75 protein-coding genes and 1 riboswitch (2 of these 76 running past the window's edge) are annotated in these 115343 nt (G+C 44.1%); of the genes, 45 read left to right on the top strand and 30 right to left on the bottom strand.

Annotation, left to right across the window (positions count from 1 at the left end):
* From C6Y03_RS11720 to C6Y03_RS11700, 5 genes are all read left to right on the top strand, one after another.
* Positions 1 to 553 carry the 3' portion of a nucleotidyltransferase domain-containing protein gene (locus C6Y03_RS11720; RefSeq protein WP_095285952.1) on the top strand. 218 nt of this gene lie to the left of the window's left edge, so the window shows 553 of its 771 coding nt (coding positions 219–771); its start codon lies off the left edge, out of view; its stop codon occupies positions 551 to 553.
* A gap of 160 nt (positions 554 to 713) precedes the next feature.
* Complete coding sequence (locus C6Y03_RS11715; protein ID WP_034664177.1) at positions 714 to 1631, top strand: proline dehydrogenase family protein; 918 nt, start codon at positions 714 to 716, stop codon at positions 1629 to 1631.
* A 23-nt stretch (positions 1632 to 1654) separates the two neighbouring features.
* A complete protein-coding gene (gene pruA / locus C6Y03_RS11710) occupies positions 1655 to 3202 on the top strand; it encodes an L-glutamate gamma-semialdehyde dehydrogenase (RefSeq protein WP_106039344.1) in 1548 nt (515 codons plus the stop codon).
* Positions 3203 to 3327: 125 nt separating this feature from the next.
* Complete coding sequence (locus C6Y03_RS11705) at positions 3328 to 4560, top strand: PucR family transcriptional regulator (protein WP_034664173.1); 1233 nt, start codon at positions 3328 to 3330, stop codon at positions 4558 to 4560.
* 113 nt (positions 4561 to 4673) lie between these two features.
* Complete coding sequence (locus C6Y03_RS11700; protein ID WP_106039343.1) at positions 4674 to 5972, top strand: arsenic transporter; 1299 nt, start codon at positions 4674 to 4676, stop codon at positions 5970 to 5972.
* A 46-nt stretch (positions 5973 to 6018) separates the two neighbouring features.
* Here the strand turns inward: C6Y03_RS11700 and C6Y03_RS11695 are convergent, their stop codons facing one another.
* Both C6Y03_RS11695 and C6Y03_RS11690 read right to left on the bottom strand, forming a co-directional pair.
* Positions 6019 to 6696 (bottom strand): amino acid ABC transporter permease, encoded by a 678-nt coding sequence (locus tag C6Y03_RS11695; RefSeq protein ID WP_034664171.1) that lies wholly within the window; start codon positions 6694 to 6696, stop codon positions 6019 to 6021.
* Between the two features lie 12 nt (positions 6697 to 6708).
* The gene (locus tag C6Y03_RS11690) at positions 6709 to 7581 is read right to left on the bottom strand and encodes a transporter substrate-binding domain-containing protein (RefSeq protein WP_106039342.1); all 873 of its coding nucleotides are present in this window, start codon (positions 7579 to 7581) and stop codon (positions 6709 to 6711) included.
* 181 nt (positions 7582 to 7762) lie between these two features.
* Between C6Y03_RS11690 and C6Y03_RS11685 the strand changes: the two genes are divergently transcribed.
* Positions 7763 to 8092, top strand: coding sequence for a YckD family protein (locus C6Y03_RS11685; protein WP_106039412.1), 330 nt, complete (start codon positions 7763 to 7765; stop codon positions 8090 to 8092).
* A gap of 49 nt (positions 8093 to 8141) precedes the next feature.
* On the opposite strand, the gene C6Y03_RS11680 is transcribed toward C6Y03_RS11685, so the two are convergent.
* Positions 8142 to 8906 carry an MBL fold metallo-hydrolase gene (locus C6Y03_RS11680; RefSeq protein ID WP_106039341.1) on the bottom strand — a complete coding sequence of 255 codons (765 nt, stop codon included), beginning with the start codon at positions 8904 to 8906 and terminating at the stop codon, positions 8142 to 8144.
* Between the two features lie 115 nt (positions 8907 to 9021).
* Here C6Y03_RS11680 and C6Y03_RS11675 point away from each other — a divergent pair, with 115 nt between their 5' ends.
* Both C6Y03_RS11675 and C6Y03_RS11670 read left to right on the top strand, forming a co-directional pair.
* A complete protein-coding gene (locus C6Y03_RS11675) occupies positions 9022 to 9438 on the top strand; it encodes an Lrp/AsnC family transcriptional regulator (RefSeq protein ID WP_189318321.1) in 417 nt (138 codons plus the stop codon).
* Between the two features lie 28 nt (positions 9439 to 9466).
* Positions 9467 to 10273, top strand: coding sequence for an AAC(3) family N-acetyltransferase (locus C6Y03_RS11670; RefSeq protein WP_095285948.1), 807 nt, complete (start codon positions 9467 to 9469; stop codon positions 10271 to 10273).
* A gap of 1 nt (position 10274) precedes the next feature.
* On the opposite strand, the gene C6Y03_RS11665 is transcribed toward C6Y03_RS11670, so the two are convergent.
* The 3 genes from C6Y03_RS11665 to C6Y03_RS11655 all read right to left on the bottom strand — a co-directional run bounded on the left by C6Y03_RS11665 (position 10275) and on the right by C6Y03_RS11655 (position 13034).
* Positions 10275 to 10661, bottom strand: a complete 387-nt coding sequence (locus C6Y03_RS11665; RefSeq protein WP_106031574.1) for a competence protein ComJ — start codon at positions 10659 to 10661, stop codon at positions 10275 to 10277.
* A gap of 120 nt (positions 10662 to 10781) precedes the next feature.
* Positions 10782 to 12479: a methyl-accepting chemotaxis protein gene (locus C6Y03_RS11660; RefSeq protein ID WP_106039339.1), complete on the bottom strand. Its 1698-nt coding sequence runs from the start codon at positions 12477 to 12479 to the stop codon at positions 10782 to 10784.
* A 126-nt stretch (positions 12480 to 12605) separates the two neighbouring features.
* Entirely contained in the window at positions 12606 to 13034 is a 429-nt protein-coding gene (locus C6Y03_RS11655; RefSeq protein WP_060595509.1) for a NucA/NucB deoxyribonuclease domain-containing protein, read from the bottom strand.
* Positions 13035 to 13401: 367 nt separating this feature from the next.
* Here C6Y03_RS11655 and C6Y03_RS11645 point away from each other — a divergent pair, with 367 nt between their 5' ends.
* The 12 genes from C6Y03_RS11645 to C6Y03_RS11590 all read left to right on the top strand — a co-directional run bounded on the left by C6Y03_RS11645 (position 13402) and on the right by C6Y03_RS11590 (position 66349).
* On the top strand, positions 13402 to 15471 hold the full coding sequence (locus tag C6Y03_RS11645; protein WP_106039338.1) for a hydantoinase/oxoprolinase family protein: 2070 nt from the start codon (positions 13402 to 13404) through the stop codon (positions 15469 to 15471).
* A complete protein-coding gene (locus C6Y03_RS11640) occupies positions 15461 to 17446 on the top strand; it encodes a hydantoinase B/oxoprolinase family protein (protein ID WP_106039337.1) in 1986 nt (661 codons plus the stop codon). The genes C6Y03_RS11645 and C6Y03_RS11640 overlap by 11 nt, the downstream gene beginning before the upstream one ends.
* Positions 17443 to 18528, top strand: coding sequence for an ABC transporter substrate-binding protein (locus C6Y03_RS11635; protein ID WP_034664150.1), 1086 nt, complete (start codon positions 17443 to 17445; stop codon positions 18526 to 18528). Before C6Y03_RS11640 ends, C6Y03_RS11635 begins: the two co-directional genes overlap by 4 nt.
* Positions 18529 to 18536: 8 nt before the next feature.
* Positions 18537 to 19628, top strand: coding sequence for an ABC transporter ATP-binding protein (locus C6Y03_RS11630; RefSeq protein ID WP_106039336.1), 1092 nt, complete (start codon positions 18537 to 18539; stop codon positions 19626 to 19628).
* Positions 19628 to 20497: an ABC transporter permease gene (locus tag C6Y03_RS11625; RefSeq protein WP_060595513.1), complete on the top strand. Its 870-nt coding sequence runs from the start codon at positions 19628 to 19630 to the stop codon at positions 20495 to 20497. Before C6Y03_RS11630 ends, C6Y03_RS11625 begins: the two co-directional genes overlap by 1 nt.
* Positions 20490 to 21293, top strand: a complete 804-nt coding sequence (locus C6Y03_RS11620; protein ID WP_060595514.1) for an ABC transporter permease — start codon at positions 20490 to 20492, stop codon at positions 21291 to 21293. Before C6Y03_RS11625 ends, C6Y03_RS11620 begins: the two co-directional genes overlap by 8 nt.
* A gap of 369 nt (positions 21294 to 21662) precedes the next feature.
* Positions 21663 to 21755, top strand: a riboswitch (cyclic di-GMP riboswitch).
* Positions 21756 to 21899: 144 nt separating this feature from the next.
* Positions 21900 to 32606 (top strand): non-ribosomal peptide synthetase, encoded by a 10707-nt coding sequence (locus tag C6Y03_RS11615; RefSeq protein WP_189318320.1) that lies wholly within the window; start codon positions 21900 to 21902, stop codon positions 32604 to 32606.
* Between the two features lie 20 nt (positions 32607 to 32626).
* Complete coding sequence (locus tag C6Y03_RS11610; protein ID WP_106039334.1) at positions 32627 to 43321, top strand: non-ribosomal peptide synthetase; 10695 nt, start codon at positions 32627 to 32629, stop codon at positions 43319 to 43321.
* A gap of 44 nt (positions 43322 to 43365) precedes the next feature.
* Positions 43366 to 47199, top strand: coding sequence for a non-ribosomal peptide synthetase (locus C6Y03_RS11605; protein ID WP_106039333.1), 3834 nt, complete (start codon positions 43366 to 43368; stop codon positions 47197 to 47199).
* Positions 47200 to 47262: 63 nt separating this feature from the next.
* Positions 47263 to 57393 (top strand): non-ribosomal peptide synthetase, encoded by a 10131-nt coding sequence (locus C6Y03_RS11600; protein ID WP_106039332.1) that lies wholly within the window; start codon positions 47263 to 47265, stop codon positions 57391 to 57393.
* 13 nt (positions 57394 to 57406) lie between these two features.
* Positions 57407 to 65602, top strand: a complete 8196-nt coding sequence (locus C6Y03_RS11595) for a non-ribosomal peptide synthetase (RefSeq protein WP_106039331.1) — start codon at positions 57407 to 57409, stop codon at positions 65600 to 65602.
* Between the two features lie 6 nt (positions 65603 to 65608).
* Positions 65609 to 66349, top strand: a complete 741-nt coding sequence (locus tag C6Y03_RS11590) for a thioesterase II family protein (protein ID WP_066031336.1) — start codon at positions 65609 to 65611, stop codon at positions 66347 to 66349.
* A 28-nt stretch (positions 66350 to 66377) separates the two neighbouring features.
* On the opposite strand, the gene C6Y03_RS11585 is transcribed toward C6Y03_RS11590, so the two are convergent.
* From C6Y03_RS11585 to C6Y03_RS11560, 6 genes are all read right to left on the bottom strand, one after another.
* Positions 66378 to 66917 (bottom strand): hypothetical protein, encoded by a 540-nt coding sequence (locus tag C6Y03_RS11585; protein ID WP_106039330.1) that lies wholly within the window; start codon positions 66915 to 66917, stop codon positions 66378 to 66380.
* A gap of 20 nt (positions 66918 to 66937) precedes the next feature.
* Positions 66938 to 67471, bottom strand: a complete 534-nt coding sequence (locus C6Y03_RS19630) for a stage II sporulation protein M (protein WP_060595522.1) — start codon at positions 67469 to 67471, stop codon at positions 66938 to 66940.
* The gene (locus C6Y03_RS11575; protein WP_034664125.1) at positions 67428 to 68117 is read right to left on the bottom strand and encodes an ABC transporter ATP-binding protein; all 690 of its coding nucleotides are present in this window, start codon (positions 68115 to 68117) and stop codon (positions 67428 to 67430) included. The genes C6Y03_RS19630 and C6Y03_RS11575 overlap by 44 nt, the downstream gene beginning before the upstream one ends.
* A gap of 8 nt (positions 68118 to 68125) precedes the next feature.
* Positions 68126 to 69541 carry a hypothetical protein gene (locus tag C6Y03_RS11570; RefSeq protein ID WP_106039329.1) on the bottom strand — a complete coding sequence of 472 codons (1416 nt, stop codon included), beginning with the start codon at positions 69539 to 69541 and terminating at the stop codon, positions 68126 to 68128.
* 67 nt (positions 69542 to 69608) lie between these two features.
* Positions 69609 to 69908 carry a hypothetical protein gene (locus C6Y03_RS11565; RefSeq protein ID WP_034664121.1) on the bottom strand — a complete coding sequence of 100 codons (300 nt, stop codon included), beginning with the start codon at positions 69906 to 69908 and terminating at the stop codon, positions 69609 to 69611.
* Between the two features lie 371 nt (positions 69909 to 70279).
* Entirely contained in the window at positions 70280 to 71194 is a 915-nt protein-coding gene (locus tag C6Y03_RS11560; RefSeq protein WP_060595524.1) for a DMT family transporter, read from the bottom strand.
* Positions 71195 to 71324: 130 nt separating this feature from the next.
* Between C6Y03_RS11560 and C6Y03_RS11555 the strand changes: the two genes are divergently transcribed.
* Positions 71325 to 72662, top strand: a complete 1338-nt coding sequence (locus tag C6Y03_RS11555) for an aminotransferase-like domain-containing protein (RefSeq protein ID WP_106039328.1) — start codon at positions 71325 to 71327, stop codon at positions 72660 to 72662.
* Here C6Y03_RS11555 and C6Y03_RS11550 read toward each other — a convergent pair.
* The 5 genes from C6Y03_RS11550 to tcyA all read right to left on the bottom strand — a co-directional run bounded on the left by C6Y03_RS11550 (position 72659) and on the right by tcyA (position 76576).
* Positions 72659 to 73351 (bottom strand): 4'-phosphopantetheinyl transferase family protein, encoded by a 693-nt coding sequence (locus tag C6Y03_RS11550; protein WP_106039327.1) that lies wholly within the window; start codon positions 73349 to 73351, stop codon positions 72659 to 72661. The two genes, C6Y03_RS11555 and C6Y03_RS11550, sit on opposite strands and share 4 nt — an antisense overlap.
* Positions 73352 to 73536: 185 nt before the next feature.
* A complete protein-coding gene (locus tag C6Y03_RS11545) occupies positions 73537 to 74181 on the bottom strand; it encodes a YczE/YyaS/YitT family protein (RefSeq protein WP_034664112.1) in 645 nt (214 codons plus the stop codon).
* Positions 74182 to 74325: 144 nt separating this feature from the next.
* Positions 74326 to 75069, bottom strand: coding sequence for an amino acid ABC transporter ATP-binding protein (locus tag C6Y03_RS11540; protein ID WP_003214030.1), 744 nt, complete (start codon positions 75067 to 75069; stop codon positions 74326 to 74328).
* A 12-nt stretch (positions 75070 to 75081) separates the two neighbouring features.
* Complete coding sequence (locus C6Y03_RS11535) at positions 75082 to 75774, bottom strand: amino acid ABC transporter permease (RefSeq protein ID WP_034325166.1); 693 nt, start codon at positions 75772 to 75774, stop codon at positions 75082 to 75084.
* Entirely contained in the window at positions 75761 to 76576 is an 816-nt protein-coding gene (gene tcyA / locus C6Y03_RS11530) for a cystine ABC transporter substrate-binding lipoprotein TcyA (RefSeq protein ID WP_003213831.1), read from the bottom strand. Before tcyA ends, C6Y03_RS11535 begins: the two co-directional genes overlap by 14 nt.
* 325 nt (positions 76577 to 76901) lie before the next feature.
* Here tcyA and C6Y03_RS11525 point away from each other — a divergent pair, with 325 nt between their 5' ends.
* Positions 76902 to 78335 carry an amino acid permease gene (locus tag C6Y03_RS11525; RefSeq protein WP_081311447.1) on the top strand — a complete coding sequence of 478 codons (1434 nt, stop codon included), beginning with the start codon at positions 76902 to 76904 and terminating at the stop codon, positions 78333 to 78335.
* Positions 78336 to 78379: 44 nt separating this feature from the next.
* On the opposite strand, the gene C6Y03_RS11520 is transcribed toward C6Y03_RS11525, so the two are convergent.
* Positions 78380 to 79873, bottom strand: a complete 1494-nt coding sequence (locus C6Y03_RS11520) for a peptide MFS transporter (RefSeq protein ID WP_060595527.1) — start codon at positions 79871 to 79873, stop codon at positions 78380 to 78382.
* Positions 79874 to 80136: 263 nt separating this feature from the next.
* Here C6Y03_RS11520 and C6Y03_RS11515 point away from each other — a divergent pair, with 263 nt between their 5' ends.
* From C6Y03_RS11515 to C6Y03_RS11480, 8 genes are all read left to right on the top strand, one after another.
* Entirely contained in the window at positions 80137 to 81921 is a 1785-nt protein-coding gene (locus tag C6Y03_RS11515; RefSeq protein WP_106039326.1) for a right-handed parallel beta-helix repeat-containing protein, read from the top strand.
* A 200-nt stretch (positions 81922 to 82121) separates the two neighbouring features.
* On the top strand, positions 82122 to 83447 hold the full coding sequence (locus tag C6Y03_RS11510) for an LLM class flavin-dependent oxidoreductase (protein WP_060595529.1): 1326 nt from the start codon (positions 82122 to 82124) through the stop codon (positions 83445 to 83447).
* A 17-nt stretch (positions 83448 to 83464) separates the two neighbouring features.
* Entirely contained in the window at positions 83465 to 83968 is a 504-nt protein-coding gene (locus C6Y03_RS11505) for a GNAT family N-acetyltransferase (RefSeq protein WP_095285964.1), read from the top strand.
* Between the two features lie 22 nt (positions 83969 to 83990).
* The gene (locus C6Y03_RS11500; RefSeq protein WP_060595531.1) at positions 83991 to 84785 is read left to right on the top strand and encodes an amino acid ABC transporter substrate-binding protein; all 795 of its coding nucleotides are present in this window, start codon (positions 83991 to 83993) and stop codon (positions 84783 to 84785) included.
* Between the two features lie 24 nt (positions 84786 to 84809).
* Entirely contained in the window at positions 84810 to 85484 is a 675-nt protein-coding gene (locus C6Y03_RS11495) for an amino acid ABC transporter permease (RefSeq protein WP_066031330.1), read from the top strand.
* 12 nt (positions 85485 to 85496) lie between these two features.
* Complete coding sequence (locus tag C6Y03_RS11490) at positions 85497 to 86243, top strand: amino acid ABC transporter ATP-binding protein (RefSeq protein WP_060595533.1); 747 nt, start codon at positions 85497 to 85499, stop codon at positions 86241 to 86243.
* Positions 86244 to 86286: 43 nt separating this feature from the next.
* The gene (locus C6Y03_RS11485) at positions 86287 to 87435 is read left to right on the top strand and encodes an amidohydrolase (RefSeq protein WP_189318324.1); all 1149 of its coding nucleotides are present in this window, start codon (positions 86287 to 86289) and stop codon (positions 87433 to 87435) included.
* Entirely contained in the window at positions 87426 to 88760 is a 1335-nt protein-coding gene (locus C6Y03_RS11480) for an MmgE/PrpD family protein (protein WP_106039324.1), read from the top strand. The genes C6Y03_RS11485 and C6Y03_RS11480 overlap by 10 nt, the downstream gene beginning before the upstream one ends.
* Positions 88761 to 88814: 54 nt before the next feature.
* Here C6Y03_RS11480 and C6Y03_RS11475 read toward each other — a convergent pair whose 3' ends face one another.
* The 5 genes from C6Y03_RS11475 to C6Y03_RS11455 form a co-directional block, all read right to left on the bottom strand.
* Positions 88815 to 89660: a GAF domain-containing protein gene (locus C6Y03_RS11475; RefSeq protein ID WP_106039323.1), complete on the bottom strand. Its 846-nt coding sequence runs from the start codon at positions 89658 to 89660 to the stop codon at positions 88815 to 88817.
* Between the two features lie 164 nt (positions 89661 to 89824).
* Positions 89825 to 91201, bottom strand: coding sequence for an aspartate kinase (locus C6Y03_RS11470; protein ID WP_106039322.1), 1377 nt, complete (start codon positions 91199 to 91201; stop codon positions 89825 to 89827).
* Between the two features lie 174 nt (positions 91202 to 91375).
* Positions 91376 to 92809, bottom strand: a complete 1434-nt coding sequence (locus C6Y03_RS11465; protein WP_106039321.1) for an MDR family MFS transporter — start codon at positions 92807 to 92809, stop codon at positions 91376 to 91378.
* 16 nt (positions 92810 to 92825) lie between these two features.
* Positions 92826 to 93692, bottom strand: coding sequence for a TetR/AcrR family transcriptional regulator (locus C6Y03_RS11460; RefSeq protein WP_066031326.1), 867 nt, complete (start codon positions 93690 to 93692; stop codon positions 92826 to 92828).
* Positions 93693 to 93829: 137 nt separating this feature from the next.
* Positions 93830 to 94027, bottom strand: a complete 198-nt coding sequence (locus C6Y03_RS11455; protein WP_223251112.1) for a hypothetical protein — start codon at positions 94025 to 94027, stop codon at positions 93830 to 93832.
* A gap of 142 nt (positions 94028 to 94169) precedes the next feature.
* On the opposite strand from C6Y03_RS11455, the gene C6Y03_RS11450 reads away from it, so the two are divergent.
* Complete coding sequence (locus C6Y03_RS11450) at positions 94170 to 94481, top strand: ArsR/SmtB family transcription factor (protein ID WP_034664461.1); 312 nt, start codon at positions 94170 to 94172, stop codon at positions 94479 to 94481.
* Between the two features lie 29 nt (positions 94482 to 94510).
* Here C6Y03_RS11450 and gabR read toward each other — a convergent pair whose 3' ends face one another.
* Complete coding sequence (gabR, locus tag C6Y03_RS11445; RefSeq protein WP_106038521.1) at positions 94511 to 95935, bottom strand: MocR-like transcriptional regulator GabR; 1425 nt, start codon at positions 95933 to 95935, stop codon at positions 94511 to 94513.
* Between the two features lie 108 nt (positions 95936 to 96043).
* Between gabR and gabT the strand changes: the two genes are divergently transcribed.
* From gabT to C6Y03_RS11430, 3 genes are read left to right on the top strand one after another with little or no spacing between them, the layout of a single operon-like run.
* Positions 96044 to 97360, top strand: a complete 1317-nt coding sequence (gene gabT / locus C6Y03_RS11440) for a 4-aminobutyrate--2-oxoglutarate transaminase (protein WP_106031591.1) — start codon at positions 96044 to 96046, stop codon at positions 97358 to 97360.
* A gap of 21 nt (positions 97361 to 97381) precedes the next feature.
* The gene (locus C6Y03_RS11435) at positions 97382 to 98770 is read left to right on the top strand and encodes an APC family permease (protein ID WP_106031592.1); all 1389 of its coding nucleotides are present in this window, start codon (positions 97382 to 97384) and stop codon (positions 98768 to 98770) included.
* Positions 98745 to 100139: an NAD-dependent succinate-semialdehyde dehydrogenase gene (locus C6Y03_RS11430; RefSeq protein WP_106031593.1), complete on the top strand. Its 1395-nt coding sequence runs from the start codon at positions 98745 to 98747 to the stop codon at positions 100137 to 100139. The genes C6Y03_RS11435 and C6Y03_RS11430 overlap by 26 nt, the downstream gene beginning before the upstream one ends.
* Positions 100140 to 100183: 44 nt before the next feature.
* Here the strand turns inward: C6Y03_RS11430 and C6Y03_RS11425 are convergent, their stop codons facing one another.
* From C6Y03_RS11425 to C6Y03_RS11415, 3 genes are all read right to left on the bottom strand, one after another.
* Positions 100184 to 100780 carry an NAD(P)H-dependent oxidoreductase gene (locus tag C6Y03_RS11425; RefSeq protein WP_106039320.1) on the bottom strand — a complete coding sequence of 199 codons (597 nt, stop codon included), beginning with the start codon at positions 100778 to 100780 and terminating at the stop codon, positions 100184 to 100186.
* A gap of 198 nt (positions 100781 to 100978) precedes the next feature.
* The gene (locus C6Y03_RS11420) at positions 100979 to 101593 is read right to left on the bottom strand and encodes a YcnI family copper-binding membrane protein (RefSeq protein WP_106031595.1); all 615 of its coding nucleotides are present in this window, start codon (positions 101591 to 101593) and stop codon (positions 100979 to 100981) included.
* 16 nt (positions 101594 to 101609) lie between these two features.
* Positions 101610 to 103244: a copper resistance CopC/CopD family protein gene (locus C6Y03_RS11415; protein ID WP_106031596.1), complete on the bottom strand. Its 1635-nt coding sequence runs from the start codon at positions 103242 to 103244 to the stop codon at positions 101610 to 101612.
* 507 nt (positions 103245 to 103751) lie between these two features.
* On the opposite strand from C6Y03_RS11415, the gene C6Y03_RS11410 reads away from it, so the two are divergent.
* The 5 genes from C6Y03_RS11410 to C6Y03_RS11390 all read left to right on the top strand — a co-directional run bounded on the left by C6Y03_RS11410 (position 103752) and on the right by C6Y03_RS11390 (position 109317).
* Positions 103752 to 105194 (top strand): PTS mannitol transporter subunit IIBC, encoded by a 1443-nt coding sequence (locus C6Y03_RS11410; protein WP_106031597.1) that lies wholly within the window; start codon positions 103752 to 103754, stop codon positions 105192 to 105194.
* A 97-nt stretch (positions 105195 to 105291) separates the two neighbouring features.
* Positions 105292 to 105726 (top strand): PTS mannitol transporter subunit IIA, encoded by a 435-nt coding sequence (locus C6Y03_RS11405; protein WP_034664060.1) that lies wholly within the window; start codon positions 105292 to 105294, stop codon positions 105724 to 105726.
* Position 105727: 1 nt separating this feature from the next.
* Entirely contained in the window at positions 105728 to 106849 is a 1122-nt protein-coding gene (locus C6Y03_RS11400) for a mannitol-1-phosphate 5-dehydrogenase (RefSeq protein WP_106039319.1), read from the top strand.
* A gap of 98 nt (positions 106850 to 106947) precedes the next feature.
* Complete coding sequence (locus C6Y03_RS11395; protein WP_106039318.1) at positions 106948 to 108696, top strand: methyl-accepting chemotaxis protein; 1749 nt, start codon at positions 106948 to 106950, stop codon at positions 108694 to 108696.
* A 228-nt stretch (positions 108697 to 108924) separates the two neighbouring features.
* Positions 108925 to 109317: a RidA family protein gene (locus C6Y03_RS11390; protein ID WP_066031317.1), complete on the top strand. Its 393-nt coding sequence runs from the start codon at positions 108925 to 108927 to the stop codon at positions 109315 to 109317.
* Between the two features lie 32 nt (positions 109318 to 109349).
* Here C6Y03_RS11390 and C6Y03_RS11385 read toward each other — a convergent pair whose 3' ends face one another.
* The 3 genes from C6Y03_RS11385 to C6Y03_RS11375 are packed head-to-tail and all read right to left on the bottom strand — an operon-like array spanning position 109350 to position 110310.
* Entirely contained in the window at positions 109350 to 109589 is a 240-nt protein-coding gene (locus C6Y03_RS11385; RefSeq protein WP_066031316.1) for a DUF2651 family protein, read from the bottom strand.
* A 25-nt stretch (positions 109590 to 109614) separates the two neighbouring features.
* Positions 109615 to 109908, bottom strand: a complete 294-nt coding sequence (locus C6Y03_RS11380) for a DUF5316 domain-containing protein (RefSeq protein ID WP_066031315.1) — start codon at positions 109906 to 109908, stop codon at positions 109615 to 109617.
* A 24-nt stretch (positions 109909 to 109932) separates the two neighbouring features.
* Positions 109933 to 110310: a VOC family protein gene (locus C6Y03_RS11375; protein WP_066031314.1), complete on the bottom strand. Its 378-nt coding sequence runs from the start codon at positions 110308 to 110310 to the stop codon at positions 109933 to 109935.
* Positions 110311 to 110494: 184 nt separating this feature from the next.
* Between C6Y03_RS11375 and C6Y03_RS11370 the strand changes: the two genes are divergently transcribed.
* The 6 genes from C6Y03_RS11370 to pxpB form a co-directional block, all read left to right on the top strand.
* Positions 110495 to 110764 (top strand): excalibur calcium-binding domain-containing protein, encoded by a 270-nt coding sequence (locus C6Y03_RS11370; RefSeq protein WP_080769491.1) that lies wholly within the window; start codon positions 110495 to 110497, stop codon positions 110762 to 110764.
* A 103-nt stretch (positions 110765 to 110867) separates the two neighbouring features.
* Entirely contained in the window at positions 110868 to 111647 is a 780-nt protein-coding gene (locus C6Y03_RS11365) for a Cof-type HAD-IIB family hydrolase (protein ID WP_370876201.1), read from the top strand.
* A 175-nt stretch (positions 111648 to 111822) separates the two neighbouring features.
* Positions 111823 to 112581 carry a LamB/YcsF family protein gene (locus C6Y03_RS11360; protein ID WP_034664046.1) on the top strand — a complete coding sequence of 253 codons (759 nt, stop codon included), beginning with the start codon at positions 111823 to 111825 and terminating at the stop codon, positions 112579 to 112581.
* 26 nt (positions 112582 to 112607) lie between these two features.
* Positions 112608 to 113825 (top strand): NRAMP family divalent metal transporter, encoded by a 1218-nt coding sequence (locus C6Y03_RS11355; RefSeq protein ID WP_066031313.1) that lies wholly within the window; start codon positions 112608 to 112610, stop codon positions 113823 to 113825.
* 5 nt (positions 113826 to 113830) lie between these two features.
* Complete coding sequence (locus C6Y03_RS11350; RefSeq protein ID WP_106039317.1) at positions 113831 to 114622, top strand: putative hydro-lyase; 792 nt, start codon at positions 113831 to 113833, stop codon at positions 114620 to 114622.
* An 18-nt stretch (positions 114623 to 114640) separates the two neighbouring features.
* Positions 114641 to 115343: the 5' portion of a 5-oxoprolinase subunit PxpB gene (gene pxpB / locus C6Y03_RS11345; RefSeq protein WP_106039316.1), read on the top strand. Its footprint extends 44 nt past the window's final position; 703 of the gene's 747 nt are visible here — the first part of the coding sequence; it begins with the start codon at positions 114641 to 114643; its stop codon lies off the right edge, out of view.

The raw sequence follows: 115343 nt of genomic DNA, 5'->3' as shown, positions 1-115343 counted from the left end.
CAGCGGCTGGGAGCTTAGAAAGGCACTTCGCTTATTCAATAAATCAAATCCATCCATCATGGAATGGCTATCTTCTGACATCATCTATGCTGAATCTTTCTCTTTAGCAAAGCAGCTAAGAGAATTAAAGGATCGAGCGTTTTATCCTGCAGCATTGATGTATCATTACCTCAATATGGCGAAGCGGAATGAAAGCCGGCATTTACGAGGGGAGCAGGTGCGAATCAAGAAGTATTTCTATGTGCTTCGTCCGCTATTTGCCTGTCAGTGGATTGAACGCTACCGGACGGTTCCGCCGATGGACTTTCATGAACTGCTCGAGGAGCTAGTGGAGGAAGGCCCGCTTTTAACAGAAATTCACGAGCTGCTCAAACGTAAAATGGACGGAGAGGAAATGGATGTAGAGAACCGTCTCGCCTATGTCCATCCATTCATCGACAAAGAGCTGGCGCGTTTTGATGAATTGGTGAAAAGCTACAATCAGCCGAAAGACAATCTCACGCAAGAATTAAATGAGCTGCTGCAGTCTACCCTTGATGAGGTGTGGGCGTAGGAGGGAAGAGCCAGCCGGATAGCGGCAGGCTCTTTTTTAACTCTTATTGTGATAAAACCACAAAAAAAGTCAGAATTTTTGTCATCTTCAAATATTGTAGCGGACAGCTTATGAGCCTTACAATAAAGACATAGCTTACAAAGAGTGGGAGGTGCCCTTTATGGAGTCGGTCACAAGAAATTTCTTCTTGTTTTTGTCAAAGAGCAGTCTCTTGAACCATATTGCTCGTAATTGGGGAAGTGCTGTTGCATCTAAGAAAATCATCGGTGGGAAGGATTTTGAGAGCGCTATCTCTGTCATCAAACGATTAAATGATCAAGGGATGGCTGTAACAGTTGATCACCTTGGTGAGTTTGTCACAAAGGCAGAGATTGCAAATGAGCGGACGAATGAGTGTATTCAAACCATTCAGCGGATTGCTGAGGCGGGACTCAATTCCCACGTGTCACTCAAAATGACATCACTCGGCCTGGATATTGACGATGACCTTGTGTATCGCAATATGAAAAGCATTTTAGATACGGCAGAGAAACACCGTATCATGGTGACAATCGATATGGAGGATGAACAGCGCTGTCAAAAAACGCTGGACATTTTTAAAGAGATGAAATCTCAATATGAGTATGTCAGTACGGTCCTGCAGGCGTATTTGTACAGAACAGAAAAGGATCTTGATGACCTAAATGAGCTTCAGCCATTTTTAAGACTTGTAAAGGGTGCCTATAAGGAATCCGCTGAAGTGGCGTATCCAAACAAAAAAGACGTCGATCAGAATTATCAAAAGCTGATCGAAAAGCAATTACTCACAGGGAACTATACAGCCATTGCGACACATGACGATCAAATGATCGAGTTTACGAAAAATATTGTGAAAAAACACAATATACCGACAAGTCAGTTCGAATTTCAAATGCTGTATGGCATGAGGTCAGAAACGCAGCAGGCACTTGTGAAGGAGGGCTATCAAATGAGGGTCTATACCCCGTATGGACGAGAGTGGTATGGCTACTACATGAGACGTCTTGCAGAACGGCCGGCAAACATTGCCTTTGCTTTAAAAGGGATGACGAGAAAATAATTTGAAACGGGAGCGTGACAAAGATGACAACACCTTACAAACATGAACCATTCACGGATTTTAGCCAGGAAGAAAACCGCAAAGCGTTTGAACAAGCATTAGCAAAGGTAACAGAATCACTTGGTCAAACCTATCCGCTCGTGATTAATGGAGAAAGAATCGAAACGAAAGACCAGATTATCTCGATCAATCCAGCGAAAAAGGATGAAGTCGTTGGAACCGTATCAAAGGCCGGGAAAGAAGAGGCAGAGCAAGCGGTTCAAGCTGCGGCGAAAGTATTTGAAACTTGGCGCTATACGTCTCCAGAAGAAAGAGCCAGCGTCATATTCCGTGCTGCGGCAAGCATTCGCCGTAAAAAGCATGAGTATTCAGCCCTTCTTGTAAAAGAAGCAGGTAAGCCTTGGAACGAAGCGGATGCAGATACAGCAGAAGCAATCGACTTCCTTGAATACTATGCCCGTCAAATGCTGGAGCTGGCGAAAGGCAAACCAGTGAACAGCCGCGAAGGGGAACGCAATCAATATGTTTACACACCAACTGGCGTGACGCTCGTCATTCCGCCGTGGAACTTCTTGTTTGCCATTATGGCAGGAACAACAGTAGCACCAATCGTTACAGGGAACACAGTTGTCTTAAAACCAGCGAGTGCAACTCCTGTGATTGCGGCACGTTTTGTGGAAGAGCTTGAGCAAGCAGGTCTTCCAAAGGGTGTGGTGAACTTTGTACCAGGAAGCGGAGCAGAGGTCGGAGATTACTTAGTCGATCATCCGAAAACAAGCCTGATTACATTCACTGGCTCAAGAGAAGTAGGGACACGTATCTTTGAACGCGCGGCAAAAGTACAGCCAGGTCAGCAGCATTTAAAGCGCGTCATTGCTGAAATGGGCGGTAAGGATACAGTGGTTGTAGATGAGGATGCAGACGTCGAATTAGCGGCTAATGCCATTTTCACATCAGCCTTCGGTTTTTCAGGTCAGAAATGTTCGGCTGGATCTCGGGCTGTCGTCCACGAGAAGCTGTATGACCAAGTGGTCGAGCGAGTGAAGGAAATCACAGAAACAAAAACAACAGCGAATCCTCTTTCTGCGGATGTCTACATGGGACCTGTCATTGATCAAGCGTCCTTTGACAAGATCACGGATTATATCGAGGTGGGCAAGGAGGAAGGCCGCTTAGTGACTGGTGGAACGAGTGATGATTCGGAAGGATACTTCATTCACCCAACCATTTTTGCAGATCTTGAGCCAACATCTCGCTTGATGCAAGAAGAAATCTTCGGACCAGTCTTGGCCTTCTCGAAAGTGTCTAGCTTTGATGAGGCACTTGAAGTAGCCAACAATACGGAATATGGTTTGACAGGTGCTGTCATTACCAATAATCGTGATCACATCAACCGTGCGAAGCAGGAGTTCCATGTAGGTAATCTCTACTTTAACCGTAACTGCACAGGAGCCATCGTGGGATACCACCCATTTGGCGGATTCAAAATGTCAGGAACCGATTCAAAAGCAGGCGGTCCAGATTACCTAGCTCTACACATGCAGGCGAAAACGATTAGTGAAATGTTTTAAGATGGAAAAGCATGAACCTGTGCACACGGGTTCATGCTTTTTTTGCTTGTCTACGACTTGTTTCTATACAAATCTGTCCGGAAAGAAGTATGATAAATGTATTACTTAATCAGGGAGCAATCGGGATGGAAGAGATATTAGAAAAGCTTCATACATTTTTTGATGTCGATAAGTTAATTGCATTTATTAGCGGGTATTTAAAAAAACCAGTCATTTTAGAAAGCACAGAGTGCCAGCTCCTTGCTTATAATTCTTACAGCATTCAGCAGTTTGACCCAGTCAACCAGCAAACGATTTTCTCAAAGGAATGTCCGGGGTCTGTAGTCGATTGGTTAAAGAAAACAGGGGTCATCGAGCGGCTTCACACGGATTCAAAGCCTTTTTATGTGAGCGGTCATGACGAGCTCGGGTTTAATCGGCGGGTGGCTGTGAGCGCCAAGCATAAACAAGAGGTTGTGGGCTTTATTTGGGTGCAGGACATTGAGGATTCCCTCTCTCAGGAGGAGCTGCAATTTTTGCACGAAGCTTCCTTTCAAGTGGGAAAAGTGATTTATAAGAATAAGAAACAGCTGGAGAAAAAGGAAGGCAAGATTGAAGAATTTTTCAAAAAGGTCATGGATGATCATTTTTATACAGAAGAAGAACTGAAGTGGGAGGCTGAGAATTTAAGTATCCCACTGCCGGCAGTATTTACTGTCATGGTCGTACATGCTGCCGATAACAAAAGTGAGACGGCAGAAGACGTGAAGGATGTCATTCGAACGTATTTGCAGCTAGAAGATAAGGTGAATCACGTATACTCCGTTCAAGCCGACATTGTCGTGATATTGGGCAGCTTGTCAGACCGGCACTCACCGAAAGCAACTGCTGCCGACGTCATCGCTCATCTGCAATCGAAAACGCATGCCCATCCTTCGCCGCTGTATATCGGGATGGGAAGAGAGTATCGAGATGTCATGAAAATGAGTACAAGTCGATTTGAAGCGATAGAGGTCGTGAAGGCTGTGAAAATTGTTGGGGGACAAGAGCTGATTCCATATGATTACGAGAATCTGGGGGTTTTCCGGTTCTTAGACTCGATTTACAGCCATCAAAAAAAGAAAAATGATTTCAATCCAGATTTGTTACGTTTGAAGGAAAAAGACCGTGACAGCCAAACTTCTTTTTTAAAAACGCTTGAAGTCTACTTATTGAATAACTGCAAGCTAAAGCCTGCTGCAGAGCAGTTGTTTATTCATCAAAATACATTAAACTATCGAATGAAACAAATCTTTGATATGACCTCAATCGATTTAAGTCACTTCAGCCAGCGATGTGAGTTATTTATTGAATTGATGCTGATGAAAAAGGATCAATAGTCATCGAATCCGCAGGTGCCCGGGATCACCTGCGGGTTTTCATGTGAAAATGGCATACAACTGCTGCGTTACGTTGTATGATAGATAAGGATTTTATGAAAGGGGGGCCACCTTTGGGAGCAGTCACCTTGGCCATTTTGATTTTTATCCTGACCCTCGTCCTTGTCATTTGGCAGCCAGGACGTTTAACCATTGGATGGTCAGCATGTGGAGGCGCCATTCTTGCACTTGTCTTTGGTGTCGTTCATCTGGGCGATGTGTGGGAAGTGACGCATATAGTATGGAACGCGACATTTGCGTTTATTGGCATCATTATTATTTCGTTAATTTTAGATGAAATTGGGTTTTTCGAATGGGCTGCACTGCATATGGCAAAAGCCGCAAAAGGGAACGGTGTCCGCATGTTTATTTATTTAACATTGCTCGGCGCTGTCGTGGCTGCTTTTTTTGCGAACGATGGAGCGGCACTGATTCTGACCCCGATCGTCTTGTCTGTGGTGAGAGCGTTAAAGCTGGATGAGCGGATGATCCTGCCTTTTGTGATGGCGAGCGGCTTTATTGCAGATACAACCTCCTTGCCATTTGTCATTAGTAACTTGGTTAATATCGTATCAGCCGACTATTTTCATATTGGATTTCTAGAATATACAGCAAACATGTTCGTGCCAAACCTTGTGTCGCTTGGAGCGAGCATGGTAGTGCTTTATGTGTTTTACCGGAAGCTCATCCCAAAAACATACGATCTGTCACAAGCGAAAGAGCCGGCATCAGCTATTCGAGATATCCGCATGTTCCGCTTGTCTTGGTATGTGCTTGGCTGTCTGCTTGTCGGTTATTTTGCAGGAGAACTCATTGGGATTCCGGTCTCCATCATTGTGGGCGGTATTGCCCTTGTCTTTTTGTGGCTGGCGAGAAGAAGTCCGCAAGTGGCGACAAAACGCGTCATAAAAGAAGCACCGTGGTCCATAGTCTTTTTCTCAATTGGCATGTATGTCGTCGTATATGGACTGAAGAATGTCGGTCTCACAGAAATATTGGCGGCATGGATCGAACAAGGCGCATCGCATGGCTTGCTTGCGGGAACGATGTTTATGGGCGTGCTTGCCGCAGTGCTGTCCTCTGTCATGAACAATCTGCCCACTGTGTTAATCGATGCGATTGCGATCGGTCATACAGATACAGCAGGCGTCATGAGAGACGGACTGATTTATGCCAATGTCATCGGCTCCAACCTTGGTCCGAAAATGACCCCTATCGGCTCATTGGCGACATTGTTGTGGCTTCATGTTCTCAAGAAAAAGGGCGTCCATATTTCTTGGGGTGCATACATGAAAGCCGGAATCATCCTGACCATCCCAACCTTGATCCTTACTTTACTAGGGTTATATGTGTGGTTATGGCTGATACATTAAAGCTAAATACAAAAGAGAGCAGATCCATGAGATCTGCTCTCCTTTATTACAGATATTTCGCATAGCGCTTTTCTAAAAAGTCTTGAAGCAATGAGACTACGCTGCAAATGCCCCAGTATATGAGTGCGACCAAAATATACATGGTCATATAATCGAATTCGCGTCCACCTACAATTTTTGCTTGCTGGAAGAGCTCGGGTACAGTAATCATCGCAGCCAGTGAGGAGGCTTTGATTAAATCGAGCATGACATTGGTTAAAGGCGGCAGTGCGATGCGGACAGATTGAGGTAAAATGACACCGCGCATCGTTTGCCAATAGCTGAGACCTAGTGACTTGGCAGCTTCCACCTGTCCACTCGGAACAGAGGAGAGGGCCGCCCGGTTGATTTCTGCAATATAGGCAGCGCTATTGAAGCTGAACCCAATAATGGCAGCGGTGACCGCTGTAAACTCAATCCCGATATAAGGGAATCCAAAATAAAGAATAAACAAAATCACCAGAATGGGCACGCCTCGCATGAATGAGATATACAACCGTGCAGGCAGGCGAAGCATCCACGTGTTCGCCATTCTGGCAAGCGCAATAAAAAAGCCAAGAATTGTACCAAAAAACATGCTCACAAAGGAAATGAGCAGCGTCAGCCAGATGCCTTTCATGACAAATGGAAATGACGCCTTTGCCAGTGCAGGATTAAATATATATTCTAAATGAATATCTCCCACGATTGCGGCTCCTTATTTAGAAATGTCGACATCTTCGACATCAGCATCTATTTTCTTTGAGACGTCTGCATGATTAAAGAATTTTTCGGAAATCTTTTTCATGGTTCCGTCTTTTTTCATGTCTTTTAAGACACGATTTAATTCTTTTTGAAGCTCTGTGTTGTCTTTCTTCATCACAAAACCTTGTTCGTTTGGCATGTATTTTAAGTCAGGGTGAATCGTAATATTTAGTTTCGGGAATGCAGCAAGAGCTAGTGTCTGCAAGTAATAATCATTTAGAATGACATCTGTACGACCATTAGCGACATCCTTTAAGTATTGCTCGTTTGTCGCATTATCATAAATGACTTCCTTCGCACCGTACTTGCGAGCGACATCCATGTAAATCGTTGTGGCAGCTCCAGCTGCTTTCTTTCCTTTTAAATCTTTTAACGTCTTAATGCCAGACAAATCATCTTTTCGTACGATCGCCGTGCCATAGGAATATTTATAAGGAGTTGAAAAGGCAAACTTATCTTTTCTGTCATCTGTGATGTCAATGTCGTTTGCAGCGGCATCCACTTGACCAGAATTAATGGCGCTCAGCATGCCATCATAGCCCATTTCTTTAAATTCTACTTTCACATCAAGGCGTTTAAACGCTTCTTTGACCACTTCCACTTCATAACCAGTCAATTGATCCTTGCCATTAGATGTATCATGATATGACGTTGGATAAAGGGTGCCTGAAGTAGCAACTACGATTTTCCCTTTCTTTTGAATCTCATCCCACTTTGAATCTCCAGACTGAGAAGAGCTTGATTGACTGCAAGCAGAGATGACAAGTATGAAAGCAGACACAACAAGCATCAACCATATCGATTTTCTATGATAAAAACGACTCATTTAAGAATCCTCCTCTATTTTTTATACAAAACAAAACATAGCACGCTTTTTCTGTTAGGACAACGTTTTCAGAAGAAAAGCGAAAAAGTAAGAATATTATGTGAAATTTGCGTGGTGAAATAATGTATAAAAAAGGAAAGTGCGTACAAAATAATTGCGAATAAAGGAGGGAATAACAATGATGAAAAAAGTAAGTGGCTTAATCATATTATCGATGATGCTGTTGTCTGGTTTTTATATGGAAACAGCTCATGGTGAAACACCCCAAATGGAAAAGCGTCCAGTAACGCATCAAGTAAAATTAACGACAGAACAACAAAAACAAATTGAAATGCTTGAGCAGCAAATTCTTTCTAAACGAAAAAAAGTGATTGAGAAATACGTTCAATATGGTGTGTTAACAAAGGAACAAGGTACACATATTACCAAACGAATGGATGAGCATTACAATCATTTGAAAAATAACGGATTTGTTCCATTGCTGAAAAAACCACAGCACCATCGACCATAATGATGAAACCGGCAGCGAGGTGCCGGTTTTTTATTGTTTATGAATCTATTCAGAAGGGGAGACTTTCACCATCTTTAGGGACAAAAATGGCTTGTTCTGCTTGATGCTCCTGAATGTAAGCTTGTAAAGAAGCTCTTGTTAGCAAGCAATGGTTCACTGCCTCAAGGTGACAAGCGACAATTTGTGCTTTTGGCTGAGAACGGTGAACGTCTAAAATATCTTCCTTCGTCATGGTAATCGGATCGCCTTCTAAAAATTGAGCAGCTCCGCTATTAACCACAATGACATCTGGCTTGCATGTATTGACAACCTCCTTCGGCTCATCACACCAAATGGTATCACCTGCAATGTAAAGGGTAGGTTCATCAGGGTGAGAGAAAACAAAACCGCTGACCTGTCCCATCCGCTTCGCAGTTTCTCCTGTCCCATGCTGTCCACCTGTCCGCTTAATATGAACACCGCAAATGTCTATTTCATCTTCAATGCATGTGACATGCTGGAAACCGGCTTCTTCAACTTCTTTTTTGTCATTCTCCGATTGCGTATAAATGGGCTGGTCTTGAGCTAATTTTTGTTTTGCTCCGTCATCAAAGTGATCCACGTGCAAATGAGTGAGTAAGACAGCATCTGGGTGTAACATGTTGTCTAAGTCAATGTTTACAGGCAGATCAACAATAGGATTGTTCAAATGTTGATTGGCTGTATGAGGAAACGGTGGATATGTTCCTTTTGTTGCTAAAAAGGGATCAATGAAGAAAGTTGCCTGACCATATTGAAGGTATAAAGTAGCATTCCGAATGAGCGTGATTTTCATGAAAAGGCCTCCTTTTTTTCTGATTAAGTTTACAGTATATTAAAAGAGTTCCATATGACAGAGGGTAATGAAAGTCTTTCAGCAGAAGGACTTGATTTTTGAAAGAGGTGAGTCAATGTTAGACCAAACCGATATGGATATATTAAAAGAGCTCTCTAAAAACAGTCGATTGACCATGAAAGCGCTAGGTGAAAAAGTTCATTTAACCGGTCAAGCTGTTGCAAATCGTGTGTTAAAGCTTGAAGAAGAGGGTGTGATTGAAGCATATACCATTTCGATTGACTGGCGGACTCAAAAGACCATCCAAACATTTATGCAGCTCTATACCCGCAGTCCTCATCACGAACCACTTCTGTCGTTTCTCGACCAACAGGAAGAGATCAAGAACTTGTTTAAAATAAGTGGTGAGGGCTGTTATATGGCTGAAGGCCATTTTTCCAGTCATGATGAACTGGATCTGTTTTTAACGGAGCTGACAAATTACGCAAATTATAAACTGTCTATTGCGGTTAAACGTCTCATTCATCAGTAATAGAAGAGACGCAGGAGGAAAAGGAACGATGAAAAAATTAATCAAAAATCAAGCTGAACCGATGACAAAGGAAAGAATCAAAGCAGACTTGGTTCAACTTGGTGTGAAAAAAGGCATGATTTTATGTGTTCACTCATCTTTATCATCTATCGGCTGGGTAAACGGAGGCGCTGTTGCCCTCATACAAGCATTGATGGAAACCTTATCAGAAGAGGGGACACTGATAATGCCGGCACAAACGTTAGAGCTTTCTGATCCCGCTGATTGGATCAATCCGCCTGTTCCTTTTTCGTGGTGGAAATCGATCAAAGAGACGATGCCTGCATTTGATCCAGCATACACGACGCCAACAGCAATGGGAAAGGTAGCGGAAACGTTTTGGAAATACCCAGGCGTGGCGAGAAGCAATCATCCTCATTTTTCATTCACAGCCTGGGGCAAAAGGAAACATGAGCTTCTGAAACACCACGCACTTTCTTTTGGATTAGGAGAACATTCGCCTCTAGCCCGCATGTATGATCTTCAGGCTCAGGTGCTGCTGATTGGTACGTCATTTGAGAGCCTGACAGCTTTCCATCTTGCTGAATATCGCATCCCTCAGCAAGACCTCATGACAAGAGGAGCTCCCATCTTAGAAAATGGATGGAGGGTATGGAAAGAGTACCAAGATATTATCACAAGAGAAGAACTATTTGAGCAGATCGGTCGTGATTTTCTACAATCAGGAGGCACTCATGATCACGGTCAAATCGGACTTGCCAGTTCATATTTATTGCCGGTGAGAGAATCAGTAGACTTTGCGGAAAAGTGGCTTGATTTGTACGATCAGTCGTGATCTACACAGTTTGGAAATTTATATGATAAAGGTCTTGATCAGGCTGCTGTGAGGTATAGCAGGTGAGCTGATAGTCTCCCTTTGGAATAGGGAAAGACAGCACCTGAGCCATGACGCTTGTGATATAAACTTGATCGCTTGCATGCGTAAAAGGCACTGTAACTATTCTGTCAGCCGAGGCTGGGGGCATATCGCTATTTAAAGTTACGGTAACAGATGCTTTTCCGTTGTTGACCCCTTCAAAGGACACACCCTGATCTCCCATGGCGAATCCTTGAAGAATGTCATCATCTGACCAATCAATCACAGGTGGTGTTTTGCTTCCGGTGTATACGGTGATTTGGTGATAAGAGATAGATAGGGAATAGGCTTGGTTTAACTTATTCATTTAAAAAACTCCTTTATACATAGATTTTCGTTGGAATGTGAATGGTTGAAAGAATGATTCTTGAAGAGAATGTTAGGCAGCAAGACGATTGTCGCCGTCTTGCGCTTCTATTTGAGGAATCTAGATGTGAAATTGCGAAACCATTGCTTTTAAATCTCCTGCTAAATGGGCAAGAGCTTCTGATGATGCTGTTACTTCTTCCATTGCGGCAAATTGTTCTTCTGTTAAACCGGCTACTTGCTGTGAATGTTCACTCGTTAGTATAACGCCTTCTGTGATAGTGGCAAAGGATTGTTTCGCATCGTTTGTATAAGCTGCGATTTTTTGTGATGCACTAGATAAATGTTTGATGCCATCTGCCATTTCTCTCATTGACTGTTGAATATCAATAAATGATTCTTCTGTATGAGAAATAAGTACAGTCCCTTGAGCCGCTTCCTCTTTTACTCGTTTGATGGCATTCGTCGAATGAGTCATCTCTTTTTGGATTTCAGAAATGAGATGGGAAATCATATTTGATGATGCTTGAGATTCTTCAGCGAGCTTTCTCACTTCGTCTGCGACAACCGCAAAACCTTTTCCATGCTCGCCTGCTCGTGCTGCTTCAATTGCTGCGTTAAGAGCAAGCAGGTTTGTCTGATTAGCGATGTCTGTAATAACATTGGAAATATGATCAATTTCAGCTGAACGTGTTTCTAATGCTTGAACGGCTGTCCCATTTTCCTCGATTGATTTTGCAATAGATGTCATTTGTGAGTTTACTTCCCCAATATTCTGTACACCTTTTAGGGCCATTTCTTGTGCAAATTGACTTCTTGAAGCCATTTGTTCCGCATTTTCCGTGATGTTTGCCAGCTCGTTAGATACTTGAATCATCGTGTGCTCACTTGTTGTCATTTGAGCTGATTGTTCTTCTGATGATTGAGCTACTTCTTGAATACTGTGGGTGATTTTTTCTGATGCTGCACTTGTTTCTTCTGCGCTAACTGAAAGCTGCTCAGATGAGGTGGCCACTAATTCAGATGTGTTCATGACATTAAGAATGGTTTGATTTAATTTTTCCCGCATCTTATTGAAATGACCAGCCAGGTCAGACAGTTCATCGCCTGCCGTATCCGACACATTGATGGTTAAATTTCCTTCGCCTGCACTTTTAATGGCAGAAGCTATGCACTTGAGGCGTGACTGAAACCGCTTTGTGAAAATAGAAATAATGATAACTGCAACAATTAAACTTAACAACAGAACAATGACAAATTGAATATAGAATGACTGAAGCATTTGTGAAATCATGCTTTGATTGGCGCCCGTATAAAAAATACCAATCGTTTTGCCTGCTTCATTTTTGATCGGCATATAAGCCGTTTGATAGTCTTTCCCGGCAACATTTGCTGTGCCGTAATAGTTTTCTCCTTTATCTAATACAGTGGCCTTCACTTCAGGTGAGACTTCTGTACCGACAGCTCGTTTTCCGTTTAACATGACATTCGTCGCGACACGGGTATTCCCTTGGAAAATTGTGATGGTATCATCGGTATATTCAGCTAATTGGTCAACCAATGTATCATGATCATTGATTTGGGTATCCCCTTTATAAAGCTTGCCATCTTTTATCTGCCATGAGCCTGCCACTTTTTCATCTAGGTAGGCATAGCCTAGCTTTAAATCACTTTTTGCTTTTTCAGTGGCCATGTGCTTGATGTTTTCTGTCATTTCACGATTCACCACATAACCAACAACTGCTGAAAAGATGATGAGGACACTTAAAAAGATCAGCAAAATTTTGGCACCAAGCCTCAGTTTTCCCTTTTTTTTCATGCTTTTTGACTCCTTTAGGTATAAGGTAGGTTAAACCTCCTTAAGGATTATCGGCATGAAAAAAATGTTTGAAATACCTGTATGCAGTTACGAGAAAATTTTTTTAGATAGAAAAAGGAAATGGCGTTAATCGATGATAAATTGTATTCTTGTGCCGTCAGGATCATCCGATAATTGATGACCGACCCATGAGCCTGCTCCCCTATTATCTGAAGGACTGATATATTTGACAGAAGCTCCTGTTCCTCCTTCCTTACACATCGCCATCGGCCATTCGTCCCGATCATACCCGCGCTTTGTTGGGATGCCATGAAGTGATTGGTCTCTCTGTTCATCGCTATGTTTACGGTCAATCGTACATACGGATGAATGGCCTTCATCAATTGCCTCTTCTATGTGCTTCGCGGTTTCTGGGTAACGATCTGATGGGAAGTGAATGGTTTTGTCATAAGATGAATTCGTCGTCTCTTGTTTACTTTGCTCCAGCTGAATATAGCCTGTTGTTACACCAACGACGATTAGTAAAAGCAAGAGAATGATTTTAAGAAGTTTCATAGATGCTAGCTCTCTTTCTTGTTTGCGTATTTTGTAAACAGAAGTATAGCAGAATTACTTACCAATTTCTCCTGGTTTTGAAAAAACGCCTTTTAAAGTTCGAAAAACGGTTTTTATCCGTTTTCTTGCTTTTTATATTTGTAAAAATTCATAAAAATTTTAATTTTGCTGGTCAAAAAAAGATTATGCTTTATCAAAATGGCTTTATCACTGCTTTTTGGGCTAATTTCAAGAATTTAACACACAGAAATTTTTAAAAAATAAAATTGACTAGACCGATATGCTTTAATAATATGGAGTCAAATATCAAAAAATGTCGTAATTTATCAAAATATGATTCTATTTACATTGCAGGAGGGGAGTACAAATGGCGGATGTCTCTTATCGGCTTGGTATAGACATAGGAGGAACATTTACTGATTTATCGCTGATGAATGAAGCAACAGGGGCGCTGACTGAACTCAAAACACCCACAGTGACTGACGACCCAGCCCAGGGAATTATCAATGGGCTAAAACTTCTAAAAGACAGGGGTGTTGATTTATCTAAAATCCAATATCTCGTACACGGAATGACAATCGGTCTTAATACATTATTGCAGCGGAAAGGAGCAGATTTAGCCCTTTTTGTGACGGAAGGCTTTCAAGACATATTATCACTACAACGTTTACGATTACCCATTCCTTATGACTTCAATTCTCGTTTGCCGGAACCATTGATACCACGAAAGCATGTATACCCAATCTCTGAAAGGTTGATACACGATGGTACGATCAAAAAACCTCTCCATCTGCAGCAATTAGATCATGCTGTCCAGCAGGTCATGTCTAAAAGGCTAGCAGGTATTGTCATTTCTTTTTTACATAGTTATCAAAATCCAGTTCATGAATTACAGGCAAAAGCCTATATCAAACACCATTATCCGCAATTAGAAGTTCTTACTTCATCTGAATTATGGCCTCAAATGAGAGAATACGAGCGTACTGTGATGTCTGTTGTCAATTTGTACATTCAACCAAAGGTAAAACAGTATTTACAAACATTGAAAAGCCGTTTGAAGGAAGAAGGTGTACCAATTTCTCCATACATTACACAATCAAATGGTGGTTTAATGGATGCAGAAAGTGCAGCAACCTCACCTGTTAAAACACTTTTTTCTGGTCCAGCAGCTGGTGTCATTGGTGCGGCAAGAATCGCAGCCTCTGCAAACGAATCCAACCTGATCACTTTTGATGTAGGGGGGACGAGTGCAGATATCTCCATTATTCAAAAGGGGCAGCCTACAATGGCTCAGTCTAATCAGCTTTCAGGTTTTCCTATCATTCTTCCATCTGTTGCGATGTATTCAATAGGGGCAGGCGGAGGTTCTGTCGCGTGGATTGATCAGGGCGGGCTTCTCAAAGCAGGACCAGAATCAGTTGGCTCACAGCCGGGACCAGCTTCGTATGGTAAGGGAAAGAAAGCCGCCTTAACTGATGCGTTCCTCATATGCGGTTATCTCAATCAAGAGCGTTTTGCCGGAGGACATTTACACCTACAGCTGTCCGCGGCGGAAAAGGCCTTTCAGCCAATTGCTGACCAGCTCAACAAAACGGTAGAAGAAGCGGCTGACCAGCTGATTCAAGTAGCTGTCGCCAATATGTACACAGAATTAAGCAATGTCATGGAGCAGCAGGGGTTTGACCCAAGAGATTTTAGTTTACTAGCGTTTGGCGGAGCAGGACCGGTTGTGGCGAATTTCCTTGCGCGAGAAATCCATGCGAAAAACGTGGTCGTTCCTCCAGGTCCAGGAACATTATGTGCATTAGGTGCTCTGACCGCTGATTTTATTCATGATGCGGTGCTGTCGAAGAAAATATGCTTACAAGACTACTCGATAGATCAACTAAAACAAGATTATGAGATGCTTTCGCGAAAAGCGGCTGATTGGTTCAGTCAGCAGAACATTCAGCATATTAAACAGACATCCATTCTATTATTGGCAGACGCACGTTATCAAGGACAAGCCTTTGAGATTGAATTACCACTATCAGCTGAATGGCTGAAGCAAGAACAAGATATCCATCAACTCATTGAAGCCTTTCACAAACTGCATCAGCGTCAATATGGTCATAGAGATGATCAGGCGGACATCGAGTTTACTCATTTACGAGTTCGAGTCATAGGCGAGACGCCGCCGCTGCCTTTCACACCTGTTCATGAAAGCAGCGGACAATCTTTGAAGCCATATGAATACAGGCGAATCTTTATAGAAGAAAAAGAACATGAAGCAGCTATTTATTACAGAGATACTTTGTCAGTAGGTTCTGTCATCAATGGACCTGCCATTATTGAGCAGGATGATACGACAACATTGATTCTGCCAAATTGGACAGGCAGCATTGATCAATCAGGGAACTTGGTGATTTCAAGGGAGGCGGCTTTACATGAGAACTGATCCAGCAAAGCTTGAGATGATGCGCAGTTATTTTAATGCAATTGCGTCTGGCATGGGACATGTCATTGAGCGGACGTCTTTTACGACTTTCGTCAAAGAATCAGCTGACTTTGCGACAGCGTTAGCCACGCCTTCTGGAGATTTCTTTGTTTATCCGAAGACAGTGGGTGTAACGATCTTTTTAGGGCTGAGTCTTAAAAAAGCGATTGAAGAGAGCGGGGCGATGCAGCCGGGAGATATTATCATCACAAATGACCCTTATACGACAGATGGTTTAGCGACTCACCTGCCGGATGTCCATATCATTAAGCCAATTTTCGTAGATGGTGAAATTGTCAGCTATGCTTGGTCTTTTGTTCATGTGAGTGATGTGGGCGGACTTGTGCCCTCGAGTATTTCACCGACAGCAACAGATGTCCATCAAGAAGGATTAAGAATCCCGCCAGTGAAAATTTATGAAGGCGGGAAAGAGAATCAGGTCGTTCGTACCTTTTTAAGAGCCAACAGCCGAGCCAGTCATTTAAATGATGGGGATATCAATGCGATGATTGCTGCAGTAAATACAGCAGAAATTCGGTTAAAAGAAATGATCGGCAAATTTGGAAAAAATGAAGTGAAACAAGGAATGATGGACCTGCTGAAGCAAGCTGAGATTCGTGCAGGAAAGGTCATTGAAGCCATTCCGGATGGAACGAGTGAATTCGCTGATTATTTAGATGATGATATGATCTCGGATGTGCCGATCCGATTGAAAATCAAGTTAACGGTGAAAGGAAAGCGGCTGACGCTGGATTTCTCTGAGTGTGACCCGCAAGTGAAAACAGCTTTTAACCTTGTCACTAATGGTCAGAAGCATTCCTTCCTATATCAAGGGTTGATTAATTACATTATTAGTAAAGATCCCTTTATACCGATTAATGGCGGAATAACATATCCGATTGAAGTGATTTCACCTAAAGGGACGCTGGTGCATCCAGAATACCCGGCCTCTGTTGGTATTCGGCATTCGATTACGATGAGGCTGTATAATGTCGTGCTAGGCGCCATTGGTAAGCTGTTACCTGAAGCAGTGCCGGCAGCAGGTGCAGGTCAATCTGCTATTGTTGTTCTCTCTGTTCCTGATGATCAAACAGGTGGCAGGAAAATGTCTGTTGTCGAACCATTAGGCGGAGGCGGCGGTGCTCAAAATGGAACGGATGGAGTAGATGGCATTGATCATTCATCTGGCTTTTTGAAAAATACACCCATTGAGAGTTTAGAACAGCATATTGATATTCATGTTCACCGATATGAGCTTTTGCCGAACACAGGCGGGGCAGGAGAAAACAGAGGTGGACATGCGATTGGTTTGGAATTTGAAATGATCAAGCCTGAATCTATGGTGACCGCACGAGGAATGGAACGAATGAAGTTTCAGCCTTGGGGGTTAATGGGCGGCCGAGCAGGAGCTGTTGGTGAGGTCAAGCTGATCACAGCAAAAGGTGAAAAACAAGACCAGCCAAAAATAGATGTTCTGCGTCTTGAAAAAGGCGATATTGTGCAATTAATATCACCAAGTGGAGGCGGCTGGGGAAATCCATTTGCTAGAAATAAAGAAAAAGTCCTTCAGGAAGTGGAAGCAGGTCTATTAAGTGAAGAAAGAGCGCTGCAGCAATATGGCGTTAAAGTGTATCTAGACCAAAATGAATGGAAGATTGATGAAAAGCAAACGAATAAGCTTCGTGAAAAGGTTGATCATCCTGCTGATATCATGTGGGATTTCGGAGAACACAGAGAAGCTTATGAGAAAGTATGGACGGATGAAGCCAGCAGCGAGCTTGCCGTGCAGCTGCGTTCTTACCCAGCTAATGAACGTACGCATTATAAACATGCAGTTCATCAACATTTCAGTCATAGAGATGAGCCGTTAACAAAGAAAGATATTATTCAAGCACTTCGTCATATGGATGGACAAAAAGGGGGAAATCAATCATGAAAAGAAGATTAATCACTATTTTTGCAGGTGTACTATCAATGATTCTACTGCTGACAGCTTGCGGTGGAAATGGACAGGATCAAGGTAAACAGCAGCAGACTGTGATCGTTGGCGTATACGGAGGCGATTGGGAAAAGAATATCAAACCAATCCTCGAAAAGTTTGAAAAAGATACGGGAATTAAAGTCCAAACCGTCTCTGGAGCGGATTCTGAATGGTTTACGAAATTAAAAGCGTCCAATGGAAAAAATCCACCGTATGACCTGCTTATTTTACAGCCTGATACGATTCAAAGAGGCATTGCAGCAAATGTTCTTGCGCCGATTGACGAAGAGCAAGCACCGAATGTCAAAAAACTTTACCGTTCTGTCCAAAAGAAGCTCACTATTGATGGGAAACAATATGCAGCAGGCTTTAGCATGGGGCAGCTAGGAATTGCTTATCGAAAAGATCTTGTGAAGCAGGAACCAAACAGCTGGACAGACCTATGGAGCAGTCAGCTAAAAGGGAAGGTGGCGATATCATCTCCGACTTATTCAGCTGGTTTGCAATTTTTCTCTGCGCTTGTCCATGCTCAAGGGGGGACAGAATCAAATCCTAAGGATATTGATAAAGCCTTTAAAAGCCTTTCACAATTAAAAGGACATGTAGCTGCTTTTCCAGATAATCCAGGGTCTATTCAAACCTTGTTAGAACGTGGTGACGTGGCAGCAGTTCCATATTGGGATGGACGAGTATTTGCACTTGAAGAAGAAGGAATGGATATTGGTTTCTCATATCCGAAAGAAGGCGCTGTTGCAGCTGTTGCGAGCTGGGCTTTAACGAAGGGAAGTCAGCATGAAGAAGCGGCTTACAAACTATTAAACTATTTAAGTGGAAAAGAAGCTCAGGAGGCTTTCTCGGAAAAATCTTATTATGGCATGTCGAATTCTGATGTGAAATACGGTGACAAAATTAAGGGGAAGGTCAAGGTTGGAGAGAATTATTATAGCAAGCTGACTTGGGTAGATTACGAAACAGCAACTTCAGAGCTTGGCAATTGGACAAATCGATGGAACGAAGTATTAGGCGGAGGAAAATAGGTGATCGCATGAGTGGAATCCATTTAGAACATATCAGCCAGCATTTCGGCGAGCAGATTGCTCTTAACGATGTCAGTCTTACGGTGAATGAGGGAGAGTTTTTCTCCCTTCTTGGCCCTAGCGGCTGCGGAAAATCAACGTTATTAAACATCATTGGCGGTTTTTTAGAGCCAACAAAAGGTGTCGTCTATATTGGTGATCAGGATGTGACGACTTTACCGCCTTATCAAAGAAAAACGGGTATGGTCTTTCAAAGCTATGCACTCTTTCCGCATCTGACCGTATTTGATAATGTGGCGTACGGGTTAAAGGTTCAAAAGAAAAAGAAGGCAGAAATCAAAGAGAAAGTAATGGAATATTTGTCTCTTGTGCAATTAGAGGCGTTTGCGAAACGTATGCCGCATCAATTAAGTGGTGGACAGCAGCAGCGGGTAGCGATTGCAAGGGCGCTTGCGATTCAGCCGTCTGTTCTTCTTCTTGATGAACCGCTCAGTAACCTAGATGCAAAACTTAGAAAGAATATGCAGACAGAGCTTCGAAATATTCAAAGGAATGTCGGAATTACAACCATCCTCGTGACCCATGACCAAGAGGAAGCATTAAGCCTTTCTGATCGGATTGGGATTTTAGGTGAGGGAAGAATCCAGCAGATTGGGACGCCTTTAGAGGTGTATCGCCAGCCAAACAATCGATTTGTTGCTGAATTTATCGGACAGGTGAACCTATTTGAAGCAGTATATGATGAAGCTAAAGCTGCATTTATCGTTCCTCATTTAACCCAGTCAAACGGGCAGCATGTTGAGTTAAAGGCTGCGGCACACCAAGAGAAGAAGGGGAATCATTTACTCATGCTCCGTCCAGAAAGAATCAGCATATCTTCTGAGTGGGAAAACGTTCAGCCCAACCATGTATCAGGCGTGCTGGCAGATGTCAGTTATATTGGTCACTCATTACGTTTGGTGGTGGGGCTCGATAGCGGTGAAATGATTGTCCATGCTTCTGATGCAGCATTTCCTGAACTGCCGAAAGCTGGAGAAGCTATTCATATCAATTGGCAGCCTGAAGATATTGTTTTCCTAGATTCGAAGGTGCACACGTGATGCGTATCAAGAAAAAGAATCAGCGATTTCATTGGTTCATGCTGCTGCCTGCGTGTTTGTTTCTTGTTGTATTTCTTCTAGCGCCGCTTGTGATGATGTTCGTCCTCAGTTTTCGCGATGTGGATTCAATGATGAATACATTACAAACGTACAGCTTTTCTCAATATATTCATGTGTTCACGACAGATGCGTATGTGAAGGCGATTGGAAGTACAGTGTGGGTAGCCTTGCAGACAACGGTAATTTGTTTATTGATGGCATACCCCGCAGCATACGTGCTCGTCAAGGCACCTCATCCGCGTCTGCGGGCATTTTTCTATATCTTACTTGTCTCGCCGCTTTTGACAAGTGTTGTGATTCGGACGTTTGCATGGATTGTCCTTCTTTCGCAAAATGGTCTGATCAATGGCATGTTATTAGATTTACATGTGATTGAGAAGCCGCTCTCTATGCTGTGGAATATGAATGCGGTGATTATTGCTTATGTTCAGGTCATGCTGCCTTTTGCAGTGCTGCCTATCGCGACGAGCTTAACCGATATGGATCGTCATTTACGACCGGCTTCTATGAGTCTAGGAGCTGGACGTATTCGAACCTTCTTTCATGTGACCTTTCCACTGACCATTCCAGGTATGGTGACTGGAGCTATTATTGTCTTTTCACTGGCGGCTGGGAGCTATATCACCCCGCTGTTAGTCGGCGGAAGGATGCAGCCTCTGCTGCCGCTGTCTATTTATCAGCAGGTCATGCAGGTGTATAACTTGCCTCTTGCTGCAGCGATGTCCTTTACGTTATTGGTTTGTGTGCTTGTGGTGGTCAGTTTATTAAGCTATCTATTGAAGCGTTGGGAGGCGAGGATGCATGCGTAAAAAATCATTAGGTGACCGTTTGCTTTCAATCCTGATTTGGACTGCTGGGTCATTGGTTTATCTCTTTTTAACCATACCTGTTCTTGTCATCGTCTTATCTGCTTTTAGTCCAAATGCCTTTCCTGAATTTCCGCCGACTTCGTTCTCCGTTCGTTGGTTTCAAGAGGTCGTGTCGAATCCAGAATGGATGGAGTCTCTGCGTATCAGTGTGATTTTGCTATTCATCGTAACGCCGCTCACGGTTCTTTTAGGCACGATGGCTTCGTATGCTTTAGCAAGGCTTACCTTTAAGGGAAAGGAGGCCATCCAAGCCTTCATTTTGTCACCACTTATGATTCCTCAGGTAGTGTTGGGGATTGCCATGCTTTATTTGTTTACGGCTATGGGGTTTACGGGATCTTTGTGGGCGCTTGTCATAGGTCACGTCATTATTGGCTTTCCCTATGTGGTTCGAACAGTAGGCGTCAGTGTCTCGAATTTGGACCCGCAGCTTGAGCTAGCTTCAATGAATCTTGGCGCAGGACCCATTCGCACATTCTTTCGAGTGACGCTGCCTTTGATTAAGCCAGGAATTATTGCAGGCGGAGTGTTTTCAGCTGTGACGTCATTTGGGGAAATATCGATCAGTTTGTTCGTTTCCTCTCCCCAAACCATTACGATTCCCATCAGGACGTTTAATTACATTGAGCAAACCTTTGATCCGAGTGTCAATGCGATATCTGTCATATTTATTATCATTTCTATCATTGCGTTGCTCATCATTGAGAAAACGATTGGCCTGTCTAAGGTGATGTAAATATAATGAAGAAACAAGGGAGCTGTCATTTGAAATGGCAGCTCTTTTTGTGTTGTTTTTACGGTAAATATTTTCAATTTTTCAGGGAATATAGTTCTTAAGATTTAAGAAATTTTGGAGAATGAAAGGAGACCTCTATCCTGCATTTTCGGTCATATTTGCAAATTTTAAGGGGAAACATGAAATTTTTGCGGTATTTAGTCGATTATTTTCGGTTGAACGCAACTATTATTAGTTATTTTCGGTAAATATCGTAAATTATCATGTGATTCATTCGGTATAACGCATGAATCTTTACACCCATTTTTCGGTGAAAAAAACAATAATTTCATATAAAGTGGACGTAAATAGAAAATATTTAAAAAGAAAAGAAGAAAAAGGCAAATCTATGGAAACGTAGAGACGCAAAGCCATGTCCTAAGGTAAAAGTTGCTTTTTTACTATGGTCGGCAGGTTACCGAATCAAAATGGGAGTCCCTCCGTTTTATTCGGGGTGGGCTTCTTTCCGTATTTCGTCTATTTAATCAAATAGACTTGGTTCTTTTGATATAGAGGGTGCAGGGTGTCACATTGGTGGAGAAAACATAGAAGAGGCGGAGGATAAGAATGAATACAGTTTATTACCCCTTAACACATGCGCAAAAGCGAGTATTCTACACGGAAAGATTTTATCCAGGTACAAGTATTTCTAATTTGGGTGGATTCGCCAGATTGAGATCGGTATCAGGTTTAGATCCATCTTTAGTCGTTGACGTGCTTCAAGCGTACATTCGCCAAACTGACTCCCTTCGTTTGAGGCTGGTGTATCGACATGAGCAGGAGGAGCCTGTTCAATATATGAAGCCTTATGAAGAACAGCCGATTCGCATGGAGAAGGGCTGGAGTGAAGAAGAAGTGAGGGCTTGGGCGAATGAGCAAATCCGTGAGCCAATGCCGTTAATTGACAGCCCCTTGATTGAATTTACGGTCTTTCAAATCAGTGATCAAGAGTGCTGGCTGTTCTGTAAAGCACATCATATTGTGGCGGATGGTATCTCGATTATCTTGATGGGAAATCGCATTATCGACTTATACCAGAACATGCTGCACGGGGTAGACATCTCACCGGTTGAGGAGATTTCCTTCGTTGATCACATCATGAGTGAGCAAAGCTATGAAACTTCTAAACGATTTCAAAAAGACCAAGCCTTTTGGAATGAGCAATTTGCCAATATTCCAGATTTCGCTTCTTTAAAACCGCATAAGGGATACGAGATGAGTTTACATGCGCAGCGATTTTCGGGGGATATTCCAGATTCTTTGAAGGAGAAACTTCGTGCTTTTTGTGAAGAGCAGAAAGTCAGTATGCTCTCGATGTTTATGTCCACTGTTTATGTATATTTACATCGTTTTAGCGGCATGGAGGATGTTGTTCTTGGAACCTTTATGGGCAACCGAACGAATGCCAAAGAAAAAAAGATGATTGGTATGTTTGTTTCGACGATTCCAATGCGTGCATCTGTTCATGGGTCGCAAACATTTCTTGATTTCGTAAAACAGGTCATGGCGGATCAAATGAAGATCTTGCGTCACCAAAAGTACCCTTACAATCTCCTCATGAATGATTTGCGAGAAAGAGAAGGGTTTACAGGGCGCCTTTTTGATATTTCTTTAGAATACCAGGTCATGCAGTGGCAGAAAAAAGAGAATCTGTCTTTTATTACTGAACCGATTTTTAGCGGGAGCGGAATGAATGATATTTCAATCCATGTAAAGGACCGCTGGGATACAGATACATTGACCATTGATTTGGACTACCGTACAGATGTATTCACCGAAGAAGAAATCAGTAAGATGTTTGATCGATTTTTGATCATACTAGAGGCGGCGGTCTCTCAGCCTGACCAGCTGATCGGGACACTTCCTTTACTTCCATCAGATGAACAAAAGGAACTGCTGCAACTATCTGAGAGAATCCCGTTTGAAAAACCAGCTGAAAAACCGGTTCACCACATGTTTGATGAGACAGCAAATAAGTATGCAGAGCGGACAGCCGTTGTAGCGGAAAATGGAGCATTTACTTATGGAGAGCTGTATCAAAAGGCAGAAAAGCTGGCGCGGTTTTTACAAATGAAAGGTGTCTCGCGTGATGTGCCTGTTGCTGTCCTAATGGATCGGAAGGCAGATGCTATGATGGCGATCTTCGGCATATTAAAGGCTGGCGGGGCGTATGTACCGATTGATCCGGCATTACCTGAGGAGCGCATTCAATATATTGTGGAGGATTCTGGTGCTTCCATTGTGTTAACAGAGGAATCGTTCGTTTCAACATACCGTGCCCTCTCGGAAAAAATGGTCGTTCAGCAGCAAATCGAATTAGATGATGGTCTGCTGCCTGCGCTTGTAAATCAGTCGGCACCTGAGGATTTGGCTTACATGATTTATACATCAGGTACGACTGGAAAGCCGAAAGGCGTCATGATTGAGCATCTTCAGCTGCATCATTTGGTCCATGCCTTGCATCATGAGATTTATCAAGGGGCGAGTGAGCTTCAAATGGCGCTTCTTGCACCATTCCATTTTGATGCATCGGTGAAACAAATCTTTGCTGCTCTTTTATTTGGGCATACGCTTCATATCATCCCGCGAGAAACGACGAGAAATGGTGTTCAATTAGCGGCTTATTATAAAAAACATCAAATTGAAGCAGCAGACGGAACACCGGCGCATGTGCAGCTTTTACTTGCAGCGGATTTGGACGGGCTGTCATTGACACACATGTTGATTGGGGGAGAAGCATTGCCTGCGAAAGCAGCACACTCTCTTATCGAAGCGCTTCGTATGAGTGAGCCTGATTTTACTTTGTGGAATGTGTATGGTCCGACTGAGACGTGTGTCGATGCGGCGGTTCATCGTCTGGAACTAAGTGAGCTGCGCGAATCATCTGAACAGCAGCGTTATGTGTCGATCGGAAAACCACTCGGTCATCACCGTCTTTATATTTTAAATGACCATGATCAATTACAGGTGCAGGGGGCTATTGGAGAGCTATGCATTGCAGGGATAGGTGTTGGACGAGGCTATGTGAATCAGCCTGAATTAACGGAGAAGGTATTCACGACAGATCCGTTTTCTCCACACGAGCGGATGTATCGAACGGGGGATCTAGTCAGATGGCTTCCGGATGGCACCATTGATTATCTTGGCAGAATGGATGATCAAGTAAAAATAAGGGGTTACCGCATAGAAACAGGCGAAATTGAAGCAGTGATGGAGCAGGTAGATGGAGTCGATCAAGCTGTCGTACTTGTGGTTGATGAAGCGGACGGGGAAAAGGCGTTAAGTGCTTACTATCAAGCTCGTCAAGAAGGTGTGTCAGTTGACATGCTGCAAGCCGCTATCAAACATCAGCTTCCAGCTTACATGATGCCGCTCTATTTCAAAGAGCTCGATGCATTTCCACTCACAGTCAGCGGCAAAGTCGATCGTCGTGCACTTGCTGCTTTAAAAGGCGACAAAGCAGTTCATGCTGTATATGTTGCACCTAGAAACGATCTCGAAACGAAGCTTGTGCGTTTGTGGGAAGAAATCCTTGGTCAAGAGAAGATGGGTGTATATGATTCTTTCTTCGAGCGAGGTGGTCATTCACTTAAAGCGATGACAGTACTCACACATGTTCAGCGAGACTTTCAGGTGGAAGTGCCGCTCTCCATTTTATTTGAACAGCAGACCATTGCTGCTTTGGCTGCCTACATTGAGCAAGCGGAAACATCTTCTGAAACGGTGATACCAAAAGCGCCGGCAGCAGACCACTATCCATTGTCACCTCCACAGCAGCGCGTTTATATGGTGAGTCAATTGGAGCAAAGCACCGCATACCATATGCCGGCTGTTGTGAGGTTAAAAGGAACATTGCAGCGAGAGAAGCTGACTGAAGCCTTTGAAAGACTCATCACACGTCATGATATGCTGCGTACTTCTTTTCATACGTTGAAAGGTGTTCCATGTCAGCAGGTAGCTCCATCAGTGCCATTTCAAATAGAGCAGCTGACAGGCGGCACGATGGAAGAAAATATGCAGCAATTTGTCAGACCTTTTGACCTTGAGTGTGCACCACTTCTTCGTATTGGCTTGAAGTCATTACATGATCAGGAGCACCTGCTCTTTTTCGATATGCATCATCTCATCTCAGATGGTCTTTCGATTGATTTAATGCTGCGTGAGCTGTCAGATGCTTACGAGGGATCGGTCAAAGCACCATTGAAGCTTCAATATCAAGATTATGCTGTTTGGCAAGAACAGCAAGATTTTCAAAAAGAAGAGGCATTCTGGCTGCAGGAATTTTCGGGTGATCTTCCTGCTTTACAGCTGATGACCGATTATCAACGCCCAGCGGTCCAGTCTTTCACAGGGGATCGTGTGATCAAAGAAATAGATGAAACGTTAAAGGAACAATTGCAGGAGCTTGCGGCAAAACACCACACGACACTGTATACGGTTCTGCTTTCTGCTTACTATACATTGCTTGCGAAGTACACGGGTCAACAGGAATTCGTGGTTGGAACACCGGCGGCAGGGCGTGTGCATGCAGACCTGGATGACATGATCGGCATGTTTGTCCAGACACTTGCTTTGCGGTCAGAGGTTGATCCGAATGGAACCGTGTCGCAGTTGATCGAGCAAGTTAAGGAAAAGACGATGCATGCATTTGAGCATCAGCAATATCCATTTGAACGGCTGCTTGAAAAGCTGAATGTACCAAGAGATTTTAGCCGTCATCCTTTATTCGATACCGTTTTTACACTCATGCCAGATCATGGAGCAGCCCAGCATATTGGAGAGATGCAAGTTGAAATTGAAGAAACCAATTTCCATATTGCAAAGTTTGATTTAACGCTGCAAGCGATGGAGTCAGATCAAGGTTTATCCTTTGTCCTCGATTACAGTACGGCGCTATTTAAACGAAGTACAGCCGAGCAAATGCTACATCATTATATGTATTTGCTGGAGCAGATGGTCCAATCGCCGGAGGAAGCGATTCGATCCTATCGATTACTGTCTGAACAGGAAGCGGAAGCTCAACTGAATCTGTGGAATCCGTTACCGACGCCTTATCCGGCAGAAGAAACCATTGTGACGCAGTTTGAAGCACAGGTGCAGGAGCATGGTCATAAGTCTGCACTCCAATGTGAAGGTGTGATTCTTTCTTACCAAGAACTGAATGACCGAGTGAACCAGCTGGCTCATTATTTGCGTGAACATGGGTTTGAAAGAGGGATGAAAGCGGCCTTATTCTTTGAGCGATCTAATGAAATGGTACTCTCTGTTCTAGCTGTACTTAAGGCGGGCGGCGTCTATGTACCAATTGATCCTGATTTCCCTGATGAGCGCGTGAAGCACTTTTTGACAGACAGCGGTGCGCGATTCTTATTGACACATCAAGTGCTGCGCCATCGCTCGGTACTCGCTTCTTTCGAGGGAACCATCATCGAAACAGAAGATCAGGCAATTGACCAGCAATCAGACAGCCCTATAGATGTTGGTATTTTACCAGAGGACTTGGCGAATTTGACCTATACATCTGGTACAACAGGAAAACCTAAAGGAAATATGGTGACACACCGGAATATTTTGAGAACGGTGAAGCAATCAAATTATCTTACCATTCATCATGAAGACACGGTGATGAGTCTATCAAACTATGTATTTGATGCTTTTATGTTCGATGTGTTTGGTGCTTTATTAAACGGTGCGAAACTGATTGTTCTGCCAAAGGATCATATCTTAAACATGAATGAGCTTTCTGGAGCGATTGAGAAGGAAAAAGTCAGTATTTTAATGATCACGACAGCTCTTTTTCACTTACTCATCGATATGAAAAAAGACAGCCTGAAGAACGTCAGAAAAGTTCTGTTTGGCGGAGAGCGAGCTTCCGTGCCTCATGTCATGACTGCACTTGAAACGGTGGGGGAAGGCAAGCTTGTTCATATGTACGGTCCTTCTGAAAGCACGATCTTTACTACGTATTATCCTGTGAATCGCATTGAGAAGCATGCGTTGTCTATTCCAATTGGAAAGCCAGTGAGTCAAACGGCTGTTTATATTGTAGATGAATTTGGGCAGCTGCAGCCGCCAGGTGTAGCAGGAGAGCTATGTGTCGCTGGTGATGGACTGGTGAAAGGATATTATGGACAGCCAGAGCTCACAAGCGAAAAATTCGTGGAAAATCCTTTCTGCCCTGGTGAGGTCATGTATAAAACGGGTGATCTTGCACGATGGCTGTCAAATGGAGAGATTGAATTCATTGGACGAATCGATCATCAAGTGAAGATTCGAGGTCAGCGTATTGAACTTGGAGAAATTGAGCATCAGCTGCTTCGCCATCCGCAATTGAAGGAAGCCGTCGTCATTGCAGCTCCAAATGACACATTATGTGCATATTTTACAGCCGAAGGGTCCGTCTCATTAACTGATTTGCGCGAGCAAGCAGGGCGTGAACTGCCTGTGTATATGATGCCGTCGTTCTTCATGCAATTAGACGAGCTTCCGCTGACGAATAACGGCAAGGTAGATAGGCGCGCCTTACCGGTGCCTGACCTAAGTGAGCAGGGGGTAAATGAGTACATCCCTCCTCAAACCGAAACAGAGCATCACGTAGCGCGCATTTGGGAGGAAGTTCTTGAAGTGCCGAGAATCGGCAGGGACGATCATTTCTTTGAATGCGGTGGCCATTCGCTGCGCGGCATGAAAATGCTGAACAGGCTGTATGAAGAGATGCACGTGGAGCTCACTTTGAAGTCTTTATTTGAATCTCCAACATTAGAGGCGTTTGCCTTTGCGGTTGATCAAGCGGATCAAACGGAGATCAAGCGGGTGGAGGTTGCAGAAGAAGCGGCCTATTATCCAGTGACATCTGCTCAGAAAAGGCTGTTTGTATTGGAGAAAATGACCGATGCGGAGCAAAGCTATCATATGCCGGCTGCTTTAAAGCTAGAAGGTGTTTTTGATGAAAAACGATTTAAAAAAGCGATTGAGCAGCTTGTCCATCGTCATGAAGCATTTAGAACGAGCTTTGACTTTGTTCAGAATGAACCTGTTCAACGGATTGAATCAAATATTTCCTTAGACATTGAGGAAATCGAAGGGAACGGAAGAGACATACAGGAATTGATGAATGACTTTATCCGTCCATTTGATATAGAAAAGGCGCCTCTACTCAGAGTAGGTCTAGTTTCTGCTTCCGTAAATGTTCATTATTTGCTGATTGATATGCACCATATCATTTCAGATGGTGCATCTGTGGGCATTTTAATTGAGGAGCTTTCAGCCTTGTATCGAGGGGACAAACTAGAGGAATTACCTGTTCAATATAAGGATTATGCGGTTTGGTCAAAAAGCGAGACGTTTGCTGCACAAATAGAAGCTGAAGAGGCGTTTTGGCTGGAGCAATTACAAGGAGAACTGCCTGTACTGGCACTACCGGAAGACCTGCCAAGACCAAAAGTGCAAACATTCGCAGGAGATCGCGTCTCATTTACAATCAATGGGCCGCTTAAAGCGAAATTGGATGAGATGGTCAGAGCGCTCAACAGTACGACGTATACAGTCCTACTCACTTGCTACAGTACCCTTTTAAGCAAGCTATCAAGACAAGAAGATATCATCATCGGTTCACCGATTGTGGGCAGAACTCACCCTGATATTCAATCTGTCATTGGTATGTTTGTGAACACGCTGGCACTTAGAACAAAGTCAGCAGGACATCTGACAGCTGCAGAATTTGCGTCAAATGTTCATCAACTTGTGTTAGAGGCAAATGAGCATCAGTTGTACCCATTTGAAGAATTGGTAGACCAAGTACAAACGGTTCGAGACACTAGCCGTCACCCAATCTTTGATGTGGTGTTCTCGATGGAAAATGCGGATATCCGTGATTTAACGATGGATGGACTTCACATCGTTCCAGAGCCATTTGAAGAAAATATCGCCAAATTTGATTTGACCTTAACTGGAAACGAATCGACTGATCACATTGAGCTTGTGTTCGATTTTAATACTTCTATCTTTCAACAGTCTTCGATTGAAAAGTGGAAGGAGTTTTTCCTTCATTTATTGGAACAAATGGTATCAGCGCCAGATCAATCGCTAGATCAAATGCAGCTATTATCACCGAAGCAGCAGCAAAAACTGCTCAGTGAATGGTCAGGTCCTGTCCTAGACGTTCCGTCAGATCAAACCATTCATAAACTGATCGAGGCTAAAGCATTTGAAGCACCGCACCAAAAAGCGGCAACCTTCTGCGGAACAAGCTGGACGTATGAAGAACTGAACAGTCGGGCGAATACAGTCGCTTCAAGGCTCATCTCAAACGGCATAAAACGAGGAGATCGCATCGGCATTCTCACCCGTCCGTCCCTTAATATGACGGCAGCTGTCCTTGGCGTCTTGAAGGCAGGTGCGGCATTCGTTCCAATCGATGCGGATTATCCGGATCAGCGCATTACCTACATGCTGGAAGACTGCGGGGCAGAGGTTCTTTTGATGCAAAAAGGATTGACTGCACCATCTTCATTCACAGGTCATGTCCTATTGATAGAGGATGCCGTAAAAGGTGAAGCGCAAGAAATTCAGATTCATATGAAACCGACTGATCTCGCCTATATGATTTACACGTCTGGAACAACAGGACAGCCGAAGGGTGTCATGGTCGAGCACCAGTCCCTTGTAAACCTAGCGTTTTGGCACAATGATGCCTTCCAAGTGACCAATGCGGACCGAACCGCTAAATATGCCGGCTTTGGCTTTGATGCCTCCATTTGGGAAATGTTCCCGACATGGATCGCCGGCGCAGAGCTGCACATCATCGATGAAGCGATTCGTCTCGATATGATCAAGCTCAATGCGTATTTCAATCAAGAAGGTATCACCATTGCGTTCCTGCCGACCCAGTTATGCGAGCAGTTTATGTCAATGGACAATCATTCTCTGCGTTACTTACTAACAGGCGGAGATAAGCTGAAACAGATAAAGCCTGTTCCATATAAACTCGTGAATAACTACGGTCCGACGGAAAATACAGTCGTGGCGACAAGCGGGATTATCAATCCAGATCAAGGAACGCTTCCAATCGGAACAGCGATTGCCAATACACGTTTTTACATTATGGGTTCGTTATATGACCTCTCGCCGCCAGGCGTACCGGGTGAGCTTGTGATCGCAGGAAAAGGACTGGCTAGGGGGTACTGGAATCTTCCGGAGGAAACAGATAAACGATTTGTCCCAGATCCATTTTATCCAGGTGAGCGCATGTATCGCACAGGCGACTTAGTGAAATGGACAGAGGATGGCGAGCTGATCTATCTCGGCAGAAAAGACCATCAGGTCAATATCCGAGGCTTCCGGATTGAGCTATCAGAAATTGAAGCTCAGCTTCTTGAGCTGGATTCAGTCAAAGAAGCAGTCGTGACAACGGTGAAAGATGCAAGCGATCAAGACGCCCTTGCCGCATATGTCATCACGGAGAATGAAACAGAAGACTTAAAAGAAAGCTTAAAACGCACGTTGCCAGACTATATGGTGCCTTCATGGATCATCAAGCTAGACCAACTGCCGATGACGGCAAATGGCAAAGTCGATCTGAAAGCATTGCCAGCGCCTGATATGGAAGCAAACCAAACGGCTTACGAAGCGCCAAGAGACGAAGTCGAAACGCTTCTATGCGGCATTTGGGAAGACGTACTTGGCGTGAGCCAAGTCGGCATTCACGATCACTTCTTCTTCCTTGGCGGAGATTCGATTAAAGGCATTCAAATGGCAAGCAGACTCACACAAGCGGGCTGGAAGCTCGATATGAAACTACTATTCCAGTACCCAACGATTGCAGAGCTGCGCCCATATATCGAAGAAGCTGATCAACTGACAGCCGACCAGTCACCTGTCGAAGGGGAAGTCATTTTCACACCGATTCAGCGCTGGTTCTTTGAGCGAAACTTTACGAGTCAGCACCATTGGAACCAATCGGTTATGCTCCAAGCGCCAAATGGTTTGGATGAAACCATCGCTCAGCAAGTGTTGGAGCAGCTTATGATCCATCACGATGCCTTGCGAATGGTGTATCCGCTTGAAGAAGGACGCGTGATCCAGCGTCATCGAAAAATCGAAGAAAACTTGGTGGCTGTTGATGTAATGGAAGTACGAGGGGAACTGTCGGAGCAAATCCTGCAGGTAGAAAAGCTGGCAAATGAAGTGCAGGCGAGTATATCGCTAGCGGAAGGACCTTTAGTAAAGCCAGCTATTTTCCGAACGGATCAAGGGGATCATTTACTGCTCGCTGTACATCATCTTGTCATCGATGGTGTGTCATGGCGTATTTTCCTTGAAGATTTTATAGCTCTTTATGAACAGTCGAAGCGCGGGGAAATCCTGACACTTCCTGAAAAAACACACTCTTTCCAAGAATATGCCCAGAAGCTGACGGAATACGCGATGTCAGATGAGTTGCTGTCGGAAAGAGCCTATTGGAAAAAGGTACTTGCGCATTCCGTTACACCGATTCAAAAGGATTATGTGACAGAAGATCAGCGGATGCTTCATACACAGACCATTCGTTTTACATTGTCTGAGGAGGAAACACGCAGTCTGCTGACAGATGTACATGAAGCATATCAAACAGACATCAATGATATTTTGCTGACAGCACTTGGATTGTCCATGAAAGAGTGGACAGGTGAAGACAGACACTTTATTCATCTTGAAGGACACGGGAGAGAGAACATCCTCCCTGCAATCAATGTATCACGGACGATTGGCTGGTTTACAAGTATGTATCCTGTGTTACTGGATATGTCGCATGCAGACGATCTTTCTTATCAGATCAAGCATTTAAAAGAGGAACTCAGGCACATTCCGAACAAGGGAATCGGCTATGGCATATTAAAATATTTAACCCCTGACAAGATGAAGGACGATATCTCATTTGATCTCGCGCCAGATATCAGCTTTAACTATCTTGGTCAGTTTGATGAACAGATCAGCGGTGAGTTAAGCCGCTCAACGTGGCATCCAGGACAATCGCTGAGTCCTGAATCAGAGAAACCTCATGCACTTGATATTGTGGGATTCGTCGAACAAGCCATGTTCCATGTGACGATTTCTTATCATCAACTTGAATTTGAAGAACGTACGATGGAACAATTCAAGGATCTTCTTGAAAAGAATGTGAGGGCGCTGATTTCACATTGCGTATCACAGGAGGAAACCCAGATGACACCTAGTGATGTAGGGGATGAAGATCTCACGATGGATGAACTTGAAAAGCTAATGGATATATTTTAAGCAAACGAAGAGGTGGACATATGAGCAAGCAGAAGATTCAGAAGGTATATCCTTTAACACCCATGCAGGAGGGCATGCTGTATCATGCCATGCTAGACCCTAATTCCTCCTCTTATTTCACACAGCTTGAGCTTGGAATAAGCGGAGAGTTTGATCTCGCTCTTTTTGAAAAAAGTCTCAATGAGCTCATACGGACATATGACATTCTCCGTACAGCTTTTGTTTATCAACAATTACAAAAGCCTCGTCAGGTTGTACTGGCTGAACGTCATCTCGATGTGTATCGAGAGAATCTATCACATCTGAATCATCAAGAGCAGCAAAAGGTATTGGATCAATATAAAAATCAAGTGAGAAAGCAAGGATTTCACTTAACAAATGATCTGTTATTGAAGGTCGCTGTTTTTCAACTAAATGAAACAAACTGGCATCTAATTTGGAGCAACCATCACATCATCATGGATGGTTGGTCCATGGGTGTTTTAATGAAAAAACTGTTTCATTACTATGAATCTTTTCGGAACGATCGAACGCCGGATCGCTCACAGGGAAAGCCTTATGCAGATTATATCCAGTGGCTTGGAAAGCAAAATAAACAAGAAGCGGAAAGTTATTGGCAGGAGCGTCTAGATGGAGCGGTTCAGCATCAAGGGCTGCTGCAGCAAAATGAAGCGAACGGACAATACGACCATCAGGAATGGACGTTTACATGGGATGCTCAAACGGTACAAGCCATTCAAAATGTAGCAAGAAAATGCCAAGTGACAGCCCCGAACCTGTTTCAGGCTGTCTGGTCTGTTCTATTAGGCACCTATCATGCAGCTGATGATGTCACATTCGGCACCGTTGTATCGGGCAGACCTCCAAGTGTATCTGGAATTGAGCGCATGGCAGGGCTGTTTATCAATACGATACCCGTTCGAGTGACATTGGATCAGGGGCAGACGTTCAAACAGTTGTTTCAAAAGGTTCAGCAGCATGCACTGGAAGCGGAAAACTATGATTTTATGCCGCTTTATGACATTCAGCAAAAGACAGCTGCTGGAGGGCAGCTCTTTGATCATTTGGTTGGGTTTGAGAACTATCCTTTAGATCAGGAGCTGTCTGGTGATACCATGTCTGCACGGCTTGGTTTTTCCATTGATGTAAAGGACGGATTTGAACAAACGAATTTCGACCTAAATGTCCTTGTTTATCCAGGTGAAACGTGGACATTGAAAATCAAATACAACGCCATAGCTTTTGAAGAAAAGATCATTGAAAACATATCAAAACATCTGACCAATCTCATGAAGCAAATCATCCAGAACCCTGATGTACGCCTTCATGAAGTGACATGTATCACAGAAGAGGAGAAGCAGCAGATTGAAGCTTGGAATCAGACAGAGCGAGATTATCCGAAGCATCTGTCTATTCCTGAGCTGCTTAATGAACGTATGAAGGCGCAGCCTGACCATCTGGCATTAGTTGAAGGCGATCGAACATTCACGTACGAGGAGCTTGGACAAGAAATCCGTCGTTTAGCCGGCAGTCTTGTTGAAAACGGCGTACAGCCCGGAGATGCTGTCGCGGTGTATATGAACCGATCAGCAGATGCGGTGATCGCCATTTTAGCAGTTCTGCACGCAGGGGCAGCTTATGTGCCGATTGATCCTTCCCAGCCTGAGGAGAGAATCCGATGGATGCTTGAAGACAGCGGCGCATCCATTTTGCTGCATGCTGACAATCAGCCGCCAGTTGATGAACATATCAAGGCTGTACATGTGACCAGCATGCCTCATCGCTCACACGTGGATTTCTCAGTCCGGACGTCTCCATCTCAATTGGCGTATATCATGTATACATCAGGATCAACTGGACAGCCCAAAGGGGTTCAAATTGAGCATCAGCATATTGTGAGATTGGCTTGCTCTCAGGAGAAATTAGGCTTGACCAAGTCGGATCGTATGGCGCATACAGGGGCCGTCAGCTTTGATGCTATTACCTTTGAGATATTTACCACGCTGCTAAATGGGGCGACGCTTTATCCTGTTGACCGTGATACTTTATTGGATATTCATCGATTCGAACAATTTATCCAAACACATCAGTTGACGGCGCTCTTTTTAACAACTGGATTATTTAATCAGCTCGCTCAGCAGCGGCCGCAAATGTTCGAAGGATTAACCACATTAATTACAGGCGGTGACGTCATCAATGTGAAGAGTGCGGAGCTTGTGAAACAGCATCATCCAGCACTTGTTTTACTGAATGCCTATGGTCCAACTGAAAATACAACCATCTCGACCATTTACGAAGTAAGAGGAGATGAAACGGGTCCGATCCCAATTGGTCAGCCGATCAACCATTCGTCGGCTTATATTTTAGATGATGATCAAAGATTGCAGCCAATTGGAGCGCCAGGAGAGCTGTATGTTGGCGGAGATGGTGTCGCAAGAGGGTATCTCCATCGTCCGGATTTGACCAATCAAGTGTTCATGGCAGATCCTTTTAAGCCGTCAGGCCGTTTGTATCGAACAGGGGATTTGGCTAGATATGGCGCGGATGGCCAGATCGAATTCCTCGGCCGGACAGATGATCAGGTGAAAATTCGAGGCTTCCGTATTGAGCTTGGTGAAATTGAAACAGTGCTTCAGCAAAAAGCGGGCATAGAGGATGCGGTTGTGCTTGTCCATTCGTTTTCCTCAGATGAAAAGGAAATCACGGCTTACTTCACAGGGACAATGACAGAAGAAGAGGTGCGGGATTTATTCAATCAAGAGCTGCCAGCTTATATGGTGCCGCACCATGTGATGAAGCTGGATGCTTTTACGCTCACATCGAACGGGAAGGTAGATCGAAAAGCTTTACCAAAGCCGGACGAAGCGCATCAGGAGAAAAAGGAAATCATTTCGCCTGAGACGGAGACAGAAAAGGCACTCGCTCAAATTTGGGAGGAGCTCCTTGGGAAAACGGTAGGAGTAGATGAACATTTCTTCATGGCTGGCGGGCACTCTCTCAAAGCGATGATGATGTCCGCGAAGATTCAAGAGGTGCTTCAAAAGGAAGTACCGATTCAAGTGATTTTTGAGAAGCCGACAATTCGTTCATTAGCGGCGTACATCGATCAGGACGGTCAAGAAGAAACGGGGCATCCTATTTTACCAGCAGAGCATGCGGACGAATATCCGGTATCACCAGCTCAGCGCCGTTTATACATTTTGCAGACACTCGAACCTGACAGCACGAATTATCATATTCCGATCGTCTTAACGCTTGAAGGGGCACTCGAATATCAGCGGCTCAGATCAGCGTTTGATCAGTTGATCCAAACGCATGAAATCTTAAGAACGAGTTTTCATATAAATGGAGAAGACATCGTCCAAAGGGTGAATGAATGGACTGCATTTGACCTTCCCGTTCATGACATCAAAGAAGAAGAGGCAGAGGCATTCCTTTCTGAACGTCAAACACCATTTGATTTAACAGCTGCGCCTCTATTGCGAGCTCAGTTGTTGAAGGTCAGTGAGAACCGTCATCTTCTCGTCTTGGAAGCACATCATCTCATTACAGATGGCAGCTCCATGAAGACGTTCATTCAAGATTTGGCGAAGGCCTATGATGGAGAAGCTCTTGCAGAAAGAGCCATTCATTATAAAGATTACGCTGTCTGGCAGTTAAGTGAAGAAGAGACGGAGAAACAGAAGGAGCATGGAGCATATTGGTTGAAGCAATTCGAAGGAGACTTACCGGTATTAGAGCTGCCAACTGATTATCCGCGTCCAGCGGAACGTGATTTTTACGGAGAACGATTCATGTTTGGCTGTGATCAAGCGACGACTCAGCGGATTCATGAATTGCTTCAGAAAACAGATACGACCATGTACATGTTCTTGTTATCTGCCTTTCAAGTGCTGCTTGCCACTTATAGCGGCCAGGAAGATATCATCGTTGGTTCCCCTGTTGCAGGACGGACACACCCTGATTTACAGGACATGCCGGGGATGTTTATCAACACTGTTGCGATGCGCGGAAAACCAGAACAAACGAAGACATTTTTACAGCTGCTTGAAGAAATAAAAGAAACGAGTATTGACGCTTTTGCTCATCAAAGCTATCCACTCGAAGAGTTAATTGCACGTCTTCCGCTAGATCGTGATACAACCCGAAGCCCGCTCTTTAGCGTGTCATTTAACATGCAGAACATGGAGGTTCCGGCGCTAATGCTCGGCGATCTGCACATTTCGCCTTATGCCATTCAGCATCACTCTGTCAAATTTGACTTGTCTCTAGAAGCATTTGAACGAGAGGGAGCATTAAAGCTGAGCTTTGACTATGCAGTGGCATTATTTAAAGAAGAGACGGTCCGCAGGTTCGGAACTCATCTTCTAGCGATTATTCGTGAAGCGGTCCAACACCCGGATGAACAGATCGGCTTGCTCCGTATCCTTGATCAGCATGAGCAAATAGAGCGATTGGAGAAAAAAGACGAAGTGCAATCGAATCGTCATGAGCCCTTCCATGTCCAATTTTCGCGTCAGGTAAAGGAAACACCAGATGCCATTGCGGTGATGGATGATCAACGGAAGCTCACTTACCGCGAGCTGGAAGACATGGCAAATGCGCTTGGCAGTGAACTGAAGGTACGAGGCGTCGAGAAAGAAAAGACTGTAGCACTGATTCTTGACCGCTCTGTCTATGTCATCGTCTCAATGCTTGGTGTGATGAAAGCAGGTGGTGCATTTGTACCAATTGATCCGGCCTTCCCTGCGGAACGTATCCGTTACACATTAGAAGATTCAGGTGCACAAGTGATCGTGACAAATGAGTCTCTTGCAGGTTCCTATCAAGATCACAAGTCGATTCAAGTGGTGCAGGTTGAAAAAGCAGTGCAGCAAAGCCGCTCGCTAGATCTGCCGGAAGGCTCAGCCGATCAGCTCGCTTATGTAATATACACATCTGGTACAACAGGGAAGCCGAAGGGTGTACAGCTCACACATCGTAATCTATCACACTATGTCAACTGGCTGACAAATGAGGTGACATTGCAAGAATGCGATCGGACGGCACTGCTTTCTTCTTATGCATACGATCTCGGTTACACAAGCATTTTCCCTGTTTTAAAAGCAGGGGGGACACTCTATGTGCCTCGTGAAGATGTGTATACAGACCCGGTGCGTCTCATGCGTTTGATTGATGAACAAGAGCTGACGTATATCAAAATGACACCATCCTTATTTCATATGATGGCAGATTCGAAGGATCATGCATTTAATGCTTTACGCCTTGTGATACTTGGAGGGGAACCGATTGTCTCTGAGGATGTTGAAACGTTTATGAAGCAGCACCCATGTGTGGCAGTGATGAACCACTATGGCCCGACAGAGACAACTATTGGGACTGTGACCAAGCTGATCACACCGCAAGAGCTAGGCGCTTTGATGGATCGCTCTGTGATCGGGCAGCCAATTGCTCACACAAGAGCGCTCGCACTCAATCGTCAGCAGCGCCTTGTCCCTTATGGCGCACCTGGAGAGCTTTATATATCGGGGGAAGGTGTATCGAGAGGGTATTTGAATCAGCCTGAATTAACAGCAGAGCGTTTTCTTGAAAATCCATATTATCCTCAGGAGCGAATGTATCGCACAGGGGATTTGGTCAGACAGCATGCAAATGGAGACATTGAGTTTCTCGGAAGAATAGATGATCAAGTGAAAATCCGCGGTTATCGTATTGAGAAACAGGAAATTGAGCATGCCGCGCGTGCACGATTATCCATTCAAGAGGTGTATGTCAAAGTAATTCACATGTCCCGTTTACCGGAGCTTGCACTCTATTACACAGCGCCTGAGCCAATTGGAACACTGACGTTTAGAGAAAAGCTTGCGGAGACACTGCCGGATTATATGATTCCAACGTACTTTGTCAAAGTCGACCACATTCCGCTCACACAAAACGGAAAGGTAGATGCGAAGTCTATGCCGCTTCCGCACGAGGTGCATATGAACCGCGCGGTGCATGCAGCACCAGAAACGGCACTTGAGCAGTCGCTGTGTGACATTTGGTCAGAAGTACTTGGGGTTGAACAAATAGGTGTTCATGATCACTTCTTTGAATTGGGAGGTCATTCTCTCAAAGGCATGGTGCTCATTTCGAAGGTACAAGCCAAGCTGAACAAGCATGTGCCGCTCAAAGTCCTTTTTGAAAAGCCAACGATACGGGCGATGGCAGCCTATTTGGAAGAAGTGGATTCTTCGGACATCACATCCATTCATCCGGCGGAGAAGCAAGATTTCTATCCTGTCTCTTCCGCTCAAAAGCGGATGTATGTGTTACAGCAGCTGCATCCAGAAGCAGTTACTTACCATATGCCAGCTGTTTTGATGATGGAAGGCAGCCTTGATGTGAAGCTGCTAGAAGAAGCGCTGCAAGCCTTGATCGAACGACATGAATCATTGCGGACAGCCTTTGTAGAAATTGACGGCGTACCAGTTCAAAAAGTCTATCGCCGAATGCCGTTTACGTTAGAGGTTGTTGAAGTAGAGAGAGGTCATGAACAACCTGTCATAGACGCATTCATCACCCCATTCTCATTACATCAAGCACCATTAATGAGGGCAAAGGTGGCGAAGCTTTCTAATGAAGAATATGTGTTCATGATGGATATGCACCATATCATCGCAGATGGTGTCACACGCAGTTTGCTCATTCAAGAATTGGCAGAGTTGTATGAGAAAAAGACATTACCGCCAGTTCAGCTGCACTACAAGGATTATGCGGTATGGCAGCAGGAAGAAAAGCAGCAAGCGCTGCTCGAGAAACAGCGTCAATATTGGCTAGAGCAATACGCTCAGCCGCCTGAAGATTTGGCGCTGCCACTTGATTTTCCGCGCCCTCATGTTCAGTCATTTGAAGGAGACCGAGTCGACAGATGGTTATCTGCTGAAAAGGTGCAGTCCATTAAAACGCTCATGGCTGAAAAAGGTGTAAGCTTGAACATGGTCATGCAAACGGCATTTGCCATTTTCCTTTCCAATTTAACTGGGCAGACAGATATCGTTATAGGCGCTGTGACAGCAGGACGTACGCATGCTTCAATGGAACGGGTTCCGGGCATGTTTGTGAATACACTGGCTCTTCGACATGAAGTGCAGCTGGAGGAAACGACAGCACAATTGCTTGAAAAAATGAAAGATCGCAGCCTATCAGCCTATGAACATCAAGATTTCCCGTTTGAGGAATTGGTGGCACAGTTAGATCTTCCGAAAGACACGAGCCGCAATCCATTGTTTAGTGTCATGCTGACAACGGATGACCGAGATCTGACGTTACCGGATCTGGATGGACTCAAGCTTTCGCAAAAACAGCAAGAGACAGTTCAAGCAAAATTTGATGTAACGCTCGGTGTATTTGAAGAAAAAGACCAAGTGGGCCTGCGTTTTGAGTATGCAGCGGCACTGTTTAAAAAGAAGACCATTCAGCGTTGGAGTCAATATTTTGAACAAATCATAGACGAAATGCTGGCTAAGCTCAATCAGCCAATTTCAGCGCTATCGATCTTAACTGAAGAGGAAAAACGAGAACTGATCAATGAATGGTCAGGTCCTGTCCTAGACGTTCCGTCAGATCAAACGATCCATGAACTAATTGGAGCTAATGCGCACAAAGCGCCTCACCAAAAGGCGGCGACCTTCTGCGGAACGAGCTGGACATATGAGGAACTGAACAATCGGGCGAATGTAGTTGCTCAGAAATTGATCTCTCTTGGCACAAAACCCGGAGATCGCGTCGGCATTCTCACCCGTCCATCGCTTGACATGACGGCAGCCGTCCTTGGCGTCCTGAAGGCAGGTGCGGCATTCGTTCCAATTGATGCGGATTATCCGGCTCAGCGTATTGCGTACATGCTAGAGGACTGCGAGGTAGAGGTGCTTCTGATGCAAAAAGGACTGACTGCACCAACTTCTTTCACAGGTCATGTTCTGCAAATAGAAGATGCCGTAGAAGGAGAAGCACAAGAAATTCAGGTACATGTGAAACCAACAGATCTCGCCTATATGATTTACACATCGGGAACGACTGGACAGCCGAAGGGTGTCATGGTCGAGCACCAGTCCCTTGTCAATCTTGCTTTCTGGCACAATGATGCCTTCCAAGTGACAAATGCGGATCGAACCGCCAAATATGCCGGCTTTGGCTTTGACGCCTCCATTTGGGAAATGTTCCCGTCATGGATCGCCGGCGCAGAGCTGCACATCATCGATGAAGCGATTCGTCTCGATATGGTCAAGCTCAATACGTATTTCAATGAAAAAGGGATCACCATTGCGTTCCTGCCAACTCAGTTATGCGAGCAGTTTATGTCAATGGACAATCATTCACTGCGCTACCTACTGACTGGCGGAGACAAGCTGAAACAGGTAAAGCCTGTTCCATATAAACTCGTCAATAACTATGGCCCAACAGAAAACACAGTCGTAGCGACCAGCGGGATCATCAACCCAGATCAAGGCACACTTCCGATCGGAACGGCGATTGCCAATACTCGTTTCTACATCATGGGTTCGTTATACGACCTCTCGCCGCCAGGCGTACCGGGTGAGCTCGTGATCGCAGGAAAAGGACTGGCAAGAGGGTACTGGAATCTTCCAGAGGAAACAGAGAAACGATTTGTCCCAGATCCATTTTATCCAGGTGAGCGCATGTACCGTACAGGCGACTTAGTGAAATGGACAGAGGATGGCGAGCTGATCTATCTCGGCAGAAAAGACCATCAGGTCAATATCCGAGGCTTCCGTATTGAACTGTCAGAAGTTGAGGCGCAGCTCCTTGCGCTGGCGGAAGTCAAAGAAGCAGTCGTGACAACGGTCAAAGATGCCAGCGAACAAGATTCGCTTGTGGCATATGTCATCACCGATGAAGAAACGACCGACCTGAAAGAAAGTCTAAAACGAACGTTGCCAGACTATATGGTGCCATCATCCATCATCAAGCTTAACCAACTGCCGATGACGGCAAATGGCAAAGTCGATCTGAAAGCATTGCCAGCGCCTGATATGGAAGCAAACCAAACGGCATACGAAGCCCCAAGAGACGAAGTTGAAACACTGCTTTGCGATATTTGGGCAGATGTCCTTGGCGTGAGCCAAGTCGGCATTCACGACCACTTCTTCTTCCTTGGTGGAGACTCAATTAAAGGCATCCAAATGGCAAGCAGACTCACACAAGCGGGCTGGAAGCTCGATATGAAGCTACTATTCCAATATCCAACGATTGCGGAGCTGCGCCCATATATCGAAGAAGCCGATCAAATGACAGCCGACCAATCACCAGTTGAAGGGGAAGTCATTTTGACTCCAATTCAACGCTGGTTCTTTGAGCGAGCATTCAGTGACCAGCACCATTGGAATCTCTCGATGATGCTTCATGCGCCAAACGGATTTGACCTTTCGATTACAGAACAAGTGATGCAGAAATTACTTTCACATCATGATGCACTGCGTATGGTATACAGGCAGGAGCATGATGACATTCTGCAATACAATCAGCGGGAGCTCAGGGAATCGATTGCGATTATTTCTCATGATGTCTCTAAAGAGCACGACGTGAAAAAGGCCATTTCCACATATGCCAACGAGTATCAGCGTCAGCTGAACCTCGAAACAGGTCCACTCATGAAAGTGATTTGTTTCCGTGCAAAAGATGGCGATCACTTACTCATCGTGACACACCATCTTGTCATTGACGGTGTCTCATGCCGAATTTTACTAGAGGATTTTATGTCTCTTTATCAGCAGGCAGCTCAAGGACAAACGCTCGTCCTTCCGCCAAAAACCCATTCCTTTAAAGAATGGGCAGAGGCAATCGAACGATACGCACAGTCCAAGCCGTTAAAAAGCCAAAGTGAGTACTGGACAGAGATTGACACTCTGCCATTGACCACTTTACCTGTTGATCATGAAGTAACGAAAAGAAAAGTTGCTCAAACAAAAGCAGTACAGATGCAGCTTTCAGAGTCCGAAACCGAGCATCTCTTAACCGATATTCATCTACCGTACACAACGGAAATGAATGATATTCTTCTATGTGCTCTCGGGCTTGCCGTTCAGGAGTGGACAGGGAAGTCCCATGTACATGTGCAGCTTGAAGGTCATGGAAGAGAGGATATTTTATCAGGGCTGGATGTCTCCCGCACGGTTGGCTGGTTTACGAGTATGTATCCAGTTGTTCTTGAAGCAAAGCCGGATCAGACCATAGCTGATGCTATTAAAGGAACGAAAGAGATGCTGCGGCGTGTGCCAAATAAAGGAATTGGCTACGGGATTTTGAAATACATGACAGCCACTGAGCCGTCAGGACAGCACGTACATCCTGAAATCAGCTTGAACTATCTTGGGCAGATCGATCAGGAAGTGACGACAGAACTCTTTGGACCGTCCACCTATGATATGGGACGACAAGCAAGCCCTGATTCAGAAGCTGTCTATAAGCTGAACCTAAGTGGTCTTGTTCAACACAATCGATTCATGTTGTCGTGTTCCTATTGTACAGATGAATATGAAGAACAAACGATACAGCAGTTCATGGCATTGTTGAAAGAAAAAATCCAATCCATCATTACCCATTGTTTAGCGCAGCACGAAAGAGAATTTACGCCAAGTGACTTCTCTGCGGCTGATCTTGAAATGGATGAAATGGACGACATTTTTGACATGCTTGAGGAAAAATTGACCTAACAACACGAGATCAGTCATACAAACGGGAAGGGAGGATGAAATAGATGAGTTCATTTAAAAGGGATCAAGTTCAAGACATGTATTATCTGTCACCGATGCAAGAAGGAATGCTGTTTCATACCCTCCATCATCAAGAAAAGGGCTTTTATGTAGAGCAAATGGATATGAACGTAAAGGGCACACTGCGTCATGACTTACTTGAGAAAAGCATGAATGTCATCGTGGAACGGTACGATATTTTTCGTACCGTATTTCTCCACGAAAAAGTGAAGCGCCCTGTCCAAGTTGTGCTGAAGAAACGCCCTTTTACGCTTGATGTGGTGGACATGCAGGATCTTTCTGAAGACGAACAGCTTGTACGTATTGAGACATTTAAACAACAGGATCAGCTGAGAGGATTTGATCTCTCGAAGGATTCTCTCATGCGGGCATCCGTTTTCCAAACGGGTCCTGCCAGCTATCGCTGGATATGGAGCTATCACCATATCCTCCTTGATGGCTGGTGCTTTGGGCTTGTGGTGCAGGAGTTATTTGCAATTTATCATGCACTTTTGCATGACGTCCCTTACAAGCTGGAACCGGTTAAACCATACAAAGAATATATTCAATGGCTGGAAAAACAAGATAAACAAGCATCACTTCAATATTGGCAGCAATCATTAGCCGGGTTTGATGGACAATCAATCTTTAAAGAACAGAGAAAACAAACGAATGAACATGAATTAGGCGAAATGGAATGGTCGATGAGCAAAGAAGAAACGGCTGCTTTATCAGAGTTAGCGTTGCAGCAAAATGCCACGTTAAGCAACGTGCTTCAATCGGTGTGGTCAATTCTGTTGAGCAGATATCAGCGTTCAAATGATGTGTTGTTTGGCACGGTTGTGTCGGGACGTCCGGCAGATTTGGCTGGTGTTGACAGAATGGTTGGCTTGTTCATCAATGTCATCCCAAGAAGAATTCAGCTGACAGATGACATGACATTCCGTTCTCTTCTATCAGAGACTCAGCAGCAGTCTCTTGCAGCCGAGCCGCACCAATATATTCCGATTTATGATATTCAGGCAAAGACAGGTCAGCAGCCACTCATTGATCATATTGTCGTGTTTGAAAACGTCCCAGCCGCAAAGAAGGACGAGCAAGAGGCGCGATTAGGGTTTACTGTGGAAAACATGAATGTGTATGAAAAATCGAACTATGATCTCAATTTGCTGGCATCACCAGGAGAACAATTGCAATTGAAGCTGGCCTTTAACCAAAAAGCATTTGATCCTCAATTTGTCCACCGGTTAAAGGAGCAGCTGAGTCTATTGATGAGCGAGGCGATCAAGCATCCTGATCAATCGGTTCATACACTTACACTCGTCACGAAACAGGAAAAGCAGCTGATTCTTGAGGAATGGAATGCGCCTGAGCTTGAGCATGACCAGCTGTATTTGTCGAAATGGTTTGAGCATAATGTCCGCAAACAGCCGAATGCAGTGGCATTATCAGCAGGTGAGCACACGATGACATATGCGGAGCTGAATGAACAAGCCAATCGATTGGCAAGGCATTTGCAAAAAAATGGGGTCACGCATCAAACGGTCATCGCCATTTTAGCCGACCGCACGCCTGAACTTATTGTCAGCCTGCTGGCTGTCTTAAAAGCAGGCGCAATCTATGTGCCAATTGATCCCGATTATCCAGAAAGCCGCATTCAATACATGCTTAAAGACAGCGGGGCAACGCATCTTCTGACTCACTCATCCTTTATCGGTCAGGCGAAGGCACTTGCGTTTGATGGTACGTATCTGTTTGCGGATGATCAGGAAATTTCACTGATGAGCTCAGAGAATCTTCTGCTAGAAGCAGGCTTACACGATACGGCTTACATCATGTATACATCTGGTACAACAGGTCAGCCAAAAGGCATCATGACGACCCATTCCAATATTGCCCGGGTGGTCAAAAATACGAACTACTTAACCATTTCAGAAACAGATACACTGCTGTCACTATCCAACAGCGTATTTGATGGCTTTACATTTGATGTGTATGGCGCACTTTTAAACGGAGCGAAGCTTGTCCTGCCGAAAAAAGAGATCATTTTAGACATGGGCGAGCTGACGGGGCTGATTAAAAGAGAAAGCATTTCTGTCATGTTTGTTCCGACTGCATTATTTAATCTCCTCGTTGATGAAGAAACCGACTGGATGCGCAGTGTGCGCAAGGTGCTGTTCGGAGGAGAGCGGGCATCGGTACAGCATGTGAGGAAAGCCTTTGATGTCATGGGGAAAGACAGACTGATCAATGTCTACGGTCCAACCGAATCAACGGTCTTCGCCACCTATTATCCAGTAGATGAGGCTCTGCCGGTAGAGACGCGTTCGATTCCAATCGGAAAGCCGCTCAACCAGACGGGTGCTTATATATTGAGCCCGCACGGACAGCTTCAGCCGATTGGAATGGTCGGAGAACTATGCCTGAGCGGAAAAGGGCTTGCGAAGGGGTATTTGAATCGTCCTGATCTGACAAAACAAGCCTTTATCGCCCATCCATTTGCTGCGGGAGAAAGGCTGTATCGTACGGGAGACTTGGCCTATTTTCGAGCAGACGGTTTGATTGAGTATGCAGGCAGAGTGGATGATCAGGTGAAAATTCGCGGTCATCGAATTGAGCTGACAGAAATTGAAGCCCACCTTCTCATGCATCCAGGCGTAAAGCAAGCTGCCCTTATAGCTGATCAGCATAACACGCAGCATACAAGGCTGCTCGCCTATATGACGTGTGAGGAGGAGTGGAAGGACAAACTCGATGTGATCAAGTCAGGGCTGAAGGAAAAACTTCCGGCTTACATGCAGCCTCATGAGCTGATCAGACTTGAGAAAATGCCGCTTACGCCAAATGGAAAGGTTGATAAACGTCAGCTGCCAAAGCCAGAGGCGCCTCAAGGAAACCGCCATGTGAAGCTTCCAGTAAATGAGGTAGAACAAAAGTTGCTTGTGATGTGGAGGGAAGTGCTTGAAAGAGATGATATCAGCACAGATGACCATTTCTTTGAGCTTGGCGGGCATTCATTAAAAGCGATGTCGCTTTTATCCAAGGTGTCGAAGGAATTCGATGTTCAGGTGCCCATTCACTTGCTGTTTGAGACGCCTACCATTGAAGCAATCAGCCGTTATATTCAACAGCAGGATCAGGAAGCCGCAGGCTATCTTGTATTCAATGAATCTCAAACACCAACAGTCTTTGCTCTCCCGCCATTACCAGGCTATGGCTTTATTTATCAGGAAGCCGCAAAAACGCTTGATGGTGTTCGTTTGATCGCCTTTGACTTTATTGAAGCCGATCATCGAATTTCGCAATATGTTCAGCATATCCAGCACCTTCAGCCTGAAGGACCGCTGACTTTGATGGGATACTCTGGCGGGTGCTACCTAGCCTTTGAGCTTGTTCAATCGCTCGAACAAGCAGGGCGGACCGTCGAAAAGGTCATCATGATCGATTCCTATAAGAAAATAGGAGAAAGTGATTTAGAAGGACGATCCATTGATGACGATATAGCAGCGATCGTCCATCAGTCGCAGCAAAGTGAACTTGCCCAAGCGGAGCTCATCCAAGACGCGCTGGCTCAAAAAACGAGAGCCTACTATGAAACTTTTGTTAAGGGGGTGAACCAAGGAGAGATACAAGCAGACATTGACTTCATCCAATCCGAAGAGCAAATTGCGATACCAGACTGGATGGAAAATTGGGAAGCTGCGACGACCGGCGCTTATCGACAATATCAAGGCTATGGTCAGCACGCTGACATGTTCAAAAACAAAGAATGTGCCGCTCAAAATGCACAGCTGATCCAAAAGATAGTCCATCATAAAAATAGAGAAGCAGTCTTGTAAACTTTAGATTAGGCAGGGGTGCACACTGGCAGCCCTGCCTGACAAAAAAGGAAAGGAACTCATATGAAACCATCAACCATCAATCAATCGAATGTACATGAATCAATGGATACGATTTTACAAGATGTACAGAAAACCATTTTACAAACCAACGAAATCGAACGCTTCGCTGTTTTTTCTCGTGAAAAAACCATTCGACCTCGGCCATATCACCTCTCTCATTTATTTCTCGACCATCACATGGAGCAGGAGGCCGCAGTTGAATGGATACAGACGCAAATGGCTTCGCCTATTTTAGCGGACATGCCCCCAGCCATTTCCTATGGGGGGGATATAGATGTTAGTGCAGGAGCTCAAACCTTGCAGGACGCTCTAACTGAGGCAGCCAAAACGACAAACGGGCTGACTTATATCATCAATAGTGAAAATGAACTCACGCAATCCTACGCACAGTTAAAGGAGGATGCCGAACGGGTTCTGACGGGTTTAAGGGCACTAGGGCTTGAGCCAGGTGATCCTGTCTTCTTTCAATTTTCATCGAATCATGCGATGGTCACGGCCTTTTGGGCATGTGTGTTAGGCGGATTTGTCCCAACACTTGTATCGGCAGCCCCGACCTATCGGGAAATGAATGCCTCAGTGAAGAAGCTTCATCACGCTTGGAACCTGCTGGAACACCCGCTTATTCTCACGGATGACTCGCTGATTGATGAGGTGCAAGGCTTAGCTTTACTGTGGCATACAGATCAATTACGTGTGGCAGCCGTTGAACCGATGCTCACTTTAGAAAGAGATCTAGAAGCACATCCAGTCACGCCTGATGATTCAGTCTTTTTTATCTTAACGTCTGGAAGTACGGGGATGCCTAAATGCGTAGAGCATTCTCATAGAAGTGTGCTGGCGAATGTCAAAGGGACAGTGGCAGCCAATCAGTTTACACAAGAGGATGTCTCGTTAGACTGGATGCCATTAGATCATATTGGCGGCATTGTGATGTTCCACCTTGTCAATGTGTACACAGGCTGTGAACAGATTCGGGCAAGGACAGATGACTTCATCGCTCAGCCGCTGCGCTGGCTTGACTGGATGGACCGCTATCGTGCAACGAAGACGTGGGCACCTAACTTCGCATTTGCGATGATCAATGATTATGAGAAAGACATTTCTTCAGGATCCTGGGATCTTTCTGCCATGACGTGCATGATCAATGGGGCAGAAGCGGTCGTACCGAAGACAATTCACCGGTTTTTACACCTGCTCGCTCCGCACGGCTTAAAGGGAGACGTCATCAGACCGGCTTTCGGCATGTCTGAAATCTCATCAGCCGTTGTCTTCTCTTTTGCGATTGAGCGGGGAGATGAAAACAGCGGGGTTCTGACCTTTGAGGAAACGTCGCTGACAGAGCAGCTAAGACCAGCGGAGGCACGTGAGACAGGAACCGTCAGCTTTACAGAGCTGGGGAAACCGATTCCGGGTATCACGATTCGTATCGTCAACCATGAGCATGAGCTTCTTCCCGAAGATCATATTGGCAGCGTGCAAATCAAAGGGCCGACGACAATGAAGGGCTATTACAAGAATGACGAAGCGAATCAAGAGGTTTTTCAAACAGAGGGCTGGTTTCACACGGGTGATTTAGGTTTTCTGCACGAAGGAAGGCTGACATTAACCGGTAGAGAAAAAGACATGATCATCATCAACGGGAAAAATTATCACAACTATGAGATTGAAGCCATGGCTGAGGAAGTACCAGGCGTAGAAACGAGCTTTGTGGCTGCTTGCTCCGTTCGGATGGAGGCATCTGCATCCGATGAACTGATTCTCTTTTTTACACCGAAGCTGTATGAGCCTGCTTATATCATGAGGGCTAGCCAGCATATTAAAACCCATATTGCGACAAAAATGGGTCTGTCTGTATCAAAGGTTATCCCTGTCCAGAAGCATGCCTTTCCGAAAACAAGCTCTGGAAAAATAGAAAGGGCACAGCTCAAGACAAGGTGGCAGGAAGGTGAATTCGACGAAATCATCAAGGAACTGGACATCAGACTTGAAAATGAACACACCTTGCCTGATTGGAGTTATCAAAAGAAGTGGACACCTGCTCCGCTTCATGAAACTGAAAAGCAAACAGCAGGGGACATGGTGATCTTTGCAGATGCATTAGGGCTGGCAGATCAATTGAGATCCCTCTCAAACAATGAACAAACCTATATTACGGTTGAACCGGGTCAAGCATTCACACAACTCACACATACTCACTTCATCATCCACCCGAATCGGCCGTCAGACTACGAACAACTCTTTGAGACGCTCCGTTCGTATGGCGTTTCGGTGAAACAAATCATTCACCTTTGGAACTACACAAACAAGGAAGACACACTTCAAGCGGCAATGGCGAAGGAAGCGCAGAAAACTGGCAGCATGAGTGCATTATATGTAACAAAAGCGATTGCCACCTATGAGGAACCTGTAGAGATCACCTTTGTCTCAGCTCATGCGATGAATTTGCCAGAAGATCAAACGCATCATGTGGAAAAAGCAACGACAACAGGATTGATGACAGCTGTACAGCATGAATGGCCGTTTATCAAGGTGCGATGTCTTGATTTTTCTCTAACAGAACCGGCTGACCGTTCTCATGCATCAGCGATCATGACAGAGCTTACACATGACACAAGCCATCATATCGCTGCTTACCGCGAAGGTGTTCGTTATATTCCTCTTTTATCACCGCTGCATCTGGAAAAAGATCAAAAGAGGAAGAAACCGCCATTTGAATCATCTGGGCTTTACGTGATGACAGGAGGGCTTGGCGGCATTGGGCGGATGCTGAGTGAACACCTTCTGACGTCCTATCAAGCGCATCTTGTGCTGCTTGGAAGAAAAGCACGAAAGGCTTTATCTGCGGAGCAGCAAGACGTTTTGACCTCACTTGAGAAACAAGCGAAAGACCATGGCGGCACAGTTTTTTATGAAGAAGTGGACATGACGGACGCAAAAGACATTGAAGCGCTCATCTCAAGACAAGAGGCGGCTCAAGGAAAAAGGCTGCATGGCGTGATTCATTTCGCTGGCATCATTCAAGAGGAGCTGCTTGCTGACATGACGTCTGCGTCCTTACATGCGATGTACGAAGCGAAGGTATATGGCACGATTGCGCTTCATGAAGCGGCTTCTAAACGGCAGAACGTCTTATTTTTATCTAGCTCGTCAGCACGAACGTTAAAGGGCGGGATGACCGTCGGCGCTTATTGCGCTGCCAATGAGTTCGTTGAACAATTTGCTCATTATCAAAGGCTGACATCTACAGTGAAGCCGTATTGCTTTAGCTTTAGCATGTGGGATGAGGTCGGCATGAGCGAGGGTTCGATGATCAAAGGCATGTTAAAAGAAAGAGGCTATCTCCCGATTCCAAAGCGGGCGGGCTTCCAGACAATGCTGGCATGTTTGATGACAGATGCGCCACTCATTTATATGGGATTAGATCGGTCAAAGCAGGACATTCAAGAAATGAGCCAAGCGGAGAGGCAAACAGAGCAAGCCATGTATGTCTTTTTTAAAACCGACAAAACAAAGGCTATTGAAGAACGGCTGTATCAGTCCATTTATACGTGTTTGCAGTCTCATCTATCTGGTGAATATTCCGTACATCTATTTCCTGAGGAATACTGGAAAGAATCAGAGGATGGCATGCCGGATGAAGCGTATTTCAAAGCATTCATTGAGGAAAGTGGACAGGAGGCAGAGGACAGAGCGCCTCAAACGGAGACGGAGAAACTTTTGGCAAACATTTGGTCCGAGCTGCTTGATGTCTCAAATGTCAGCTGCGGTGATCATTTCTTTCTACTCGGGGGTCATTCGCTCAAGGCAACGCAAATGCTGTCTGCGGTGAGACAAAGAATGGGATTTGACGTGCCGCTCGCTGTTCTTTTTGAGCATACGAGACTTGGGGAATTAGCGGAATGGATCGATTCGCATGCAAAAGTGGATGAAGCGGTTCCGATGCGGAAAATGGAAAAGGGTCAGGAGATTCCGATGTCTTATGCCCAGCAAAGACAGTGGTTTCTCTATCAATTACAGCCCGATCTGCCATTTTATAATAATACAATTTCCTTTCGGATGAATGGACCTTTAGATGTGAAGGTGCTTCAGATGAGTCTGCAGCAAATGGTGCAAAGGCATGAATCGCTCAGAACTTCCTTTACCATGAGCGGCGATGAACCAGTGCAGATCATACATGAGCATATGACTCTTCCAGAGCTTGAAGTGGTGGATCTATCAGATCTGACAGCACAGAAAGAAAAAGAACAAAAAGCGGCTGAATGGGCAAAAAGAGAGGCGGGCACACCTTTCCGCTTAGAACATGATCCGCTTTTTCGAGTGAAACTGATTCGGCTGTCGGAAACAGATCATTTGCTGCTGATGTCCATTCATCACATTGTGTCAGATGGCTGGTCGGTTGGGATTGCCGCAAGAGAGCTGTCTGAGTGGTATACAGCGATGATTGACAAGAGAGCGCCTGATCTTTCGCCGCTGCCGATTCAATATGCGGATTACGCACTATGGCAGAAGGAGTATTTGACTGGAGAGACGCTGCATAAGCAGCTTTCCTATTGGAAGGAGCAATTTGCGGTTCCTGTAGAAGATTTGGTTTTGCCGTATGACTACCCGCGGCCAGCCGTTCAATCCTACAAGGGAAAAACGAAAAAATACCACTTGTCGAAGTCGCTATCTGAGCAGCTGGCTGCCCTTTCTAAAAAGACAGACAGCACCCTTTATATGACGTTACTGACTGCCTTTTCTACCTTGCTGCATCGATTGTCTTCACAGAATGAGTTTGTGATTGGATCAGTCATTGCTGGGAGAAATCGGACGGAGATGGAGCATCTCATCGGATTTTTCGTAAATACGCTGGCACTTCGGATCGATCATAGCGGGAATCCTGCTTTCACTGAACTATTAGAGCGGGTGAAAGAAACAACAATGGGCGCCTATGCGCATCAGGATGTGCCGTTTGAGATGGTCGTAGATGAGCTGAATATTGTACGTGAGGCTGGCAAGCAGCCGCTGTTTCAGGTCATGTTCGTTCTGCAAAACCTACCGCTTGAAGCTTCTCCGATGGGGGAGGCGACATCCGTTTTAGCCATTGAAGATAACGATACCGCCAAATTTGATCTATCCCTGTTTGTTTTTGAAGGGGCGGAGGGTCTTCAATTAAAACTGGAGTATGATGTGGACTTATTTTCTGACGACACGATGGATCGGTTCCTTCGGTACTACGAGCATCTGCTTGCGTGTATTTGTGAAAATCCAGCACAGCCGATCAGACAAATGAATTACCTGCCAGAGAAAGAAAAGCATCAGCTGCTCTATGAATGGAGCGGTAAAACCAATCAGCCTGCAGGCCCGCTTCTCATCACGGAACGGTTTGAAGCGCAGGTGAGAAAGTCACCCGATGCGATTGCTCTTGAATTCGGGGAAGAGCAGTGGACGTATCGTGTGTTACAAGAGAAAGTCGACCGGCTTGCTGCTTCTCTGCAGCAGCGAGGTGTGACGCCGCATGAACCAGTAGGGCTGCTCATCGACAGGTCGCCTCAAATGATTCTTGGGGTGCTGGCGATTGTGAAAGCAGGAGGCGCCTACGTGCCAATTGATCCTGAATATCCAGATACACGGATTGATTATATGCTGAGGGATACAGGTATTAAGCTGTTACTAACAAAAAATGAATGGCTCAAAAAGGTGTCAATCAGTCAAACCGAACTCATTTGTCTTGATGAGGGATATGAAGAGTTTTTATCAGAAGCAGAACTCATACCTGTTGCCCTAAAACCTGATGGACTCGCTTATATCAATTACACGTCAGGATCAACTGGACAGCCGAAAGGGGTTTTGATCCCGCATCAAGCAGTCATCCGGCTTGTTTGTGAAACAGATTATGTCACCCTTGATGAACATACGCGTATTTTACAAATCGCCAGCTTCTCCTTTGATGCCTTTACGTATGAAATATGGGGAGCCCTGCTAAATGGGGGAAGGCTGATCCTGGCCGATCGAGATACGATTTTATCAATGGATACGCTGGCTGACACGCTGACATCATACAAGATCACAACAGGATTTCTGACGGTGCCGCTGTTCAACCGGTTAACAGAGGAACATCCTGAAGCCTTATCTGGATTCGATGCATTATTGGTTGGTGGTGATGCGCTCTCAGCTGCTCATATCCGCAAGGCACTGCCGTATTTACCTGAAGGGCTTTTAAACGGCTATGGACCAACTGAGAATACGACGTTCTCCTGTGTGCATCACATTCGCTCATTAGACGAAGGGCAGGCGACAGTTCCTATCGGTCAGCCAATTGCTTATTCACAAGCCTATGTATTAGACGACCAGCTGCAGCCGGTTCCGCAGGGTGTTATTGGAGAGATCTACGTTGGCGGAACAGGGCTGGCACTCGGTTACCTTGGAGATGAAGAAAAAACATCGCAATCATTTATCCCGCATCCTTTCCAAAAAGGAGCGCGTTTATATAAAACAGGCGATATGGGCCGCTGGCTCCCAAATGGCATCATCGACTGCATTGGAAGAATGGATCATCAAGTGAAAATACGCGGACATCGCGTCGAATGCGGCGAAATTGAAGCCGCTATGCTGAGTGTTGAAGACATCATAGAATGTGCGGTCATTCCGCTTCAGCACGAGAGTGGTCATAAGCGCCTCATCGGTTACTTTGTCCAAAAAGGTGCATGGACCCAGCAAGACATTCGCGGCGCCTTGAAAGACATGCTGCCAGATTATATGGTACCAAGTCTATTCATAGAGCTAGAGGAACTGCCGCTCACGCCAAACGGCAAGGTAGACCAAAAGCGTCTCCCGCCGCCAGAGTGGAGACAGGAAGAAGCAGACAAACCAGCAGATAAGGCACTCAGTGAGGAAGAACGAGTGCTGGAAAAAGTGTGGACTCAGCTTCTTGGCACTCCTTCAATTGATGTACATGATAACTACTTTGAACTAGGCGGAGATTCCATTATTGTCATACAGATGGTGGCACGCCTAGCACAGGAAGGCTACATCATTCAGCCAAGAGATGTATTTGAAAAACAGACCATTTCACAGCTGGCACGCGCTATGAAAAGAGCGGATGTGTCTGTGTCCTATGATCAATCACCTGTTACAGGAGAAGTTCGTCTGCTTCCAATCCAATCTTGGTTCCTTGAGCAATCGATGACAAACCAAGATTATTGGAATCTATCAGCGCATATTGAATTCAAGCTATCCGTACAAGCCGAACAGTTGTCACAGGTTCTCTCAAAGCTTGTCGACCATCACGATATGCTGAGAGCCATTTATACAAAAGCAGCAGACGGCACATGGATTCAAACCATTCGTGCGCCTGGCATCATCCCTTGTGTCACATTTTTTGATTTGACGGATGTTTCTCACGAGGAAGCGCTGGAGCAAATTCACTTGGAGACAAGCGCTTGTCAAGGAACATTGTCATTAGAGCGGGGAGAAGTGATCAAAGCCATTCTTTTTCAGACAAGTGATCGTACGTCTGAACTCTTTATCGCAGCCCACCATCTTGTGATGGATGGAATATCGTGGCGCATCATACAGGAAGATCTATTAAATGGATTGAAGCAGCTTGCAGCAGGGCAGGAGATCACACTTGCAAAGAAAACCGCTTCCTATCAGCAGTGGGCAGATGCACTCTATGAATATGCACAAACCGATCAATTACAAGAGCAGGTTCCTTTTTGGCAAAAGATCATGGATCAAGAGGAAGAAGGTTCTCCTTTTCAAACACCTGCACTTTTCAATATAGAAGAACATGCAGAGATCCTGACTGTTCAATTGACGAAGGATCAAACAGACATTTTACTAAGGCACGCATCACAAGCGTACCGAACTGAGGTCAACGATTTACTTTTATCAGGACTTGCGCAAGCCGTTGGAAAGCCAATATTGATCACGTTAGAAGGACACGGACGCGAGGATTTATTTGAACAGATGGATTTGTCACGGACAGTCGGCTGGTTTACAAGCTCTTATCCTATTTTTATTCCTTTTATTCAAACCGATGTGGAGAGACAAATCAAAGATGTCAAAGAAACCTTAAGAGCTGTGCCGCAAAAGGGGATCGGCTATGGCTTGCTTCAATACATGACAGCATCTCGCTTACTCAAAACGGCAGCGCCGCAGATGAGCTTTAATTACCTTGGACAGTTAGATCAAATAGATGGTGAGGCAAATCTGTATTTAGCAGATGAACGAAATGGACATGTACATGATCCAAAAGCAGAAAGACAGCATTTAATCGATGTGTACGGATACGTTGTCAGTGGTCAGCTTCAGATGAATTTTATGATCAATCGTGAACTGCTTCAGGAGGAAGAGGTGCGCCAGTTACCTGAACGGTTCAAAGAAAAAATGGAGGACATTCTGACGCATTGTGTAGAGACAAAAGGCGGCTTTACGCCATCTGATTTTCCAATGGTCCAGCTGACGCAAAAGCAAATAGATGAGCTTCCAGATCATGTGGTGGATGTGTATCCACTATCTCCGATGCAGCAAGGGATGCTGTTTCATGCACTGTTAGATCAAGCGTCACAGGCTTATTTTGGTCAGGTGCATATGACGCTCGAAGGCTTAACGGACGGCGAAGCCTATGAAAAAGCATGGAATCTGCTTGTAGAACGTCATTCGATTTTGCGGACAAGATTTGCTTGGGAGGGGCTAAAGGAGCCTGTCCAATTGATTCAATCAGAAGGAAGCATTCACCTCACTCAGCACGATGTGCGCCACCTGAGTGAAACGGATCAGAAGAAAACCATTGAGCGTTATTTACAATCCGATCGTTCAAAGGATTTCGAATTAGAGGATGCGGCTGAACCGCTCATTCGTATCGCTTTATTCCATCGTGACGAGAAAACATGCACGTTTGTTTTTAGCTTTCATCATATTTTAATCGATGGCTGGAGCCTGTTCGGCTTGATTGAGGAATCCTTTTCAATGTATCGCTCTCTTGTGGATGAACGAGAGATAAACCTTCCTGTTGTACGTCCGTATAAAGATTTTATCGAATGGCTGCAAAAGCAGGATCAAGAGAGGGCGCAAGAGTTCTGGAAACATTATATGTCAGGAGTGGAGGAAGCCACACCACTTCCTGGGGACGGAGAGCAGACTTCGAATGAAGGAGCAGGTATTGATCAATTTAGTATCAAACTGACGCCTGAAATGCAGCAGAAGCTGGAGAGGATGACAGGCACACAGAAGGTCACGATGAGCACACTGATTCAGGCGGCATGGGGGCTGCTCTTGCACCTTCATTCAGGCTCAGAGGATGTCGTGTTCGGTGTCACAGTATCTGGGCGGCCGGCGGACTTACCAGAGGTTGAAAGCATGACAGGGCTCTTTATTAACACCTTGCCGCTCCGTTTGCCGATCACACCAGACAGGACCATTGCCGAGCTGCTGGCACAGACGCAGGAAACGGTTTTTCACATGCGAGAATTTGAGTATACCGTACTGCCAGATATTCAGCAGATGACCCAAATCCCGAATGGAGAATCATTGTTTAACAGCATTGTCGTGTTTGAAAACTATCCGATTGAATCTGTAGAGCCGTATGGTGTACGGATATTAGACATTGCAAGTCATGAAGAAACAAACTATGACCTGACCCTTGTGGCTGTCCCAGGAGATACGCTGGAGCTTCGAGTCACATACCGCTTCAATCAATATACAGAAAAACAAATACAATCGCTGATGCAGCAGCTGATCCACACACTTGAAGCCATGACAGAACAAGTGGAGACACCACTCTCTGATTTCACGATGGTGACAAATGAAGAAAAAGAGCGGATGATCACCGATTGGTCGAAAAACGCACAAGTCAGCGTGCTGTACCCAGACCAAGAAGAGGTCTACTCAGGTGTGCACGATCCTTCCTGTGAGACGGAAATATTTGTGCTAAGCGAAGAGCATCAGCTCATGCCGGTAGGATTTTCTGGAGATATTTTTATCGGCGCGAAGAATATCAAAGCACTTTGCGGGGAGCTTGCCGATTGGATGGAGACGCATAAAATTCCGCATCCATTCAAACATCAAACAGGCGAATACCTTTATCCGACAGGGGATGTCGGCGTTTGGACTGAAAAAAACAAGATTCAGATTTTGGATTGGATGTAGGAGGAGAAGAACGATGTTAGTTAGTAGACGAAAAGGACATGCAGCAAATCATATCGTCAGAATCAATGGAAAACGAATCGATCTGAAAGCATTAGAGCAAGTCATGATGCTTCATTTTCCGCTAAAGGAATGTGTGTTAATCCCTAAGAAAAATCAAGAAGGCAGCCTCTCGCTTGTGCTATTTGCACAGGCGAAGGCCCCTTCGCTGACAAGAGAGGACTTGATGAAAGGCCCGCTTCATCCTCATGAAGTACCAGCCGCTCTCGTCTTATTGCCTTCCTTGCCAAGGGCAGAAAGTGGAGCAGTCGATACAGAAGCACTGCTTTCGATCGACATCATTGATGAAGAGGGTTTAAGAAAGATAGAAGAGCGTACGAAAGCCATAGATGGAGTGGAGGAAGCGGCCGCTCTCATTGAAAATCAGACAGAAAAACAAATGCGTTATCACCTAGATGACCTGTTTCCTAATCGGCAGCGTGCGCAAGGGAACGAATCGATCTCGAAGGATGAAGCGGGCGAAACAAAGCAAGCATCCGCTCATGAAAAGCCGCCAGCACTTGTGTATGGCGGGGATGTCATCAAAAAACCTGGCACACCTGTCACACTGACAGAGGTGCTGATTCGATCAGCCTTTATGTCACCTGACCGCGGGGTGACCTATATCAAAGAAGGCGGGCGCACATTGACCCAAACCTATCCTGAGTTACTCACAAACGCAGAACGGGTTCTGTCTGGTTTAAGGAAAGCAGGGCTGACAAATGGCGATCAAGTGTTACTTCAATTAAAAGATCATCACGATTTCATCACCGTGTTTTGGGGCTGTATTCTCGGTGGCATCATTCCGACTCCAGTCTCTGTTCCGCCTGTTTATGATGAGATGAATCAAGGAGTGAACAAGCTCAAGGGCGTGTTTCAGCTGCAAAATGAACCGTTTATTATTACAAACGAAGCAAGTGCTGAAGACATTGCTGGGCTGCGTGAGACATTTGAGGCAAAAGAAATACCTATTTTAACAGTAGAAACATTGCTTACGTGTGAACCGGATGAACAGCATTATGAGCCAGAGCCGGATGAGCCTGTGCTTCAGCTGCTCTCTTCAGGAAGTACGGGTGTGCCTAAGTGTATCCGTCACAACCATCAAAGTATTTTATCTCGGATCATCTCCTTTGAGCAGACAAATGGCTTTACGCATGAGGATGTGTCGCTTAACTGGATGCCGCTTGATCATGTAGGAGGCATTGTCATGTTTCATGTGCATGACGTCTACCTTGGCTGCCAGCAGATTAGTCCATCCATCGATCAATTTATCGAGCGGCCGATGGTGTGGCTGGATTGGGTAGAAACATACGGCGTCACAAGGACATGGGCACCGAATTTTGCTTTTGCCATGATGAATGAATATGAGGACGACATTCGCAAGGGGAGCTGGAATCTCTCCACACTGACTTATATTATGAATGCAGCCGAAGCGGTTGTTCCAAAAGTGACGCAGCGCTTCATGCATATCATGGGTCAGCACAGATTAAGCCGCCATGCGATGGTGCCGGCGTACGGCATGTCTGAAACATCCTCAGCCATTGTTCAATCAAAGAAATTCATGCGGCATGATGATCAGGATGGACAGCTGACGATTGATCAGACCTCGTTAACAGGTGAGATCCAATACGTGGAGCAAGATCATCCGCACAAAATGACGTTTACAGAAGTCGGTGTACCGATTCCGTCTGTATGGATTCGGATTGTAGACGAGCATCATCATGTGCTGCCAGAAGATCAGGTCGGCCGCTTACAGGTGAAGAGTCCGACGATTATGATGGGCTATCATCAAAATGAGGAAGCCAATCAAGAGGTATTTGCGGAAAATGGCTGGTTTCACACGGGGGATTTAGGATTTATCCACGAAGGGCGTCTTGTTCTGACAGGCCGGGAAAAGGACATCATCGTCATCAACGGAGCCAACTATTTGAATTACGAAATTGAAGCAGTTGTGGAAGAGGTAGACGGGGTGGAAGTCACCTTTGCCGCTGCGTACGGCATTTACAATCCCGAATCAAGCAACGACACGCTTGCCGTCTTTTTTGTCTCGCAAAAAGATTCGATAGAGGAACAAATCACGATGATTCAGCAGATTAGAGAGGCCATCATCCGAAAAATCGGGATAGAGCCTGATCACATCATTCCGGTGAAAAAAGACCAATTTCCGAAAACAGAGAGTGGGAAAATCCAACGTGCCCAGTTAGGTGCAGCGCTAAAAGAGGGAGTATTCCGTGACATTGAAAGGGCACTGGATCTTGCTTCTGAAAATGAACAAACACTCCCAGATTGGTTTTTCAAACGCACTTGGGCAAAGGAGCATATTGGTCCGTCTCAGCCTTCTGCTGATCATGTACTCGTTTTCGAGGATGAAAAAGGGCTGTACCAATCGCTTTACGCACAATTAGAACAAAGAAATCATTCCTATGTTTCTGTGAAAAAAGGGCATGAATTTTTGCGTCTGTCCAAAGGAATGTATCAAATGAACCCGAGAATCAAGGGGGATTATGTCAGGCTCGCTGCAGCACTTGAAGCAGATGAATTAAAGACCGGGCAGGTGCTCCACCTGTGGAATGTGACAGACAAAGAAGCCATCGTTGAGCCTGCGCAGTTCAAAGAAATGCATGCGAGTACCAATCAATCTATTTTGTACTTGTATCAAGCATGGAGACAAGAAAACAAAGAGCCGATCCGGCTTGTCGTAGTGACAAAGGGTGGTCAATTTGTAAGCCCTGAAGACGATCTTCATGTGGAGAAAACGTCGCTCGTTGGCTTATTAAAAACCATCCCGCAAGAATGGGAAGGAGCAGAGGTGTCCCATATTGATATTGAAGCGGAGCATGTGGAACAGGATGCAAAGCACATTGCTGAAGAGCTGTCAGCGATTCATATAAAAGCAGAGGTGTCATACCGAAACGGGCACAGGTTCGTACCAAAGCTGGAAAAAGTCAATATGATGAAAGTACCTCAAACAGAAGGGTTTTTAGAATATGAAGGTCTTTATTTGCTGACTGGAGGTCTTGGCGGTATTGGATTTGAGCTGTCTAAGCAGATGCTCCAATTTGGCCTAAAGCTCGTATTGATTGGAAGGACATCTCTGGAAGGCAGCTTGGAAAAGAAAGAGGCGCTCTCACAGCTAAAAGACTTCGGTGACGTCATCTATGTACAAGCGGATGTGACCGATTTAGCTGATGTCGAGCGGGCGATTTACAAAGCAGAAAAACATTTTGGTCAATCGATCCGAGGCGTGCTGCATTTAGCTGGGGCTGGCAATGTGTCAGAGCATTTTCAGCATGCGGATAAGTATGCATTGGCTCATACGTCAGAAGAGGATTTCACAAAGGAGCTGTCAGGGAAAGCAGACGGAGCGTTTGTCCTGCAGGAAGCCTTCAAGCATGACCCGGCAGTACCACTCGTCTTTTTTGGATCGGTGAATGGCTTTTTTGGTGGCACAACATTCGGGGCATACTCTGCAGCCAACAGCTTTTTAGATGGACTTGCGCACGCTCTCACCTTTCAAGAAGGAAGACGGGCGATCTCTTTGAACTTCAGCATGTGGGATAATCTTGGTTTGTCTAAGGGACATACCGGCGCAGCGCTAACCGTTCGCAAGGGATTTCAATTGATTGGAAAGAAGCAAGGTCTCCATTCATTATGTCTAGGTGCCCGGCTGAATGAAGCGCATCTATTTATCGGCCTAGACGGAGCCAATCCAGAAATCGCTGAGTATCTTCAGCCAGCACCAATACCGACTTTTGAGAAAAAGCTTTTTTACACGGTTCAGTCTGGCAAAGAAGTGCATGTTGAAGATATCGCAGGCGTAACAAAAGGTGACTGGGATATTCAGCAAGTACAGGAAATACCGAAAAAACAAGATGGCTCTATTGATCATGAAGCCCTCAAGCTGAATCATCACAAAAATGGACAACCCCTTGAAAAACAATTGCCAGAAACGAAAACAGAGCAACTTCTTGCTGCCATATGGGAGGACATTTTAGACGTAGATCGTGTGTACAAAGAGGATCAATTCTTTGACCTTGGCGGGCATTCATTAAAGGCGACTCAAACTATTTCTCGGATCAATCATGAATGTTCAATCAAGGCGCCTTTAAAAATATTATTTGAAAGTAAGCATCTGGCCCATCTGGCGCAAATGGTTGATGACATCAAAGGGGCACCGGCTGTTCAGGAAGCCAAGATTCCAAAGCTTGAAAAGCGAACAAGCTATGAGCTGTCACATGCTCAGAAGCGCATTTGGTTCTTATCCACATTAGAAAAGAGCCATCATTACAATATATTAGGTGCTTGGAAGCTGACAGGACAACTGCACATTCAAGCGTTAACAAAAGCGATTGGTCTCTTAACGAAACGTCATGAAGCACTGCGTGCAACATTTAAATCGCTTGGCGGCAAGCCAGTTCAACTGATACGTGAAGACCTTCCGCCATCCGTCACAGTTGCGAATTTCTCATTATTTAATGAAAAAACGAGAACGAGAAGACTCAAGCAGCTTATTCAGCAAGAGGCAAACCGCGTCTATGATTTAGAAAGAGGACCTCTTGCGCAGTGGACGATTGTGGATATGGGCAATGAGGAATTTTATCTTCTTTGCGCGCAGCACCACATCATTTCAGATGCATGGTCGCTCAGCCTGCTCATTCAGGAGTTAGAAGTGGCATATGACGGGCTTCTTTCAGATGAATCGCCGCAGCTCCCGGCGCTGGAAATCGAATGGACAGATTATGTTCATTGGGAAAATGAGCAACTAACGCATCATCAAGCAGACCAAACCTATTGGCTCGATACCTTACAAGGTGAACTTCCAGTGCTAGAGCTGCCGTTTGACCGCCCTCGTCCGCCGGTTCAAACATTTAACGGCGCTACAGAGCAAATCGTCTTGGAAGAACCGCTTATCCGCCGTTTGCAGGCTTTGTCCAAGCAGCAGGGCACAACGCTGTTCATGACGATGCTGTCAGCATACTACGTCCTGCTTCACAAGCTGTCCGGACAGACAGATATCATCATTGGCTCGCCGATCGCAGGGCGAGATGCCAAACAATCAGAGAAGCTCGTTGGGATGTTTGTGAATACACTTGCGCTGAGGCAGGATATCTCCACAGCAGATACGTTTGCTGATGTCATGGAAAACGTGAAAGAGCTGACGTTAAAAGCATTTGAGCATCAGCGTTATCCATTTGACAAGCTTGTCGATGATCTTTCGTTGGATAGAGATTTAAGTCGATCGCCTATTTTCCAAGTGGCCATGGGGTATGTAACAGATTCGCTCGATGTCAACCTCAAAGGGCTGACAAGTGAACATGTGATGGTCCATCATACAGTGTCGAAATTTGATCTCACCCTGCATGTATTTGAACAGGGAGATCAGCTGTCGATCCATGTGGAATACAATACAGATTTATTTAATCAAGAGACCATCCATCGTTATATGAATTATTATCTTCATCTGCTAGATGGCATGACGGCTCAGCCTGAACGTACATTTTCTGACTATTGCTTAATGGACAAAGCGGAACAGGCCGCCATGATCATAGGGAAAAACCAAACGGCTACGTCATATCCAAAACGGACCCTTCAAGAGCTGTTTGAAGAACAGGTGCAGCGTGATCCGCACCGTATTGCCTTGTCCTATTTGGAAGAGCACATGACGTATCAAGAGTTGGATGAGAAGGCGACACAGCTTGCTGCTTACTTGCAGTCTAAAGGAGTTGGACCAGGTTCACTGGTACCGATGCTTTTTGATCGTTCCTTTGACATGATTGTCTCGGTGCTAGGTATCGTCAAGTCTGGTGCTGCGTATGTTCCGATGTCACCTGAATATCCAGATGCACGCATCCGCCTCATCGTTCGCGATACGCAAAGTGATGTGATCATCACTCAGTCTCATTTTGCGAATCGTCTAGTAGACTTTACAGGTACAAAGATTAACATGGACAAGCCGTTACCAGAAACAGATGCAGTGTATCAAAGAGAACAATCGATCATAGGGGAAGACCAGCTGGCCTATGTCAACTACACATCAGGCTCAACAGGTACACCAAAAGGCGTGATGCTCCCTCATGCAGGAGTTGTCCGCCTGGTTAGAGAAACAAACTATATTGAACTAGGTCCAGATGACAAGATGCTTCAGCTCTCAAACTATGCTTTTGATGCCTTTACATTTGAATTATGGGGAATGCTGCTGAATGGCGGTCAGCTGATTCTGATCCCAAAATATGCCGCACTGAATATGGATGAATTATCACGGTTGATCAAAACGCATCAAGTGACAGCCAACTGTCTGCCAACCGCATTATTCAATCGGCTGGTGGAGCACGATCCAAAAAGTGTAGCAGGCTACCGCACATTACTTGTTGGCGGAGAAGCGATGTCTAGTGAGCATGCACGAAAGGTACTCCCACATATGGAGGGTGTGCTCATCAATGCTTACGGTCCAACAGAAAACACGACCTTAGCAACAACACATCAAGTCACGCACATGCCAGAGGGTGCAAGATCAGTTCCAATTGGTGTCCCGGTATCGAACTCAACTGTCGTCATACTAGATGAAGCGCTCAACCCAGTGCCAGCAGGCGTCAAAGGAGAAATCTATATCGGCGGCACAGGGCTGGCAAAAGGATACCTTCATGATCCAGAGCGAACGCAGGAGCGTTTTATTGACAATCCATTTCCTGAACTAGAGGGAGACAAGCTGTATCGTTCAGGTGATCTTGGTACATGGCGTTCAGATGGCACCATTGAATATCTCGGCCGAAAAGACAACCTCGTAAAAATTAGAGGCTACCGGATTGAATGTGGGGAAATTGAAACAGCTCTCCTCAAGCATCCGCAAGTAAAGGAATGTACAGTCATCGCCAAAACGTATGGCAGCTCTAAACGGCTGGCAGCCTACCTTGTCACAGACGGGGAGAATCCTGTTCCGGGCTGGAAAGCATTTTTGCAGGAAAGCCTGCCAGGCTACATGATTCCAAGTTACTTTATTGTAATGGACGAAATGCCAGTCACAACGAACGGAAAGGTTGATCAAAAAGCACTGCCAGAGCCGACAGAAACGATCTCTCTTTCCCAGGGTGATGACAAACCAATCACCGAAACGCAGCAGCGGATTGTCACAGCTTTCAAGGAAGTGCTTGGTGTCAAACAAGTAAGCATGCATGACTCCTTCTTTGATTTAGGCGGCGATTCGATTATGAGTATCCAGGCTGTTGCCAAATTAAAAGAAAAGGGGATTCGTGTTGATCCAAAATGGATTTTCATGCATCCAGCACCGGCTCAGCTAGCCGCACATGTAGACGCAATGCCAGAGGCCGGGGAGCATGTCGAAAGGTCTCCGAAGGACTATGTGATTGAGCTGAAAAAAGGCGATCCAGCTGAACCGAGAATATTCTTTGCACCGCCTGCCGGTGGAACGGTCATGGGCTATATCGATGTTGCTAAGCTGATGACACATCAAGGCGCTGTTTATGCCATGCAGTCTCCTGGCTTATATGAGGATGAAGAACCGCAATTCCTTCATTACACAGAGCTTGTCACCATTTTTATTGAAGCCATTGAGACCTTCTATCGACCAGGCATTGACTATCTAGCAGGGCATTCAATGGGCGGGCATCTTGCCTACGGAATGAATCAGCGGCTCTGCCATGCAGGAAAAGCGCCGAAAGGATTGATCATTTTAGATACGGTGCCCGTGCTAAGAGATGAGGCAGATCAGGCGCTCCATGCCGATATGAACGAAGAAGAAGTGAAAATGCTTGCGCTTGTCCTTGGAATGGGAAATCTCGTCGGCATCCAGCCAGAAGCATTACAAGGGCTGAGCTTCCAAGAAGTGAAACAGACAATACTCAAAGAGGCAGAAAAGGATGAAGTGGTTCATCAATTTATGAATGATCAATATTTAGATAAATATTTGCAAATGCAAACGCATAATACGATCATGTCACAAGCCATTGAATTAGAAAAAGAACCATTCCCTGTGCCGTTTTATATTGTACAAAGCAGTGATCACGCCATCGATTTCCAGAAGAAGTTCTCAGACTGGGAGGCTTATACGAAAGGAACGTGCTCGTATTATCACATCAAAGGAGACCATGTCACCATGATGAAAAGGCCGCAGGCAGATGAACTGGCACGGATTCTTCAAACGATTATAAAGGGGTAAGGACGTATGAATCAGTTATTTAAAACCTTTGAAAAAAAATCAGACCTTATTCAGCTTATTTGTTTTCCTTTTGCAGGCGGTTATTCCGCCTCGTACCGTCCACTTTTTGAACAGCTAAAAGGCTCTGCCGAAGTAACAGCAGCAGAGCCCCCAGGACATGGAACCAATCTCATGCCGCTCGAAACGAGCATTGACCAATTGGCTGAGCTGTACAAAGAAGGGCTTACAGGCAACCTGAACCGCCCATTTATCCTGTTCGGACATTCCATGGGAGGACTTGTCGTGTATAGACTGACGCAGCTGCTAGAAAAGGAAGGGGTCTATCCGGCAGCAGTTGTGATCTCGGCCATTCAGCCGCCGCAAACAAAACGGCAGATCCTGACCCATTTATCCAATGAAGCATTTGTTCAGCATATTGCCGAAATGGGCGGGATTCCAAAGGAATTATTAGAGAACAAACCAATGATGGATTACTTTACGCCGTCCTTACGTGCAGACTATCAGGCGCTGGAAACCTTCCAGCACAAAGATCAATCCGTCATCGAAACACCGGTTTATTTATTCAATGGAACACAAGATGAAAAATGCATGCAAGATGCAAATGGCTGGCTGCCATGGGCAAAGACCATCAAACGCACCAATTTCGATGGAGGCCACATGTACATCAACACACACCTCGAGCACTTCGCAGAACAGATGAGACATGTGATTGACCTTGCAGCCAAACACCAATTGATAAAGAAATAAGAAAAAACGGCCCATATTGGGTCGTTTTTTACTGAGGAATAATACTTGAAAACGCTGATATGGCCAAAGAAAATAAGAATAATAATACGAATGGGATGTAAAATTTATAACTTCTATTTTCTTGATTTTTCACGTAGGAATAGCACCATACACTAAATGAGACTATAACAAAAATATTAATATTCCACAAAAATGGAATTGTGATCGTGTGTTCAGCATTAGGTACATTAAAGAGGTATAAAATAATGACAATCAAGTTACCTATTAAGATGAAATAGTAAGATAATACCCCTCTTTTAAATATACTTTTATAGGAAACTTTTATTCCAAAAATTATAAAGCTTAGAAAAATGATTAATGAAAAAAATAAAACTTCTACTATAGGCTTGAATACTTCTCCAATAACAGCAAGAGAAATACCTATCCACTTACTAAATTCAATTATATCTTGATTTCCTTCAAGTTGCAGCTCAAGTAGATTTTTATTTATTTCATCCATTTTTAATATAGAAAGGATAAAAGCTATAATACCAGAGAGCATACATACTAATAAAATGTGTTTTTTCATAATAACACCCTTTAACAATATCAAATTTTTATGAAATAAAATTCAATAATAGAAGCAATAAATAAAAAGAAAACCCCGGTTATGAGCTGACTGAAATAGATTTTCCCTTTTGTTTTAAAAGAGATTTTGTCTTTAGATAGTATATACCGCATAATTTGCCTTGATATATCAAATGAGACAAAATAAAAAAGAAACAACCCGACAATTTCCACCGGAGAGTGGAAAATAATATAGTATAGTGCTATGTCAATTCCGTATATATACGTATACGATATGAAAAATGCACCTAGGAAAAACCCATTTAAAAAAATAATAATACTAGATAACAAGCCTAAACTAACTATTCCAGAAACTAATATAAGAATTGACACAAAAAGGTTATTAAAGAAAATTTCTTGATAGCTGTCAATATTTATGTTGTTTTTAAAATCAATACTATCTATAAATGTTGAAGCAAAAACACTTAAACTAAAACCTCCTAAAAAAAATATAATAAAAACCAAAAAAATTTTAAGATAATTTTTCAAAAAATTTCTTTTCGAGTTGATCTTCATGAAAAGTCACTCCTGAAGATTTTTTTTCTGAGTGAATAATAGTACCATTATCAATAAAAAGGATTTCATCGCATAAGTCTGCTGCAAATTGAATGATATGAGTGGAGAGCAAAATGATTTTGTTGGCTTCTTTGAAATTTCTTAAATGTTTCTTCATGTCAGCCATGTTTGTAGGATCCAAACCTGTAAATGGCTCATCTAATAAAATAATGTTTGGATTATGTAATATTGTTAGAATAAAGGACATTCTTTGTCTCATTCCTCTTGAAAGAGAAGAGGAACGCCGATGTGTTTGCTCTTCTAATCCATAGTTACGCAACATCTCATTGATCTGGTCATTTTCTAAAGGTTGTTCTACAAGCATAGATTGATATTTTACCAATTCAAAACAAGTTAAGTTTTCAAATAGAGTTGGATCGTCTTCCATATATCCTATAGATGAGAAATTTTGCTTGCTATGATTTATCAATATTTGGCCTTCATCAGGTTGTATTAATCCAGCTATCATTTCTAGAATAGTAGTTTTTCCAGCACCGTTTTTACCTAATAAGCCAATTATTGAACCTTCTTTGAAATGCATCTCAGAAATCATAACTTTAAAGTTAGAATCTTTATATTCTTTAGTTAGATTATGAAGTGATAACATACAATCCCTCACTCAAATAATGTTTTAAATGATTTGTAGTTTTTATTTATTGTTCTATCCCAAAATCTAATTATTAAAAATATAATAATAAGTGAACTAGTGACCATAACGATATTAGTTACAATAAAATATACTGTGCTATAGGATGAAATTACTGATAAAGCTAAAATGAAACCATAACAAATATTTAAAGTCAATTTACTAAGGGAACTAGGAACTTGATAAACAAATTCCCACTTGAAGTATGGAAATACGACAGTAGAACCTACAGTGCAAATAGCTACAAGTATACAGGTGTTTACTAAAGTGATTATCACGTATACAGGCTCATCTAGTTTTATTGTGAAACTTGAAAAAATGGTGTATAAAATACAAAACAACAAATGTAGTATGATAGATAAAATAACCTTATTTTTGATTTTATTTTTAACTAAGTTAGGTAATTTTCGTTTTAAAGGGAGAATGGGACCGTCAATATCAAAAGAAACATACGGTTGTATTGCATTTGATATAAAAATCATAGGAAAAATAACACTAAAAATAAATAAAAAATCATTTTCTATATTTAATGTTTCAAGTTGGTTCGTATTAACACCATAAAGAATTAAACCAAACAGTCCCCCGGATATTGTTAATATAAATAATAATACTGACCATTGAATAGGGGGATTTCTCATGAGGAGTGTAATTTCATAAAACAATATATGATTAAATTTTCTAGATGTCCCTTTTTGTTCTTTCGCTTTTTTCTGGAATTGGAAAATTGGCACATTACGAACGTTTCTTCTCCAATAAATCACTAAAAGTATACTAATGAATGTGAAGCCTAAAATAATATATATTGAATAGCTAGAACTTTTTAATAAATTGAATTTGAATACAGTGAATACCCAAAGTGCAATGAGACCTGTAGTTATATATCCAATAGTTGATGAAATTGTGAAAAATTTGGGGTTTGAAAGTAGTAACAATACATGCAATCTAAGTAGGTAACCTAAGATGAAAGAAGTGATGGCCAGAGCTGCTAGTGTTAAAGATCCTTGAAACCCATGTATACTTAAATTTGTTAAGTAAGAACCTAGAATGAAGAATAATAATCCAACCATAATACTAAAAAACTTACTCATATCTTTACCGAAAATATATTGATCTAGCTGGAGTTTTAAAATAGCCATCTGTTTTTTATCTGAAGAGAAAAGTATCCTCATTAAACTCTTATCAATATTTACTGTGAACATTAATATAAACAACGATAGATAGATTATTGATAAATTTTTAACTAAGTAAGTAGTTAATACACCTAGTAATAGGGGAGTAATTATGTATAAGAAAGAAAAAAATACAAAAATGAGAGCATTATTACGTTGATGTCTTCTTAAATCATTGATTAACAAGATTTTTGTGTATGTTAAATATTTATGCATTTACAACACTTCCATTTTAAAGGTGTAAAGAGAAGGCGTTTACACCTTCTCTATAAAAATTCATTTTTTAGAAAGCAATAGCGTATTTAACCCCATATTTCCTAGCATAACTAATTACTAGAGAGGCAATAGCACCAAGTCCAAAAGTACCTAGGACAGCAGCAATAGCACCAACTGTACCAGCAGCATTTAGAATTGCACTAATAGAAGTTAATGCCCAAGTAGGTATTTGAGGATAGTTTGCTGCTAGATTTGCAAAAGGTGTGACTGGTTCAAGAGTCAATAAAATCATAGTTGTTAAAGTTAAAGTGAAAATAAGACTCAAGCCTAGGATTGCGAACAATCTATTTTTTAAACCCATTTCCATATTTAACACCTCCCCCCTTGCTTATATACCCATATTATACATAAAAAGGATTTTAGATAAATGGGTTTTTTGTACTGTATTTTCCAATATAATGGAATATTCAGATTTATTTTGATGAAATAACAGGACTGATGGCGAATTTATTCAGAAAATAACACCTCATAAACTTGTATTTTATTAATTTGATAATGATAATACTTCAGTAACTATCTATGAAGTGCGAAGTAAATAGAACCATTATGTAATTCTAACTATTTTGTTACAATATTTCTCGCTTGGATAAATAGAGGAAGGTGCATTGACCTGACAAGCAATCAACACTTCATCAGACATTAAAAAAAAGCGGTCCTCGTTTGAGAGACCGCTTTTTCTTATGAATTCCGCTTCTTCACTACATTCCCACCAATCACTCCGCCAATGACCAGCACACCTCCGATGAGATGATACCAATCGATTGTTTCATGTAAAATGAGAACCCCAGCGGCGACCGTAATAAACGCAGATAAATTGTTAAAGATGCTGACCTTTGCCGCTTCAAGCTGAGAGAGGGCATAGTTTGATAAATATGCCGTGAGAAGTGAAGAAAGAATGCCTAAAAAGAGCATCGACCATACAAAGGATGCTTGTGTAAATGGGCTGAAAAATTGCGGCATTGTCCCGTTAACCGAATGCCGAATGAGCGCAGCGGCATTGAAGAAGACAAACCCAAAGAATGTCATCACGAAGGTGAGTTCAATCACATGGAAGCGCCGTGTAATCACCCGGGCAAATACACTATATGCACTGGAGGATAAGGCTGAAAGCAATATCAGCACATAGCCGATCATGTGTGAATGCTTTACATCAATTCCCTTCATGACAAAGAGAAGCATCACCCCGCACACAGAAAGAAGGGTAAACAGTACTTGTATCCATGTCGCGCGTTCCTTTAAAAACCACGCGGCCAGCACCATCGTCAGAATGGGAATCGTTGCCTGAATAATACCAGCCTCTGACGAAGAAGTATACATCAGCCCCCATACTTGAAAAGCAAAAAACAACACAGGGTAAAGCAAGGAAAACGGTACGATGTAGAGAAGGTCACGCCATTGAATGGAGAAGCGGTTCTTCTTTCGTAAAAATGGATACAGCAATAGTGCGGCTGCAAAAGAAATCGTAAAGCGGTGTGCCAATAAATCGATCGGGTTTGCTGATTCTAATGCAATTTTGACAAACAAAAATGAAAAACCAATAATCGTGGCGTAGCCTATCGCGGCAGCATACGCTTTCTGTTTTGAAATGTTCAACACTTGACTCCTTACACGAGCATGCATGCTTCAGTTGAATTGACCGGTTCTGTTCTTCTATCGTAATCGGATCATCTAAGGTGTACAATAAGAGAACATGATATCTGTACCGGTACAAGGAGGAAGCGGTGTGAGGAAATATGATCAGCTTATTCTCAGCTTAAAAGAGAAAATGGCGTCTGGTGAATACAGTGCTGGCATGAAGATCCCTTCCATTCGTCATTTAGTGGCTCAATATGGAGTGAGTAAAAGCACTGTCATCAAAGCACTGGACACATTAGAACGTGAACATCTGCTGTATTCTGTAGAAAGAAGCGGCTATTATGTCGTGAAAACGAAGCAGTCAGCGGGTAAACAGGATAGCACATGGATTGATTTTGCTTCATCTGCACCTGATCCCGTTGTGTTTCCATATGTCGATTTTCAGCACTGCATCAACCAAGCGATTGATTTGTATCAAAATGACTTGTTTATTTATGGCACAGCCAACGGCTTACCATCGCTGCTGCCAGTCATTTCTAAGCGATTAATGGATTATCAAGTATTTGCAAATCCAGAACAGATCGTCATGACCTCTGGTATTCAGCTGGCGTTATCCATTTTAAGCACCATCCCTTTTCCGAATGGAAAACAGACCATACTAGTCGAACAGCCTGGCTATCACCTATATCTCCAATATTTAGAGAAAAATCAACTGCCTGTGCGGGGGATTCAGCGGACGGAAAAGGGAATTGATCTTCAGGAATTGGAGCGTATCTTTCGAGAAGAGGAGATTCGTTTTTTCTATACGATGCCAAGGTTTCAAAACCCGCTTGGAACGAGCTTGTCAAAACAGGAGAAAAGAGCGATTGCAGCCCTTGCTGAGAAATATGATGTCTATATCGTTGAAGATGATTATATAGCCGATTTAGAATTCGACGCAAAAAGAGACCCGATCTATTCGTATGATCAGGCGGGTAAGGTCATTTATTTAAAAAGCTTCTCCAAAATCATCTTTCCAGGACTTCGAACAGGAGCAGTCGTTTTACCTGAGGAACTGATTGGACCTTTTAGTGAACACAAACGGCTCATTGACATCGACAGCTCCATGCTGTCACAGGCAGCCTTAGAAATATATTTAAAAAGCGGGATGTTTGAACGGCATCGAGACAGAATGCAGACAACCTATCGCAACCGATCCAAACAGCTGGTGACTTGTCTGAAAAATGATCAAATCGCTTATCAACTGGGAGAAGAGGAGCCAGCTACCCATACACATCTTCGTGTCGATCGATCAATTCCGCTGAATCAGCTCATTCAGCAGCTGAAAAAGGCATCTGTTTCCATTCAGTCAATCGGCCGCCACTACCTGTCGACCCATCAAAAAGACCCCATTCTTCAGCTGAACATCTGGCATGTGAAAGAAGACCAAATCACACGTGGAGTCGAATTGCTAAAGACAGCACTTCAGCAAATTGGGCGATATTAAAGACGGGACAGTACATCTTTGCAAGAGAGTATCTCAACACGTTCAGCCGCAGAAGGTTTTCGTGTGCACACCGCCATTTGGTAGGCAGGATCGAGTGAGTATGTTTGAACAAAGCAGGACGCTTCATGATCAGGTAATATCAACGTCGCCTGTCCATCCTCTGACAGACGGGCTGTAAAGGACGAAAGACCATAAGATAATCCCTTTCCAGTCAGCTTGATAAAGGCCTCCTTCATTGACCATAGATGAAAGAAGTAGGCTTCCTGCCGTTCTGCCGGTTGTGAAAGTAAATCCTCATACTCATCTGCTGAAAAAAATCGTTTAGCAATCGCTAGATCAATCGGTTTGATCTCCTCAATATCAATACCTACAGGTGCATCATCTATTGCGCATACGACCCAATCACCAGAGTGAGAAAGATTAAAGTGAAAAGAAGGAATGTGCCGGACGACAGGCTTGCCATTGCCCTCTGTTGCAAAAACGATTTGATCAATAGGCAGATCGTACATATCATGGATCATTTGACGAACCAGCACCTCACCTAACAGGGTCCTTCTTGCATCGACCAAAAAACGAAAGCGCTCAGCCGCAGCACGCTTTGCAGGTGATACAAAGGGTTTCAGGCAATCGATTTGTTGTCGTGCACCTATTTCATCTAAGTGTAGTAATTGGATAGCAAATATCTTCATAACGAACCTCAATTTTTTACATTGATTGTAACATTGGTGAGCGCCGTACAAAAGGGAAACAGCCTCCTTTTCACTGAAAGCCTAAAATGACAGATGTAGGCTTATTTCATCTTATGAATATAAGAAAAATCTGTTTATTTATTTCAGCACAAGAAAAGCCATTCTTTTTGTAGAATGGCTTGTTCTTATCTGATAAGCGTTTGAACAGGTTTCTCTGCTGTTTTAGTAATAAGCAGCTGCAGGAGCCGTGTAGACTGCGGCAAGGAGAAACGAAGGACGATACCTGTAAAAATAGCAGTCAGAATCGTGCCAATGCCAATCGGTCCGCCGAGCATCCATGCAAATAAAAGCACTGTTAACTCAATGCCATTTCGAACCCACTGCACGTTCAATCCTGTTTTCGCTGAGATGAGCAGCATTAATGAATCTCTTGGCCCGGCGCCAAGATTGGCTGAGACATAAATGCCAACACCATACCCTGATACCACAACGCCTGTAATAAACACATATAAAGCGGGTAAATACCCATGTGGTGCAGGCAATACCGCATTAAAGAAATCTATAAACACGCCAATCAGCACCATGTTCAATAATGCGCCGATCTTTGGAAATGATTTCGTAAAAACAGAAGTCAGTGTCACGATCAGTGCACCAATAATGATGGACCACTGTCCAATCGTGAGTCCAAAATGCTGAAACAGTCCGTAGTGGAAAGCGTCCCAAGGACCAATCCCAAGAATCTTTCCTTTCACTGTCAGCGATAATCCAAAAGCTAGTACGATCAATCCAACAAAATAAAAAAACCAACGTAAAAGATGTTCCCGCTTCAAAAGCATTCCCTTCTTTCTTAAACACTCGAATTCAATCGTAACATACTCCCACGCCCCTTTAAATGGCTTTGCTCAATTGTAATCGCTTACTTTTAAAAATATGAAAAAAGGCTGCTCTCATCACGTGAGAACAGCCTTTTTTCATCATACTGGATTCAAAATCCGGTTTAAGAATTGTTTTGTTCGTTCTTCCTTCGGTCGTTTGAAGATTTCTTCCGGAGGGCCTTGTTCGACGATGACGCCGCCATCAATAAAAATCACTTCGTCTGCCACTTCTTGGGCAAACTTGATTTCATGTGTGACAACTGCCATGGTCCAGCCTTCTTTCGCTAGATCCTTCATGACCTTTAAGACTTCCCCGACAAGCTCAGGGTCAAGTGCAGAGGTTGGTTCATCAAAAAGCATGAGCTCTGGCTGAATGGCAAGTGCACGGGCGATCCCGACACGCTGCTTTTGACCGCCTGAGAGCTGGAATGGATACAGATCCTTTTTATCTTCAAGACCGACCTTTTGCAAGAGCTGGATGGCTTCTTTTCGAACCGTTTCCTTTGGACGGCGCTGTACTTGAACAGGACCTTCCATCACATTTTCAAGCACTGTGCGGTGTGGAAACAGGTGATAATCCTGAAACACCATTCCTGATTTTCGGCGAAGCTTCAGCAGGTCAGCTGATTTATTTTTTTTCGAAAAATCTATCGAGAAATCATCGAAGGTAAAGGAGCCGCCATTTGGTGTTTCAAGTGCATTTAAACAGCGAAGCATCGTTGTTTTTCCTGAACCTGATGGGCCAAGAATGGCTACAACCTGCCCTTTGTTGATCGTAAAATCTATTGACTTTAAAATCTCATTTTCACCAAAGGATTTCTTAAGACCTTTGACTGTTAGCATGTCGTTCCCTCCTTACCTTGCGACATATCGATCAAGTCGTTTTTCAATTTGATGCTGAACGAGAGATAGAATGAAGCAGAATACCCAATAGATCAGGGCTGCTTCCATATAAATGAACAATATCTGATCTAAGTTCGCTGCAGCAATTTCCTGAGACTTACGGAAAAGCTCTGCCACGAGGATTTGAGAGGCAAGAGATGTATCCTTCACCAAACTAATGAATGAATTAGATAGCGGCGGAATCGATACACGCACAGCCTGCGGTAAAATGACGCGGACGAGTGTTTTACGATGCGTCATCCCGATCGAATAACCAGCTTCCCATTGTCCTTTTGGAACAGACAGGACGGATGCACGAATAATTTCCGATGCATACGCACCTACGTTTAATGAAAAAGCAATAATGGCACTTGGATATGGATCCAGTGTGATATTAAATGTCGGAAAGAAATAGAAAATAATAAACAATTGCACAAAAAGCGGCGTTCCGCGAACGGCCGACACATAGATGGAGAAAATCCATCTGAGGGCTTTGATTTTAGACATTCTAGCAAGAGCTGTCACAAGCGCGATAAAAATACCAATGATAAAGGCAATGATGGCGAGGGGAATTGTATAATAAATCCCCTGCATCACCATTGGCCAAAAAGATTGCTGAAGAAGATCCCAAGGAATGACGACTCCCAGGGTATTACTTTGTAACATCTTCACCAAACCATTTCTTAGAAATCTTAGCAAGTGTACCGTCTTTTTTCATTTCTTTTAATGCGCCATTCACTTTGTCAACGACTTCGCCGCTGCCTTTTCTGAATGCAAAGTAAGTTTCTTGAGGATCTCCTGTTTCAAATGCAACTTTTAGGTTTTTGTTCCCGCTTGTTTTCAAGTAATTCAATACAGCCAGCTTGTCATTGAACGTCAGATCAGCACGTCCTTGCTGAATCAATTGAATCGATTGTGCAAGGCCTTCAACGCCTTCAATTTTAGCACCAGCATCTGTAGCTAGTTTATTGTAATTACTTGTTAAAGATTGTGCTGCTTTTTTGCCTTTTACATCAGATAGTTTCTTGATGTCGTTGTTATCTGATTTTGTCACAACAATGGCTTGGGACGTTGTGTATTTATCAGAGAACTCATATTGATTTTCACGTCCAGTTTTACCAACTTGGTTCGCTACCACGTCAAAACGTTTTGAATTCAGTCCAGCAAACATGCTGTCCCATTGTGTTTCTTTGAATTCAGGTTTTAAGTCAAGACGTTTTGCTACTTCTGTGATGACTTCTACATCGTAGCCAGTTAATTTATCTGTCTTTTTGTCATGGAATGTGAAAGGAGCATAAGTACCCTCTGTTCCGATCGTCAGAACACCTTTATCCTGAATGGATTTCCAAAGGTCACCTGATTCCTTAGACCCAGATTGTTTATTCGCGTTGTCGCTTGCACCAGATCCACATGCCGTGATCAATGCAACACAAGCGCCTAACATAATGGCAAAGAACATTTTTTTCATTTTATTCCCCACTTTTCTTGTTGGTATTTACAACATATGATCTTACAGAGAAGCAACCTAAAAGTAAAGCATTTGAAACTAGCTTGAGCGAATCTCACCAACTTTATGCCCGCAACCCATTTCTTTCAAACCTCTAACGTCTATAAAGCCTATCATCTTTTATTTGTGCGAACATTACTAAAATAAAGACTTTGAGACAGTGACCATAGAAGGAAGAATATTTATTATAAAAGATGTATAATTAGTAGGTTGTTTTGAAAATGGAATGAATCACATGGAGACATGTTTTGATAACTGAGCATCTTAGAAGAAGGAGGGCATCATTGTGGATGTTGGACAAAATCAGCCCGAACAACTGAAAAGGGCGATGACCTCCCGCCATTTATTTATGATTTCACTTGGCGGTGTCATTGGGACAGGCTTTTTCTTAGGAACGGGCTATACGATTGGACAAGCAGGGCCAGTTGGAGCCGTTCTTTCTTATATTGTGGGCGGATTGATTATGTATTTAACCATGCTGTGTCTTGGAGAGTTGTCGGTCGCACTTCCTGTGTCGGGGTCGTTTCATACGTATGCGACGAAATTTGTCAGCCCTGCAGCGGGTTTTGCTGTCGGCTGGATTTATTGGCTTGGCTGGGCGGCAACGGTCGCCCTAGAATTCTTATCAGCAGGACAGCTGATGAGGCGCTGGCTCCCGCAAGTGGATGTGTGGATTTGGTGTCTCATATTTGGAATGTGTCTTTTCTTATTAAATGCCCGGTCGGCGAAAGCGTTCGGGGAGTCGGAGTTTTTCTTTTCAACCATTAAGATTATTGCGATTTTACTCTTTATAGGTGTAGGCGGAGCGGCGATGTTTGGTTTTATTGAAACAACGAGCGGTGAACCTGCCCCTTACTTCAGTCATTTTGTGAGTGATGGTTTGTTTCCAAATGGATTGCTCGCCGTTGTGGTCACGATGATCACCGTGAACTTTTCATTCCAAGGAACAGAGCTGATCGGGATTGCGGCAGGGGAAAGTGAAAACCCTGAAAAAACCGTTCCTCGTTCGATTCATCAGACGGTTTGGCGTACACTCGTCTTTTTCGTCTTATCCATCTTTGTCTTAGCGGGTATGGTGCCTTGGAAGGAAGCGAGTGTGCTGCAAAGTCCATTTGTTACTGTATTTGAGAGAACGGGAATTCCTTTTGCGGCAGACATCATGAACTTTGTCATTATCATCGCTTTATTATCTGTTGCCAACTCTGGCTTGTATGCATCGACGAGAATGCTGTATTCCTTATCGAAGGAAGGAATGGCAGGAAAAGCATTTAGACGCGTGAATCAGCGCGGTATTCCGATGAATGCCTTACTGCTCACATTCCTGTTTACAGGGATTTCGCTATTATCCGGGTTCTTTGCAGAGAAAACAGTATTTGCCTGGATCGTGTCCATTGCCGGCATGAGTGCCCAGACTGGCTGGATCACCATTACATTATCACAGATGCTTTTCCGCAGAAGATATCTTAAAGCAGGCGGAAAGCTGGAAAACTTAAAATTTAAAACCCCTCTCTATCCGGTTCTGCCAATTATTGCGATTACACTCAACACAATCGTTTTAATCAGCCTTGCCTTTGATAAGGAACAGCGCATTGGGTTATATGTCGGCGTCCCTCTCATGATCATTGGGTATGTCGTCTATCACCGCTATGTGAAAAAGCATCAGGCGAAAAGTGAACCGCTTAAGCTGCAAATCCATGGAGATGATGAGATCCGGTTTTAAACCAGAAAAAGAAGCCAACCCAATCGGGAGGCTTCTTTTTTCATTTAATGAATGCCTTTCATTGCTTTCTTGATCACTGGTGTTAAGAGCAGCATCACACCGCATAAAACGATGGCAAGCATTCCGATGATACCGAAATAGACGGTTTCTGGCACTTTATCAAACAGTTTGACCACTTGCGCATTGATCGCCTGTGCCATCGCATTTGAAAGGAACCAAAGGCTCATCGTTTGCGCTGAGAAGGCAGCAGGTGCAAGCTTTGTTGTTGCTGACAGCCCAACTGGTGATAAGCAGAGCTCTCCGATCACGACAAGGAAGAAGCTCAGAACGAGCCATAATGGGCTCACAAGTGTATTCGGACCAGACATGTAGGCAGGAATGATCATGATGATGAAGGATAATCCTGCAAACAGAAGGCCAAGTGAGAACTTAATCGGGGTAGACGGCTGTTTCTTTCCAAGTCTAATCCACAACCAAGCAAACACAGGAGACAGCAGCACAATAAAGATTGGGTTCAATGATTGGAACCACGAAGAGGCAAGTGTCATCCCTAGGAAATTCAAGTTTGTTCGTTGATCTGCATATGTGGCTAAAATGTTTGAGCCTTGTTCTTGAATTGCCCAGAACATCACCGCAGCAAGGAACAATGGAATATAAGCGAGAACCCTGGATTGCTCCACTGAGCTCGTCTTTTTACTGAAATACATGACGATGAAATACACAATCGGAATGAGCACACCAAGCACACTGACAAACCAAGTGAATAGATTAATCGTGAGTGCGCCTGTTTGAATGCCAATGACAACAAAAACAGCGAGCACAATGATGATCAATGTTCCGAAAATTTTGAAGTTCTTGCGTTCAGCAGCTGATAACGGATTTGTCACATAAGTGCCGGCAAGACCAAGGTTCGGTTTTTTCGTGATCACAAATGTAATAAGTCCAACAAGCATCCCAACGGCAGCAAGTGAGAATCCGAGGTGGAAGTTCACTTTTTGACCGAGTGTTCCGACAATTAATGGGGAAATAAAACCACCCATGTTGATGCCCATGTAGAAAATACTAAAGCCAGAATCCCTGCGAGGGTCCGTTTTGGTATACAGGTCGCCAACAATGTTTGAAACGTTCGGCTTCAAAAGGCCCGTCCCAATAATAATCAGTCCCATACTAATAAAGAGCGCTGTTGCTCCGCTTGGCAAAGCTAAAATGACATGTCCAAGCATAATGAAAACCCCGCCATAAAAGACCGTACTGGACGAACCGAATACTCGATCGGCGAGCCATCCTCCAATAATGCCTGACATATAGACAAGCGCACCGTAGACAGACATGATCGAATTGGCTGTCGTCTGATCAAAACCAAGACCGCCTTTTGTCACCTCTGTGTACATATAATAAATAAGCAGTGCACGCATGCCGTAATAAGAGAAACGCTCCCAAAATTCAGTGAAAAACAGTGTGTAAAGTCCTTTAGGATGTCCAAAAAACCCTTTTTGAGGAACACTTTTAACAATTTTATCGTGGTCAATTGTAGACATGGCATAGATCCTTTCTTAAAAAAAGAGATATGAGAAAAATGATATTCTTGTATAGTTCTTGTGTCAATATAAAACTATTCTAAAACAGGAAAATGTTAGTTCAATAGGCGTAAAGACTCAAAAAAATGAAACATTCTTTCAAGTGAGAATGGTCAGAAAGTTATATCGGAAGAATTTACTTAAAATTTGAAGAATTGTACAAGCAAACCTTTTACACATGCATAGGATGACAAGAGGACTTGTGTGAAAAGGAGGGATTTAGGTTGGGGGAATTGAATGAATCTGATCTAAAAAAACCTGTTGTCAATGTACAAGATTTTGGTGTGATTGCGGATGGGGAAACGGACTGTACAGCGAGGCTCAATGAATGCTTAGAATGGACGAAAGCACAGGGGTATTCCCACGTCTGGCTGCCGAGCGGCACGTATGTAATCGATGCAGTGTACAGAGGTGATCGATTTTTTCCTTTCCGAGGTGCAGGCATACGGGTGCCAAGTCATATGTACATTGAGATGGCGCCGGATGCCGTGATTAAGGTAAAACCAAATGATTCGTGGGGGTATGCGGCCTTTTATATAGGAAAGGTTCAGCATGTGACCATCAGGGGCGGGCGAATCGAAGGGGATCGTCATGAGCATGTGTACAAGTCGCTTCCCCATGAACGAAAAACCCATGAGTGGGGCTTTGGGATATGTATTGAAGGGGCCTCCCATGTGGAAGTGAATCGTGTGCAAATCAAGAATTGTACGGGAGACGGCATCATTGTCAGTCCCCACGGTTTATTATCACAAGCTGAATCGTACTCGCCTGCTTCATCTATTCATATTTCTGGTTGCCACATCACAGATTCAAGACGAAACAATATCTCGATTACAGGCTGTGATGGGGTCATTGTGGAGGACTGTCTGCTGGAGAGAGCAGGAGTAAACGGAGTCGAGCCGAGAATGGGTATTGATATTGAAGGCTACGGAGAAAACGCAGTTAATATGGAGGAACCGCTGAATATTCAAATTCGAAACAACATTGTAAGAGGTGGTGCTGCAAGTTCTATTTATAATTTCAACGGCTATGGTGTCATCATTGAAGGCAATCATACAGACAGCAGTATCTCCTATGGCTTTGCCACCGAAACAATCATTGCCAACAATTTGATCCGTGCAGTGGGAGGAGGCGTTACAAAAGCAGGAATTACGAGCTTAGGTGTCTCTCTTGGTCAAACGGAAAACAATGTGATCATTATTGGCAATATGATTGAGGGATTTGAAAAAGGGATTGATGTGAGGGGCGACAGCGTTCACATTACAGGAAATAAGATCAGTCTATTTGAAGATGCGGCTGTGTCCGTTTATATGGCGAATCGTATTCTAATAGAAGGAAATCATATTGAATCGGGGACGAATACAGGGCAAAGAAGCGCAGCGCTGCGTATCTATCAATCGGATAGCGTCGTCTTTTCAAACAATACAATCTACTCGGTGATCGATGGGGCGATGGTGAGAGGAACGAATATCCTGATCCAGCACAATCAATTCAAAGATTTCAGCAGAGGGATATGGGTGCAGGAAGGGGAAACTGGAATCAACGGCAACCACTTTATTCAAGAAGGACACCCAGAGCTTGCGTCTTCGTATACGATCAGTATCACTGGGAGTGCAAAGGCTTTCATCTGGCAGAATCGCTTTAAGCACTACCAAAATTACGCCTTATACAGCAGCACGACGGGTCCATTAGAAATTAAAGATAATTCCTTTGAAGAAACATCTTTATATGTGGTGATGTATATTAAAAATGGTTCACCGCAAATTGGAGATAACCGCTTTTATTTAAATCGTTCGTTCGGACAGCCGACGGCGATCTTTATCGATCAAGCCGCCTCAGCCCGTGTGCTGCGGAATAACATCATTAATTTATCTCCTCAAAAAGCGATTGCCGTCCGCACTATATCTTCCACTCATTCCGTGATCGCCCATAACATGCTGGAACGCAGCCAATTGGTGACACATACCACAGACCGGCTCATCGGAAATATTGAAATCGACACACCATGATGAACGGGTGAAATCCCTAATTTTGGAGGTTCAGAAGGCGGTTGACAATCCTGTAAAAAGGGCATATAGTAATAATTATTTTTCATTTTTCGCAACATTTGCCCTTTTTTTATTGATAAAACCGATTAATTCAATCAGAAAAATGTATCTTCTGAGGACTTCAGTTTGATACAGCAGGATATAGAAAGGATGAAGAACAAGTGTCACAGCCGAAAAGGAAGCTCAAGCTAGGCGTATTCATCGCAGGAACTGGACATCATGTTGCCTCTTGGAGACATCCGAACGCCGTATCAGATGCAGCCATGAACCTGGATTATTTTAAACAATTAGCGAAAAAAGCAGAGGAAGGAAAGTTGGATTTGCTCTTTTTAGCCGACAGCTTATCCATTAACCAAACCTCTCATCCGAATGTACTCACGAGATTTGAACCGCTCACCCTGCTTTCGTCCATTGCTGAGTCTACTTCATCAATTGGTTTAGCAGCAACAGCATCTACTACATACAGTGAGCCTTTCCATATTGCAAGACAGTTTGCCTCCCTTGACCATTTATCAGGCGGAAGAGCGGCATGGAATGTGGTCACATCTTCTATTGAAGAAACAGCGAAAAACTTTAGCGGAGAAGAGCATTTAGCACACCATAAACGGTATGAGCGAGCAGAAGAATTTGTCGAGGTCGTGAAAGGTCTTTGGGATTCTTGGGAGGAAGACGCCCTTGTCAGAAACAAGGCAACGGGAGAATTCTTTGAATCTAGTAAGCTTCATGAGCTCCAGCATAAAGGTGAGTTCTTCTCAGTACGGGGTCCTCTCAACGTATCACGCACGCCTCAAGGGCAGCCAGTGATCATTCAAGCAGGATCATCCGAAGATGGTCAAAAGCTTGCAGCGAAAACAGCTGAGCTCATTTTCACTGCACAAAACGATCTCGAAAAAGCGAAGGAATTTTATCAAAGCTTGAAGGAGAAAGTTGAGGCTGCTGGTCGTGCTAGAGAGGACGTCAGCATCATGCCGGGTATCTTCCCGATCATTGCTGATACAGAGGAAGAAGCCAAAGCAAAATATGAAGAATTACAGGAGCTGATTGTTCCTGAGATTGGGCTGAGCATTCTGCAAAACTACTTAGGTGGGATTGATCTGTCTCAGTATCCTTTAGACGGACCGCTTCCAGAGATTGATCCAAGCACGTCAAATGCGGTGAAAAGCCGCTTTGATCTTGTGATGAATATGGCGAGAAAGGATAACCTGACCATTCGCCAGCTCTATCAATCGGTTGCCGGCTCTCGTGGTCATAATATTTTCATTGGAACACCAGAGCAGCTAGCAGATGTGATGGAAACATGGATCAATGAAGAAGCAGCAGACGGCTTTAACGTCATGCCGCCGCTCTTGCCAGAAGGGCTGGATGTGTTCGTAGACCGCGTCGTCCCGATTCTTCAGGAACGTGGCTTATTCAAAACAGATTACACAGGACAAACCTTACGAGAAAATCTTGGGTTAAAGCAGCCAAAAAATCGCTACACGACATAAGGGTGAGGTGACTAACGTTGGGATACACGTTTCGTCTGGCAACAGAAGCAGATATAGAGGCGCTGCTTGAACTGACAACAAGAGCCTATGAGCCAATTCGTGAGCTCGGCATCCAGTTTCAAGCAGCACATGCTGATTTCGCTCTCGTTCAGAAAAATGTACAAAAGAATCTTTGCTATGTGATGGAAGAAAACGGAGAACTTTTATCTACCTTGTCGCTCCGTATGCCTTGGGGAGAGCAGCCAGGACCGTTCGGCGTCCCTCACATTTGGTGGTTTGCTTCAGAGCCTTCCGCCAAAAAAGGGACAGGCTCTGTCTTGCTAGAATGGGTGGAAACTGAAGTGCTAAGGGATACCCTGAAGGTGCCATACGTATCTCTTGGTACAGCTGATAAGCATCCGTGGCTCATGGACATGTATGAGCGCAAAGGCTACGTCAGAGCAGGAGAAAAGGATTTAGGCAAGGGTCACATCACGGTTTATTTTAAAAAACAACTAAGGTCAGATATGACACAATTATAAGAAGAAAGAAGGGTTTACGAACATGAAAAACAAAAAGTGGCTAGTCGTTCTATTTGCAGCAATGCTGGCAGTTTTAGCAGCTTGCGGCGGCAACAATCAGAGTGAAGGCAAAGACGAAAAAGTGTTAAAAGTAGGCGCCACAGGGCAAAGCTATCCGTTTGCTTATAAAGACAATGGCAAGCTTGTTGGCTTCGATGTCGAAGTAACTGAAGCCATCGCAAAAAAACTCGGCTACAAACTAGACTGGCAGCTGAGTGAATTCAGCGGACTGATGGGACAGCTGACATCTGGTAAGCTGGATACAGTGTCAAACCAAGTCGCAGTCACAAATGAGCGTAAACAAACGTTTAACTTTACAGATACGTACGCTTACGCAGGAACACAAATCATCGTGAAAAAGGACAACAACGACATCAAAGGTCTTGATGATTTAAAAGGAAAAACAGTGGCGGCGGTTCTTGGCTCTAACCACGCCAAAAACCTAGAGAGCAAAGACCCGGACAAAAAAATCAATATTAAAACATATGAAACGCAAGACGGTGTATTAAATGAAGTGGCAAATGGCCGAGTAGATGCTTATGTCAACGGACGCAGTGTATTACTTGCTCAAATTGAAAAAACAGGTCTGCCTCTCAAAATCGTTGGCAACCCAATTGTGTATGAAGAAGTAGGCTACCCATTTGCCAAAGATAAAAAGCATGACAAGCTAAGAGAAGAATTTAACAAAGCGATTAAAGAATTAAGAGAAGACGGGACACTGAAGAAATTGTCTGAGAAGTATTTCAAAGACGATGTCACGGTGCCAATTAAAAAATAACGACAGCGGCGGTGAAGAGCAGACATGAACAAAATTGATTGGCAGTATATGGTGACGGTTTTTCCGACATTGATTCAATACTTGCCGATAACGATCTTCATGGCGATTGTCTCCATGGTATTTGCCATTATCATTGGTGTGGTATTCGCTCTCATTACGAAAAACCGGATACCTGTTTTATACCAATTTGCCAAGCTGTATATTTCTTTTTTCAGAGCGGTTCCAACCTTGGTTCAGCTCTTTCTCATTTATTTTGGTCTTCCGCAGCTATTCCCTGCGATGACCTCAATGGATGCCCTAACAGCGGTCATTATCGGATTAAGTATTAAAAACTCAGCATACTTAGCAGAAATTTTCAGAGCGGCCCTCAATTCTGTAGATGAAGGGCAGCTAGAGGCATGTCTATCTGTCGGCATGACAAGATGGCAGTCTTACGTCAGAATTATTTTCCCGCAGGCAGTCAGAAATGCGATTCCAGCGACGGGGAATACCTTTATCGGTCTTTTAAAAGAAACATCTCTTGCCTTTACCATTGGGGTGGCAGAAATGTTTGCACAAGGGAAGATGATTGCGTCCGCGAACTATAAATACTTTGAAACCTATTTAGCCGTAGGGATTGTGTATTGGATTATGACCATCATTTATAGCTTCCTTCAAGACCTATTTGAAAGAAAAATCAGCAAACCTTACCGGAATTAAGGAGGTGTGGACATGATCAAGCTCACCAATTTGAAGAAATCATTCGGCGATCTTGTCGTCTTAGACGGAATCAATCTCGATGTGCAAAAAGGGCAGGTTGTGGCCATTATCGGACCTTCTGGCTCCGGTAAATCCACCTTGCTGCGCTGCTTAAATTTATTAGAAATACCAGATGAAGGCATGATTGAAATTGGCGATGCGAAGCTCGATGCGTCCAAGTATACACGTAAAGAAGCCCATCATCTGCGTCAACAAACGGCCATGGTGTTTCAAAACTATAATCTATTTAAAAACAAGACAGCACTGCAAAACATCACAGAATCACTGCTTGTGACGAAAAAAATGACGAAGCAGCAAGCAAATGAGATTGGGATGAAGCTGCTGAAGCAGGTAGGATTAGAGCAAAAGGCTGACAGCTATCCAGTCACGTTATCTGGCGGACAGCAGCAGCGAATCGGGATTGCCCGCGCATTAGCGGTTGATCCACATGCGATTTTACTCGATGAACCAACGTCAGCTCTTGATCCAGAGCTTGTCTCAGGTGTGCTTCAAGTGATTAAATCCATTGCAATCCAAGAAACAACGATGATCATCGTCACACATGAAATGGCGTTTGCAAGAGAAGTGGCAGACCATGTGATTTTCATGGCGGATGGTCATATTATTGAACAGGGGACACCAACTGAGCTATTTGATGAAACGAAGAATGAACGGACAAAACGATTTATCCAAAAAGAAGCAGCGGCTGAAGAAGCATAAGCTGCTTTTTAGTCTTTAGAGGGGGTGAGTATTAGTGAAAACAATAGGAAAAGAAGCTTTAAACAAACGTTTAATTAACATTCGCCGAGCGCTTCATGAGCATCCAGAGCTGGCGTTTGAAGAATATGAAACGACAAAGAAACTGCGCGGCTGGTTAGAAGAAGAAGGGATCACCGTACTCGATTTTCCAGCTCTTCAAACAGGTGTTGTCTGTGAAATCAAAGGAGAACAAGAGGGACCAACGATTGCCCTGAGGGCTGATATTGATGCACTTCCAATTGAAGAAGCATCAGGCGAACCATTTTCCTCAAAGATACCGGGGAAAATGCATGCTTGCGGTCATGATTTCCATACAGCTTCTATCTTTGGAGCGGCTCTTTTATTAAAAGAGCGGAAACACGAGATGAAAGGAACGGTCCGCATTTTGTTCCAGCCGGCTGAGGAAGTCGCCCAAGGAGCGAAACATGTCATAGAGGCAGGCGTATTAGATGGAGTGGATGCGATTTTTGGTATGCACAACAAACCTGATCTGCCAGTAGGCACCATTGGTATTAGAGAAAAAGCATTAATGGCAAGTGTTGACCGGTTTGAAATCGATATTAAAGGGACGGGTGGCCATGCAGGTATTCCGAATCACACGGTGGACCCGATTGCCATCAGCGGGCAGATCACAAGTGCTCTTCAGCAAATCGTCAGCCGCCGCATCAGCTCCTTACATCATGCAGTAGTCAGTATCACACGCATTCAAGGCGGTACATCATGGAATGTGATTCCTGATCGTGTTGAGATGGAAGGAACCGTTCGGACGTTTGAGCCTGAAGTGAGAGCGATGATTCCAGAGCTTATGAAACAAATCGTGAGTGGGATTGCCGAAGGATTTGGGGCAAAAGGCGAAGTGAAATGGCATCCGTATTTGCCTTCTGTGTTGAATGACGAGCGTTTGACAAAGGTGGTCGAAGAAACGGCAGATGCGCTGGATCTCACAGTAGTTCAGGCAGAGCAGTCACCGGGCGGAGAAGATTTTGCCCTTTATCAAGAACGCATTCCAGGCTTTTTCGTATGGATGGGGACAAGCGGTACCGAGGAATGGCATCACCCTGCCTTTACATTAAATGAAGAAGCACTCCCTGTTGCCGCTGCCTTCTTTGCCGAGCTTGCCGTTCGGGCATTGGAGTCACGATCATGGAACTAACAAAACAATTGGCAGAGGCTGTACTGTCTGCTAATCCACTTCAAGATCAGCGGGCGGTAGAAATGGCTCGAAATGGTCTGTTAGATGCTGCGGCGGCGGCGCTTGCTGCGAAAGAGGATGAAGGTATACAGAAGCTAATGGCGCTTGTGGAACAAGAAGGCGGAGCCGCTCAAATTCCTGTCATTGGACAAGGGAAGAAGGTCAGCCGTCAATCAGCAGCGATGCTGAACGGCTACCTGATCCATGCCCTTGATTATGATGATGTGCATTCAGACGTGAGAGGACACCCAAGTGCGGTTATCATTCCAGCATTGCTATCACAGCTATCAGACGGCAAAGGGTTTGGCGATCGATTTTTAGCTGCCTACATCACAGGTGTTGAAGTGATGGCAAGGCTTGGCGAATCCATCGGCAAGGCGCATTATGAGCGGGGCTGGCATAATACCGGAACCCTCGGAGCCATTGCAGCAGTATGTGCCATTGGGTATTTAAAACAAGTCTCGCAGGAAGAGCTGGCGAAGGCAATCGGCTTTGCCGGAGCGCAATCAGCCGGAATGAGAAAGCAGTTTGGCTCTGATATGAAACCATTACAAGCCGGCTTAGCGGCTAAAACAGCCGTCTGGTCTATGGACTTAGCTTGTTCAGGTTTTGGCGGGAATGAATCGGTTCTTGATGGTACGCTTGGTTTCTTTTCTCTCTATGGAGATCAGGAGCGCGCGGAAAGTCGTTTACTAGAGGGATATGGTACAACGTGGCGTATTGTCTCGCCGGGGCTGTGGTTCAAAGTATACCCGTTCTGCTCAGCAACGCATCATGCAGCAGATGCGATTCTGTCCTTAATGGAAGAGCATACTTTCTTTTCGGATCAGGTGAAACAAGTAGAGGTCATATTCCCGCCTGGCGGAGATGCAGCGCTTATTGAGCGGACACCTTTGACGGGCGAAGAAGGACGATTCAGTGTCGAATACGTCATCGCACTTGCCGTATTTGGACAGACGCTTACGCTGGATGCCTTTACGAAAAAAACCATTCCATCAGACATGCGCACATGGATGAAGCGGATGAGCAGAGAATATGATCAAACGACAGAACCCCATCCAGACGCTGTCCCAAAAGGTCGCTTTACGATTGTGAAGCTTACCTTATCTGATGGCACCACCATTAGCAAACGAGTCGATCTTCCGCGGGGCGCACCAGGCCATGCACTATCGAAAGAAGACATCATGCAAAAATTAAACAGTATCACAGACACATCGCATGCACAGCAGATTTTACAAGTTATTGAAGACGGAAACGATTCTTCTTATTTGCAGCTGCTTGCATGATTTAAAAAGAAGAAAAGGGCTAAAATTTATTTAGCCCTTTTTGTGTATCATTTCTTATTCCATTTTAGTAAACGTCAAGCCAATATGAGCAAGTGCCTGCGGCAAGTCTTTCCGGATGGTGATGTCTTTAAATGAAATATTCGACTGAATCGCACTTAGAGCAAGATCTTGTTTAATCCCTGTTAAAACAGCCGAAATCCCTAAAAGTCTCAGCGTTTGTGCATAGCTGACCAGATATTGAATGCTCTGTTCATTCAGGCGTTTTGTTCCCGATACATCAATGACCAAATGAGAGAGCGACAGTCTGTAACTTTCCTGTAAAATGGTTTCTAAAATATGCTGAGCACGTGTCTCTTCGATATCACCTAGGAGAGGAAGCACGGCGACACCGTCAACAACTGGGACGATCGGTACAGATAATTGATGAATCTGCCGGTTGGCACGGTCTAGTTCCAGGACGTAGCTTAATAGAGAAGCCATCGTTTCAAACATATGCACATGCTCTTCTGTGAATTGCTGTGGTCTTAGATCAAGCCCGCAAATCGTTCCGTAGTTTGTGCCATCTGTAAAATTAATCGGCACTCCGATGAATGATCCGCCTTGAAGACGTTTCGTGACTTCTAAGTATTTAGAACGATCATCCAGTGATATATCAGGAATCACAAGCGTATCCTGATGATCGACCGCCAGTTTGCAAAATGTCTTCTCGTAAGGAATTTCTTCTCCTTCTTCAAGAAGCTGCTCATCATGATTCAGCACCTTTACAATCTGATTGGTGGTTTGATCGTTTTTAGCAATAAACAGTGTGTTTACATCAGTGAATTGACTCATCATATTTAAAATACTCGTAGAAGCATCATGAAAATTGCGAAACTGTTTTAATAGTTGTTGACGAGGCATTGTTTTAGGACTCCTTGTAGCTCCGATCATAGACCGGAACAATAGTTGATTTGTCTCTATCATACAAAATGAAACGAGAAATAGATATATTTTAATGCGCAAATCCATGTGAATCGGGCGAGAACAAAAAGGACTGCCGATCCTGAGATCTGGCAGTCTGCTGGTTAAAGGGAGACAGGGACGGTAGACATAGAGAAAAATTCTTCATACAACGCTTGAACGGCCTCTTTTTCTTGAGCCGCTTTGACGCCAAACATCATGCTGACCTCTGAAGAGCCTTGATTGATCATTTCAATATTGACCTTCGCTTTTGACAGCGCCCCTGCTGCTCTTGCTGTGGTGCCAACATTGTGACGCATCGCTTCTCCTACAACCATAATGAGTGAGAGATTCGGCTCTAAAACGACCTCATCTGCATCAAGCACAAGCTTCAAGCGATCGAGCAGCTCTTGTTCAATATGCTGCTCCTCCAGCTGATCCTGTCTTAAAATAATGTTCATATCGTCAATGCCAGAAGGAACGTGCTCATACGTAAGCCCATATTCCTCTAACGTTTGCAGCACCTTACGTCCAAAACCGACTTCTCTGTTCATCAAATACTTGCTAATATAAATGCTGCAAAATCCGCTGTCTGAGGCGATTCCGACAACTGGTCCATTTGTATGATCTCGCTGGTTTACAATTTTTGTGCCTTTTGCCGAGGGATTATTGGTGTTTTTAATTTGCACAGGAATGCCTGCACGGAAGGCTGGAATGAGTGCTTCATCGTGGAACACAGAAAAACCAGCATAGGACAGCTCGCGCATTTCCCGGTACGTCAGCTCTGTAATCTCCTTCGGCTCATGAACGATCGTTGGATTAACAGCGTAAACAGCATCCACATCTGTAAAGTTTTCATACACTTCTGCCTTCAAACCGTTTGCTAAAATGGAACCGGTAATATCGGAGCCGCTGCGAGAAAAGGTGACAATATCTCCCGATAGGCTAAAGCCAAAAAAGCCAGGGAATATGATGATGCCAGAGCGCTCTCTTAATTTGTACAAATGATCATATGACTCCGGAAGGACTTGCGCTTGGCCAGGCTCATCGCTCACAAATAAACCAGCTTCCTTTGGATTCACATAGTGAGCTTCGACACCTTGATGGCGGAAATAAGCGGCAATGAGTTTTGCGTTATTGTCTTCACCGCTTGCTTTGATGGCATCAAGATATCGCTCAGGACGAGACGAATCAGCCTGTAAGAGGGCTTCTAGATCTTGCCTGATGGTGTCAATCACGTCATGACTTAACCCGAGTTCATCCGCAATCGAGGCATACCGTTCGATGACGGCTTTCTGTAAATCCTCTGCTTCCCCTAAACGTAAATATTGCTCACCACAGCTAATTAATAGATCGGTGACCTTCGTATCCGTTGAATGCCGTTTTCCTGGTGCGGAAACAACGACTGCTTTTCGAGCTGGATCTGCTGTTACAATGTCAAATACCTTTTGCAGCTGCTTGCCAGATGCAAGTGAACTGCCACCAAATTTAACGACCTTCAATGCATACATCTCCTATAGTAAAAATTTTCTCACAAATTGAATAGTTCCTATTATCAACTCTTTTCTTCAAATTATCAAGGTTTTTCTTCACTGTAAATACAAATGTCCTTTTGCAGAGGACGATATAATGTGAATATATGAAAAAAGAGCCGGCCATATGCCGAGCTCTTTTTCTTATGAAGAAGATGAGGAGGAAGATAGCTCCTGCTTCATCACTTTATTATCGCGTTTTTCCTTTAAGAAAAAGGAGAGGACGAGCCCAATGACCGCAATCAGACCAGAAATGAAGAATGACGTATTCATTCCATGAACGGCTGATTTTAATGGGCTGGCCAATTCTGCATTTGCGGCAGAGCTGCTCATGATGGAGACAAGCACAGCCGTCCCAATGGAACCGCCCATTTGTCTCATCGTGTTATTCATCGCTGTCCCATGCGGGATCAAATGAGGCGGTAAAGAGTTAATACCTGCGGTTGTCAGCGGCATCATGATCATCCCAACCCCGATTAAGCGAAGCGTGTAGGCGACCGTAATGAGGGCGATGGATGAATCAAGGGTGAGCAGCATAAATGGCAAGGTCGTAACGGTAAGTATCGTAAACCCGCCTAATGCCAGCCCTTTTCCACCGACTTTATCAAAAATTCGTCCAATAATTGGTGAGAGGAGCCCCATAAAGAGAGCACCAGGCAATAAGATCAGTCCTGTATCAAGAGCAGACAATCCTCTGACATTTTGCGTATAGAGCGGCAGAATCGTCTCTGTCCCAATCAATAAAGCAAAGACAAGCATCCCAAGAAAGGTCGTTAAGCTAAAGATTGCAAACTTAAAGACACCAAATTCAAGCATCGGTCTTGTCAAATTCGACTGGCGCAGAATAAAGAAGAACAAGCTCACAGCGCCGACAATCAGCGAAATGAGGACAGTCGCACTCGTCCAGCCATATGTTCCGACACTAGAAAATCCGTAAAGCAGCCCGCCGAAACCGAAGGACGACAAGATGACTGATAAAACATCAATACGTGTCTCTCTTTGCTGCGTTACATTTTTCATTAAGAAGAAAGCAAGAATGAGATCAATGATACCGATTGGCAGAACAATATAGAACAAGAACTTCCAGCTGAAGGAATCAACAATCCAGCCGCCAAGTGTCGGTCCAAGAGCTGGTGCAAACGAAATGACAAGTCCGACCATACCCATTGCCTGCCCGCGTTTTTCTTTCGGGAAAATGGTTAAAAAGATCGTTTGCATCAGCGGCATTAAAATCCCTGCGCCGGCTGCCTGCACAATACGCGCTGCAAGTAATACAGGGAAATTCGTTGCAAACGCGGCAAGAATTGTACCGGCTGTAAAGATGCTAAGCGCCGTTAAAACTAAAGAACGGCTTGAAAATTTCTCGATTAAGAAAGCCGTGATCGGGATGAGAATCCCGTTTGTCAGCATAAAGGCTGTGGTGAGCCACTGTCCCTTGCTGACATCAATATTGAATTCCTCCATGATATGTGGGATCGCTGGAATGAGCAGTGTTTGGTTTAAAATTGCGACGAATGCCCCAACGAGGAAAATCCCCACAATCACAGATCGATTATACGATGTTGTTGATTGGTTCATGTTATCCCTTCTTTATCTATAGAATGATGCTTTTCAGCTGTGACACGTTTTGTGATAAAACGCTGTTTTTACCTAAATAATCGAGCAATGAGCTGATTAAAAAGGTTCTCGGTTGGTCCTTTGATAATTCTTGACTCAGCAGCTCAAACGCAGAGAGGAGATCGTCCTTTTCTTCTCCGTTTGGCAGTGCGTGAAGCTCTTGTTTGATCTTCGTTAAGGACGAGATGACAAGCTTTTCTTCATCATATTCGTCCTGTGAAGAAAGCAAATAAGAGTCCATCAGCTGATCTGTTAACACAGGCTCAATGGAACAAGGCTTTTTCGACACACGGTCCATCACGCCAATAATCATTTCGGCGGCATTTTCTAATTGGATGTTCTTATGCTCAATCGCCAGCATTAAGATGAATTCTCTCATTAATCCGTTGAGGACGATCACAAGATCCCAGACATAAGGAGCGACAGATTCACCATATGTGCTTAAAATAATGTCTCTGTGCCGCTGCATGATAATGGAGCGTGTCTCGCGTAAATGTTTAATGACAATGGGCGAATGCTGCGAAAAAGCTTCAAAGGACAGCATATTCAAAAATTTATGATTCTCTTTAAACTCTTCAAGCTCAAGTTTGATCTTCTTTGTGAATTTTTCCTTTTTGGACAGCGTCGTTTCTGAATGAATGATCTGAGAAATCTCTCTCATTTTGCACTGATTGTATTTAATCAGTTCTAATAGAAGAGCTTCCTTTGAATCAAACAGTTTATAAATGGACGCTTTTGATATTTTACAGGCATCGGCAATTGACTGCATGGAGACACTCATATAGCCTTTTTGAGAAAATAATTTCTTTGAAACCCGCAAAATCTCTTCTTGCTTTTCGTTCATCTACATAAGTCCTTTCCGAATCGGCAAAACCATATGGTCACAATGGAAACCGAGTGGTCACTTTTGCAATGATAACAAAACCAATGACCTATGACAAGAAAAGAAACTTAAAAAACACCTATCTTATGACAGGTATTTTATCCTTCCGCATGTGCGGCATATATGATGATCTGTCCGTTAAATTCGGCGATCAAAAGGTCTTTTCGCTCCTTTACAGAGTAAATCGCTGTCCCTTTTTTCAACTGGGAAGCTGTGCCGTGATCAAAATGTTCGGCAGCTGTTTTTTGAATGATACCTACTTGCTGATGTTTTGTGACGGTTAGTTGATGGGTCAAATCTACATTTGTTTGATAGACAGTTCCTTCCCTTCAAGACAGCTTTTATATAGTCATAGTCGTTTCCAAAGGATGTATCGTTACTTTGTATGAGGCGAGTCATGAGATTGTATGTTGGCACAAAATACGATACATTTATCGTATGAATAATCCAATCCATCCAACTCAAGAAGACATAAGACTGATTTCTGTGCTGCACGCATTGGCTGATCCTATCCGGTTAGAAATTGTCCGCTGCTTAGCAGAAGCGGGCGAGAGGACATGCGGTACGTATGAGATGAATATTGCCAAATCTACGCTTTCTCATCACTTCAAAGTGCTGAGGGAGGCAGGCGTCGTGAAAGTGAGAATTGACGGTAAACACCGCTACTATTCTTTAAGAAAAGAAGACATCGAGACCGCTTTTCCTGGACTCGTGTCATCCATTTTAGCCGTAGATAAAGAGCGGTGGTAAGCCAGCTGTCTGTAAAGCAGCTGGCTGTTTTATTTCCCATAAATCGACTCATACAGTCTTTTCACCGCCGGCTCAATATCCTCTGGCCGCATATGAGAGAAGCCGAGGACGAGTGGAACAAAGCCTTCCTGATGCCCCGGCAATTGCTCATCAAGGGTAAAACGGTCCATCCCGTACATTTTCAGCTTTCTTTCTTTGGCTCGCTGTAAAATCTCATGCTGCGTGCGGTTTGAGCGGAACTCTGCGATAAAATGAAGTCCAGCATTTTCCCCAATAATCCGTACATTGTCAGTAAAAACCGTGTCGAGCTCTTCAATGAGCTGCTTCCGCTTTTCCTCATATAAACCATTCATTCTTTTAATATGCCGCTGATACGCCCCATCTTTTATAAAATGAAGAAGGGTGTATTGTGTAAAAAGGTTGGCTGTTTGAATGAAGAAGTGCTGTTCTTTCTTATAGCGTCTCAATAAATGCTGCGGGAGCACCATGTAGCTTATCCTTAAGCCTGGCAGCAATGACTTTGAAAAGGTCCCCATATAAATGACTTTGTCATATCGATCCAAACTTTGCAGCGCTGGAATGCTGTCTGTACCATACTTGAATTCACTGTCATAATCATCCTCAATGATATAACGGCCGGGATGATCGGCTGCCCAGTTTAAGAGCTGAATCCGCCGTGAAATCGGCATGATGACGCCAGTCGGAAACTGATGTGAAGGGGTAATGATCAACACATTCGGCTCTTTCTTCTGAATGTCACTCATCCGCACCCCTTTTTGATCAATGCCAATCGTTTCAATTCGGTGATGATTGTTTTTTAGCATTTGATAGAGCCGGCGATAGCCAGGGTTTTCTAATCCGTATACTTGATCGGCTGGAAGAATGCTTGATAAAGAATGGATAAGTGACTGCGTGCCTGCACTTAAAATGAGCTGTTCTGGATAGCATTTGACCCCTCGCGCAAGCCCGATCAACCGGGCAATCGTTTCCCGAAGCTCGTACACACCTTGTGGATGCGGAAGCTCACCAAAGGCTTCTTGGTGGAGACTGATCGCCTTTTGTTCACTTTTCAGCCAGCTTTTAAATGGAAAATTGGCTGTATCAACAGAGATATGTGAAAAGGAATACCAGTCGTCCCGTGCAATCGGCTCCTCTTTTAAATCTGCTGGAAGGGAAGAGGGTTTCAGCTGACCTGACTCATGAAACGTTTCTAATGATTCCACAAAAAAACCTTTGCGTTCAACCGAATATAAATATCCCTCAGCAAGCAGCTGCTGATATGCGCCATTCACTGAATTGACGCTGACGTTTAATGTATCGGCTAACTCTCGTTTTGAGGGTAATTGATCGTGCGGCTGAAGGTTTCGGTTTAAAATTTCACCTTTAATTTTCGTATAAATTTGATGATAAATAAATCCGTTTGCCCCTGTTTGGTCTAGTTGAATTGTCAGCATCTCGTCATTCCTTCCTCTCTGGTACCATGAAAAAAATGATATTGGTACTTTCTATCATACCAAAAAATATTCAGAATAATAAAAAAGACATAAAGGGGATGGATGACAATGAGTCAAACGACAACAAACCGTTTTTCAACAGAAGAATGGCAGGGGAAAAGAGACCAATACGTCGCAAGAGGCGTGAGTAATGGCAACCGTCATCTTGCAGCGAAGGGGAAGGGAGCCGAGCTGTTCGATATCGATGGGAAACGTTTTATCGATTTTGCAGGCGCTATCGGTACATTAAATGTAGGCCATTCACATCCAAAGGTTGTGGAAGCCGTCAAAGCACAGGCAGACAGTCTGATTCACCCAGGATTCAACGTCATGATGTACGAATCGTATATTGAATTGGCAGAGAAGCTATGCCGCCTCACACCAGGCGATCATGACAAGAAAGCCATTTTTCTCAATTCAGGTGCAGAAGCTGTTGAAAATGCGGTGAAAATTGCACGTAAATATACGAAAAGACAGGCCGTTGTGTCGTTTACAAGAGGCTTTCACGGCAGAACGAATATGACGATGAGCATGACGAGCAAGGTCAAGCCATATAAATTTGGGTTCGGACCATTTGCGTCAGAGGTGTATCAAGCGCCGTACCCTTATTACTATCAAAAGCCAGAAGGATTAAGCGATGCAGCCTACGATGAGTACATCATTGATCAATTCAATCAATTCTTCGTCGCAGCCGTTGCACCAGAAACCGTTGCATGTGTGGTCATGGAACCAGTCCAAGGGGAGGGCGGATTCATTGTACCAACGAAGCGTTTTGTTCAGCATGTTGCTTCATTCTGTCAGCAGCACGGGATTGTCTTTGTTGCAGATGAGATCCAAACAGGCTTTGCGAGAACGGGGAAATACTTTGCGATTGAGCACTTTGATGTGGTGCCGGACTTAATCACGGTGTCAAAATCTCTTGCTGCTGGATTACCACTGAGCGGTGTTATTGGCAGAAAAGAACTGCTTGATGCGGCAGATCCAGGTGAGCTCGGGGGGACATATGCAGGAAGTCCATTAGGCTGTGTGGCAGCACTAGCAGTTCTTGATATTATTGAAACGGAACAATTGAATCAACGATCTGAACACATTGGACAAGTCATTGAGGACAAAGCAAATGATTGGAGAACAACGTATCCATTCATTGGGGAAGTCCGCCGATTAGGGGCAATGGCGGCGATTGAAATTGTGGAAGATCAAAAAACGCGTACACCAGATAAGAAAACAGCCGCAGCGATTGCAGCATATGCAAATGAGCACGGGCTGCTCTTATTAACGGCAGGGATTAATGGGAATATTATTCGCTTCTTAACACCACTTGTCATCACAGATGAGCTGCTGAATGAAGGACTGGGGATCATCGAGGACGCCTTCAAAGCACGCTAAACAACAAAGGGGGATGGTTGTATGCAAAAACAACAAATGGCAAAAACCATGTCGCAGTCTGACGTACTGTTTTTATCCATTGGTGCAATGCTTGGATGGGGCTGGGTTGTACTTTCGGGAGATTGGATTTTAACAGCAGGATTTTTAGGCAGTGTCATCGCCTTTGTCATCGGCGGTATTCTCGTCATCTTTATTGGACTCACGTATGCTGAGCTTTCGTCTGCAATTCCAGAGACGGGAGGAGGGCTCGTCTTTGTCCAGCGGGCATTTGGGATGAAATCAGCGTTCGTCTCAGCATGGGGCGTATTGTTTGGTTATGTGTCCGTCATTACGTTTGAAGCTGTTGCCTTGCCGACAGTTATTGATTATGTCATTCCAACACAGCATGTTGGCTTCCTATGGAATATAGGGGGATGGGACGTTTATTTCACATGGGTGTTGATTGGATCTGGTGGTGCATTGTTTTTAACAGCACTGAATTACATTGGGGCAAAGCCTGCGGCCATTTTTCAGTCTGTGTTCACTGTAGCGATTATTTTGACAGGCTTTCTCCTTTTAGGTGGCGCGACATTTAATGGAGATTTTGCAAACCTTGAGCCAATGTTTCAAGGCGGGGTTGGCGGTCTTATGGCCGTGTTAGTCATGATTCCTTTTTTATTCGTTGGATTTGATGTGATTCCGCAAGTAGCAGCAGAGATTAATGCGCCAAAGAAAATCATTGGGAGAATATTAATTATCTCCATCGTGAGTGCGGTCGTATTTTATCTGCTTATTGTCTTTGGGGTAGCTGCGGGGCTGTCAAAAGGACAGCTTGAAGCCTCTTCATTGGCGACAGCAGATGCGATGGTGCAGCTGCTCGGTCATCAGGCGTTTGGAACAGTGCTTGTCATTGGCGGTGTAGCAGGGATTGTGACGAGCTGGAATGCTTTTATCATCGGTGCAAGCCGTATTCTATATGCGATGGCGGAAAGAGGCATGATTTCCAAATGGTTTGCGTATATTCATCCAAAGTATAAAACGCCGACAAATGCCATTTTATTTCTTGGTGCTTTGGCTTTTTTTGCTCCATTACTAGGGCGTCCTGCCCTCGTGTGGATTGTCAATGCGGGCGGTGTCGGAATTATCGTTGGGTACTTAATAGTGTCCATTGCCTTTATGAGACTTCGAAAAGCAGAACCAGAGCTTGAGCGTCCATACCGCATTAAGTATTGGCGGACGACAGGCGTTTTAGCTATCGGGCTGAGTCTCCTTTTTCTTTCATTTTATTTTCCAGGAATGCCGGCCTCCTTATCATGGCCAGCTGAATGGATATTGCTTTTAGGTTGGGCACTCATTGGGTATATACTATATGTAATGAATCCAAGATCGAAGGAGACGGTAGAGCATGACAAACGAACTCAAAGTGTATAATCCTGCAACAGGAGAAGAAATTGCTTCAGTTGCTCAGCATACAAAAGAACAGATCGAAGACGCCATTACCCGCTCACACAAAGCATTCAAAGCATGGGCAAAAATGTCTGCGCATGAACGTGCCAATATCATTCGCAAGTGGTTTGACCTCATGATTGAACATAAAGAAAGGCTCGCGAAAATCATCACGGAAGAAAACGGGAAGCCGTATCAAGAAGCATTAGGCGAAATCGTCTATGCAGCTGGATACATTGAATGGTACGCAGAGGAAGCCAAACGGATATACGGCAGAACCATTCCGTCACATACGACGAACAAACGCCTTTTTGTCACAAAGCAGCCAGTTGGTCCTGTTGCGGCCATTACACCGTGGAATTTCCCAGCAGCCATGATCACGAGAAAGGCTGCACCAGCACTTGCAGCGGGCTGTACGTTTATTGTGAAACCTGCTGAAGACACGCCGCTGACGGCTATTGAACTTGTGAAATTAGGCCACGAAGCTGGAATTCCAGAGGATGCCCTGCAATGGGTGGTTGGAGATGGAAAAGAAGTCGGTGAAATATTCACAGATAGTCCATTGATTCGCAAAATCACGTTCACAGGCTCAACGCCAGTCGGAAAGCATCTGATCAAAAACAGTGCGAGTACAGTCAAGCACGTATCAATGGAGCTTGGCGGTCATGCTCCGCTCATCGTAGACAAAGATGCCAATCTTGAACTAGCTGTCAAACAAGCAGTGGCGTCTAAGTTCCGTAATGCAGGACAAACCTGTGTCTGTGCCAACCGCTTAATTGTGCATGAAGACATTCATGAAGCATTTGCTCAAGGCTTCAGCAAAGAAGTAGAAAAGCTAAAAGTGGGAAATGGCTTTGAAGAAGGCACATCCATCGGCCCAATTATCAACAAGCGCGGCTTTGATAAAATTGTCGGCCAAATTCAAGATGCAGTCGATAAAGGGGCGAAAATCCTTGTCGGCGGAGATACGCATTTCGATGATGAAAAGTCGTATTATTTTGTCCAGCCAACGGTTCTCACACATGTAGACCCTTCCATGAACATCATGCATGAAGAAACCTTTGGACCAGTGGCGCCGATTACGACGTTCAAAACGCTAGATGAAGCGATTGAATTAGCCAACGATACACCTTTTGGTCTTGCAGCTTATTTCTTTACAGAAAATTATCGAAACGGCCTCTACATCTCAGAGAATCTTGATTACGGGATCATTGGCTGGAATGATGGCGGCCCATCGGCTGTTCAAGCACCATTCGGAGGAATGAAAGAAAGCGGAATTGGCCGTGAAGGCGGCATCGAAGGGATCGAACCGTATTTAGAAACCAAATATGTATCCATTGGTTTAGACGAATAAACGTGAAAAAGACTGCCTGAGGAATCTTGGCAGTCTTTTTTATGTTAAACAGCCGGCGGAAAAAGATGCTCCACCGTTTCTTTTGTTTCTTTCAGAATTTCGTGGATGTAATCTGCTGGTGCCTGCTCCATGCTGCTGAACAAAAGTCGTTCAACAGGCTCAACACCAATAAAATTGAAGACTTCTGTATCTGTTGTCATGCGATGGGAGGCGGAAATGATCCGCTTAGAGTCAAGAAAGGTCCTTGGAGCATCGTGCGTGTTGATAATGACACCTTTTTTGTGCCGAAGCAGGTTTTCAATAGCCCCCTGCTCATTGATTTGATAAGCGAAGCCCTCAGAAAAAACGCGTTCTACATAGCCCTTTAGCATAGCGGGTAAGCCTGTCCACCAAATGGGAAAAATAAACGTTAGGACATCTGCTTGCTGAATCAGCTTCTGCTCTGTTTGAATGGCAATTGGGACATCACCCCGTTTGATCGCAGCCTTTTCCAACATGCTTAGCTCTGGCGAAAAACCAAGAGCATAGACATCACGAACAGTCACTTCATGACCATTGTTCAAAAGAGTGCTGACAACAAGATCTAATAAGGTTTGATTTAAGCTTTGCTGGGGATGAGCAAATATAATTAGATGGTTCATCTCATAGCCTCCTAGGTGGTCATGTGTCTCATTATGGCATGCACCATTATCCTATTCAATCCTATGTTGGTAATAATAGGTTGGGAAAATGGAAGTTGATCGTCCTAGTTTGCAGGCAAAGCCTTGCATCTCGTGTTCAAATAAGGTGGATAGAAATGAAAGCGATCGTTTCCGTGAAAACGATCGCTTACGAATCAATTATTTCTTTCTAAAAGCAAGTCCCAGTGCAATCAGTGCTACGACTAGAGCAGCAATGGACAACCCTAGCACAAGTGGTGAGGAAGAGTTGGAGGCTGTTTCAGATGCCTTTTCTTCTTTTGGTTTTTCTTGTCCATGTGAATCCGTTACCGTATTAGATGCCACAATGTTTGTGATGGAATGCGGCTTATCAGCATCTTTATCGCCTGTCCATTCAACGACCGTTCCATCTTTATAATATTGATATGCATCCCATGCAGCTTCACCTGCTTTTTCAGGGTTTTTCGCTACAAAAACGAATTGCTGGAACTGTCCGGCAAGCACGCCTTTACCCGTTGCTTCCCAAGTCACTCTTGTCACCTTGCCATCTTTTTCTTCAGTTGACGTGTTCCATCCAGGGACTGGCTCATATTGCTGGAATTCTACACCTTTAGGTATTGTCACGACAACCTTAGTGGTTGGACTGTCACTCTCAGAAGGAACTTTTAACGTATAGGTTTCCCACGCATTTGTCGCAGACGTATCAGGCTTGACTGTGACATGAGCACTCACAGGAATCGCCAATAAAAATGAAGCGAGAAGCATTGGTAATAAAGCTTTAACGTATTTTTTCATATGGTATGAACTCCTTTTAGTTTCTTCTAATAAATGTGGTATCGATATTTTCAAAAGAACCAGTTAATGCATGGATTTCAATTTTCCAAGTACCTTTTTCATTTAACAAGAGGTTTTCAGCAGAGAAATGACCATTTTTTAATCGTTTCAGCTGAAATTCACTCGGTTTCTCTTCCCCGAATAAGGCGACTTTATGGATCTTGGCTGACACAGATTGAATATCTGTAATCGTTTGTCCATCCTTCTTCGTAAATGCGACCTCGAATGTGTTTTTCCCCGGAGCATTCGGGGTAATGCTCATGGACACAATGTCACGATGCTCCACTTGGTTTGCGCCGAAGAATGGCTCAGGTGCAGGCGGAGGAGGGCTCGGAATATTGGTAAACACAGCCGTTAATAACAAAATGGCGATTCCGATGATCCACTCAGCTCGTAACGAAACGTTTTGTTTCTGTTTCTTTTCCCATCTCAGCATCAAGTAATGGACAAGTCCTAGAAGGCCCATCATGATAAATAAACCAAGCTTGATTAAAAAGGTTCTTCCGTACGCTGATTGGAAAAGAGCATCAAACGATTGCAAAATGAAGATGGCATTCACAAATCCTGAAAACACAATGAGTCCAACAGAGAGCAGTGCCCAAGGGTGAAACGCATTTAATGTATTTCGGATGAGCGGCTGATCTTCATTTGGCAGCTTCTTCAACAATAAAAGCACAATGGCTGTTAAACCACCGACCCAGATCGATGCAGAAACGAGATGGATGAAATCAAGTGACGTTGTCAGTATTTTATTATCGGTTGCTGCTGGATGTCCGATTTGTGCCTTCAGCCAGAGAAGCACTGCGAATAAGAGCAGTGGAAACAACCAGACCCGAAAAGATGTGAAATCCCCTTTTTTCATCGCGACTATGCTCCAAATGGTCAGAAGAACAAATGACACCATGAGCATCATCCACAAACTACCGCCAGAAGTCGACGCAATGGTTTCTTGTAAGAGGGATGGTTGAAATGCCCCCAAAAAGGACACGTCTGCCGCTGATTTTGTTTGAATTGGCAGCTGGAACACGAGTGCTCCGCCCATCATGATCAGTGACAAAGTCAAAAGCCGTTTCATTCGTTTCACTAATACAGGAGAAATGGCTGTTTTAAACCAAAACAGTCCAAACAAAATGGTCCCGAGAAATAAGCTAAACGACGTATAAAGTAAGGCTTTATCAATGGTCGAGGCTACATCGATGGATTCATTCGTTTGACCTTGATCTAATTGGTCAAAACCGCCACCCGCTTTGCCAATACTAAACGGGATCATGCCAGAGACAGAGTGTCCGTCTGCTGATACCGCATTCCACTGAATGGTATAAATCCCCTTTGGTAAATCCTTTTTTAAAGCAGCTTCCATGATTTTTTGATCTTTAATGACCGTATCTCCTTTATCCACACGATCACCTTTTGCATTTAGCACCTTAATGGCATGAAATCCACTTTCGATTCCTTCACTAAATGTGATAGAGACTGAAGGAGGCTGCTTCTCCAGCTCTTCATTTGCCGCTGGATTTGAGCTGACGACGTATGCATGAGCAACTGCTTCCTTTGGAATGAAAAAAGCGAACGTGACGATAAGGAGCAGAATCCACTTACTATGTTTCAACAAGATAAATAACCGCCTTTCTACCTATGAAAATGTCTCATGTATCAGAAAGAAAGCGGCAGTAAACTGTGAGTCACAGAAAAAACCGCTCCTCCTATTGTGCCGCTCACTCTAAAAGGTAAACGAAACAAACAGCAAGATGGTTCACTTTTTCTGTGTCATGTCTGCGCAGACATTTCTTGATTGAATAGGTTTGATCATGTATAAGCCTAGTCGATTTAAGAAGAGGAAACAAGAAGAGACTATTTGAAAGTTGTGAAATTCCAATGAATTTTGCATCAAAACCACGGCACGTCAACCTTTTTACTCCATTTGTCCTATGCTCTGACAGAGAATTCACATCATATTTCAATTTTGTCACACACTAAGTGACAAAGTGACATTTAGTTTCAATTGAAGGGAAAGTGAAAGCGTTTTACGATAAGGTTAAGGGCTTCACTGACACTTGTTCTTATATCTTTTGACCTATAAAGCCCTGAATAAAGGGAGAGAAGAAAGGAGTTTTCATAGATGCAGGAAAAAAGCGGATTCCGCGTAAAAGTACAGCGCTTTGGAAGCTATTTAAGCGGCATGATTATGCCGAATATTGGAGCATTTATCGCTTGGGGACTCATTACGGCATTGTTCATTCCGAGTGGCTATTTGCCAAATGAACAATTAGCTTCACTTGTTGGTCCAATGATCAACTACTTACTGCCGCTCTTAATCGGTTACACAGGCGGTAAGCTCGTATACGACCATCGAGGCGGGGTACTCGGTGCAACCGCGACGATTGGGGTCATTGTCGGTTCGGACATTCCAATGTTTTTAGGTGCCATGATCATGGGACCACTTGGCGGTTACTTGATTAAGAAAATTGATCAGCTGTTCAAAGATCGAATCAAATCGGGCTTTGAGATGCTTGTGAATAACTTTACGGCAGGGATTCTAGGTGCCATTCTTGTCGCGATTGCCTTCTACGCCATCGGCCCAGTGGTACTTGGTCTAAATAAAGCCCTTGCAGCAGGTGTAGATATCATTGTGAATGCACATTTGCTTCCGCTGGCAAGTATTTTCATTGAACCAGCGAAAGTCTTGTTCTTAAACAATGCGATTAACCAAGGAATTTTAGGTCCTTTAGGGGTGGAGCAAGCGGCAAAGACAGGGCAGTCCGTTCTGTTCTTGCTTGAAACAAACCCAGGACCAGGGTTAGGTGTTCTACTTGCGTACATGTTCTTTGGTAGAGGAAATGCGAAACAGTCTGCACCGGGTGCGATTGTCATTCAATTCTTAGGAGGAATTCATGAGATTTACTTCCCGTACATCTTAATGAAACCAAAGCTCATTTTGGCGGTGATTGCAGGGGGAGCAAGCGGCGTTCTGACCTTTTCCCTGTTAAATGCAGGCTTAAAGGCTGTGCCGTCACCAGGAAGTATTATCGCCCTCATGCTGATGTCACCAAAAGGCGGACACCTTGCTGTTCTTGCAGGTGTTGTCGTGGCAGCCGTCGTATCATTCCTTGTCGCTTCTGTGATTTTGAAGGCTTCAAAAGCTGTTGATGAGGATCTAACAGCAGCAACAGAAAAGATGCAGGACATGAAAGGGAAGAAAAGCGCTGCAGCCGCCGCTCTTACAGCTCAAAAAGAAGATGCTGAAGCAAATGAGCAAGCAGCATCTCCAAGTGATGTCAATCCAGATGACGTGAACAAAATCATCTTTGCCTGCGATGCAGGAATGGGCTCAAGTGCGATGGGCGCATCCATCTTAAAGAATAAAGTCAAAAAGGCAGAGCTTGATATTGATGTGACAAACACATCCATCAGCAACATCCCAGATGACGCCGATGTGGTCTTTACTCATAAAGATTTAACAGACAGAGCCAAGGCGAAACTGCCGGGCGCTGTGCATATCTCAGTTGATAATTTCTTAAACAGCCCGAAATACGATGAGCTGATTGAGAAATTGAAAAAATAACATGACGAAACGGGTTGAGTTCAATTTTTCTTTATTGAACTCCCCGTTTTGGTTGTTTTTCTGATTTTCCATTCTAAAAAAAGGTGTGTGATCATTCATGAAACAAGTACTTTCAAAAGACAATATTTTTCTAAACGAACAAGCAGGCTCAAAAGAAGAAGCCATTAAAAAAGCGGGCGAGGTCCTAGTGGCAAACGGCTATGTCACAAGTGATTATGTTGACAAAATGTTTGAAAGAGAAAATATCTCATCTACATTTATGGGCAACGGGATTGCGATTCCTCATGGAACAGAGGATGCGAAAGCGGCTGTCCTTCATTCTGGGATTTCCATCATTCAAATTCCAGAAGGTGTTGAATACGGAGAAGGAAATATCGCCAAAGTTGTCTTTGGCATCGCTGGTAAAAACAACGAACACCTTGATATTCTTTCTCAAATTGCGATTGTCTGTTCAGAAGAAGAAAATGTAGAACGCATCATCCATGCAAAGGATCAGGATGAACTGATCGCCATTTTTAACGAGGTGAACTAACATGAAGGCACTTCATTTTGGAGCAGGAAATATCGGCAGAGGGTTTATCGGATCTTTGTTAAAAACATCAGGCTTTGAGCTTGTCTTTACCGATGTAAATGAAGCGGTCCTCAACGAGCTGAATGAAAGAGGAGAATACACGGTTGAACTCGCAGCGCCGGGTCAAAAACAAGAAGTAGTCGGCCCAGTGAAAGCGATCAATTCTGCACAAGACACAGCGGCATTAACAGAGGCCGTCGCATCAGCCGATTTAATTACAACAGCTGTTGGACCAGCCGTTTTGAAGATCATAGCTTCATCGATTGCTGAAGGATTAAAACAGAAAAAGCCTGACCATATCATCAACATCGTGGCATGTGAAAATATGATTGGAGGCAGCTCTCATTTAAAAGAAGCCGTTTTCTCTCATTTAACAGAAGAGGAACAAGAAGCGTTGTCACAAACAGTTGGTTTTCCAAACGCTGCTGTGGACCGCATTGTTCCGATTCAGCACCATGAGGACATTCTGAAAGTATCAGTTGAGCCTTTTTTCGAGTGGGTCATTGATGAGACTGGCTTTATTGGTGACGTTCCTCAGATTGAAGGAGCAACCTTTGTAAAAGATTTGACGCCGTATATTGAGCGCAAACTCTTTACTGTCAACACAGGGCATGCACTAGCTGCTTATGTCGGGTATCAGCAAGGCGTTCAAACGATTAAAGAAGCCGTCGATACACCAGAGATTCGCCGAGTTATTGAAGAAGCACTTCGTGAAACAGGCAGTTATTTAATCGACACATATGGCTTTCAGAAAGAAGAACATGATGCCTATATTCAAAAAATCATCAAACGATTCGAAAATGCTTTTATCTCCGACGAAGTCACTCGTGTCGCACGTTCTCCTCTTAGAAAGCTGGGAGCAGACGACCGTTTAATCGGTCCAGCGAAAAAGATCAAACAGCCAGTGTACTTAATCAAAGGTATCGCTGCAGCTCTCGCTTATGACTTTGCCGAAGACGAAGAAGCGGTTCGTTTGCAGGCATTAAGAAAAGAAAAAGGCATTGAAGGTGTGCTGGAAGAAGTATGTGGCCTCACGCCAACAGACGATCTCTATCAAGCCATTCTGAAAGAAACAGCTCGATAATCAGAAAATCCCTTTCCAACGAGTGAAAGGGATTTTTTTACGACTTTTTTAATAGTTTTCCCCGCTTGACGATATATGATGTAAGGGGGAATTTGTATATGAAAAAGAAAACGTTTGCGTCAAGAAGTGTCTTTTTTCAATTAATGTCTGCCATTATCGTGATCACGATCTTAACCGGCGGACTTGTTGGGACAACGGGGTATTTGTTAGCGAAACATGTCTTAATTGATGCGGGGAAAGCAGATTTAAAGCACATCGTCAGCGGAGCAATGGCCACACTTGAACAGTTGAATGATCGTGTAGAGAAAAAAGAACTGACGCTTGAACAGGCGCAGGAACAAGCCCGTATTTACTTGAGCGGGCCTAAAAATGACAACGGGAAAGGGTACCAATTTCAAAAATCAGATTTTATCTATAAAAATAAAGGCTATCTCGTCGCATATGGAGCAGATTATTCCTCTCAAGTCCATCCTGTCAACGACATTGGCGTCATTCCAGATAACACGACCAATCGTGAAAAAATGGTCGCTGGAGCCAAATCAGAAGGCGAGGATGCACACTATGTGACCTATTTAGATAAGGACGATGCCACCGGGGAAGAAAAACAAAAGCTTGCCTATATGAGTCAGTTCACGCCCTGGAATTGGAGTATCGGTATCGCCGTCTTTCAGGATGAATTTTATAAAGAATTAGAGCAGATGAAGCTCTATATCATGCTCATTACAGCAGGTGTTGCTCTTCTAAGTCTTGGCGTCTTTTATTTAGCTGCTCGAGGAAAAGTCAGGCTGCTCAAGCAAGTCACTGCTGCTTCAAAAGAAATTGCGGCGGGGAATCTTGAACGCACGAGTTTAAAAGAAACAACAGATGAAATTGGACAGCTGGCAAAAGGCTTTAATCATATGTCAGGAGAACTCAGGACACTTGTGAGCGGTCTACAGAAAACGAGCAGCCAGCTTGTTGAATCAGCGACAGATTTATCGGCGATATCTGAAGAAACCTCAGCCAGCAGTGAAGAAATTGGCCGAGCCATTGGCGACATATCGACCGGAACGCTTCATCAGGCATCTGACCTTGATGCAGCCAATCAACAAATGACCCAGTTCAATCAATCCATCGAAAATGTCAAAGAACAAAGCGATCAAATTAAACGAATCTCTGACCAATCGAGTCAATCATCGCAGCAGGGCCAGCAAATTGTTCAGAAATTAAAACAATCAAATGAACAATCCATACAAGCGTCTCAAGGCATTAGAGCAGGCATTGAGCAGCTAAGTACAAAAGTACAGGATATCTCTAAAATTACAGATACGATTGAAAGCATTTCAAATGAGACAAATTTACTAGCGCTGAATGCAAGCATTGAAGCAGCACGTGCAGGAGAGCACGGCAAAGGCTTCTCGGTTGTGGCGAGTGAAGTGCGGAATTTAGCTGAGCAGACAAAGCAATCAGCCGTTCAAATTCAGCAAATGGTACAAGGCATTAAAGAAGAAACGACGGCAACAGCCGGTATGATGTCCAAGACAATGGATCGTTTTGCTGAGTTAGATAAAGCGGTACATGCCACAGAACATGAATTCAATGCCATCTCTACGTCGATTTCACAAACCATCGTTGAAACAGACGCAATGGCAAAAGAGCTGAATGCATTGCTGGAGCAAAACGACCTCATCACAAAAGCCATGCAAGGCGCAGCCCATATTTCTCAAGAAAATGCCGCTGCGACCGAAGAGATCACCGCATCCACAGACGAACAAGTGACAGCCATCTCCAATGTGGCAAAAGCAGCAGAAAGACTCAATGAACTAAGCATACGATTGAATCAGGACATTGCACGTTATCGTCTATAAATCATTTTGACTGTGTGTCACTTGTCAGGTACTATGTAGTTAATCTAAAAACCTTGCTCACGCAATCAAAAGGAGTGTACCGGTCATGAAAAAGAAAATATTGATGTTCTTACCTTGTGGCTATGGATACTCCACTGCTGTTTTCTTTTAGAATAGATAGAAATTGGTGAAGTCTGTCTACATGAGGAAGAATCTAGCAGAAAAATCAAAGTGAGTGAGGGATATAACATGGAAAAAATCACGAGAAAAAACCCAGAAAGTATGCCGAAGCCCGTTGGCAACTATAGTCATATCACAAGAGTACCAAAGGGCGCGGGATTATTTGTTACATCGGGTCAAGTCGGAACAGATATGGATGGACAGGTACCATCAAGTTTAAACGACCAGGTAACCAATACGTTTGAAAATATCAAAAAAATCCTTGAATCAGAAGGATTGAACGAAGAGCATGTCATCAAGGTCAATATATGGGCAACGGAAGAAATCGACTGGGACCATCTATATCCTCAGTGGGATACGATCTTTAAAACAGCTTACCCATCAATGACGGTTGCTTATGTATCAGCTTTAGGATGGCCCGAGCTGAAAATTGAAATTGAGCTATGGTGCGCCGATATATGATCAAAAAAAAGAACAGTGCAAACTGTTCTTTTTTACTTGAATCGAAACCGCTTTGTCATCCATGCAGCGATCAACGTAAAGACGGTGTAGATGACGACCCAAATGAGAAAGGATTCATCCCCGCCAATGTATGTGTACATAAGAATGACGCTGGCTAACAGGACAATCAAAGTTGGCATCCAAACATTCTTCAAAAGCATTGTGCCAAAAATGCCAATCAGCACGGAAATAATGGGGAAGCCAAATACAACGAATAAGACAAAAACAGCCATATCACGAACTCCTTTTAACAAGTGTTTACATCAAAACATAAAAGATCGACACTGCCATGTGCGGAAGTGCAAAGATCATAATGAGAAAGGCCGTATCAAGACGCCATATGCGGTGCTCTTTTGTTTCAGAATGATAGGCTGCCCGCGTTTCTTCCCCGCTTGTCCAAGCCCCCATTAGAAGTCCAGACATCATGACGCCAATAATAGAGATTCCACCACTGATCCACCCTATCCACTCATGGTGCTGCAAAATAATAGCGGCACTGCAAATCACAATCATTGAGCAAACACCGGCGATAAAGGCATGTTTTTTTCTCATGCTGATCACTTCCTTCAAAGAAGATTAGGAGATGGCATCACATATTTCAATGAAATGACCATCAGGATCAGCGACATAAGCGACGGTTTGACCCCATGGTTTCTTTGCAGGTTCTTTGATGATCGGAACCCCTTTTTCCTTCATTGATGCAATGGTTTGATCCACGTCATCCACAACAAACCCTATCTCAAACGTTTGAGAGGATTGATTTGCTTCAGGGACAGGCAATCCAAGTGCATCTTTGACATCCTGACGTGAGTTAATTGACAATGTCACATCTCCAGTATCAAACTCAACATAGGATTCAACCCTGAGTTTCATAGGAAAGCCAAGTACATGTTGATAGAAATGAATACTTGCCTCAACATCGTTTACATATAGAATGGTATATTTCATTTTCATGTGAAAAACTCCTCTTTTCATATACGTGTCAAAAACGGAAAGGTTTCCCACTCATTGTACCACACAGGAGATAAAGCACATTTTATTCCAAAAAAATCAATTTTTTTAGCGCAATAGTCTTGAAAAACAAAAAGTGGTGACATATGATAAAAATGTAAAAATAGAAAAAATAGGGGGATCATACATGTTGAAAAAAATCATGGTGGCTGTCTTGTCATTAGGTCTTTTACTAAGCTTTACACAAGTCGACACCCACACTGCAGATGCAAAAACGGTCAAGTCCTACAAAAACTGCAAAGCACTGAACAAAGTCTATAAAGGCGGCGTGGCAAAAAGCAAAAACACGAAAAACAAAGGCGGCAAAACAAAGTACAAACCGTATGTGTCAAAAGCACTTTACCAAAAAAATATGCGACTTGACCGTGATAAAGACGGCATTGCGTGTGAACGCTAAGCCAATGCGAAGAGACCTGTAACAAGGTCTTTTTTCTATGGGATCAAACTCGTCCCTTTGTGCCAGCTTCCTCTTTATATTAAAATAAAGATAGTTACAAAAAATGATACAAAGTGGGGTACTCAATTTGTCCATACAAGCTGATAAGAAAGACATCCGATTGATTGCCATTGATATGGATGGCACGCTGTTAAACAGTGAACACGTCATTCCAGAGGAAAATAAACAAGCCATTAAAGATGCTGAAGCAAAAGGGGTCCATGTGGTGATTAGCACAGGGCGCACACTGATGACATGCCGAGAGCTGGTTGAGCCGCTTAAGCTGTCTTCTTACCTTGTGACAGCAAATGGAAGTGAAATCTGGGATTCAAACTTCCAACTGATCGAACGAGATCTGCTGCATCCTGATCACGTCCAAATGATGTGGGATCTAAAAAATAGGTTCGAAACCGATTACTGGGCTTCCACTGTGGAGAAAGTGTGGAGAGGTGAATTCCCAGAACGAATTCATGACCATGAATGGTTGAAATTTGGCTTTGATATTCATGATGATGACGTTCGTGAGGAAGTACTTAATACATTGAAAGCAAATGAGCATCTAGAGATCACAAATTCAAGTCCGACCAATATCGAAGTCAATGCGGCAGGGATTAACAAAGCTGCGGCTCTTGCAAAGGTAGCAGAACGCATTGGCTGTACGATGGACAATGTCATGTCACTTGGCGACAGCCTAAATGATATGGCCATGATTCAAGAAGCCGGATTAGGAATTGCGATGGGAAATGCGCAAGAAGTGGTGAAAGAAGCCGCTGATTGGATTACAGCTCCTAACACAGAACACGGTGTAGCAAAAGCCATCCAACATTGGGTGCTATCTAAATGAAGAACATGATGAAAAAGCGAGAGGCGATATCCTCTCGCTTTTTTAATTTCTCCTAGTTCTATTGTTATGTTTTCTGACAATGTCATGTGCAATCTATCCAAAATTGATATAATCAATATAAATTCGAATATTCGGACTTTATATTCCGTTATTCGGAACAACAAGGAGGGATCCTATGTATCAAGTGGATATCAACTGTGATTTGGGAGAAAGCTTTGGTCAATACACAATCGGTGCGGACGAACAAATTCTTGAATATGTCACGTCAGCCAACATTGCTTGCGGTTTTCATGCAGGAGATCCAACGGTCATGAGAAAAACGGTCAGAATGGCGCTGGATAAAGGGGTCCAAATTGGTGCGCATCCAGGTTTGCAAGATTTGGTCGGCTTTGGCAGACGTCCAATGGCGATCTCGGCAGAGGAAGCCTATGATCTCGTCGTCTATCAAATTGGCGCTCTATCTGCCTTTCTCAAGGCAGAAGGCGGCACGATGCAGCATGTCAAGCCGCACGGCGCCCTTTACAACATGGCGGCTAAAAATACTGAATTATCTGAATCGATTGCAAAGGCTGTGTATCATGTCGATCCAAGTCTTGTGTTATTCGGTCTCTCAGGCAGTGAACTTGCGTTAGCAGGTGAGAGAATTGGCCTTCAAGTGGCTCATGAAGTATTTTCTGATCGGACCTATCAAGCAGACGGGACGCTGACATCTCGCCGCGAACCACATGCACTCATTGAAGATGATGAACGGGCAGTTCAGCAGGTCGTTCGTATGGTGCGAGAAGGGAAGGTTCGTACCGTTCAAGGGGAAGATATTTTGCTTAAAGCAGATACGGTCTGTATTCACGGAGACGGCAGCCATGCGCTTCAATTTGCCAAAACCATTACATCAAAACTAAAAGAAGCGAGTATTCATCTCAAAGCCTTTCAATAAAAATCGTCATCAAAGGGGGAAACAGCATGAAAAAAGAGGAAGTCAAGCACACGAAGGCACCAAAGGGGAATCGTTCTATGCTGATGGGCGCAGCCTTTTTAATGGCGACGTCCGCAATAGGACCGGGATTTTTAACACAAACGACTGTCTTTACACAGCAGCTTGCGGCTAGCTTTGGGTTTGTCATTCTCATCTCTATTTTGTTGGATATTTTTGCACAAACGAATGTATGGCGCATCATCGCCGTGTCAGAAAAGCGAGGTCAGGATATTGCGAATATGGTTCTGCCGGGGCTCGGTTATGTGCTGGCCTTTTTGATTGTCATTGGGGGACTTGCCTTTAACATCGGAAATATCGCTGGTGCTGGTCTCGGTTTTCAGGTCATCTTCGGAGTCGATCCGCGAATCGGAGCAGGGGTCAGTGCTGTCATTGCCATTCTGATCTTTGTGATCAAAGAGGCTGGAAAAGCGATGGACCGTTTCACACAGGTAGCAGGCTTTGTCATGATCGGCCTGATGCTGTATGTGGCGATTTCAACAGCACCGCCCGTTGGGGAAGCAGCACTCAGAACATTTGTCCCAGAAGAAATTGATATTCTATCGATTGTGACACTTGTCGGGGGGACAGTTGGCGGCTATATCGTTTTTGCTGGCGGACATCGTCTATTGGATGCTGGAATTAAAGGGAAGGATGCACTTCCTCAAGTGACAAAAAGCTCTGTTTTCGGCATCCTGATTACATCTGTGATGCGTGTCGCTTTATTTTTAGCCGTGCTAGGAGTGGTCTCAAAGGGTTTACAGATTGATCCAGCGAATCCGCCTGCTTCTGTATTCCAGTTAGCGTCTGGAAATGTTGGATATAAAATGTTCGGGATCATTATGTGGGCTGCGGCGATTACATCGGTTATTGGAGCGGCTTACACATCTGTTTCTTTCTTTAAAACCTTCTCGCCAAAAATTGAGCAAAATCAACGTGGCATTATCATCGGCTTTATTGCCCTCTCTACTATTTGTTTTATTACGATCGGACGACCTGTGAACATATTAGTTTTAGTTGGGGCGATCAATGCATTGATTTTACCTCTCGCTCTTGGCACCTTGCTGGTTGCGGCCTATAAGAAAGAAATTGTCGGCGATTACCGTCATCCATTCTTTTTGACAGCGTCAGGTGCATTGGTTGTCATCATCATGGCTTTGATGGGCGGATATACCATTATGACTGAAATCCCGAAACTATGGAGTTGATTTGAATGAGTATTGATCAAACATATGAGCCTTCACAGATCAGAGAGTTGATTCGTAAAAAAGAAATCACAGGACCAACGGCGGGTTTAGCAGAGGGATATGCTCAAGCCAATTTAATGATCGTTAAAAAGGAACTTGCCTTTGACTTTCTTTTGTTTTGTCAGCGCAATCCGGCTGCATGCCCCTTGCTTGATGTACTGGAGCCGGGTGATCCAGTGCCGAGAAGGTCGGCACCCCAAGCGGATATTCGTACGGACTTTCCTAAATACCGTATTTACCGAAAAGGGATTCTTCAAGAAGAGGTTTCAGATATCTCTGCTTATTGGGAGGATGATATGGTTGCCTTTCTCATCGGTTGCAGTTTTACGTTTGAGCATGCGCTCATGCTGAATGATATCCCTGTTCGCCATATTGAAAACGGTCATAACGTTCCGATGTATCAAACAAATATCTCTTGTGAAAGAGCAGGGGTATTTCATGGCCCGATGGTTGTCAGCATGAGGCCCATTCCGGCGCATCAAATTACAAGAAGTGTACAAGTGACGTCTAGATTCCCGTCAGTTCATGGCGGCCCCATCCATATAGGCGACCCAGCGATAATTGGAATTGCCAATGTGGATCAGCCGGACTTTGGAGAACCATCTGTGATCAAAGAAGGAGAAGTCCCGGTGTTTTGGGCATGTGGTGTGACGCCGCAAGCCATTGTCATGCATACAAAACCAGACATTGCGATTACCCATGCACCTGGGCATATGTTCATCACAGATCAAAGAGATCAACAGCTCGGTGTGCTTTAGAAAGAGAGGGATCCTCAAGTGGCATTTTCAACGATAAAAGATTTTATCACCTTCCACCCGCTAGGAGATGCAGCGATCGTTATCCAAGCAGGAGCAGACATATGTGAAGAGATTCATGAGCGTGTTGTGCAGCTGTTTTCGTGTATTGAGCAGCATCCATTTGCCGGATATGTGGAAGCTGTTCAAGCCTTTACAAACGTGACTGTTTTTTACGAGCCATATACCGTTTATCAATCTGCCCACCTTCAAAAAATGGACTTGTCTCCGTATGAATGGGTGAAAAACTATATTGAAACACTTCTTGAAGAGAAATGGCAGGAGGGGGTTCAGTCGAAGCGCCGCATCGTCGATATTCCAGTCTGCTACGGGGGAGAGCTGGGACCTGATTTAGAAGAAGTCGCCCGGATCAATCGTTTAACGACTGAGGAAGTCGTGCGTATTCACACTGCAGGGACGTATCTTGTCTATATGATTGGATTTGCCCCGGGGTTTCCATTTTTAGGCGGGCTGTCTGAAGAGATCGCAGCCCCGCGCAGGGAAACACCGAGAATGTCCATTCCAAAAGGATCTGTCGGCATTGCGGGAAAGCAGACCGGCGTTTACCCCATTTCCACACCTGGCGGCTGGCAGCTCATTGGACAAACCCCGCTGCCACTCTTTTACCCAGACGAGAAAGTCCCAAGTCTATTGAGAGCAGGAGACGAGGTCAGATTTGTCCAAA

The organism is Bacillus sp. LNXM65, assembly GCF_002998575.1.
Taxonomy (GTDB): Bacteria; Bacillota; Bacilli; order Bacillales; family Bacillaceae; genus Bacillus.
This window is presented reverse-complemented; position numbering and strand designations above follow the sequence as displayed.

Excerpts from the sequence above, each read along its gene's own strand:
- pruA (WP_106039344.1), top strand. The coding sequence starts at position 1,655 with ATGACAACACCTTACAAACATGAACCATTCACGGATTTTAGCCAGGAA.
- C6Y03_RS11630 (WP_106039336.1), top strand. The coding sequence starts at position 18,537 with ATGAGTGGAATCCATTTAGAACATATCAGCCAGCATTTCGGCGAGCAG.
- C6Y03_RS11355 (WP_066031313.1), top strand. The coding sequence starts at position 112,608 with ATGAAAAAAGAGGAAGTCAAGCACACGAAGGCACCAAAGGGGAATCGT.
- C6Y03_RS11365 (WP_370876201.1), top strand. The coding sequence starts at position 110,868 with ATGATACAAAGTGGGGTACTCAATTTGTCCATACAAGCTGATAAGAAA.
- C6Y03_RS11425 (WP_106039320.1), bottom strand. The coding sequence starts at position 100,780 with ATGAACCATCTAATTATATTTGCTCATCCCCAGCAAAGCTTAAATCAA.
- C6Y03_RS11565 (WP_034664121.1), bottom strand. The coding sequence starts at position 69,908 with ATGGAAATGGGTTTAAAAAATAGATTGTTCGCAATCCTAGGCTTGAGT.
- C6Y03_RS11660 (WP_106039339.1), bottom strand. The coding sequence starts at position 12,479 with ATGAAAAAAAAGGGAAAACTGAGGCTTGGTGCCAAAATTTTGCTGATC.
- C6Y03_RS11475 (WP_106039323.1), bottom strand. The coding sequence starts at position 89,660 with ATGCCTCGTCAACAACTATTAAAACAGTTTCGCAATTTTCATGATGCT.
- C6Y03_RS19630 (WP_060595522.1), bottom strand. The coding sequence starts at position 67,471 with ATGAAGATCAACTCGAAAAGAAATTTTTTGAAAAATTATCTTAAAATT.
- C6Y03_RS11360 (WP_034664046.1), top strand. The coding sequence starts at position 111,823 with ATGTATCAAGTGGATATCAACTGTGATTTGGGAGAAAGCTTTGGTCAA.
- C6Y03_RS11670 (WP_095285948.1), top strand. The coding sequence starts at position 9,467 with ATGAAAAAATTAATCAAAAATCAAGCTGAACCGATGACAAAGGAAAGA.
- C6Y03_RS11625 (WP_060595513.1), top strand. The coding sequence starts at position 19,628 with ATGCGTATCAAGAAAAAGAATCAGCGATTTCATTGGTTCATGCTGCTG.
- C6Y03_RS11405 (WP_034664060.1), top strand. The coding sequence starts at position 105,292 with ATGAAACAAGTACTTTCAAAAGACAATATTTTTCTAAACGAACAAGCA.
- C6Y03_RS11400 (WP_106039319.1), top strand. The coding sequence starts at position 105,728 with ATGAAGGCACTTCATTTTGGAGCAGGAAATATCGGCAGAGGGTTTATC.
- C6Y03_RS11645 (WP_106039338.1), top strand. The coding sequence starts at position 13,402 with ATGGCGGATGTCTCTTATCGGCTTGGTATAGACATAGGAGGAACATTT.
- C6Y03_RS11620 (WP_060595514.1), top strand. The coding sequence starts at position 20,490 with ATGCGTAAAAAATCATTAGGTGACCGTTTGCTTTCAATCCTGATTTGG.
- C6Y03_RS11615 (WP_189318320.1), top strand. The coding sequence starts at position 21,900 with ATGAATACAGTTTATTACCCCTTAACACATGCGCAAAAGCGAGTATTC.
- C6Y03_RS11705 (WP_034664173.1), top strand. The coding sequence starts at position 3,328 with ATGGAAGAGATATTAGAAAAGCTTCATACATTTTTTGATGTCGATAAG.
- C6Y03_RS11585 (WP_106039330.1), bottom strand. The coding sequence starts at position 66,917 with ATGAAAAAACACATTTTATTAGTATGTATGCTCTCTGGTATTATAGCT.
- C6Y03_RS11640 (WP_106039337.1), top strand. The coding sequence starts at position 15,461 with ATGAGAACTGATCCAGCAAAGCTTGAGATGATGCGCAGTTATTTTAAT.
- C6Y03_RS11495 (WP_066031330.1), top strand. The coding sequence starts at position 84,810 with ATGAACAAAATTGATTGGCAGTATATGGTGACGGTTTTTCCGACATTG.
- C6Y03_RS11685 (WP_106039412.1), top strand. The coding sequence starts at position 7,763 with ATGAAAAAAGTAAGTGGCTTAATCATATTATCGATGATGCTGTTGTCT.
- C6Y03_RS11420 (WP_106031595.1), bottom strand. The coding sequence starts at position 101,593 with ATGAAAAAATACGTTAAAGCTTTATTACCAATGCTTCTCGCTTCATTT.
- gabR (WP_106038521.1), bottom strand. The coding sequence starts at position 95,935 with ATGCTGACAATTCAACTAGACCAAACAGGGGCAAACGGATTTATTTAT.
- C6Y03_RS11590 (WP_066031336.1), top strand. The coding sequence starts at position 65,609 with ATGAATCAGTTATTTAAAACCTTTGAAAAAAAATCAGACCTTATTCAG.
- C6Y03_RS11480 (WP_106039324.1), top strand. The coding sequence starts at position 87,426 with ATGGAACTAACAAAACAATTGGCAGAGGCTGTACTGTCTGCTAATCCA.
- C6Y03_RS11520 (WP_060595527.1), bottom strand. The coding sequence starts at position 79,873 with ATGTCTACAATTGACCACGATAAAATTGTTAAAAGTGTTCCTCAAAAA.
- C6Y03_RS11675 (WP_189318321.1), top strand. The coding sequence starts at position 9,022 with ATGTTAGACCAAACCGATATGGATATATTAAAAGAGCTCTCTAAAAAC.
- tcyA (WP_003213831.1), bottom strand. The coding sequence starts at position 76,576 with ATGAAAAAAATGTTCTTTGCCATTATGTTAGGCGCTTGTGTTGCATTG.
- C6Y03_RS11350 (WP_106039317.1), top strand. The coding sequence starts at position 113,831 with ATGAGTATTGATCAAACATATGAGCCTTCACAGATCAGAGAGTTGATT.
- C6Y03_RS11680 (WP_106039341.1), bottom strand. The coding sequence starts at position 8,906 with ATGAAAATCACGCTCATTCGGAATGCTACTTTATACCTTCAATATGGT.
- C6Y03_RS11575 (WP_034664125.1), bottom strand. The coding sequence starts at position 68,117 with ATGTTATCACTTCATAATCTAACTAAAGAATATAAAGATTCTAACTTT.
- C6Y03_RS11395 (WP_106039318.1), top strand. The coding sequence starts at position 106,948 with ATGAAAAAGAAAACGTTTGCGTCAAGAAGTGTCTTTTTTCAATTAATG.
- C6Y03_RS11450 (WP_034664461.1), top strand. The coding sequence starts at position 94,170 with ATGAATAATCCAATCCATCCAACTCAAGAAGACATAAGACTGATTTCT.
- C6Y03_RS11665 (WP_106031574.1), bottom strand. The coding sequence starts at position 10,661 with ATGAATAAGTTAAACCAAGCCTATTCCCTATCTATCTCTTATCACCAA.
- C6Y03_RS11410 (WP_106031597.1), top strand. The coding sequence starts at position 103,752 with ATGCAGGAAAAAAGCGGATTCCGCGTAAAAGTACAGCGCTTTGGAAGC.
- C6Y03_RS11540 (WP_003214030.1), bottom strand. The coding sequence starts at position 75,069 with ATGCTAACAGTCAAAGGTCTTAAGAAATCCTTTGGTGAAAATGAGATT.
- C6Y03_RS11500 (WP_060595531.1), top strand. The coding sequence starts at position 83,991 with ATGAAAAACAAAAAGTGGCTAGTCGTTCTATTTGCAGCAATGCTGGCA.
- gabT (WP_106031591.1), top strand. The coding sequence starts at position 96,044 with ATGAGTCAAACGACAACAAACCGTTTTTCAACAGAAGAATGGCAGGGG.
- C6Y03_RS11600 (WP_106039332.1), top strand. The coding sequence starts at position 47,263 with ATGAAACCATCAACCATCAATCAATCGAATGTACATGAATCAATGGAT.
- C6Y03_RS11490 (WP_060595533.1), top strand. The coding sequence starts at position 85,497 with ATGATCAAGCTCACCAATTTGAAGAAATCATTCGGCGATCTTGTCGTC.
- C6Y03_RS11460 (WP_066031326.1), bottom strand. The coding sequence starts at position 93,692 with ATGAACGAAAAGCAAGAAGAGATTTTGCGGGTTTCAAAGAAATTATTT.
- C6Y03_RS11375 (WP_066031314.1), bottom strand. The coding sequence starts at position 110,310 with ATGAAAATGAAATATACCATTCTATATGTAAACGATGTTGAGGCAAGT.
- C6Y03_RS11605 (WP_106039333.1), top strand. The coding sequence starts at position 43,366 with ATGAGTTCATTTAAAAGGGATCAAGTTCAAGACATGTATTATCTGTCA.
- C6Y03_RS11595 (WP_106039331.1), top strand. The coding sequence starts at position 57,407 with ATGTTAGTTAGTAGACGAAAAGGACATGCAGCAAATCATATCGTCAGA.
- C6Y03_RS11635 (WP_034664150.1), top strand. The coding sequence starts at position 17,443 with ATGAAAAGAAGATTAATCACTATTTTTGCAGGTGTACTATCAATGATT.
- C6Y03_RS11370 (WP_080769491.1), top strand. The coding sequence starts at position 110,495 with ATGTTGAAAAAAATCATGGTGGCTGTCTTGTCATTAGGTCTTTTACTA.
- C6Y03_RS11715 (WP_034664177.1), top strand. The coding sequence starts at position 714 with ATGGAGTCGGTCACAAGAAATTTCTTCTTGTTTTTGTCAAAGAGCAGT.
- C6Y03_RS11690 (WP_106039342.1), bottom strand. The coding sequence starts at position 7,581 with ATGAGTCGTTTTTATCATAGAAAATCGATATGGTTGATGCTTGTTGTG.
- C6Y03_RS11435 (WP_106031592.1), top strand. The coding sequence starts at position 97,382 with ATGCAAAAACAACAAATGGCAAAAACCATGTCGCAGTCTGACGTACTG.
- C6Y03_RS11430 (WP_106031593.1), top strand. The coding sequence starts at position 98,745 with ATGACAAACGAACTCAAAGTGTATAATCCTGCAACAGGAGAAGAAATT.
- C6Y03_RS11550 (WP_106039327.1), bottom strand. The coding sequence starts at position 73,351 with ATGAAGATATTTGCTATCCAATTACTACACTTAGATGAAATAGGTGCA.
- C6Y03_RS11385 (WP_066031316.1), bottom strand. The coding sequence starts at position 109,589 with ATGGCTGTTTTTGTCTTATTCGTTGTATTTGGCTTCCCCATTATTTCC.
- C6Y03_RS11390 (WP_066031317.1), top strand. The coding sequence starts at position 108,925 with ATGGAAAAAATCACGAGAAAAAACCCAGAAAGTATGCCGAAGCCCGTT.
- C6Y03_RS11570 (WP_106039329.1), bottom strand. The coding sequence starts at position 69,541 with ATGCATAAATATTTAACATACACAAAAATCTTGTTAATCAATGATTTA.
- C6Y03_RS11610 (WP_106039334.1), top strand. The coding sequence starts at position 32,627 with ATGAGCAAGCAGAAGATTCAGAAGGTATATCCTTTAACACCCATGCAG.
- C6Y03_RS11535 (WP_034325166.1), bottom strand. The coding sequence starts at position 75,774 with ATGTTACAAAGTAATACCCTGGGAGTCGTCATTCCTTGGGATCTTCTT.
- C6Y03_RS11465 (WP_106039321.1), bottom strand. The coding sequence starts at position 92,809 with ATGAACCAATCAACAACATCGTATAATCGATCTGTGATTGTGGGGATT.
- C6Y03_RS11380 (WP_066031315.1), bottom strand. The coding sequence starts at position 109,908 with ATGAGAAAAAAACATGCCTTTATCGCCGGTGTTTGCTCAATGATTGTG.
- C6Y03_RS11655 (WP_060595509.1), bottom strand. The coding sequence starts at position 13,034 with ATGAAACTTCTTAAAATCATTCTCTTGCTTTTACTAATCGTCGTTGGT.